General features: G+C 67.2%; 119 protein-coding genes and 2 tRNA genes. 94 read left to right on the plus strand and 27 right to left on the minus strand.

Annotated features, from left to right (window positions below; translation table 11 throughout):
* Positions 1 to 995 precede the first annotated feature (995 nt).
* A complete protein-coding gene (locus tag G328_RS16330) occupies positions 996 to 5,837 on the minus strand; it encodes a hypothetical protein (RefSeq protein ID WP_154651524.1) in 4,842 nt (1,613 codons plus the stop codon).
* A 186-nt stretch (positions 5,838 to 6,023) separates the two neighbouring features.
* On the opposite strand from G328_RS16330, the gene G328_RS0105775 reads away from it, so the two are divergent.
* Positions 6,024 to 6,097 (plus strand) — tRNA-Gly (locus G328_RS0105775).
* A gap of 315 nt (positions 6,098 to 6,412) precedes the next feature.
* Here the strand turns inward: G328_RS0105775 and G328_RS15770 are convergent.
* From G328_RS15770 to G328_RS0105790, 3 genes are all read right to left on the minus strand, one after another.
* Positions 6,413 to 6,739, minus strand: a complete 327-nt coding sequence (locus tag G328_RS15770) for a hypothetical protein (protein WP_154651525.1) — start codon at positions 6,737 to 6,739, stop codon at positions 6,413 to 6,415.
* A 74-nt stretch (positions 6,740 to 6,813) separates the two neighbouring features.
* Positions 6,814 to 7,662: an NADPH-dependent oxidoreductase gene (locus G328_RS14400; RefSeq protein WP_019618395.1), complete on the minus strand. Its 849-nt coding sequence runs from the start codon at positions 7,660 to 7,662 to the stop codon at positions 6,814 to 6,816.
* A 106-nt stretch (positions 7,663 to 7,768) separates the two neighbouring features.
* Entirely contained in the window at positions 7,769 to 8,356 is a 588-nt protein-coding gene (locus G328_RS0105790; protein ID WP_019618396.1) for a DNA-3-methyladenine glycosylase, read from the minus strand.
* A gap of 88 nt (positions 8,357 to 8,444) precedes the next feature.
* Here G328_RS0105790 and G328_RS0105795 point away from each other — a divergent pair.
* A tRNA-Pro gene (locus G328_RS0105795) sits at positions 8,445 to 8,518 on the plus strand.
* A gap of 83 nt (positions 8,519 to 8,601) precedes the next feature.
* Here the strand turns inward: G328_RS0105795 and G328_RS14405 are convergent.
* Genes G328_RS14405 through G328_RS0105810 form a run of 3 tightly spaced genes read right to left on the minus strand, consistent with a single transcriptional unit; the run spans position 8,602 to position 10,893 of the window.
* Positions 8,602 to 9,903, minus strand: coding sequence for a tyrosine-type recombinase/integrase (locus G328_RS14405; RefSeq protein ID WP_019618397.1), 1,302 nt, complete (start codon positions 9,901 to 9,903; stop codon positions 8,602 to 8,604).
* An 11-nt stretch (positions 9,904 to 9,914) separates the two neighbouring features.
* Positions 9,915 to 10,307, minus strand: a complete 393-nt coding sequence (locus G328_RS14410; RefSeq protein ID WP_187325734.1) for an ImmA/IrrE family metallo-endopeptidase — start codon at positions 10,305 to 10,307, stop codon at positions 9,915 to 9,917.
* A gap of 28 nt (positions 10,308 to 10,335) precedes the next feature.
* Positions 10,336 to 10,893, minus strand: coding sequence for a hypothetical protein (locus G328_RS0105810; protein ID WP_019618399.1), 558 nt, complete (start codon positions 10,891 to 10,893; stop codon positions 10,336 to 10,338).
* A 135-nt stretch (positions 10,894 to 11,028) separates the two neighbouring features.
* Between G328_RS0105810 and G328_RS0105815 the strand changes: the two genes are divergently transcribed.
* The 22 genes from G328_RS0105815 (at position 11,029) to G328_RS0105930 (ending at position 21,244) form a co-directional block, all read left to right on the plus strand.
* Positions 11,029 to 11,295 (plus strand): helix-turn-helix domain-containing protein, encoded by a 267-nt coding sequence (locus tag G328_RS0105815; protein ID WP_187325735.1) that lies wholly within the window; start codon positions 11,029 to 11,031, stop codon positions 11,293 to 11,295.
* A 58-nt stretch (positions 11,296 to 11,353) separates the two neighbouring features.
* Positions 11,354 to 11,479 (plus strand): hypothetical protein, encoded by a 126-nt coding sequence (locus tag G328_RS16820; protein WP_275401666.1) that lies wholly within the window; start codon positions 11,354 to 11,356, stop codon positions 11,477 to 11,479.
* A gap of 106 nt (positions 11,480 to 11,585) precedes the next feature.
* Positions 11,586 to 11,786 (plus strand): hypothetical protein, encoded by a 201-nt coding sequence (locus tag G328_RS0105830; RefSeq protein WP_019618403.1) that lies wholly within the window; start codon positions 11,586 to 11,588, stop codon positions 11,784 to 11,786.
* 82 nt (positions 11,787 to 11,868) lie between these two features.
* Positions 11,869 to 12,078, plus strand: coding sequence for a helix-turn-helix transcriptional regulator (locus G328_RS14415; RefSeq protein WP_019618404.1), 210 nt, complete (start codon positions 11,869 to 11,871; stop codon positions 12,076 to 12,078).
* Positions 12,075 to 12,230, plus strand: coding sequence for a hypothetical protein (locus tag G328_RS16465; RefSeq protein WP_019618405.1), 156 nt, complete (start codon positions 12,075 to 12,077; stop codon positions 12,228 to 12,230). The genes G328_RS14415 and G328_RS16465 overlap by 4 nt, the downstream gene beginning before the upstream one ends.
* On the plus strand, positions 12,227 to 12,652 hold the full coding sequence (locus tag G328_RS0105845) for a RusA family crossover junction endodeoxyribonuclease (RefSeq protein WP_019618406.1): 426 nt from the start codon (positions 12,227 to 12,229) through the stop codon (positions 12,650 to 12,652). Before G328_RS16465 ends, G328_RS0105845 begins: the two co-directional genes overlap by 4 nt.
* A 2-nt stretch (positions 12,653 to 12,654) precedes the next feature.
* The gene (locus tag G328_RS0105850) at positions 12,655 to 13,020 is read left to right on the plus strand and encodes a hypothetical protein (protein WP_019618407.1); all 366 of its coding nucleotides are present in this window, start codon (positions 12,655 to 12,657) and stop codon (positions 13,018 to 13,020) included.
* Positions 13,020 to 13,508: an HNH endonuclease gene (locus G328_RS0105855; protein WP_019618408.1), complete on the plus strand. Its 489-nt coding sequence runs from the start codon at positions 13,020 to 13,022 to the stop codon at positions 13,506 to 13,508. Before G328_RS0105850 ends, G328_RS0105855 begins: the two co-directional genes overlap by 1 nt.
* Entirely contained in the window at positions 13,505 to 14,320 is an 816-nt protein-coding gene (locus G328_RS14420) for a hypothetical protein (RefSeq protein WP_019618409.1), read from the plus strand. The genes G328_RS0105855 and G328_RS14420 overlap by 4 nt, the downstream gene beginning before the upstream one ends.
* Entirely contained in the window at positions 14,317 to 15,204 is an 888-nt protein-coding gene (locus tag G328_RS0105865) for a hypothetical protein (protein ID WP_019618410.1), read from the plus strand. The genes G328_RS14420 and G328_RS0105865 overlap by 4 nt, the downstream gene beginning before the upstream one ends.
* Before the next feature lie 29 nt (positions 15,205 to 15,233).
* Positions 15,234 to 15,548, plus strand: a complete 315-nt coding sequence (locus G328_RS14425) for a hypothetical protein (protein WP_154651527.1) — start codon at positions 15,234 to 15,236, stop codon at positions 15,546 to 15,548.
* The gene (locus G328_RS0105875; RefSeq protein WP_040904961.1) at positions 15,548 to 16,129 is read left to right on the plus strand and encodes a hypothetical protein; all 582 of its coding nucleotides are present in this window, start codon (positions 15,548 to 15,550) and stop codon (positions 16,127 to 16,129) included. The genes G328_RS14425 and G328_RS0105875 overlap by 1 nt, the downstream gene beginning before the upstream one ends.
* Positions 16,129 to 16,527 (plus strand): HNH endonuclease, encoded by a 399-nt coding sequence (locus tag G328_RS0105880; RefSeq protein ID WP_019618413.1) that lies wholly within the window; start codon positions 16,129 to 16,131, stop codon positions 16,525 to 16,527. The genes G328_RS0105875 and G328_RS0105880 overlap by 1 nt, the downstream gene beginning before the upstream one ends.
* The gene (locus G328_RS16165) at positions 16,524 to 17,165 is read left to right on the plus strand and encodes a helix-turn-helix domain-containing protein (RefSeq protein WP_187325736.1); all 642 of its coding nucleotides are present in this window, start codon (positions 16,524 to 16,526) and stop codon (positions 17,163 to 17,165) included. Before G328_RS0105880 ends, G328_RS16165 begins: the two co-directional genes overlap by 4 nt.
* Positions 17,165 to 18,340 (plus strand): AAA family ATPase, encoded by a 1,176-nt coding sequence (locus G328_RS0105890; RefSeq protein WP_019618415.1) that lies wholly within the window; start codon positions 17,165 to 17,167, stop codon positions 18,338 to 18,340. Before G328_RS16165 ends, G328_RS0105890 begins: the two co-directional genes overlap by 1 nt.
* Entirely contained in the window at positions 18,280 to 18,810 is a 531-nt protein-coding gene (locus G328_RS15775; protein ID WP_154651528.1) for an ASCH domain-containing protein, read from the plus strand. Before G328_RS0105890 ends, G328_RS15775 begins: the two co-directional genes overlap by 61 nt.
* A gap of 241 nt (positions 18,811 to 19,051) precedes the next feature.
* On the plus strand, positions 19,052 to 19,636 hold the full coding sequence (locus G328_RS0105905) for a hypothetical protein (protein ID WP_019618418.1): 585 nt from the start codon (positions 19,052 to 19,054) through the stop codon (positions 19,634 to 19,636).
* A complete protein-coding gene (locus G328_RS0105910) occupies positions 19,636 to 19,863 on the plus strand; it encodes a hypothetical protein (protein WP_154651529.1) in 228 nt (75 codons plus the stop codon). The genes G328_RS0105905 and G328_RS0105910 overlap by 1 nt, the downstream gene beginning before the upstream one ends.
* Positions 19,860 to 20,048 (plus strand): hypothetical protein, encoded by a 189-nt coding sequence (locus G328_RS0105915; protein ID WP_019618420.1) that lies wholly within the window; start codon positions 19,860 to 19,862, stop codon positions 20,046 to 20,048. The genes G328_RS0105910 and G328_RS0105915 overlap by 4 nt, the downstream gene beginning before the upstream one ends.
* Complete coding sequence (locus tag G328_RS0105920) at positions 20,041 to 20,532, plus strand: DNA cytosine methyltransferase (RefSeq protein WP_154651530.1); 492 nt, start codon at positions 20,041 to 20,043, stop codon at positions 20,530 to 20,532. Before G328_RS0105915 ends, G328_RS0105920 begins: the two co-directional genes overlap by 8 nt.
* Positions 20,533 to 20,582: 50 nt before the next feature.
* Positions 20,583 to 20,993 (plus strand): hypothetical protein, encoded by a 411-nt coding sequence (locus G328_RS16470; RefSeq protein WP_154651531.1) that lies wholly within the window; start codon positions 20,583 to 20,585, stop codon positions 20,991 to 20,993.
* A 20-nt stretch (positions 20,994 to 21,013) separates the two neighbouring features.
* Entirely contained in the window at positions 21,014 to 21,244 is a 231-nt protein-coding gene (locus tag G328_RS0105930) for a MerR family transcriptional regulator (RefSeq protein WP_019618423.1), read from the plus strand.
* 203 nt (positions 21,245 to 21,447) lie between these two features.
* Here G328_RS0105930 and G328_RS16475 read toward each other — a convergent pair whose 3' ends face one another.
* Complete coding sequence (locus G328_RS16475; protein ID WP_154651532.1) at positions 21,448 to 22,146, minus strand: hypothetical protein; 699 nt, start codon at positions 22,144 to 22,146, stop codon at positions 21,448 to 21,450.
* A 118-nt stretch (positions 22,147 to 22,264) separates the two neighbouring features.
* On the opposite strand from G328_RS16475, the gene G328_RS0105940 reads away from it, so the two are divergent.
* The gene (locus G328_RS0105940; RefSeq protein ID WP_019618425.1) at positions 22,265 to 22,540 is read left to right on the plus strand and encodes a hypothetical protein; all 276 of its coding nucleotides are present in this window, start codon (positions 22,265 to 22,267) and stop codon (positions 22,538 to 22,540) included.
* 91 nt (positions 22,541 to 22,631) lie between these two features.
* Here the strand turns inward: G328_RS0105940 and G328_RS16480 are convergent, their stop codons facing one another.
* A complete protein-coding gene (locus G328_RS16480) occupies positions 22,632 to 23,102 on the minus strand; it encodes a hypothetical protein (protein WP_154651533.1) in 471 nt (156 codons plus the stop codon).
* A gap of 14 nt (positions 23,103 to 23,116) precedes the next feature.
* Between G328_RS16480 and G328_RS0105950 the strand changes: the two genes are divergently transcribed.
* The 14 genes from G328_RS0105950 to G328_RS0106015 all read left to right on the plus strand — a co-directional run bounded on the left by G328_RS0105950 (position 23,117) and on the right by G328_RS0106015 (position 32,661).
* The gene (locus tag G328_RS0105950) at positions 23,117 to 23,482 is read left to right on the plus strand and encodes a hypothetical protein (protein ID WP_019618427.1); all 366 of its coding nucleotides are present in this window, start codon (positions 23,117 to 23,119) and stop codon (positions 23,480 to 23,482) included.
* Positions 23,483 to 23,597: 115 nt separating this feature from the next.
* Positions 23,598 to 25,217: a terminase gene (locus G328_RS0105955; protein WP_235619850.1), complete on the plus strand. Its 1,620-nt coding sequence runs from the start codon at positions 23,598 to 23,600 to the stop codon at positions 25,215 to 25,217.
* 14 nt (positions 25,218 to 25,231) lie between these two features.
* A complete protein-coding gene (locus tag G328_RS0105960) occupies positions 25,232 to 26,557 on the plus strand; it encodes a phage portal protein (RefSeq protein WP_222828665.1) in 1,326 nt (441 codons plus the stop codon).
* Positions 26,541 to 27,332 carry a VG15 protein gene (locus G328_RS0105965; protein ID WP_019618430.1) on the plus strand — a complete coding sequence of 264 codons (792 nt, stop codon included), beginning with the start codon at positions 26,541 to 26,543 and terminating at the stop codon, positions 27,330 to 27,332. Before G328_RS0105960 ends, G328_RS0105965 begins: the two co-directional genes overlap by 17 nt.
* A 78-nt stretch (positions 27,333 to 27,410) precedes the next feature.
* Complete coding sequence (locus G328_RS16485; RefSeq protein WP_019618431.1) at positions 27,411 to 27,902, plus strand: hypothetical protein; 492 nt, start codon at positions 27,411 to 27,413, stop codon at positions 27,900 to 27,902.
* A gap of 51 nt (positions 27,903 to 27,953) precedes the next feature.
* A complete protein-coding gene (locus G328_RS0105975) occupies positions 27,954 to 29,201 on the plus strand; it encodes a major capsid protein (RefSeq protein WP_019618432.1) in 1,248 nt (415 codons plus the stop codon).
* Between the two features lie 58 nt (positions 29,202 to 29,259).
* Entirely contained in the window at positions 29,260 to 29,691 is a 432-nt protein-coding gene (locus G328_RS0105980; protein WP_019618433.1) for a hypothetical protein, read from the plus strand.
* Positions 29,672 to 30,073 carry a DUF6093 family protein gene (locus tag G328_RS0105985; protein WP_154651534.1) on the plus strand — a complete coding sequence of 134 codons (402 nt, stop codon included), beginning with the start codon at positions 29,672 to 29,674 and terminating at the stop codon, positions 30,071 to 30,073. Before G328_RS0105980 ends, G328_RS0105985 begins: the two co-directional genes overlap by 20 nt.
* Complete coding sequence (locus G328_RS0105990) at positions 30,070 to 30,450, plus strand: hypothetical protein (protein ID WP_019618435.1); 381 nt, start codon at positions 30,070 to 30,072, stop codon at positions 30,448 to 30,450. Before G328_RS0105985 ends, G328_RS0105990 begins: the two co-directional genes overlap by 4 nt.
* Positions 30,447 to 30,869: a hypothetical protein gene (locus tag G328_RS0105995; protein WP_019618436.1), complete on the plus strand. Its 423-nt coding sequence runs from the start codon at positions 30,447 to 30,449 to the stop codon at positions 30,867 to 30,869. The genes G328_RS0105990 and G328_RS0105995 overlap by 4 nt, the downstream gene beginning before the upstream one ends.
* A gap of 61 nt (positions 30,870 to 30,930) precedes the next feature.
* Positions 30,931 to 31,107 carry a hypothetical protein gene (locus G328_RS16490; RefSeq protein WP_019618437.1) on the plus strand — a complete coding sequence of 59 codons (177 nt, stop codon included), beginning with the start codon at positions 30,931 to 30,933 and terminating at the stop codon, positions 31,105 to 31,107.
* Positions 31,108 to 31,109: 2 nt separating this feature from the next.
* Positions 31,110 to 31,643 carry a phage tail tube protein gene (locus G328_RS0106005; RefSeq protein ID WP_019618438.1) on the plus strand — a complete coding sequence of 178 codons (534 nt, stop codon included), beginning with the start codon at positions 31,110 to 31,112 and terminating at the stop codon, positions 31,641 to 31,643.
* A gap of 80 nt (positions 31,644 to 31,723) precedes the next feature.
* On the plus strand, positions 31,724 to 32,254 hold the full coding sequence (locus G328_RS0106010) for a hypothetical protein (protein WP_019618439.1): 531 nt from the start codon (positions 31,724 to 31,726) through the stop codon (positions 32,252 to 32,254).
* Positions 32,254 to 32,661, plus strand: coding sequence for a hypothetical protein (locus G328_RS0106015; RefSeq protein ID WP_019618440.1), 408 nt, complete (start codon positions 32,254 to 32,256; stop codon positions 32,659 to 32,661). Before G328_RS0106010 ends, G328_RS0106015 begins: the two co-directional genes overlap by 1 nt.
* Before the next feature lie 5 nt (positions 32,662 to 32,666).
* On the opposite strand, the gene G328_RS0106020 is transcribed toward G328_RS0106015, so the two are convergent.
* Entirely contained in the window at positions 32,667 to 33,011 is a 345-nt protein-coding gene (locus G328_RS0106020; protein WP_154651535.1) for a hypothetical protein, read from the minus strand.
* Between the two features lie 21 nt (positions 33,012 to 33,032).
* Here G328_RS0106020 and G328_RS15785 point away from each other — a divergent pair, with 21 nt between their 5' ends.
* The 15 genes from G328_RS15785 (at position 33,033) to G328_RS0106095 (ending at position 46,503) form a co-directional block, all read left to right on the plus strand.
* The gene (locus G328_RS15785) at positions 33,033 to 36,554 is read left to right on the plus strand and encodes a phage tail tape measure protein (RefSeq protein WP_019618442.1); all 3,522 of its coding nucleotides are present in this window, start codon (positions 33,033 to 33,035) and stop codon (positions 36,552 to 36,554) included.
* A complete protein-coding gene (locus tag G328_RS0106030) occupies positions 36,551 to 37,312 on the plus strand; it encodes a phage tail family protein (RefSeq protein WP_154651536.1) in 762 nt (253 codons plus the stop codon). Before G328_RS15785 ends, G328_RS0106030 begins: the two co-directional genes overlap by 4 nt.
* A gap of 327 nt (positions 37,313 to 37,639) precedes the next feature.
* Positions 37,640 to 39,949 carry a phage tail protein gene (locus G328_RS0106035; protein ID WP_187325738.1) on the plus strand — a complete coding sequence of 770 codons (2,310 nt, stop codon included), beginning with the start codon at positions 37,640 to 37,642 and terminating at the stop codon, positions 39,947 to 39,949.
* Between the two features lie 10 nt (positions 39,950 to 39,959).
* A complete protein-coding gene (locus G328_RS0106040; RefSeq protein ID WP_019618445.1) occupies positions 39,960 to 40,307 on the plus strand; it encodes a hypothetical protein in 348 nt (115 codons plus the stop codon).
* Positions 40,300 to 40,710: a hypothetical protein gene (locus tag G328_RS16615; protein ID WP_019618446.1), complete on the plus strand. Its 411-nt coding sequence runs from the start codon at positions 40,300 to 40,302 to the stop codon at positions 40,708 to 40,710. The genes G328_RS0106040 and G328_RS16615 overlap by 8 nt, the downstream gene beginning before the upstream one ends.
* A 3-nt stretch (positions 40,711 to 40,713) precedes the next feature.
* Positions 40,714 to 41,061 carry a hypothetical protein gene (locus G328_RS0106050; RefSeq protein ID WP_154651537.1) on the plus strand — a complete coding sequence of 116 codons (348 nt, stop codon included), beginning with the start codon at positions 40,714 to 40,716 and terminating at the stop codon, positions 41,059 to 41,061.
* On the plus strand, positions 41,061 to 41,444 hold the full coding sequence (locus G328_RS0106055; protein WP_019618448.1) for a hypothetical protein: 384 nt from the start codon (positions 41,061 to 41,063) through the stop codon (positions 41,442 to 41,444). The genes G328_RS0106050 and G328_RS0106055 overlap by 1 nt, the downstream gene beginning before the upstream one ends.
* On the plus strand, positions 41,444 to 41,866 hold the full coding sequence (locus tag G328_RS0106060; protein ID WP_019618449.1) for a hypothetical protein: 423 nt from the start codon (positions 41,444 to 41,446) through the stop codon (positions 41,864 to 41,866). Before G328_RS0106055 ends, G328_RS0106060 begins: the two co-directional genes overlap by 1 nt.
* Positions 41,866 to 42,237: a hypothetical protein gene (locus G328_RS0106065; RefSeq protein ID WP_019618450.1), complete on the plus strand. Its 372-nt coding sequence runs from the start codon at positions 41,866 to 41,868 to the stop codon at positions 42,235 to 42,237. The genes G328_RS0106060 and G328_RS0106065 overlap by 1 nt, the downstream gene beginning before the upstream one ends.
* On the plus strand, positions 42,237 to 42,626 hold the full coding sequence (locus G328_RS0106070) for a hypothetical protein (RefSeq protein ID WP_026339687.1): 390 nt from the start codon (positions 42,237 to 42,239) through the stop codon (positions 42,624 to 42,626). Before G328_RS0106065 ends, G328_RS0106070 begins: the two co-directional genes overlap by 1 nt.
* Positions 42,593 to 42,994: a hypothetical protein gene (locus G328_RS0106075; RefSeq protein WP_154651538.1), complete on the plus strand. Its 402-nt coding sequence runs from the start codon at positions 42,593 to 42,595 to the stop codon at positions 42,992 to 42,994. The genes G328_RS0106070 and G328_RS0106075 overlap by 34 nt, the downstream gene beginning before the upstream one ends.
* Complete coding sequence (locus tag G328_RS0106080) at positions 42,991 to 43,386, plus strand: hypothetical protein (protein WP_019618453.1); 396 nt, start codon at positions 42,991 to 42,993, stop codon at positions 43,384 to 43,386. Before G328_RS0106075 ends, G328_RS0106080 begins: the two co-directional genes overlap by 4 nt.
* 9 nt (positions 43,387 to 43,395) lie before the next feature.
* Positions 43,396 to 43,872, plus strand: coding sequence for a hypothetical protein (locus tag G328_RS0106085; RefSeq protein WP_019618454.1), 477 nt, complete (start codon positions 43,396 to 43,398; stop codon positions 43,870 to 43,872).
* Positions 43,873 to 43,880: 8 nt separating this feature from the next.
* Entirely contained in the window at positions 43,881 to 45,992 is a 2,112-nt protein-coding gene (locus G328_RS0106090) for a glycosyl hydrolase family 18 protein (protein WP_187325739.1), read from the plus strand.
* 79 nt (positions 45,993 to 46,071) lie between these two features.
* Entirely contained in the window at positions 46,072 to 46,503 is a 432-nt protein-coding gene (locus tag G328_RS0106095; protein ID WP_019618456.1) for a hypothetical protein, read from the plus strand.
* Here the strand turns inward: G328_RS0106095 and G328_RS0106100 are convergent.
* Entirely contained in the window at positions 46,500 to 46,853 is a 354-nt protein-coding gene (locus G328_RS0106100) for a hypothetical protein (protein WP_019618457.1), read from the minus strand. The genes G328_RS0106095 and G328_RS0106100 overlap by 4 nt on opposite strands.
* 101 nt (positions 46,854 to 46,954) lie before the next feature.
* On the opposite strand from G328_RS0106100, the gene G328_RS0106105 reads away from it, so the two are divergent.
* The 10 genes from G328_RS0106105 to G328_RS0106150 all read left to right on the plus strand — a co-directional run bounded on the left by G328_RS0106105 (position 46,955) and on the right by G328_RS0106150 (position 57,042).
* Positions 46,955 to 47,710 (plus strand): peptidoglycan-binding domain-containing protein, encoded by a 756-nt coding sequence (locus G328_RS0106105; RefSeq protein WP_019618458.1) that lies wholly within the window; start codon positions 46,955 to 46,957, stop codon positions 47,708 to 47,710.
* An 8-nt stretch (positions 47,711 to 47,718) separates the two neighbouring features.
* The gene (locus G328_RS0106110; RefSeq protein ID WP_019618459.1) at positions 47,719 to 48,141 is read left to right on the plus strand and encodes a hypothetical protein; all 423 of its coding nucleotides are present in this window, start codon (positions 47,719 to 47,721) and stop codon (positions 48,139 to 48,141) included.
* Between the two features lie 3 nt (positions 48,142 to 48,144).
* A complete protein-coding gene (locus tag G328_RS0106115) occupies positions 48,145 to 48,444 on the plus strand; it encodes a hypothetical protein (RefSeq protein ID WP_019618460.1) in 300 nt (99 codons plus the stop codon).
* Position 48,445: 1 nt separating this feature from the next.
* Positions 48,446 to 48,670 carry a hypothetical protein gene (locus G328_RS0106120; RefSeq protein ID WP_019618461.1) on the plus strand — a complete coding sequence of 75 codons (225 nt, stop codon included), beginning with the start codon at positions 48,446 to 48,448 and terminating at the stop codon, positions 48,668 to 48,670.
* Between the two features lie 267 nt (positions 48,671 to 48,937).
* Positions 48,938 to 49,831 (plus strand): DUF3800 domain-containing protein, encoded by an 894-nt coding sequence (locus G328_RS0106125; protein WP_026339688.1) that lies wholly within the window; start codon positions 48,938 to 48,940, stop codon positions 49,829 to 49,831.
* A 128-nt stretch (positions 49,832 to 49,959) separates the two neighbouring features.
* A complete protein-coding gene (locus G328_RS0106130; RefSeq protein ID WP_154651539.1) occupies positions 49,960 to 50,250 on the plus strand; it encodes a hypothetical protein in 291 nt (96 codons plus the stop codon).
* A gap of 415 nt (positions 50,251 to 50,665) precedes the next feature.
* Positions 50,666 to 51,922, plus strand: coding sequence for a hypothetical protein (locus G328_RS0106135; RefSeq protein ID WP_019618464.1), 1,257 nt, complete (start codon positions 50,666 to 50,668; stop codon positions 51,920 to 51,922).
* Between the two features lie 58 nt (positions 51,923 to 51,980).
* On the plus strand, positions 51,981 to 52,664 hold the full coding sequence (locus tag G328_RS0106140; RefSeq protein WP_019618465.1) for a hypothetical protein: 684 nt from the start codon (positions 51,981 to 51,983) through the stop codon (positions 52,662 to 52,664).
* Positions 52,664 to 55,303, plus strand: a complete 2,640-nt coding sequence (locus G328_RS0106145; RefSeq protein ID WP_040904963.1) for an ABC transporter ATP-binding protein/permease — start codon at positions 52,664 to 52,666, stop codon at positions 55,301 to 55,303. The genes G328_RS0106140 and G328_RS0106145 overlap by 1 nt, the downstream gene beginning before the upstream one ends.
* Complete coding sequence (locus G328_RS0106150) at positions 55,300 to 57,042, plus strand: ABC transporter ATP-binding protein (RefSeq protein WP_019618467.1); 1,743 nt, start codon at positions 55,300 to 55,302, stop codon at positions 57,040 to 57,042. Before G328_RS0106145 ends, G328_RS0106150 begins: the two co-directional genes overlap by 4 nt.
* On the opposite strand, the gene G328_RS0106155 is transcribed toward G328_RS0106150, so the two are convergent.
* Positions 57,032 to 58,168 carry an FUSC family protein gene (locus tag G328_RS0106155; RefSeq protein WP_019618468.1) on the minus strand — a complete coding sequence of 379 codons (1,137 nt, stop codon included), beginning with the start codon at positions 58,166 to 58,168 and terminating at the stop codon, positions 57,032 to 57,034. The genes G328_RS0106150 and G328_RS0106155 overlap by 11 nt on opposite strands.
* Positions 58,169 to 58,668: 500 nt before the next feature.
* Here G328_RS0106155 and G328_RS0106160 point away from each other — a divergent pair, with 500 nt between their 5' ends.
* From G328_RS0106160 to G328_RS0106180, 5 genes are all read left to right on the plus strand, one after another.
* On the plus strand, positions 58,669 to 59,991 hold the full coding sequence (locus G328_RS0106160; protein WP_019618469.1) for a quaternary amine ABC transporter ATP-binding protein: 1,323 nt from the start codon (positions 58,669 to 58,671) through the stop codon (positions 59,989 to 59,991).
* Positions 59,988 to 61,718: a glycine betaine ABC transporter substrate-binding protein gene (locus G328_RS16840; RefSeq protein ID WP_019618470.1), complete on the plus strand. Its 1,731-nt coding sequence runs from the start codon at positions 59,988 to 59,990 to the stop codon at positions 61,716 to 61,718. The genes G328_RS0106160 and G328_RS16840 overlap by 4 nt, the downstream gene beginning before the upstream one ends.
* 236 nt (positions 61,719 to 61,954) lie before the next feature.
* Positions 61,955 to 63,340, plus strand: a complete 1,386-nt coding sequence (gene tig, locus G328_RS14445) for a trigger factor (protein ID WP_019618471.1) — start codon at positions 61,955 to 61,957, stop codon at positions 63,338 to 63,340.
* A gap of 360 nt (positions 63,341 to 63,700) precedes the next feature.
* Positions 63,701 to 64,318 carry an ATP-dependent Clp protease proteolytic subunit gene (locus G328_RS14450; RefSeq protein WP_019618472.1) on the plus strand — a complete coding sequence of 206 codons (618 nt, stop codon included), beginning with the start codon at positions 63,701 to 63,703 and terminating at the stop codon, positions 64,316 to 64,318.
* Positions 64,319 to 64,342: 24 nt separating this feature from the next.
* Positions 64,343 to 65,005, plus strand: coding sequence for an ATP-dependent Clp protease proteolytic subunit (locus G328_RS0106180; protein WP_019618473.1), 663 nt, complete (start codon positions 64,343 to 64,345; stop codon positions 65,003 to 65,005).
* A 75-nt stretch (positions 65,006 to 65,080) separates the two neighbouring features.
* Here the strand turns inward: G328_RS0106180 and G328_RS14455 are convergent, their stop codons facing one another.
* Both G328_RS14455 and G328_RS14460 read right to left on the minus strand, forming a co-directional pair.
* The gene (locus tag G328_RS14455; RefSeq protein WP_019618474.1) at positions 65,081 to 66,004 is read right to left on the minus strand and encodes a DUF1684 domain-containing protein; all 924 of its coding nucleotides are present in this window, start codon (positions 66,002 to 66,004) and stop codon (positions 65,081 to 65,083) included.
* Positions 66,005 to 66,299: 295 nt separating this feature from the next.
* Complete coding sequence (locus tag G328_RS14460; RefSeq protein WP_019618475.1) at positions 66,300 to 67,016, minus strand: biliverdin-producing heme oxygenase; 717 nt, start codon at positions 67,014 to 67,016, stop codon at positions 66,300 to 66,302.
* Between the two features lie 353 nt (positions 67,017 to 67,369).
* On the opposite strand from G328_RS14460, the gene G328_RS15790 reads away from it, so the two are divergent.
* The 13 genes from G328_RS15790 (at position 67,370) to G328_RS0106255 (ending at position 82,172) form a co-directional block, all read left to right on the plus strand.
* Positions 67,370 to 68,872, plus strand: coding sequence for an HtaA domain-containing protein (locus G328_RS15790; RefSeq protein WP_083919572.1), 1,503 nt, complete (start codon positions 67,370 to 67,372; stop codon positions 68,870 to 68,872).
* Positions 68,873 to 68,983: 111 nt separating this feature from the next.
* Complete coding sequence (locus G328_RS15795; protein WP_019618477.1) at positions 68,984 to 70,051, plus strand: WxL protein peptidoglycan domain-containing protein; 1,068 nt, start codon at positions 68,984 to 68,986, stop codon at positions 70,049 to 70,051.
* Positions 70,048 to 70,479: a hypothetical protein gene (locus G328_RS0106205; RefSeq protein ID WP_019618478.1), complete on the plus strand. Its 432-nt coding sequence runs from the start codon at positions 70,048 to 70,050 to the stop codon at positions 70,477 to 70,479. Before G328_RS15795 ends, G328_RS0106205 begins: the two co-directional genes overlap by 4 nt.
* Before the next feature lie 20 nt (positions 70,480 to 70,499).
* A complete protein-coding gene (locus G328_RS0106210; protein ID WP_110463804.1) occupies positions 70,500 to 71,756 on the plus strand; it encodes a heme/hemin ABC transporter substrate-binding protein in 1,257 nt (418 codons plus the stop codon).
* Positions 71,753 to 72,907, plus strand: coding sequence for a FecCD family ABC transporter permease (locus tag G328_RS0106215; RefSeq protein WP_019618480.1), 1,155 nt, complete (start codon positions 71,753 to 71,755; stop codon positions 72,905 to 72,907). The genes G328_RS0106210 and G328_RS0106215 overlap by 4 nt, the downstream gene beginning before the upstream one ends.
* Entirely contained in the window at positions 72,904 to 73,761 is an 858-nt protein-coding gene (locus tag G328_RS0106220) for a heme ABC transporter ATP-binding protein (RefSeq protein ID WP_019618481.1), read from the plus strand. The genes G328_RS0106215 and G328_RS0106220 overlap by 4 nt, the downstream gene beginning before the upstream one ends.
* Positions 73,758 to 75,008, plus strand: a complete 1,251-nt coding sequence (locus G328_RS15800) for a hypothetical protein (protein ID WP_019618482.1) — start codon at positions 73,758 to 73,760, stop codon at positions 75,006 to 75,008. Before G328_RS0106220 ends, G328_RS15800 begins: the two co-directional genes overlap by 4 nt.
* A gap of 3 nt (positions 75,009 to 75,011) precedes the next feature.
* The gene (locus tag G328_RS15805) at positions 75,012 to 77,894 is read left to right on the plus strand and encodes a fibronectin type III domain-containing protein (RefSeq protein ID WP_020722871.1); all 2,883 of its coding nucleotides are present in this window, start codon (positions 75,012 to 75,014) and stop codon (positions 77,892 to 77,894) included.
* 100 nt (positions 77,895 to 77,994) lie between these two features.
* A complete protein-coding gene (gene clpX, locus G328_RS0106235; protein WP_019618483.1) occupies positions 77,995 to 79,287 on the plus strand; it encodes an ATP-dependent Clp protease ATP-binding subunit ClpX in 1,293 nt (430 codons plus the stop codon).
* A gap of 100 nt (positions 79,288 to 79,387) precedes the next feature.
* Positions 79,388 to 80,020, plus strand: a complete 633-nt coding sequence (locus G328_RS0106240) for a hypothetical protein (RefSeq protein ID WP_019618484.1) — start codon at positions 79,388 to 79,390, stop codon at positions 80,018 to 80,020.
* Positions 80,021 to 80,098: 78 nt separating this feature from the next.
* Positions 80,099 to 80,854, plus strand: a complete 756-nt coding sequence (locus tag G328_RS0106245) for a hypothetical protein (RefSeq protein WP_154651540.1) — start codon at positions 80,099 to 80,101, stop codon at positions 80,852 to 80,854.
* A gap of 44 nt (positions 80,855 to 80,898) precedes the next feature.
* Positions 80,899 to 81,501, plus strand: coding sequence for a hypothetical protein (locus tag G328_RS0106250; RefSeq protein WP_019618486.1), 603 nt, complete (start codon positions 80,899 to 80,901; stop codon positions 81,499 to 81,501).
* 44 nt (positions 81,502 to 81,545) lie between these two features.
* Complete coding sequence (locus G328_RS0106255; protein WP_019618487.1) at positions 81,546 to 82,172, plus strand: lipoprotein LpqH; 627 nt, start codon at positions 81,546 to 81,548, stop codon at positions 82,170 to 82,172.
* A gap of 35 nt (positions 82,173 to 82,207) precedes the next feature.
* On the opposite strand, the gene G328_RS0106260 is transcribed toward G328_RS0106255, so the two are convergent.
* The 3 genes from G328_RS0106260 to valS form a co-directional block, all read right to left on the minus strand.
* Positions 82,208 to 84,274, minus strand: a complete 2,067-nt coding sequence (locus tag G328_RS0106260; protein ID WP_019618488.1) for a M3 family metallopeptidase — start codon at positions 84,272 to 84,274, stop codon at positions 82,208 to 82,210.
* A 79-nt stretch (positions 84,275 to 84,353) separates the two neighbouring features.
* Positions 84,354 to 84,605 (minus strand): hypothetical protein, encoded by a 252-nt coding sequence (locus G328_RS0106265; RefSeq protein WP_019618489.1) that lies wholly within the window; start codon positions 84,603 to 84,605, stop codon positions 84,354 to 84,356.
* Positions 84,606 to 84,900: 295 nt separating this feature from the next.
* Entirely contained in the window at positions 84,901 to 87,546 is a 2,646-nt protein-coding gene (valS, locus tag G328_RS0106270; protein ID WP_019618490.1) for a valine--tRNA ligase, read from the minus strand.
* A 155-nt stretch (positions 87,547 to 87,701) separates the two neighbouring features.
* On the opposite strand from valS, the gene G328_RS15810 reads away from it, so the two are divergent.
* The 4 genes from G328_RS15810 to G328_RS0106290 all read left to right on the plus strand — a co-directional run bounded on the left by G328_RS15810 (position 87,702) and on the right by G328_RS0106290 (position 91,599).
* On the plus strand, positions 87,702 to 88,271 hold the full coding sequence (locus G328_RS15810) for a TetR/AcrR family transcriptional regulator (protein WP_019618491.1): 570 nt from the start codon (positions 87,702 to 87,704) through the stop codon (positions 88,269 to 88,271).
* Between the two features lie 185 nt (positions 88,272 to 88,456).
* A complete protein-coding gene (locus G328_RS0106280) occupies positions 88,457 to 89,554 on the plus strand; it encodes a Zn-dependent alcohol dehydrogenase (RefSeq protein ID WP_019618492.1) in 1,098 nt (365 codons plus the stop codon).
* Between the two features lie 46 nt (positions 89,555 to 89,600).
* A complete protein-coding gene (locus G328_RS0106285; RefSeq protein WP_026339692.1) occupies positions 89,601 to 91,082 on the plus strand; it encodes an NCS2 family permease in 1,482 nt (493 codons plus the stop codon).
* A gap of 52 nt (positions 91,083 to 91,134) precedes the next feature.
* Complete coding sequence (locus G328_RS0106290) at positions 91,135 to 91,599, plus strand: hypothetical protein (protein ID WP_154651541.1); 465 nt, start codon at positions 91,135 to 91,137, stop codon at positions 91,597 to 91,599.
* A 356-nt stretch (positions 91,600 to 91,955) separates the two neighbouring features.
* Here the strand turns inward: G328_RS0106290 and G328_RS0106300 are convergent, their stop codons facing one another.
* The 7 genes from G328_RS0106300 to G328_RS0106330 form a co-directional block, all read right to left on the minus strand.
* Positions 91,956 to 93,791: a phosphoenolpyruvate carboxykinase (GTP) gene (locus G328_RS0106300; protein ID WP_019618496.1), complete on the minus strand. Its 1,836-nt coding sequence runs from the start codon at positions 93,789 to 93,791 to the stop codon at positions 91,956 to 91,958.
* Between the two features lie 149 nt (positions 93,792 to 93,940).
* A complete protein-coding gene (locus G328_RS14490) occupies positions 93,941 to 95,539 on the minus strand; it encodes an ATP-binding cassette domain-containing protein (protein WP_019618497.1) in 1,599 nt (532 codons plus the stop codon).
* Positions 95,536 to 96,399: an ABC transporter permease gene (locus G328_RS0106310; protein WP_019618498.1), complete on the minus strand. Its 864-nt coding sequence runs from the start codon at positions 96,397 to 96,399 to the stop codon at positions 95,536 to 95,538. Before G328_RS0106310 ends, G328_RS14490 begins: the two co-directional genes overlap by 4 nt.
* Positions 96,396 to 97,364, minus strand: a complete 969-nt coding sequence (locus G328_RS0106315; RefSeq protein WP_019618499.1) for an ABC transporter permease — start codon at positions 97,362 to 97,364, stop codon at positions 96,396 to 96,398. The genes G328_RS0106310 and G328_RS0106315 overlap by 4 nt, the downstream gene beginning before the upstream one ends.
* A 3-nt stretch (positions 97,365 to 97,367) precedes the next feature.
* Entirely contained in the window at positions 97,368 to 99,005 is a 1,638-nt protein-coding gene (locus G328_RS0106320) for an ABC transporter substrate-binding protein (protein WP_019618500.1), read from the minus strand.
* 71 nt (positions 99,006 to 99,076) lie between these two features.
* Entirely contained in the window at positions 99,077 to 99,550 is a 474-nt protein-coding gene (locus G328_RS0106325; protein WP_019618501.1) for a hypothetical protein, read from the minus strand.
* A gap of 15 nt (positions 99,551 to 99,565) precedes the next feature.
* Positions 99,566 to 100,018 carry a hypothetical protein gene (locus G328_RS0106330; protein WP_019618502.1) on the minus strand — a complete coding sequence of 151 codons (453 nt, stop codon included), beginning with the start codon at positions 100,016 to 100,018 and terminating at the stop codon, positions 99,566 to 99,568.
* Positions 100,019 to 100,092: 74 nt separating this feature from the next.
* Between G328_RS0106330 and G328_RS16650 the strand changes: the two genes are divergently transcribed.
* The 8 genes from G328_RS16650 (at position 100,093) to ndk (ending at position 109,455) form a co-directional block, all read left to right on the plus strand.
* Positions 100,093 to 100,605 carry a TetR/AcrR family transcriptional regulator gene (locus G328_RS16650; RefSeq protein ID WP_019618503.1) on the plus strand — a complete coding sequence of 171 codons (513 nt, stop codon included), beginning with the start codon at positions 100,093 to 100,095 and terminating at the stop codon, positions 100,603 to 100,605.
* Positions 100,606 to 100,677: 72 nt separating this feature from the next.
* Positions 100,678 to 101,928 carry a sensor histidine kinase gene (locus tag G328_RS0106340; protein WP_019618504.1) on the plus strand — a complete coding sequence of 417 codons (1,251 nt, stop codon included), beginning with the start codon at positions 100,678 to 100,680 and terminating at the stop codon, positions 101,926 to 101,928.
* Positions 101,916 to 102,569: a response regulator transcription factor gene (locus G328_RS0106345; RefSeq protein ID WP_026339695.1), complete on the plus strand. Its 654-nt coding sequence runs from the start codon at positions 101,916 to 101,918 to the stop codon at positions 102,567 to 102,569. Before G328_RS0106340 ends, G328_RS0106345 begins: the two co-directional genes overlap by 13 nt.
* Positions 102,566 to 103,471, plus strand: coding sequence for a hypothetical protein (locus G328_RS0106350; protein WP_019618506.1), 906 nt, complete (start codon positions 102,566 to 102,568; stop codon positions 103,469 to 103,471). Before G328_RS0106345 ends, G328_RS0106350 begins: the two co-directional genes overlap by 4 nt.
* A gap of 233 nt (positions 103,472 to 103,704) precedes the next feature.
* Complete coding sequence (gene ileS, locus G328_RS0106355; RefSeq protein ID WP_019618507.1) at positions 103,705 to 106,968, plus strand: isoleucine--tRNA ligase; 3,264 nt, start codon at positions 103,705 to 103,707, stop codon at positions 106,966 to 106,968.
* Positions 106,965 to 108,575 carry a bifunctional folylpolyglutamate synthase/dihydrofolate synthase gene (locus tag G328_RS0106360; RefSeq protein ID WP_019618508.1) on the plus strand — a complete coding sequence of 537 codons (1,611 nt, stop codon included), beginning with the start codon at positions 106,965 to 106,967 and terminating at the stop codon, positions 108,573 to 108,575. The genes ileS and G328_RS0106360 overlap by 4 nt, the downstream gene beginning before the upstream one ends.
* Before the next feature lie 2 nt (positions 108,576 to 108,577).
* Complete coding sequence (locus G328_RS14500) at positions 108,578 to 108,979, plus strand: DUF4233 domain-containing protein (protein ID WP_019618509.1); 402 nt, start codon at positions 108,578 to 108,580, stop codon at positions 108,977 to 108,979.
* Positions 108,980 to 109,041: 62 nt separating this feature from the next.
* Entirely contained in the window at positions 109,042 to 109,455 is a 414-nt protein-coding gene (gene ndk, locus G328_RS0106370; protein ID WP_019618510.1) for a nucleoside-diphosphate kinase, read from the plus strand.
* A gap of 134 nt (positions 109,456 to 109,589) precedes the next feature.
* On the opposite strand, the gene G328_RS0106375 is transcribed toward ndk, so the two are convergent.
* From G328_RS0106375 to G328_RS0106385, 3 genes are all read right to left on the minus strand, one after another.
* A complete protein-coding gene (locus G328_RS0106375; RefSeq protein ID WP_019618511.1) occupies positions 109,590 to 110,438 on the minus strand; it encodes a type IV toxin-antitoxin system AbiEi family antitoxin domain-containing protein in 849 nt (282 codons plus the stop codon).
* Between the two features lie 193 nt (positions 110,439 to 110,631).
* A complete protein-coding gene (speB, locus tag G328_RS0106380) occupies positions 110,632 to 111,597 on the minus strand; it encodes an agmatinase (RefSeq protein WP_019618512.1) in 966 nt (321 codons plus the stop codon).
* Positions 111,598 to 111,727: 130 nt separating this feature from the next.
* Entirely contained in the window at positions 111,728 to 112,306 is a 579-nt protein-coding gene (locus tag G328_RS0106385) for a helix-turn-helix domain-containing protein (protein ID WP_019618513.1), read from the minus strand.
* Positions 112,307 to 112,316: the final 10 nt, after the last annotated feature.

Consider the following 112,316-nt stretch of genomic DNA (forward strand, 5'->3'; position numbering starts at 1 on the left):
GGCCCGCAATCGCGGTTCGTGTACGCCTGCGCGGTGCGGTAGATGGTGGCGTAGGTGCTGAAGTCTGAGGCATCAACAGCCGCGCGCGTGCGGAGGTCGGCGTGGAAGCGATCGAGCGCCGCGCGAAGGCTCTCGTCAGAGAGGTCGTCAAAATCGTGTGCCGTGCTGGTCATCTCGGGTCGTCTCCTTCCGTACCTGTTTGCCTTGGTTTCAGTCGACCACGACCCTGCGACATGTCCCGCTGTCGCCCGGCTCGCTGGCTTGGTTTCAGTGGATCACGACCCTGCGACATTTCTTCGCGTCGCCTGGTTCGCTGTCTTGGTTTCAGTGGACCATGACCCTGCGACATTTCCCGACGTCGCCCCCATCCACTGGCGCCTATCCGTCTGATCTCCGCTGACTGACGGTAATTTGCGGGTTTCGCGTTGAAAATGTCGCAAGTTGCCGTCAGTCGGCGGGGGTGGGGGAGAAGGTGTCGGAACTTCAGCTCACTACGCCTCTGCGACATTTCTTGGCGTCGCGCCATCCGCGGGCGACCATCCGTCTGGTCTCCGCTGGCTGACGGTAATTTGCGGCTTTCTCGCTGTAAATGCCGCGAGTTGCCGTCAGCCGGCGGGGCGGGAGGGAGACGGCGTTGGGGCCTCGGGCGCAGGAGGTCTGCGGGGTGCGTTGCTCGGCGCGTGCCCCGGAACCTCGAGCCTGCAGCACCGTGAGCCCGATCACGCGCCCTTCAGCCGAGCCGATCCTCGGCCAGCGAGCCCGGACCAAACAGGTCTCGGCCACGCGATTCCCGCTCACGCGACCAGACCCGGCCCACTGCATCCGCCGCCGGCCCACTGCATCCGCAGCCTGCTCGCCGCCACCGTTCGCCGGCCCGCCGTACTTGCCGTCAGTCCGCCGTATCTGCCATCGTCTTGCTGTTTTCGCAGCCTGCCCACCGCATCCGAAGCCACCCGACCGCATCCGCGACAAGCCGACCGCATCCACCAGCCAGGTCACCGCATCGCGCGCAGACCCACGGCGATGCGTCGTGCCTGCTGCATCCGCCGCTCGTACGTCGCGGCGACGAACACGAGCACGATGCCGGCGGCGGCGAGCCACGCCCACCAGGGGATGGCGATGTCGGGGAGCACGGTGCGTCCGGCGACGAAGACGTGTGCGATCGCCGCGATGATGCCGAGCACGAGCGGTGCCTGCAGCCGTCCGAGCGCGCCCACGAGAATGGTCGCGACGATGAGCACGGTCGCGAGGCCGATCCGCCACCAGCTCGGAGTGACGCCCTCGGAATTCACGAGCACGAAGAGCGCAAGGCCGAGGGGCGCCCCAACGGCGGCGAAACTGCGCAGGCCGGGCCGACCGCGCATCGCAATCGCGCCCGCCGCGACGCCGCAGAGCAGCACGGGGAGGAGCATCCAGACGTCCGCGGCCTCGACCCCCTCGGCGAACGCGATGCTCGCTCCCATCGCGGTGAACGACAGCGTTCCGAGGCTCGCGGCGACGACATCGCCGGCCCGCACCCGTTCCGCGACGGCGGACACCCCGAGCGCCACGAGCGCGCTCACGACCACGCCGATTGCGGTCGCGACAGGCGTCTCGGCGAGCACCCCGGTCACGATCGCCGTGAACAACACGGGCGCGCCCGCTGCGTAGACGCACCGCTCGGCCACAACCGACGCCTGAGGGAACACCCGCAGCACGAGCCACACTCCGGCCACCGACACGAGGCCGATGGCCCCGATGAAGTACGGCTCGGGGGAGGGGCCGCCGCCCCAGAGCCAAAGCAGCGCGATGATCGTGAGCCCCGTCGACCCCGCGCGGGCCAGCGCGCGCCCCACCGAAAACGCCCTCGGCAGCGTCGCGCCGAACGCGACGATCATCGCGGCAAGACCCGTCACGAGCAACGCCAGCTTCCCGTGATCAAGCTCGGAGGTCATGGTCGCGGTGAGCAGCGGCAGCGCGAGCACGAACAGCTCGGCGCGCGGCTTCGCGGTCTCATCGCGCCAGTGCCGCACGGCGGTCGTGACCGCAACGCCGAGGGCCGGTACCGATGCGGCGATGATCGCCCACCAGGTGCCGAGCGGATCGAAGTAGAGGGGCAGCGCGGTCAGCAGCAGCCACGCGGCCGGCCAGCGCAGCTGCGTCGACACCGCCCGAGGCAGCGTCAGCGCGGCACCGATCGCGGCGATCGCCGTCACGACCACCTGCGTCGCGACGTCGGCACGATACGCGTCGAGCTGCCCGAGCAGCGTGAGCCCGGCGACACCAATCGCGACAGCCGAGGCACAGGCGAGCGCGACCCCGCCAATGAGCGAGCCGACCGCATCCCGCTGCCACCACCACACCGCGGCGATGGCGGCCGGAACCGCCGCGACCACCGCGACGACGTCGAGCGGGCGCGCGGCCGTCACCGCGAGCGCCACCGGCATCACGGCGACGGTGACGAGCGTGGCCGCCAGGGCAGCAATCGCGATCGCGCGGCGAAGCGCCTCCGCGAGCTCCGCAGAGTGGGCGAGGATACGCAGGGTCGCGCCGAGCGCGAGGGTGACGCCCACGAGCGTGGCCGCGCCGAGGGTGAGCGAGACGGTCCAGCCCGAGAGGCCGCCCTGGGCGTTCCAGGTATCGAGCAGCCACGCGGCAACCGCCGCGAACCCGACGAGCACGCCGTGCGCCGCGACCGTGCCCGCCGCGGCACGAACCCACCGGCCGACGGGCGGGGCCGCGCGCCAGGCGACGGCAACGACCACGAAGTTGATCGCGAGCAGGGTGGGCGCGGCCGGGTATCTCTGCCAGTCGGTCACGAGGGCGCCGTTCGTCACAAACAGCGCGGCGACGGCTGAAATCGCGAGCTGCGCGGCGGCGCCCGAGTACCGGCCCGAGCGCGCGAGCGCGACGATGAACGCGGTCACCGCGACGGCAATGACGGGCGTCGCGACGAGGATCGCGAGCGGCTCGCCCGTGACGGTTGAGACGACGAATCCGGGCCCGAGCAGCGCGAGCGCCGCGGCGGGAATCCACGGCGCGGCCGCGCGCCAGCGAGGGTGCCGATTCGCCGCGACGACCGACAGCAGCGGCGCCGCGAGCACGACCGCAAATGCGAGCCAGTCGGCGACTTCGAACGGGCCGGTCCACGACCGGAGCAGGAGCCACAGCAGCGCCGCCCCAACGACGAGCAGATTCGTCGCCTCGGTCGCGAGGGTGTCGATCCTCGCGCGGGTGGCGACGCGCACGATGAGCGCGAGCACGGCCACGGTCATCGCCGCGATCGGCGCCTGCCCCACGGCCGCCACACCCTCGATCGTGTGCAGCAGCGCCCAGGTCGCCGTCACCGTTACCGGCACGATCCCGACGAGCGCGATCGCGGGCCCGCGGCCAGGTGACTCGTGCCGCGCGGCCGAGATCGCGGCCGCCACGATCAGCGCGAGCGTCAGCGCGGCGAGCGCAAAGTAGGTGACCGCGTATCCGTCGGTGTCGCGGACCAGCGCGAACATCGGGAACACACCGAGCGGCAGCGCGAGCGCGAGCCCGGCCCCGGCGAGCAGCGGCGGCTCGTGTTTCGAGAGCCTCGAGGCCGCGCCGAGCGCGCCGAGGCCGAGCAGCAGCGCGGGCACGAGCGTCAGCAGGAACAGCCGCGCGAGCGAGTCGAGCGGCGCGGCCGGGCCCCACTCGACAGGGGAGAGGAACGCATTGCCCCACGCGATCGCCGCAACCGAAATTCCGGCGGCCGAGAGCCACGCCCCGGGCGCAGCGACGCGGATGAACCGGGTCGCGATCAGCGCGAGTGCGAGGGCGGTCAGCGCGACGGTCGCGAGGGCCGAGCCGATGCCCGCGAAGCCCTCGAGCAGGGTCGCCGAGGCGATCGTGAGCGCCGTGCCCGCGACGCCGAAGGGCGCGCGGCCACGAGCGGGCAAGGTTTGGGCGGCCTGGGCCCGCGCATCCGCCGCAACCCGCGCATCCGCCGTTGCCTGCGCATCCGTGCCGCCCCGCGCATCCGCCCCCGCATCGAGCCGCGCCACAACAACCAGCGCCACCCCGAGCGCGAGCGCGACGCAGAGGGTCGGATACACGGCCGGGCCGGGGAGCCCCGCGGCACCAACCGTGAGCAGCACGCCCGCGACGCCCGCGCCGATGCGGGTGAGCGCGCGCCGTGGGAGCACGTCGGAGTCGAAACGCATACCGACGAGCGGGAGCGCGGCGAGTGCCGCCGTCAGGAACGCGGGAATCGCGAGCGCGGAGCGCCCCGCCACGTCGTCACCGTTGGCGGCGAGGTCGACGCCGACAACGGTGATGTGCCAGAGGAACATGACCACCGGAACCACCGCGGCAACGGCCGCCGCGATCGTACTGACCTGCACGATCGACCGCCGACTCGGAGCCCGGAGCGGCAGCCGCTGCCAGACGAGGGCGAGCGCCACGAGCACGGGCAAGGCATAGGGGAGCCCCTGCCCGGGGTCGACCGCGTCGGAGCCAGCGGCCGTCGCGAGCTGCCCCACCTTGTGCCCGAGCGCGAGCGCGTGCCACGCGACAAGCGCCGCGGCGATGTGCGCGAACGCGCCGAACGGACCGCCCGGCCGCGCGCGATCGTGCCAGAACACGATCGCCAGCGAGCCGCCGAGCGCGAGCAGCATCGAGACGACCGCGATTGTCGTGTCGACGGTGTCGGTGCGGCCGAGCCCCGCGGCGAGCGGCGCAATCGCACCCGCGAGCAGTCCGATGCCGAGGTTGAGTCCGACCGGCAGCGGGTCGGGCGCGCGCCCGCCCTCCGGCGTCGACGTGCGCCAGAGCAGGGGAGTTGCCGCGCTCGCCGCGGCGGCCGCGGCGAACGAGAGCCCCCACAGCGCGTCACCGCCCGGCCGCAACTGGGTGAGGGAAGCGACGAGCAGCAGCACCGCGGGGACCCCCGTGAGCGCCGCGACGAACTTCGGCGTCGCGAGGCCGCTGAGCCGGGCCCAACCGAGGAGTATCGCCGTGAGTCCGGCGAGCGCCGTGCCCCAGTACGACGCCGGGTCGGCCACGTCGAGCCCGAACATTCCGAGGGCGCGCACCGCCCAGAAGTCGAGCCCGAGCAGCACGACGCCGAGCACCGCCACGCCCTCGGCCGTCGCCGTCATCTTGCGGCGCCCGAGCCAGCTCGCGGTGGCGATGACCGTCGCGGTGACCGCGGCCGTGATCAGCGCCTTCACCATCAGGTCGAACAGCACGAACGCGACCGTCAAGAACACGATCGCCGCGACCGCGAGGAACGCGATGCCCGTCACGAGCAGCGCGAGCTGCACGCCCGAGCGCTTCGGCTTCGCGGGCTCTGCGGCCGCGGCCTGCGACGGAGTCGCGCGCGCGCCCCACCCGCCTGCCGCATCCGGCGCCGATGTCATCCAAGCGCCGGCGATCGACGGACGCGCGGGCTGCGCCGACGGCGCAGTGTCAGGCGTGGATACGCGGGGCTCAGGAGGCGCGGGCGGCGCCGGTGGCGTCGAGCTGATCGGCTCGACCGGATGCACGGGCTCAGCCGAAATCTCGGGCAGCGGCGGCATCTCGTCGGCAGCGGCAGTGGAGGCGGTAGCTGGCGCCTCCGCCTCGGACTCGATCCGCGTATCCTCGGCCTCGCGCTGCGTGCCGATGACCCCCTGCAGCAGCTGGCCGCGCAGACTCAGCGCCGTCGCCGCGCGCTCCGAGAGCGTGAAGACATCCGCGAGCCGCGCATCCGTCAGGTCGAGGCCGCACTCGCCGCAGGCATCAGCGCCCCGCGTCGCGGTGAAGCAGTACGGGCACATCTCGACCGACCGAAGCTGCCGCAACGAGGCCGGAAACTCCGGATGCTCGCGTCTGCCATCGGTATCCATGTGGGCCCCCTGAAACGACGTCCTGAACCGAACAGTAGCGAGCCGCGGAGGCGGCGTGGCGATTCATCCACAGGATCACTCTCACGCCGACGGACACCGCACAGAATTCAGCCCAGCGGTGGAGTCGGACGATCGAACCAGCGAAATTCCGCTACACTTGCGGAGTCTTGCAGCACTGCAATACGCGGGGATGTAGCTCAATGGTAGAGCCCCAGTCTTCCAAACTGGTCACGCGGGTTCGATTCCCGTCATCCCCTCCAAATTTCCGGAGTTTCACGTACGCACGCATCCTTCCGACCTCCGCGGACTGACGGTAATTCGCAACGATTCCACTGAAATTCCCGCAAGTTGCCGTCAGTTCGCGATAGTGATGACCGTGACATGGCTGCTGAGCCGACACCGTGCATCTGCCCGCGCTCATCCGCCGCCCGCCCTATCCGCACTACCTTCGCTAACTGACGGCAATGTGCGGCTTTTCGGCTGAAAAAGCCGCAAATTGCCGTCAGTTAGCGGAAGAGAAGGCATGGGCGTCGACCTCGCGGGCGGCACACTGCGCTCCAGGGCAGCACGCCTCGCTACCCCGCCGCGCGCCCCGAAATCTGGTCGCTCACGGCGTGCGTGAACGCGAGCGGATTCGGCGCGACGCCGTGCTCCGCACTCCGGGCGACGTGGTCGTGCCACGCCTCGAGCAGCGCGAGCCGCTGATCGGCGTTGAAATCGAGCGCCTGCTCGACAATCTCCTGCCAGGTGCCGCCGGTCATCCCAAACGCCTCGGCAAGCTTCGGCGCCGCCACCGGCAGCGACGCCGCGGTCGCCTCATCGAGCATGCCGATCGCGTCGAGCACATAGGAATCCAGCAGCCGCAGCATCGGGCTGCCGTCGTAACGGTCGGTCTCGCTCATGCCCACGACCCTGCCAAACCCGATCGCGAGCGCAGGTCAGCCGCCCGGCGCGCCCGAACACCGGGCGCATCCGGTCACTCCGACGGCAGCCCCTGCGCGGCCAACCACGCGCGCATGTGCTGACGGCCGTAGAGCCCGCGCTCGGTGCCGAGCCGGCGTCCGAGCGTGAACGCCCAGCTGTAGTTGTTGCGGTCGTAGCCCGCGTAGTAGTCGGCGAGCGTCTGCTCGTACTCGTCGGCGGCGTCGCGCCACGCCTCGGCGTCGTACTGCTCCTCGTGCAGCACGGCGCGCTGGGGGAGGCGCGGCTTCGTGCCGGCGGGCTCGTCGGGGTCGGGAACCCCGAGCGCAATACCGACGATCGGGAAGGTGTACGGCGGCAGCGCGAGCTCGTCGACGAGCGCGTCGGGGTCGTTTCGCACCGATCCGACGAACACTCCGCCGAACCCGAGCGACTCGGCGGCGAGCAGGGCGTTCTGCCCCGCGATACCGGCGTCGACGAACGACACGAGCGTGTTCTCGAGGTAGTGGAGCGTCTTCACCTCCTCGCCGCGGCGGCCAGCGATCTGCGCCGCGCGCTGAAAATCGGCGACCCAGATGAGGAACACCGACGCGCGCTCGATATACGGATGCCCGCCAAGCGCCTTCGAGATGCGCAGGAGACGCTCCCGGTCACGCACCGCGATGATGCTCCACGCCTGCAGATTCGACGACGTCGACCCCGACTGCGCCGCCGCGACGATGAGCCGCAGCTGCTCGTCGGTCACGTCGCCCGGCAGGAACCGGCGCACCGACCGGTGCCGCAGCTGCAGGTCGATGACGTCGGTGCTCTCGCCGACGTCGAACCCGGGCTCGGTGCCGTAACGGCGCTCGACGAGGTCGCGGGTGTCGGCTTGAGTTTCGGTGTCAGTCGCAGGGTTCGGCAACGCGGTGCTCCTTCGTCGGGTGGATTCGTGGTGGTCGTAGTGATCGGGTTGGGCCGAGCGGGGCGGATACGCGCCTCGGCGATCTCGCGCGTCACCCGCCGCTTCGCTACCGTCGCGACACATCGGGGTGACCCGCGAGGTAGAAGCGACGTGGCGTATCCGCGCCCTTCGTGAGGCCGATGCGGGTGGTCGTGACGATCTCGTCGTCGGCGGGTTCGGGGCCGCGGATGAGCCGCAGCGGCGGCTGCTCGAGCGGATGCCCCGTGAGCGCGAGGTCGATGCCGAGCGCCTGACACACCTTGCCGGGCCCGTTCGTGACCTGTTTGCGGGGCGTGCCGCGGCGCGCGAGCATCGTCTCGAGGCCGTCGACCGGTTCGACCGCGCGAATAAGCACGCCCGACCCGTGGCCTGCGACACCCGCGACGACGTTGAGGCAGTGGTGGATGCCGTAGCTCAGGTACACGTACGCGTGGCCGGCCGCGAGGAACATCGCCGCGTTGCGGGGCGTCGGGCCGCGGAACGTGTGGCTCGCGGGATCCTCCTGGTCGTACGCCTCGACCTCGACGATGCGCGCGCTCAGCCGCTCGCCGTCGAGTTCGCGCACGATTGTCGCGCCGAGCAGGCGTCGCGCGGCGGTTTCGGCATCGGTCACGAGCCACTCCCAGGCCGATGACGTCGATGCGATGCTGCTCACTTGGTCTAGCCTGGCACGCATCCTTGGTAGAGTCATTCGCCGGGGCATCGTGTGACGGTCAGAGTCGTGACCTGAGACGTGCCACCAACGGGACGTGGCGCAGTTTGGTAGCGCGCCTGCTTTGGGAGCAGGATGTCGCAGGTTCAAATCCTGTCGTCCCGACAAACAAGACCCCGACTCCCCAGTAATTTGCTGGCGAGTCGGGGTCTTTCTCGTTTCCCAGGTTCACTCGCAAATGCGCCCTGCTACAAATCCTCTACAAGTCGCACCGGAACCACCAGCGCACGACGTCGCGCCTCAGACACGGCATCGACGACCTCGTCGAGGCGATCAGGCCAGAGATGCCCGTACACGTCGAGCGTCATCGTCGCCGACTTGTGCCCGCACATCAGCTGGATCAGCTTCACGTCAGCGCCGGCCGCGATCGCGTTCGACACGGCCGTATGCCGCAGCCCATGAATCGTGAACCCGTCGAGCCCAACCTCACGGATTGCTGGCGCCCACACGCGGTTGCGCCAATTCTTGTCATCGAGCGCTTCGCCTCGAGGTGATTTGAACACCCAGCCGACACGGTCCTTGCGTTCGGTCGCCTCGAGCAGCGCGACCACGTGGGCGGGCAGTGGCACGGTGCGGCGCTCCCAGCCCTTCGGTGGGCCGATTACCCGCTTCCCTGTCTTGTCGACCGTCCACGTGCTGCGAACCCGCACACGGCGCTTGTGCAGGTCGACGTCACGCCAATCCAGCGCGCACGCCTCATTGATGCGCAGCCCCGTATAGGCGAGGAACTGCACGAGCGTGTAGCTGACCTGGCCATCCGACTCGTTCACGGCGCGCTTCGGCCGCGGGATCGTCCTCACTGCGTCGGCGAGCAGCTCCACCTCGAGGTAGCTGAGCGCGGGCGTCTCATCGTCGCCATCGTCAGGCTGGGGGAGCTCGATACGGCGCAGCGGGTTCTCGGTGATCCAGCGCTGTTCGAGCGCCCACCTCATCGGGGAGCCGAATGCGATCCCGACAATGCCCTGCACGGTCTTCGGCGCGAGCCCGCCAACATTCCGGCGCTTCGCATCCTGCGAGATCGGCGCCGTGCCGCTCGTGAGCTCATCCACCCACGTCTCGACCGCTGCACGGTCGATCTGCCCGATCGGCATCGACCCCCATTTGGGTCGCACCCACCGGTCGAGGTCGCGCGTGTACCGCCAGATCGTCGACCCCTTCGCTTTCCGCTTCGACGCGAGCCAGAGCGTGGCGACGTCGTCGAACGTTTTGCCGGCGTTCTCGGGGGAGGTGTACCGGCCGACGCGGAGGTCTTCGTCGAGACTGGCCGCGTACTCGTCGGCAGCTGCCCTCGTCGCGTACGTGCGGGTGCGCTGCTTACCCTGCGGGTCGACCCAGCCAACCCGCCAACGGTTCCCCTTCCCGAACCGCGCGGTACGGAATTCGTCGGGCAGTGACTTGATCTTGCGCAGCTGCGCGGCGGTCGGCGCGACGCGCTCGCCGCCAATGATCGCGGTCTTGGTCCAGAGGTCAGTGACCCAAGATTTCGCCATGAGAGCGCCTTTCAAGCGGTCGCGCGCCAGAGCTGTTCGGCGCGACGGGAGTTAGTGGGGTTTGAGAACCAGGTGCGGAGCATGTGCGGCGTGACCTCGAGTTCGGTGCACCACCGTTCGGGATGGTCGGGGTAGACGAGGGCGCAGTCGACGACGGTGTCGACGGTGATCAACTGGCCGGCTGCCCAACGGTCGGCCTGCAGCTCGGTGTGCTCGTCCGAGTGTGAATGCTGATGGAACGCATGGCCGAGTTCGTGCGCGAGCGTGCAACGCTCCTGGATGGGCGTGAGCCCGTGGCGGAGGGTGATGAGGCGGCGGTCGCGATACCAGCGGCCGGCCTCGTCTTGGTGGCGCCAGCGGACACGAATGCGGTGCAGGTCGGCGTGCTCGAGTGGATCCCACATGGGCCGAGTGTCGAGCATGCCTCCGACATCAACGGCTGTCGTCGTCGAGCTCACCAATGCCCTGGTCGGTTTTCTCGGCCGCGTATGGCTGGTCTGCGATCTCGGCCTCTATGTCCTCCTCGACTGCGCGTAGGTGAGTTGGGCGGGTGTCGGGGATGAAGTCGTTTTCGATGCCGGCGGGGAAGGTGACGACGTTGTCGTCGTCCTCGTCGTCCTCGTCGTGCGCGTCCGTCTCGTCTGCGGTCGCGATGAGCTGCTTGATGTCGAGGCTCTTCGGCTCGGGCGTCTCGATTGCGGGGAGCTGCTTGAGTTCTTCCGCGACGTGCTTCGCGAACTCTTCGTCGTGGACGATCTTGGCGATCCAGATCTCGGGCGACTGGCCGACGAACAGGCAGATGATCTCGATGTCGTTGAGTGAGAACGAGAACTTGCCATTGAGGCGCTCCCGTACGTACTTCTCCGAGCGGCCGAGGCGTCGCGCGAGGCCGCGCCCAGTGAGGCGCTCCTCCTTGAGCCAGGTGTAGCGGACAGCCGCGGTTACGAGGCGTGCAAAGTGGCCAGGGGCGTCCAGTGGCTGTTGATTCATGGCGTAAACGCTACCTTGTGAGACGCATTTTCCGCCATGTTGCGACGCAAATTTGCAGGTCAGCGACATAATGCGTCCTTCGGGTATACAAAATGCGTCCTTGCGGGCTTGACACTGCGTCTGTCAGGACGCAATATGGTGACCATGAGCACACCACACACCTCCCCGGCACGGCGGACTCAGCTGTCGCTGCTGGTGGCATCCAATGTTCGAGCTGAGATGGCGCGGCAGCAGAAGGGCCTGTCTGACCTCGCTGAGATCCTGCACATCGGGTCCCGAGCTGCATCGGCTCGGCACAAGGGCGACCAGCCGTTCTCTCTCAACGAGATCGCAACGCTCGCGCCCTGGCTGGGCGTCACTGTCGACTATCTGTTCTCCGAGCCGGCTGCACTCGCTAGCTGACAAGAAAGCCCCGCACCGCTGCAACGGCCGGGGCATGGAAGAGGAAGGAACCCTCAACATGTTCAGTATCCCATCCCGACTGCTCGAGCTATTCCGCCGAGCAACAGAAGAGGTCAAGTCTGTCGAGGCGATCGACGGACTCGACACCCCCATCTTCTACGAGCTCCTGCGAGGCCGGCGATGAACGCCCGCGACTGGTCTCGCCCGGAGACGCACCCGGAGCAGCTCGAGCGCCGCATCAACGAGGTCGGCATCGACGAAGCCCTCGGCCTCATCCCTTGGGTGTCGCGATGATCGTCGACATCAGCACGGGCGAGTATCTCGATGAGCACGAGGCTGAGCGAGACGCCTTCACGTACGCCGGTGACACGGCAGCCAAGTTCTGGGCCGGCGCACTCTCTACCACCGAGGCAGCGAAGGATGCCTGTCGGGCAGAACGCCAAGTCCACTTTCTCAACATTTGGGAATTGCCCGCGGTCTGCGGGTCCTAATCAAATTCATTCCGCCCATATCTGAATTGGGCATTAGCAGCTGAGGAGTTGCATCGTGGGAGTTATCCCAATGGAGCGACGTTTGTCGATTCCAGAAACAGAATCCGAGAACACTCACGTCATTCTCGTGTCGCCCAAGACGTTGGCCGAGCTGCTCGACGTCGCCGTGACGACGCTGCAGGAATGGCGCGATCAGGGGTATGGCCCGCGCTGGTTCAAGCTTGGCCGACTCGTGCGCTACCGCCTCGACGAGGTGTGGTCGTGGGTCGAGAGTCTCGAGGCTGCATCGTGAGGGCGCTCGTCGGCTGGGTGATCGTGATCGCCCTCGCGTTGGTCGGGGTCGTGGGCCTCGGGCACACGCCGTCGAACTTCGCGTGCTCGCTGCTGCTGGTGCCTTGCGCCCTCTACGCGGCCGTCGCGCCGAACGGGGATGAGCCGCGATGAGCATCGACTTCACGGTCGAGGGCGTGCCCGCGCCGCAGGGCTCGAAGAACGCATTCGTCACACAGAAGCAGGGGGAGCGACCCCGGGCGGTGGTCGTCGACAAGAACCCGGACGCATTGAAGGCGTGGCGCGAACAAGTTCGAGTTGCAGCCCGCGCGACCGGCGCCCGCATCGAACGCGGCGTGCCCGTCCGGGTCGATCTCATCTTCTGGATGCCGCGCGGCAAGACCGTCAAACGGGAGCTGCCAACGGTGAAGCCCGACCTCGACAAACTCACCCGCGCGATCGGCGATGCGCTCACGGATTCGTGGCTAATCGCCGATGACTCACAAATCGTCACCTCAACACAAACAAAGAAATACGCGACCGAAACAGAACCAGCAGGGGTTCGTATTCGCGTCACTCAATTGGAAGGAAATTAACCATGTCGAAAGAATTCCAGCTCTCGGGTCGACTTCCGAACAGCGAACGCAATGGGCTCGAGGCACACGCTCGCGCGTTCCTCGATGTTGATGCGCCGGCGCCGTCGATCGTGATTGCTCGCATCGAGCGCAAGTCGCGGAAGGTCGACGACGACACGGGCGATGTGTCGGCGCTCGCGAAGATCACGCACATCGAGGTCGTCGAGGAACCGGAGGAGCTGAACCACATCGAGGAGCTGCTGTCGGCACTCGCAAATGCCCGCTCGGGTGACGAACCACTCCCGATGGTGGTGGAGCGTGAGGCGGATCTTGAGTCGCCTACGGATGGGTTCGCGGAGCTCGACGAGACGTTCGGGGGTGACCTCTAATGGCTGTCGACGAGATCTGGCGGCCAACGCATATCCGTGGTGACCGCTATGAGGTGAGCAACCTCGGGCGCGTTCGGTCGAACTGGTGCGGCGGTCGAATCCTGGTTCAGGCGGTCATTCCAGACGATGGCCACAAGACCGTCAAGTTTTTCTTCGACGGTAAGCAACGCAACGTGTACGTCCACCAGCTTGTGGCTAAGGCGTTTCTCGAGGAAACCGGCCCGCTCGTCCGGCATCTCAATGGTGACCCTGGCGACAACCGCGTCGCAAACCTCGCCTACGGAACGAACTCAGACAACATGCTCGACGCCGTCAGGCACGGCACTCTCCCCAATACCGCGAAGACCCACTGCGTCCGTGGACATCAGCTGTCTGGCGACAACATCTACGTCTATCCGCGAGGACGCAGCTGGGAGCGAGTTTGCAAGGAATGCAACCGGATCCGCACTGAGAAGTACAAGAACAAGAAGATGGGAGTCGCAGCGTGAGCGCGAAAGAAAAGCCTCGGTTCAAGCGGCGGAATTTCGGCCGTGGGCACGGCTACCAGTACCTCGACGCCGAGGGGCAGTACCAGAAGATGGACGGCGTCACGACGCTGCTCAGCAATGGTCTGCCGAAGCCGGCGTTGATCAACTGGGCGGCGAACACCACCGCTGACTACGCGGTGAACAACTGGGATGAGCTGGCAGAGATGCCGATCGCGTCGCGACTCAAGACCCTCAAGGACGCCCGCTACGCGGATCGCGACGCTGCGGCAAAGCGAGGCACGGAAGTGCACGACCTTGCGGAGCAGCTGGCGCACGGCGAGGACGTCGAGGTGCCGGACGAGATCCGCGGGCATGTCGAGTCGGCGGCCGCGTTCCTCGATGACTTCGAGGTCGAGCTGATCCTCTCCGAGACCCCGTGCTTCCACGAGAAGGCGCTGTACGGCGGCACGTTCGACCTGCTGCTGCGGTCGAAGAAGTTCCCGGGGAAGGTCATCCTCGCGGACTGGAAGACGAACCGGTCGGGCATCTACCCGGAGACCGCGCTGCAGCTCACCGCGTACGCGAGGTCGACGCACTACGCGAAGGCCGATGGATCCCTCGGGCTGACGGCGGATCTCGGCATCACGGATCTGTGGGCGATCTGGATCCGCAGCGACGGCTATGCGGTCTACCCGATGGAGTTCTCGCAGGCCACCTGGCATGCGTTCGGGCATATCGCGCAGGTCGCGAAGACGGCGTCGAACCGTGACGTCGCAGACACATGGAAGAAGCCGGAGATCGTTGCTCCGTCGAGCAAGGAGGAAGCAGCATGAGCGAGGAAATCATCGAGGTTGAGGCGTTCGACGAGGAGCAGGGCGCCGAGGTTGCCCGGCGTGACGATAACGGTGTGGCGCCGTCGCGAGACCAGGCGATCACTCGAGGGTCTGCAGCGCTGGTGCAGTTCGCCTCGGATCTTCGTCTGGCCTATAACGCGAGCCTGTCGCTGGTGAAGACGAACTTCGTTCCGCAGTCGCTGCAGGGCCGGCCGGAGCAGGCGGCGGCGGCGATCGTCACGGGCCTCGAGCTGGGGCTGACGCCGATGGCGTCGCTGCGCTCGATTGACATCATTCAGGGCACTCCCGCTCTGCGCGCGAACACGCTCCGAGCGATCGCGCTCGCGAAGGGCCACGAGATCTGGGTCGAGGAGTCGACGTCGCAGCGCGCGGTCGTGAAGGGCAAGCGCCGCGGTACCGAGAACATCGAGACGGCCATGTGGGATATGGACCGTGCGAAGCAGATGAAGCTCACAGGCAAGGACAACTGGCAGAAGCAGCCGGCGGCGATGCTCGTGGCCCGTGCGACTTCGGAGCTGGTTCGCCGGATCGCTGCGGATGACGTTCTTGGTCTCTCGTATGTGGCTGAGGAGTTGGAGGATGACGGCCCTGTGGAGTCGACGCCGGCGAAGCCTTCGACGCGGACGGTGTCGCGGAAACGGAAACCGCAGGAGGCCGTAGAAGCGCCCGAAAAGTCGGAGCCTAAACCCTCACCCGAACCCGTGGCGAAAGTGTCACAGAAGGCTGATGCGCAAGCGCCAGAGGGTGCCGAGCCGGTGAAGGACGAGCTTAAGCCGGTCGACGAGGTGCCGATGGTGCTCGACGAGGACGTGCCGCCGCTTGATGATGACGCGTTCCCGAATCTGCCGGAGGGCTTCAACTAATGAACCCTGCGGATGTTGAGCAGCAGATCATGGCGCTCACGAGCGAGCTCGAGAAGGGTTCGCAGATCGTGTCGGAGCGTCAGGCGAAGGCGGAGCAGCTCGAGCGTGAGTACGACCGGGAGTTCGCGAAGGCGTATCTGGCTGCTGAGGGTCCGCAGGCCGAGAAGAAGTATCGCGCGGAGCTGGCGGTGGGCCAGCTCCGCGCGGACGCGGAGATCGCGCGCTTGGAGTTCACGCATGCGCAGCGGCATTACCGCGGTTTAGAGACTCGCCTGTCGGCGTGGCAGACGGTGGCGAAGAGCATCGCTGCTGCGTACGTGGGCACGACTGGAAGGGGCCGGTAATGGCCAAGCAAAGGAAGATCCACCTCGAGGTGATCACTCGATTCGAGCAGGAACGCGAACGGGCACGAAAGACTGCCGTGCACCTCGAGCAGGCGCTCGCGGCAGCCGAGTCGGATCTCGAGTTGGCGATGAAGAAGATCGAGGAACTCTCGAATGAGAACCGTCGAATCGACGACGCGCTGATCAAGACAGAGCTCAAGTCCGATGAGGAAGTTGGAACGCTCCGGCAGCAAGTCGAGTTCTGGCGGAACGAGGCGATGACGCGCAGCGAGCAGCTGCAGGCCGCGCAGAAGGAGCTTGAGAAGGCTCGAGCAGGCGACCTCGAAGGGAAGTTCGTTACGACGGTCGCCGACCTCACGGTGAACCACATTGGCGCCGTCGTGAAGGTGCACATCGACAGCAAGTTCTGGATTATCGACAAGCTCGTCGCGCTCACGTTCCGGGAGGGCTACGGCACGGTCGCCGACGTCGCGTTCGAGACCGCCGGCATCGGCGGTAATGGCGTTCGGAAGGGCTACGCGGTTGATCTGACGCAGGCGGCGGAGATCGTCGAGCCTGCGGTCGAGGAGTTGCCGTTCTGATGGCCGCGCCAACGAAATCGATGCGCGAGCTCGTGCTCGCACGTGATCACTACCGCTGCGCGGCATGTGGGCGGATGCGGCCCCTCGAGTTCCAACACCGCCAGGCGGTGGGCATGGGTGGCTCGCGGCTGCGGCCGGAGGCGTGGGAGGGGCTCACGCTGTGTCAGCCCTGCAACTCCCGAGCGGAGCGCGACATGCAGACGTCGGCGCTCAAGCACGGCTGGAAGGTCAGACGGTGGATCCCGCACGCGGGTGTTGTGCCGGTGTACTACGCCTGGCGCGGGCAGTGGTGCGTGCTGGACCAGGGCGAGGCACTGCCAATCACAAACGAAGAGGCTGACGCGCTGATGGTGCAGGCGTACGGCGATGAATACGAGGAATGGAGGGAAGCAGCATGAGTAAGGACGTGGACCAGGATGGCTGGTCGTCGGTGCCGAACTGGGTGATCCGCGACGCGCCCCTCGACAACGCAGAGAAGCTGCTGTTCATCGCGCTGATGAACCGCGCTAACAGCCGAGGCGAATCGTGGCCGTCGCTGACGACGCTCGCGACCGACGTCGGGCTGAGCGAATCGACCGTGAAGCGACGTCTGCGGAAGCTCGAGGACCTCGGTCTAGTGACACGCATCCAACGGTCGAACAGCGACGGAAAACAGATCAGCAACCTGTACCAGGTGAACCCGTTCCGGCCCGGTCACAGTGACCTGGCTAGGGAGGTCACAGTGACCGGGGGAGGGGGTCACAGTGACCTACGAAGTACTACCCAGAGAAGTACTACCCAATTGGGGCGACGCAAACCCGAAACGGCATTGCCGGATGACTGGGAGCCGACCGAAGCGAACGTGAAGTACGCGGCCGAGAACGGCATCGATCTCATGCACGAGCTCGGGCAGTTCAAGAGCTGGGCGCTCGCGAACGACCGCCGATACCGGGATTGGGGCGCCGGGTTCCGTACGTGGCTCGGGAACGCGAAGAAGTGGGCGAAGCCTGCGCAAGAGCAGTCCGAGAACGCCTACGAGTGGGATTGGGCGAACTGATGATCGACAACGAACGAACAGTTCTCGGCGCGCTCATGCTCGACTCGCGCTACCTCGGCGAAGCAATGAAGGCCGTCGCAGCAGAAGACTTCCAAGACGAACGTCTCGGCAGGATCTTCCGCGGCATGGTCGACATGCAGGGCCTCGGCGAGCCGGTTGACGTGATCACGGTGAGCGGCAAGCTCAAGACGTGGGGCGTCATCGGTATCGAACCGGCTGATCTTCACACGTGGGTGGGCGAGGTGTTCACCGCCGCGAACGTCTCCTACTACGCCGAGCTTGTTGCTCGTGCAGCGTTGGAACGTGGCGTGGTGAAGGTCGCGACGCAACTGCGCGACTCCGCCGGTGATCCCGTCTCGGCAGTGCGTGAGGGCATGAGCGCGTTGGAGGGGCTGCAGAAGCGTGCCGCCGGCGCCGACTTCCAGCTCCGCACGGTGCGCGATCTCCTCGACTTCGACACGTCGCATGACTGGCTGATCTCGGGCCTGCTTGAGCGGAAGGACCGGCTCATGCTGACCGGATTCGAGGGGCTGGGCAAGTCGACGTTCCTGCGGCAGCTGGTGTTCGCCGCTGCGGCGGGTGTGCATCCGTTCCGTGATTGGCAGTCGATCACCCCGCGTAGGTGTCTCGTGATTGATGCGGAGAACACCGAACGGCAGTGGGCGCGCGCCGCGCGGGGTCTGGTCTCGCAGGTGTCGAACCTGCAGGCGGACGGGAATCTGTCGGAGAACCTCGCGGTCGCGAACATTCGCCGAATTGATATCACTCGCCCGGACGAGCTGATGCAGATTCACCAGCTGGTGGATCGAGTGAACCCGGACATTGTGATGATCGGCCCGCTGTACCGCCTGACGAAGGGTGCGATCAACGACGACGACGAGGCGGCACCTGTGCTCGCCGCGTTGGACACGCTGCGCGATCGCGGCCTGGCGTTGCTGATCGAAGCACACGCGGGCAAATCGATGTCGAAGACGGGGGAGCGGCAGCTTGCCCCTCGAGGGAGTTCGGCGCTGCTCGGCTGGCCAGAGTTCGGGATGGGTTTGCGGGTGACTCCGAAGGGCAAGCCGGGCGAGGTGGATCTCGTCCGTTGGCGTGGCGACCGAGAGGAGCGGATGTGGCCGAAGCGGTTGATCAAGTCGTCGAACGGGTTGCCGTTCCAGGAGGTGCAGTCATGAGGATTCTCACAGTGCGTCAGCCGTGGGCGTGGGCCCTCGTGCATGGAGGGAAGGACGTCGAGAACCGTTCGAGGAATCTTGCGGGCTCGTACCGGGGTCCGGTGGCGATTCACGCCGGGAAGCAGGAAGACAAGAACGCGTTCTCCCTGTCAGACTCGCGTGCGGCGCTCGACGCTGCGGCAACTCGGTTCGGCGCCGGCGGTCTCTTCTCTCCCTGGTGGGGCAATCACGGCCGCATCATCGGAGTGGCTGACCTCGTCAGCGTCCACCGGTCGCCGGAGTGCCTCGAGTTCCGCGACGGCACTTACGGCTATTGCTCGCCGTGGGCAGAGCCTGACTCCATGCACCTGGTGTTCGAGAACCCGCAGTCGCTGTGGGAACCGATCGCATTCAAGGGCGCGCAGGGTCTTCGCCGCCTCGACGAGGAGACGACAGCTCTCGTGCTCGAGCAGATCGGCGGTGTCTCATGATGCGCCGCTGGAAGGTCTACCGCGGCCTCGTCTACTGGTGGGCGTCACCGGTCGGGATCCTCGGCCCGTGGGAGCCGTTCGACACGCATGCGGAAGCGATCGCGTACGCCGACAAGCAAGCGAGGGCTGGCAGATGATGTGCGTCAGGGGATGCCTGCAGGGTCCAGTCGATTCACCATCGCAGCGGCCCGCATGGAAGGGCCGCCTGTGCGAGTACTGCTACCGCCGGCTGCGTGACCATGTGAAGATCGCGGCACCGTTGGCGGGGCTGCTGCGCGAGCAAGTCGTTCCATCCCCGCAATCGGTGAAGTTCGGCGACGACCGGGTGCAGACGTCGCGTGAGGCGCGGATTCCGTTCCGGCCGATCCCGTCCATGCTGGTGGACGAGCTCACCGCGGTCGTGCTCGGCTGGGCCGCCGAAGCCTATCGGCTGCTCGGGCCGCGACTCACCCCGACAGGGTTCGTGTGGCTGAGCGAGACGATCGAACGACTCTCGCTGCAAGACGGTGCTGTGGCGCGGTTGCGGTCGACCGACGTTGGTGAAATCGCGCTCACGGTCGGGGAGGCACAAGCGTTCCTCCTCGACAGGTTCGACGACGTCGTCGGCCTCCCAATCGTCGCCGACCTGCATGACGAGGTCGTCGACGTAATCAGACGAGCACTCAACGCCACGGGGCAATCCCGGCTGCGTGTCGAGGACTCGATCGGATCACTCTGCCCTGTCTGTCTGACCCGTGAAGTTTGGGTGACGTGGGAGGCGGCAGAAGAGCCAACGGTGGTGTGTAAACGGTGCAGCCTCGTGCTGCATGCGGGAAAGGACGCATGATGCGAGATCTCGAAGGGGAGCGCGCGGACTGGTTGAACGACGAGGCGTGGCTTGAGGCTCGCCGGGAAGAGGCCGAGGCGCGGAGGTACCGGGTCGCGGAAGTGATCTATGAGGCGGCGATGGTTCAGGTCTCTCGCAGGCCGGCATTCGACGACCTGGAAGGGCATTGGCAGTCGCAGTACCTGCGGCAGGCAGCTGCGGTGCTCGACTTTTTGGAGGTGTCATGACGGAGCTGAATCGGCAGGTCGCGTACGTGCCTGTGTTTGTCGCCGAGTTGGCGATGGAGCTGCTGTACCGGTTCTCGGACAAGCAGCTGTCCGAGGCGGGGATTGATGTTGGTGTCGCGAATGAAGCGGCAGACGAGCTCGCAGAGTGCGGGTTCGCGATAGCAGAGGAAGAAGACGATGAGTAAGCCAATGCAGTACCGAAAGCGCCCCGTCGTGATCGAGGCGATGCAGTGGGACGGCAGCGCATCGAGCGCGAGCGACATCATCGACTGGGTCGTACAGCGCCCTGAATCGCTCTCGACGCCGACCTACTGGGGGACGAACGAGACCGAACATCGGCAGTACACGCAGCGCAGTAGCGCCGAGCACCTGAACACCTCGGTGTGGGAGCCGACGCACGCCATCACGGCGACGGGCGGAAACCACGCGCTGGTGACGCCGTCGCGTGAGCGGCCGAAGAACCACTACGCCGGCGACCTGCCGTTCGAGCTCGAGGACGTCTCTTTCCGCATACTTGGCCCTACTGAGCACCTGCGGGCGCAGCGGTTCTGGGAGGGCTACGACACCTCGGCGGCGAACAAGTCGGAGACGACGAGGGGCGCGGGCAACGCGGTGAGCGTGAACGTTGCGCACTGGATCGGCTCGAGCGTATTGGAGCATGCAGCGTGAGCGTGGTGGAATGCCTGACGTATGTCGTGGTCCGATCGTAGGATCCAGACATGGCACTCAAGTTCGCGACCTGCCCGATCTGCCAGGAAGAACACGCACTCAGGGCTAACGGCCAAATGTCCATCCACACCACCGCAGCCAACCTGCGATGCGACCCAACAGAGCAGCTGCGCCGCACAAGCACTCGACTACTCCCGCCCGAGGAGCAGAAGAAGCGTCGGGCAGCCCACAAACAGCGCCGCGACCAAGAGCGTGCCGAGCTCGAACGGATCCGTCGACTCGATCGCGAACGCGAAGAACGCCGCAACAAGCACGCGCCGACCGACGAATACGACGAAGCATTCCTCAAGATGGACATGGAGCCGAGCCACGTCCGCCAATTCGACACCTTCGATCGACGCATCTACGGAATGAGCCAGGTAGTCCGCGGCGGGCTTCCCGGCACATCACGAAGGCACTAACACCCGGAAGGAGCACCCCGATGGACGACCTACTCACCACCAGAGAAGCCGCCCGACGAGTCGGCCGCTCCATCCGCACCATCCGATACTGGCGAGCAGACGGCATGGACGTCTACTTCGACGAACACGGCCACATGAGGATCGAGCTCGACGAACTCCTCACCTGGTACCGAACGAAAACCATGTCGAATCCGGCCCACCGATATCGACTCAGAAAACTCGGCATCACATTGGACTTGACAGCCAAGTGATTGCACCCGATTAGATAAAGATCGACGAAATGTTGAACGCCCCGAGCAGCTGCTGCCGGGGCGTTCGGCTATTCACCCGACTTGACCGCAGGGAGCTCAGAATGCAGCGCAAAGAACTACCCGAGCACAACGAACACTGGGTGCGGGTCGGCCACCGAATGTCACGCTTCCTCTACTGGCTCGGCTACGACACCATGTCAATCTCAAGAACCAAAGAAGAACTCGGCGATCGCCGCACTTCCGAGCAGGCCAGCGACCCAAAAGATGCCGCGCAGCCAACGTCGTCGCTTGGATGATGCGCCGCCGCCGTCGAGCTGCAGCTCTGGGTAGAGCACGTTAATCGCGAGCCCGAGTCCGATTCCTGCGAGAACGAGCGCCACGTACCAGTACCAGGCTCCGCTCCACTCGATAGTGATACCCAGGCGCTCGCCAGCTCTAATGGTCAGCCACACGAGAAGCATGCCAACAACAGCGTTAACTGCGACCCGTGCCCAAGTGTGGAACAGCCAAGACATTTCAGGCTTCTGAGCTTTCAAGAGGTCGCCGAGCTGCCGATCAACTTCCTTCACCCAGGCCGCGTCGTCGCCTTCGATATCAATGGCAATTCCATACAAGGGTCGAAATGTGAACTCAATGCTTCGCCGTCCGGAGTCTGACCGAAGCTCGATCCAATGCGGAACTGTCGCGGAAGACTCAAGCCGCTGACGAACGTCCTTCGGGTTCGCGGTCACCACTTCGTTAGTTCCGCGCCCAGCCCTTAGCCCCGCCTGCACTGACACGTGATCGAGCTCGTCATCCTCAACGCGTAAGAGGTCAGCAGGTGTCGTGAGTAGATCTTCCAGGTCGTCGTAGGTGCCCTGCCAAGCAGACGGCGGTCGCTTACGCGTGATGTGAGTCTCCACTGCGCGCCTTTCACATTCGGTATCCACGCCTCGCATACGGAGCCTAGTGCGGACAGAGACAGTGCGACCCCGCAAGGCCCGCACCAGCACGAGTTATCCACAACACCAAGGACGAAGCATGCCGGAAATCAAGCCCGACAAGTACCACGTCGGCGAAATCGTCTTCACCGATAACGAGATCCTCATTGACGGGCACCGCATCGGCTACCTCGCCATCGGCCCCGACATCGAGGTCAAGCAGGTCGGCGCCGAGTACAAAGCCACCATCACCATCCACGCCATGCACGTCCGGTTCGACACCGCCGTCACCGAGGCCACGCACTACACCCCGCGGCCACCGCTCGTGAAAACAGCGGAAGAGGAAGCCGTCAACGGCCACGCCCAACAGGAGTAGGCGAGCAGTCATGGCCGGATGGAACGGCAGCCGCCGACGCGACGAACTCCCCACCAACTGGGGGCAACTCAAGAAGCAGGCCAAGGCCCGCTCAGGTGGCCAGTGCGAACGCCGAACCAACGGTGTGCGATGCGAGCGTGCAGGTCGAGAACTCCACCACATCAAGCGCGACGTCCACGACCTCCGCTGGCTCGAATGGCTCTGCCCCGAACACCACAGGATCGAAACCATCCGTCAAGCCAAGAACGCGCAACGCGCCAAATACCAAGCAGCGCGCTACCGCGAACCAGAGACACATCCCGGCGCGCCAGCCGACGCCTTGGCCTGGCTCAAGCGCCGAACCAGATAGAACTCCGAGCCTGCCGACGATCGAACACCCCGACCGATTTTCGAACGCGCGTTCGATACGGATAGGGGGAGTCCCCCCGAGGTGCTCCGGTAAGCCGTCGGGCTTAGCAAATTCGTAGTTGCATGCATCGGAATCTATTTTTTCGCGCTGCGCAATAAGAGGTACATACCTCGGTACAAACACGTTTTCGAGGCGTTTTTCGCCGGTTTTCATGCTCAGGAGGTGCCGTGGACGAGAAGAAACGACCTCCGACGGGCCTGTCGGCGAAGTCGCGGAAGCTGTGGAGTGACACGCTCGCGACCTACGACTTGGACGAGCACGAGTACCCGATCCTCGAGTCGGCCTGTCGCGAGCTTGACCTCGTAGCGCTGCTCGAGAAGGAGCTGAAGGGCGCACCGTTGATGGTTCGCGGCTCCATGGGTCAGGATGTGGCGAACCCGCTGCTGACTGAGGTTCGGATGCACCGCAAGGCGTACATCGATTTCATTGGGAAGCTCGATCTGCCTGAGGGTGACGGTGCCGGTGAGGCGGTGAGCCCGCGCACGGCGGCCGCGCAGAAGGCGGCGAACGCGCGCTGGAGTCGTGGCGCGTAGGCAGCGGGCTGTTCGGCATGACGATTCGAGCGAGATTCGCCGGTACTACCGTGAGCTGCTCGCGGAGCCCGCGCGGCCGCTTGACGCGGATTACCCGCCTGAGTTGATTGGCCCGGTGTGGCAGGTCGAGAATGGCCGCTACGTTCTCCCGGAGCATTCCATTGGTTGGGATGCGCTTGTGTGGGCTGGGCAGCGGCTGCAGTTGTCGCGCGGGGAGCCGTGGAAGTTCACGTCTGAGCAGGCCCGTTGGGTTCTGTGGTGGTATGCCCATGATGGGCATGACCGGCTGATCTACGACCGGCAGGGTTGGCTGCAGCGCCTTAAGGGTTGGGGTAAAGACCCGGTGGCTGCGGTTGTTTCCGCGCTTGAGCTGGTCGGGCCGTGCCGCCCTGACGGTGGTAAGGGTGTGGACGAGCCGGATGCGTGGGTGCAGATTCTCGCGGTGACGCAGCGGCAGACGAAGAACACGATGCGGTTGTTTCCTTCGTTGTTCACGGATGAAGCGAAGACCGAGTACGGGCTCGTGATCAACAAGAACATGCTGTATGCGCTCGGGGATACGCGGATGCTCGAGGCGTTGACGTCGAATCCTGACCCGATTGAGGGTGCGCGTACGACGTTCGTGCTCGGTAACGAGATGCAGTATTGGCGGTCGGAGAACCGCGGGCATGACATGTATGGCGTGGTCGAGGGTAACTTGACGAAGAACGCGAAGCAGGCCCGGTTCTTGGGTATCGCGAACGCTTACGTGCCTGGTGAGGATTCGGTGCTCGAGCGCACGCGCTTGAATCTGGAGGCGCATCTTGCTCGGCCGGACGAGGTTGAGTTTTCGGGCATCATGTACGACTCGCTGGAGGCGTCCCCGAAGGCAAAGTTGACCGATGGTGATGACGTGCTGACGCAGGTCACTGAGTCGGTTCGTGGCGACGCGGTGTGGCTGCAGATTCCGCGCATCGTGAAGTCGATTAAGGATCCGAAGAATGCACCGTCGGAGTCGCGCCGTAAGTGGTGGAATCAGCTGGCAGCGGCTGAGGACTCGTGGATGGATCCGTTCTGGTGGGATGCAAACGCGAACACTGATCTGCGGTTGAAGCCGAAGGACGAGATTGTGATGTTCTTCGACGGATCGAAGTCGGATGACGCGACCGTGCTCGTCGCTTGTCGAGTGTCGGATGGGGCGCTGTTCCCGCTCGGGCTGTGGCAGGCACCCCCGAAGGCGCGCCGTGGCACGTGGTTGGCACCGCGCGGGGTCGTCTCGCAGCGGGTTCGTCAGGCGTTCAAGGAATACCGGGTCGTCGGGTTCTTCGCGGACCCTTCGCATACTCGCGAGGACGGCACCCTTGACCCGTATTGGACGGCGACGGTCGACCAGTGGCATCGCGATTTTGGGCAGAAGCTGCTGGTGTGGGCGAAGCCGGGCCGTGATGGGCATTCGATCGCGTTCGATATGGCGAATGCGCACGGTGAGGGCGCGAAGTTCGTCGCTGCTGCGGAACTGTTCGTGGAAGAGGTCGAGCAGGGCGACGTACCGCACCCGGGACATGCGGAACTATCACGGCATGTGAAGAACGCAAAGCGGTTCCCGACACGTCACGGTGTCTCGCTGATGAAGGAAGGCCCGGAGAGCCCGAAGAAGATCGACCTCGCTGTGGCGGCGGTTGGTGCTCGGATGGTTCGCCGGCTGGTTTTGAATCTTGCTGCGAAGCGGAAGCAAGGAAGGGGCGGAGTATGGTGATGCGCCAGAAGGCTGTGACTGAGCTTGCTCGCGAGGTGCTCATTCCGTCACTGATTGAGGAGCGGGAGCGTCAGCAGACGTTCGAGAATTGGGCGCGCGGGAAGCATGAGAAGCCGTATCGGCCTCGTGAGGCGACTCGTGAGTACGATGCGCTGCTCGAGAAGTCACGCACTCCGTTCATCGGGCTCGTGCTGAAGATGCTGTGCCAGTCGATTGAGCTGCGGGATTACTCGCCGTCGAACGAGGCGCTGAAGGACGATCTGTGGGCGGTGTGGCGCGGTAACCGGATGCCTGTCCGGCAGTCGCGCTTGTATCGTGCCGCGTTCCAGGGTGGTCTCGCGTATTCGATGCTGCTCCCTGGCGAGCCGGTGCCTGAGGCGAAGATTTACTCGGCGAAGCGCATGCTTGCGGTGTATCAAGACCCTGAGGCGGACGAGTGGCCGGAGTTCGCGGTGTATATGGAGCCGTCGACGGCGAAGGCGTCGCACTATCTCGTGCTCGATCATGAGGCGGTGTACCGCTTCGGGTACGACCGGGTTGAGGGCAAGCTCGAGTACATCGAGCACCAGGAGCACAATCTTGGTGTCACGCCGGTCGTCCGTTATGCGGGCGAGATGGATGACGAGGGCACCGTTACGGGTGAGGTTGAGCCGCTGATTCCGGTGCAGGCGTCGGTTGATCAGTCGAAGTTTGATCTGCTGATGACGGAGACGTTTGCGTCATGGAAGATTCGCTACATCACGGGAATGGCCGCGCCGGACTCCGAGGAAGACCAGAAGCGTCAGAAGATGATTCTGGAGCGTGACCGGCTGCTGTTGATCGAGAATCCTGATGCGAAGGCGGGCGCGCTCGACTCGACGGACATGAAGCAGTACATCGAGGCGCGCCGGGATGCGAAGCAGGATTTGGCGTCGATCGCGCAGGTGCCACAGAAGGCACTTTTGGGTGCGCAGGCGAATCAGTCGGATGGTGCTGAGGCGCAGGCGGCGGAAGAGGCGTCGATGCAGCGGAAGCTGCACGATTACGAGACGTCGTTTGGTGAGTCGCATCAGCAGTGGTTCCGTCTCGCGGGCCTCTCGCAGGGCAATCTTGAGGCGTGGACGGACTATGAGGGTTCGTGCGACTTCCGCGATGCGTCGATCCGCTCCATGTCGCAGATGGCGGATGCGCTTGGCAAGATCGCGGTGCAGCTGCAGGTTCCCGTTCGCGCGCTCTGGCACATGATCCCGAACGTTGATTCGGGCACGGTGAAGTCGTGGGAGAAGCTCGCGGATGCTGACCCGTATGGGCGGATGCTCCGTAACGTCGATCTGGGCCAGTTCGATGACCAGGCTGTTTGACGAGTACCAGGCCGCGCAAACCCAGCTGGCGCGTGAGGTGACGGATGGGCTCGCGGTGACGATGGGCGCGCTCGACCTGACTCGCGTGGATGCGTCCGCGCCGGGATGGGTCGCGGCCGCATCGTCGGTTGTGCAGCGCGGGCACCGCAAGGGTGTGCAGCTCGGCACACAGTATGCGGAGCAGTTCTCCCACGAGGGCCTCATTTCGGGCCGCTTTCGGGTGAACCCGGCGACGGCGGACGTGAACGCGATCGTGTCGTCGTTGACGGTGCTCGGGCCGCACCGGGCGAAGCACCTCATGTCTCGCGGCACGGATTTCGAGACGGTCGCGCGCACGATCCTCGCTGGCGTGGCTGGTGCTGGCACTCGGCATGCGGTCGGCGGCATGCGTGAGACGGTGCGGAAGACGTACACGCGGGTTCGGCGTATCGCGAAGTCTGGTTGTTGCGGGTTTTGTGCGATGTTGGCGACTCGTGAGTACTGGATCGAGTCTGGTACAGACGCTGCTACATCAGCTGCGGGCGTCGTCGTCGGGCGAAACAAGGGCCGTACTCGCGGCAATCAGCGGGTTGGTGAGAAGTTTCACGATCACTGCAAGTGCGAGGTCGTGCCGATTTCCGACGGACTCCAGCCTGACGGGTATGAGGATCGCCTGGAGTTATTCGAGGACGCCTATTACGAGGCGCGTGAGCGCGCATCCGAGATGGACGGCGGCGCGAACGCACGCAACGTGATCTCGGAGATGAACCGCCTCCAGCGTGAGGGCTGGTTCTAACAATTCTTCCCTGCCGTGAGATGCGGGTGGGGGTTCATAAGGCCGTCAGTGGCGGCCGCACGAGAGTGGAGAGAAACGATGGCTGATATCGCCACCGATCAGATCGAGGACGGTCAGGAGCCGGAACTCGAGCAGGACGAGCACGACGAGCAGGATGACGGGCAGGAGCCCGACGATCCGCAGGAGAGCACTGACGAGGGGTTCGAGGGTGACTTCGACCCGAAGCGTGCTCGCCGCACCATTGACCGTCTCCGTCAGGAGAACAAGCAGCTGAAGGCGAAGCCGAAGGATGCCGACGTTCAGCGGGAGAACCTGCAGTTGCGGGCCGCGCTGAAGCTCGGTGTGCCTGAGTCGTTCGCTTCGCGGCTTCGTGGCGAGACGGTCGAGGAAATGATCGAAGACGCCGGGGAGCTGCTGGATGCGCTCGGCGTCAAGGGTGGCGAGAAGGATGACACTGCGCTGCGTGCGCCGCGTCGTGAGCCTCGCCGTCGTCTGTCTGGCGGGTCGCAGCCCGCGAAAGAACCTGAGATGTCGGCTGACGACATCGTGAATGCCGCAATCGGCAACTAACCAAGCCTCGCCAAACGTGGCGGGGCTTTTTCTATTGAAAGGAGCGCCGTCATGGCGACCAACATTTTCGACAAGGGCGAGAAGCTCGCCGCGACCGCGCTCGCGCTGCTCAAGCGTGAAGTGAAGGCACCGGGCCTCTTCCCGAACAAGCTGACCAAGGCCGACTTCGCTGGCGCAAAGGATGACACCGTGATGGTGCGTCGTCCGGTCGTGCTGCAGGCTCGCGAGAAGGAATGGCGCGGCACTGACGCGATCATTGTTGACCGGATCGTGAAGACCAAGATTCCTGTCGTGCTGAACAAGCACCCGTACAACGCGGTCGGCTTGACCTCGGAAGAGGCCACTCTGGACGAGGTTGACTATGTGCGCGACATTCAGCAGCCTCAGGTTGCTGCACTGGTCGAGTACTTCGAGGACACCATTGTGGGCGCGCTTCGTGGCGCAGACTTCACGATGGAGGTGCCCTTCACTCCGTCGGTCGAGGGCCGCTTCGCTGACCCTCGCAAGGTTGCGCTCCGCGCCCGGAAGCTGTTCCAGGATGCGCACGTGCCGACTGCGGGCCGCTACTGGCTCGTCGGCTCGAGCGTTGCTGAGGCAATTTCGGGCTACGACAAGCTGCTCGATGTTGACACTGCGGGCCTGCCTGAGGCGCTCCGCGAGGGCGTCGTGGGCAAGCTCGCAGGCTTCACCATCATCGAGCTTGACGCGCTCGGCGAAGACGAGTCGTACTTCGTGCACAACTCGGCGCTCGCGATCGCGGTCGTCGCTCCCGTGGTGCCGCAGGGCGCTGCGAAGGGTGGTTCGGCTCGCGCTGGTCACGGCCTCGCGGTGACGCAGGTGTGGGATTACGACGGCTCGACCATGCTCGACCGTTCGGTGGTCCACGCCTTCGTTGGCGCTTCGCTGATCACTGACCCCGAGGTGGACGAGGCAGGCGCGATCGTGCTCGACGGTGACGACAAGCCGCAGCTCGAGTTCCGTCGTGCGATCCGCGTGAACTTCGACTCGGGCGAAACCGCCGAGGAGGAGCCCACCGCCTACACCCTTCAGGTGACTGGCGCTCCGACCGGTGGCACCTACACCCTCGAGGTTGACGGTGACGAGACTGCAGCGATCGCGTTCGATGCGACTAACGCCGCGATCGCCGCAGCAATCAACGCGCTCGAGGGCATCTCGGGCGTGAAGGTGACCGGCACCGGCACGAAGACCGTCACCTTCACTGAGGGTGCTGTGCTCGAGTTGGGTGCGAACGACCTGACTGGCGGCACTACGCCTTCGGTCACGGTCACCGAGAAGTAGCCGATATGGGAGGGGCAGGGCAACGTCTCTGCTCCTCCCCGCTCGAAGGGGGGTAGTCATGGGTGCAGTGCTCGCAGATGTCGACACACTGTTGACGTGGCTCGCAATGCCTGACGTGGGCGAGGAAGAGCGCGCCCGCGCTGAGACTGTTGTGGGCGTGATCAGTGACCTTGCTCGTGGCGAAGCTCGCCGCGAAGAGTGGACGATGGAGGACGTTCCCGGCAACGTGAGCGCCATTGTCCTCATGGTCGCGGCTTCGGTGTTCGGCAACCCGGACAGTAAGACGTCGGTCACGGTCGAGGAAGTCACTCGGCGTTGGGAGAAGGGCGACCTGTTTTCGGGTTCGCAGCTCGCGACGCTGCGGGGGTTCCGCAAGAACAACACCGGGCTGGGCACGATCCAGTTCGGGCCGCCGACTGACAAGCCTGAGGTGACAGTTCCGGCGTCGATCGGAGGGCCGGTGAGGCTTTATGACGGCCGCGGATATTGATCTCCGTATGGCGCAGCGTGAGGCTGAAACCGAGCTCACTGACAAGTGCTTGATCACTCGTGAGGGCGAGGAAGAGTTCAACGAGGATACTGGCCTGTTTGAGCGCACCACGGTGACGGTGTACGACGGTAAGTGTGCGCTGCGGAACTCGGGCGGTGCGCGTGAGACGTTGCTGGCGGGTCGCGAGGTCGACATTTTCGAGTACACGCTCAAGTTGCCGTTCAGTCGGTCGGCGGGTGTGCGCTCGGACGACCTCGTGACCATCACCGCGTCGAAGAACGCGCCTGAGCATGTTGGCCGTCAGGTTCGTGTGAAGGCGCACCGCACGGTGACGCACGCGACGCTTCGTCGGCTACCTGTCGAGGAGGTGACGGGAGCATGATCGAGTTCGACCATTCGGAGGTGCAGAAGCTGCGCGCCAATCTGTCGGCGGTCGGGCCTCGTGTCGCGGTGAACGCGCGCAAGGCTGTCGAGGTTACCGCTCGCCGCGTGAAGGACAGCGCGCGTGATCGCACGCGCGGCATGAAGTACCTCGGCGGTGTTCCCGCGGCGATCGATTACGACATGCTCGGCAGCCTCGACGGCATCCGGGCAGAGGTCGGCTTCAACAAGCGCGGTCAGGGCAAGCTCGGCAACATCATCGAGTACGGCTCGCGCTACTTCCCGGCACGGGGCCAGCTCACCGCGGCGCTCTACGACAACGAAGCGGACTTCGTGAAGGGCATCATGCAGGCCGTCGATGAATCGATGGACCTGTGAGCCGCTCGGAAGGTAAAGCGCTCGAGGCGTTGCTTGAGGGCCGCGGCTATCCGGTATTCCTCGGCGAAGTGCCGTCCACGTTCGACGGCGACCTCGTTGCGAGCAGGGAGCGCCGCTACGTGCTCATCCTGCCGACGTTCACGCCGGACGTGCAGACACGGTTCACGGGCTCGTATGCGGCGCGTGATGCGTCGTTCGTGGTGCATTGCTATGCGCGCACGTTCGATGAGGCCGGGTGGCTCGCTGAAGCCGTCGATGCGGTGCTCCGACCTCGAGGGTTCGGCGTGCGGCCGGTCGTGGAAGGCCGCAACTGTCATCCGATCAAGCGGTCGGAATCGTACGGCCCCGACCGTGAAGAGGCCGGTGCCGGTCTCTGGGATGCGTTCTCCGAATACGGGTTCATGTCCTACCCGAAATAACCGAAACATCCAGTTCAAGCCCCGGCCGTTGGTCGGGGCTTTTCTCGTAAAGGAGGCCCTGATGGGTCAGTTCACGTACGGCTCGGACGAGCCGAAGACGATCACGGTGAAGTCGCACGACGGCCGCGACATTCAGGTTCCGGAGAACCTGAAGCGCCGTTACGACGCGGCGAAGCCCGAAACCACGCCTGCAGAGGCACGGGCTGCGGTGAAGCCCGTTGAAAAGAAGGGTGCATAGCGATGTCGATCAAGAAGGGCTACAACGCGAACCTCGCGCCGCTCGCTGACGGAAACTTCACGCTCATGCTCGTGCCGGCGGAAGAGGTTACCGACCTCACTGCGCCGACGGCGACGCTGCTCAACGGTGCGTCGTCCTATGACGCGACGTATGACCTCACCCCGGATGGATGGGCGCACACCCCGCAGAACGAGGAGATCACGACTGATCGCCTCACCCTGCCGCAGTCCATCATCCGCGAGGGCAAGCAGACCGACACGCTCGAGATCACCTATGCGTACAAGCTCGACAAGGGCGAGGGCGACACCGAGACGGATGAGTTCCTCACGGTCGGCGCCCGCTACGTCGCCTTCGCGCGATACGGCGTCGAGCACGACGAAGACTTCGCGGCCGACCAGGACGTGGACGTCTTCCCCGTGAAGTGCGGCCGTAAGCGCAAGAACGCGCCGACGGCTGGCGCGGAGCTCACGAAGACGGTCGCGCTGACGCCGACGTCGAAGGTGCTTGACGACGTCAAGGTCGTCGCTGGCGCGTAGTTAGGCCCCGTGCGGGGCCGGTTCCCTACTCCCGGCCCCGCACGGCACCTCTCTGAGTAGGAACGAGTAGGAGACTTACTATGGCGAACCGTGCATTTGCGGACATGCTCGATGACGCGAAACCCGGCTACGACGAGATCAATATCGTCATGGATGGCACGCTCTCGCGGGAGCGTGAGGAGCTCGAGAAGGCGCTGGTTGCCGCGAAGGTCGGCAACGGCCGGATGGCGGGCAATGCGCGCGCGATCGCGCAGAAAGCGCTTGACGAGTGGGATGCCGCGCACACCGACGATTTCGCGACGATCCGCATATACGCCTGTCGAGGCAAAGCGGAGTGGCTCGCGATCCGGCAGAAGCACACCGCAACGAAGAACGACACGGATGCGTTCAAAAACATCGGCTACAACCCATACGAGGTCGCCGTCGAGATCGTCACCCGCAAGGGCGTGCAGGTCATGGACGACGGCACCGAAGCCGACGTACCAGCAGAAGCTTGGAAGCGCTACTTCGGTGAGATCGTCACGCAGGGCGACCTCGAGCTGATGACGTCGAAGGTGATGGCGCTGCACTCGAAGCCCTCGGGCGTTGGGGTCGCTGACCGAAAAAAATAATGCTCGCGCAGCCGGACATTCGCGCAGAGGTTCGGCTTGCGGAGCGACTCGGCATCTCCCCCCGCCGGCTGTGGGGCGAAGAACCAATCACCCGCCTACTCCCTGATGGGGAGGGCGGGTTTCTCGTGCAGCGAGAGCCTGAGTTCACCGCTGAGGACATCGAGATGTTCGAGGCGGCACGGCTGGCGGAGGAATCGCTTTCACCGCGCGGAATCACGTACGAGGACGAGCTGAACCCGGCGAACGCGCGCCGTTTCAAGACCGGCAACGAAGAAGGTCTGCCGGAGAAGAACTACGCGGTGATCGCGCAACGGAACGCAGAGAAGGCATACGAGGCGAAGTACGGCACGAAGGATGACCCGGTCGACATGACGGGCATTTTCTTCCCGGTGCGGCTACTCGATTAGAGCCGCTACTGGGAGAGGGAAGCGTCTGCGCGGTCGATTTCGCCGCCGTTGATGGTGACTGCGCACGTCATGGTGATCGTGATTCGAGAGCCCGAAGCGGTCTCGGCGTCGATCTGGCCGCCTGCGATCCATTCGGTGTCGCTGGTCTGGGTCGCGGCCAAGTTGAGCATGTACGCGCTGCGCGGGTTCTCGAGCTGCGATCGCGCGTCGGCGGCGCATGCCTCGATCACTTCGTCTTCGCTCGGGCCCTTTGGCAGCAGCGAGGTGACAACGACAACGGCCAGAACGGCTAACACGACCGCGATTCCGGCTGGCAGGAGCCACCGGGCGGGCTCTCGGGTGGGCTTCATGCCACGACTATAGGAGGCGTTTTGGCTGAGAAAACGGTGAAGGTCACCCTCCGGGCCGACGTCGCGAACTACATCCGGGGGATGCAGTCGGCTGGCCAGGCCACTGACGAGCTCACCCGTGGTGGTGACAACGTCGAGAAGTGGGGCGATCGCTGGTCTGGTGCTGCGGAGAAGATCGGCAGCCAGATGCTGTTCGCGGGTGCCGCGATCACGGCAGGGCTGGGCTTCGGTGTGAAAGCCGCGATGGATTGGGAGTCGGCTTGGACCGGCGTTCTCAAGACGGTTGACGGTACGCCTGCGCAGCTGTCCGCGGTGGAGGAGGGTCTGCGTGAGCTGACGTCTGTCCTGCCCGCGTCGCATACCGAGATCGCGGCCGTCGCGGAAGCGGCCGGTCAGCTGGGTATCGCGACGCCGAACGTGGTCGAGTTCACGCGCACCATGATCGACCTCGGCGAGACGACGAACCTCTCGGCTGAGGAAGCGGCGACGGCGCTGGCGCGGTTCATGAACATCATGGGCACGTCGCAGGACGACGTCGACCGGCTCGGTTCCGCACTTGTCGGGCTCGGAAACAACTTCGCGACCACTGAGGCAGAGATCCTCGAGATGGCGATGCGTCTCGCTGGTGCGGGTACGCAGATCGGCATGACCGAGGGCGACGTGCTCGGGCTCGCGACGGCGCTGTCGTCGGTCGGTATCGAGGCTGAGGCCGGCGGTTCCGCCATGTCGAAGGTCATGATCGATATCGCCGCGTCCGTGGACAAGGGCGGCGAGCGGCTCGAGCAGTTCGCGAAGGTCGCGGGCATGTCGGCGGATGACTTCGCGCAGAAGTGGCGCACGGAGCCTGGCGCTGCTTTGCAGGCGTTCGTGCAGGGTCTCGCTGATGCGGAATCGCAGGGCACAACGACGCTCAGCATCCTCGAGGAACTCGGAATCACCGAGGTTCGGATGCGTGACGCGCTGCTTCGTGCCTCGTCGGCTGCGGGCACCTTCGGTGACGCGATGGCGATGGGTAACGAGGAGTTCGAGAAGAACCTCGCGCTGCAGCAGGAAGCAGAGCTGCGGTACGGCACGACTGAATCGAAGCTTGGCATTCTGCGTAACCGGCTCACGGAGGCGGCGATCACGCTCGGCGCGACGCTGCTTCCGGCGCTCGAGGCGGTCATGTCGGCTGTCGGTGACTTCGCTGACGGGCTGTCCGGCATGGATGGGCCGATGGCGGCGATTGTCGCGTGGGGTGGTGTCGTCGCGGCGGCGCTGCTGCTCGCGGGTGGCGCGTTCCTCACCCTGGTGCCGAAGATCGTCGCGACGAATGTCGCGCTGCAGACCCTCGGTATCAACACCGGCAAGGCGACCGGCGCGCTCAAGAACATGTTCTCGCTCAAGGGCAGCATCGCGATCACCGCGTTCTGGGCGGCGCTCGAGCTCATCAACCTGGGGCTCGAGACTGCTCGGGCGTCGGCTGATGAAGCGGCTACCTCGATCCGGAACGCGGCGAACGCGACTGACGTGCTCGAGGCTGCAATGTCTCGGACAGTGTCGGTGGGGGAGTTCTTCGGGTGGCGGAATGACGCAGAGGATGCGGCGAACCTCCTCGCTGACCTCACCGATCGAATCCAGGCCACGCAGGGTGCTTGGTACGAGGTCGGGCAGCAGGGCCGCGACGATATCGCGATGTTCCAGGAACTCGGGCAAGTGCTCGCGGACATGGATCCGAGCGAGGCTGTGGCGGCGTTCCAGGAGCTCGCTGCGAGCCTGCCTGATGAGCAGATCGTGCAGCTGCTCGATCTCATGCCTGACTATCGTGACTCGCTCAACGATCAGGCGGCGGGCCTCGGCATTGTCGATGGCGCGCTGGACACGTACGAGGAGAAGCTGGCGCTCGCGAAGTGGGCGCTCGAGGGTGGCGCCGATGCGTCGGGTGAGCTGACTGGCGAGCTCGATGAGCAGGCGGTGTCTGCGGAGCAGGCTGCGGCGGCGATCGACGCGCTCGCTGACGCGATCCGGTCGTACGATGACCTGCTCGCGGGCATGATGAATGCGGAGATCGGCTACTACCAGGCGGTTGATGAGGCTACGGCTGCGCTCGAGAAGAACGGGCAGACGCTCGACGTCACGACTGAGGCTGGTCGAGAGAATATGTCGGCGCTGCTCGATCTCGCATCTCAAACGAACGAGTGGGGTGCATCGATCATCGAGGCCGGTGGGTCGGTCGAGGAGGCCGGCGCCGCGGTGGAGGCTGGCCGTCAGAAGTTCATCGAAATGGCGGTCGCGATGGGCATGGCGGCTCCGGAAGCGGAGGCGCTCGCCGACGAACTGTTCGGCATCCCGGAGAACGTGCAGTCTGAGGTCGACGTCGTCACGGCGAACGCGGCCACGGAGCTGCAGGGCATCATCGATCAGATCGGTGAGCTCAATGGCCCCGGTATTCCGCCGATCGTGATTGACGCGATCACCGATACCGCGAAGGGCAAGCTCGAGGAACTCGGCATCAAGGTCGTTGAGCTCGATGACGGCACGTGGCAGGTCGAGTTCTCGGCAGACCCGACTGAAGCGCAATCCCAGCTCGAGGCGCTGCAGGCAGAGATCGATGGCTCGTCGGGAACGACGACCGTGAACGCGGATGACACTCCGGCGCGCACGACGGTCGACGGGTGGCTGGCGGCGACTGAGGCGACGGTGGCGGTGTCGACCGCTGACGCTGACGCCGCTGAGGCTCGTGGCGAGGTGCTGGCGTGGAAGCTCGAGGCTGACGGTACGTGGTCGGTGTCGCACATGGACGCTGAGAAGGCGGCCGCAGATGCGAAGGTCGTCACGTGGGAGCGTGACGCGAACGGCACGTACACGATCTCGCACATGGGCGCGGAAGCGCAGTCGGCGTACAACAACCTGCACGGGTTTGAGTCGTCGGCGAACTCGTCCTGGTCGACGGTGAATGTGAGCGCGAACACGTCGGCTGCGGAGGCGCGAATCGCTGCGCTGCGGCATATGGCGGTCACGGTCGCGGTGAACGCGGTCGTGTCGCGGCTTAACGCGGATGGCGGCATGTACGCCTACGCGAACGGTGGCTTGCGGTCCTATGCGAACGGCGGCTACGGGTCCTTCGCGAATCCGTATCGCACGCTCCCGTCTGGGATCTATCCGGGTGGGAAACCTATCTACAAATTCGCTGAGCCAGAGACGGGCTGGGAGGTTTTCGTCTCCGGCAAGCGGGGCCGGGAGTTGCAGAACCTCGGCTACCTGTACGAGGCGGAATCGCGGCTGCTGCGGCAGATCGGGCGCACGCGTGCGTTCGCCGGCGGCGGTGGTACCGACTACCAGCAGGCGCGCTGGGCAGACAATCGACCGATGGTCGTGCGGATGCCGGTCGCGACCTCGAGGAGTGCAGCGCCGATCACGGTTGCTGGGCCGCTTGTCGCGGTCGATCAGCTCGTGGTCGATTCGGATGAGCGGGTGCAGCAGGTGTCTCAGGATCTGTGGATGCGGGCCGATAGGGCTGCGCGTGCGCAGGGCAAGGTCAACCTTGGGGGTGCGGTCGAATGAGTTTCATTTACGGTGGCGTTTCGACCGCATCCCTGCCAGGGGTGGATGCCGGTTTGGTGGATTGGCGGTCGCTTACGGGGCTGTCGGTCGAATCCATCCAGACACCGGGCACGCATGGCCGGATTGTTGCGGAGTCGACGCGGTCGGCGGCGCAGTTCGTGTTCGATGTCGAGGTCGAAGGCGCGACGATCGAGGAGGCGCTGCAGCGCGCCAACCAGTTCGCGGCGTTCATCGACCCCGACCGTGGGCCGAAGTCGCTCGACCCGCACGGTGTGGGCGATTGGGCGTATCCGGAGGCGGTCACGGCCGGGGATATCGAGTGGCAGGGGCACGGCACGTTCGTGAAGGCGGAGGTCGTGTTCGAGGCTGACCCGTTCGCGCGGCCTGCTGCGGATGAGTCGTGGCAGCGCTCGAGTGCGGGCACGCTCGCGTTCACCCGCACGAAGGGCAACGCGCGGTCGTTTCCGACGATCGAGCTCAAGGGCACGCTCTCGGCGTCGCAGACGGTGACGCTGACGCTGGGCGGGTATTCGTGCACGATCACGGGCCCGCTGACTTCGGCTCAGACGATGCGGCTGGACTTCGAGTCGTTCGAGTTTGCCCGCTGGTCTGGCGCGTCGAAGGTCGCGTCGCTCGTCACGAAGATGAGCAGCCTCGACCGTCTCGAACTCTGGCCTGACACCGCGTATTCGCTCGTCGTCGCCACGACCGGCAGCCTCACCAATGTGACGGTGAAACCGAACTCTCGAACCTTGTAGGAGGCTCCTGTGTGGGATGACCGACTCTCCTGGTCTGGCGAGGTGCCGCTTGACCTGCCGGAGCTCAACCCGGTCGCTGCGCTCCGCTTCGATCAGGGCTATGAGGGTACGTGGCGTGACGCGGTGGACTCGACGCATATTTGGTCGGTTCCGGGCTGGGGCCAGAGCCAGCATGGGGTGTCGGCTGGGCCGTGGGGCACACGGCTTGGCCTGAACCTCGTCAACCCCGCCACGGAGCAGGGCACGCTCTCGCTCCCGCATTTCGCGGGCCTGTGGCCGTCGTCGGGGAAGCTCCTCACGGGCATGTGGGTGTCGCAGTCGTACACGATGACGTTCAACCCGCTCATGTCGAGCCGTGGCGGCGAGGGCGCGCCGCTCGCGTACCTCTCGTCGCACACGAACGGTTCGCTCCGGCACCAGGTCTACAACGCCGCCGGGGCGCTGATTCTCGACCAGTACGAGACCCCGACGTGGGGCGAGGGCTACACAGGATGGATGTGGGTCGGCCAACTCGTCGATTTGGATGCGGGTACGTCGCAGCTCGCGGCGGTGCAGTGGTCGGGCCATGTCGCTTGGCTCTCCCCGGTGCGCTCCCTGTCGGGCACGCCGAACAAGGCCTGTACGGCTCCTATCGATATCGCGGGCCTGCCATCGATTGGCATGTGGTCGGGCGGCTATTTCGATGACCTGATCATCGCCCACCCCTCGGCGGGGTTCGATTTTGGTGCGTTCGTCGAGCGGCTCCGGCTGGGTACGTGGGCGACGGGCTCGAACGAGGCCGCCGCGGGCCGTCTCAGGGTGTCGGATGCCGCTGTTACGGCGGTCGCGTCGCACACCCTCTCCACGGGCGCGCAGCAGGTGTCGTACTCGGGCGGGCGTGAACCGTCTCGTGCAGCCACGGTGTACCGGTCGAGCAACAACGGCACGAGCTGGGTGGAGGGGCCTCTCCCGGCGAGCTTCACGGGCCTCGTGCGGTTCGATATCTCCCTGAACGCTGGTGACGCGTTCACGGGCGTCGAACTCCTCCCTCCCTCTCCGACGTTGGCGGTGATTCCGACTCAGACGGTGCCGCAGCGCGGCAGCGAGACGGTCGACCTGAACGCCACATACACCGGCCCGGTGTCGTGGAATGTCGCAGTCGTCGGCCTCAACGCTGACGTGCAAGACGACACCCTCACACTCTCGGCAGAGTGGGCCGCGGGCGATATCCCCGTGACCGCTACGGTGCGTGACCAGTGGGGCCGCACCGCCTCCAGGACGTTTACGGCGCAGGTGGAAGCCCCGGATTGGGAGCCTCCGCAGCCCTCGCGCTATCCGCGGGTGCCGATCATCCTCGGCACTGGGAACGACCAGGTCGCGATCATCGACAGCCTGTCGGCGGTCGCGACGAGCGAGGTCAACGGGGAACAGTACTTCGAGTTCACTGTGCCGGTGAAGCACCGCCACGCTGGCGTGCTCGCACCCGAGCTGCCAGTGTCGGTCGCGGGCGACCTCTACAAGGTGCGCCGCATCGAGACGGCCCGTGAATCGCGTGTGCCGGTCTATTCGGTGTACTGCGAAGCGCTGTTTTATGACCTGGCATATGCGGGTCAGATCGACGGCCGTGAGTTCCTACAGACCACGGCCGGGGATGTGCTGGCGCTCGCCCTGGAGGGCACGGGCTGGACTATCGCCGCCGTGAACGTCACCACGCGCAGGACGTACACGGTGGAGGATTGTTCCCCGCTCGAACTGCTTCGTACGGTGCAGGCGCAGCATGGCGGCGACCTGCTGTTCGACAACGTCGGCAAGACTGTCTCGCTCGTCACGCGCTCCGGCCGTGACGTGGGCGTGGCGTTCTTCTATGGCCGCGGCCTCACCGAATCACAGCGGGTGGTAGATACGACAAGCCTGGTGACGCGCATTTATGCGCGGAACGAGGAGGGCGTGACCATCGCGTCGGTGAACTCGGGTGTGCCGTATGTGGAGGACTTCACGTGGACGAGCGAGGTGCGGGAAGCGACCTATGATTTCGCGTCCGGTACGTCGCCGTTCACGATGCTGTCGATGGCGCAAGCCACGCTCGCGAACCGCTGCAAACCCTCGTACAGCTACAAGTTCACCGTGGCCGACCTCTCCCACCAGAGCGGGCAGGAGATTGACCGGTTCGACGTTGGCGACACCGTCACCGTCGTTGACGACGAACTCGGCATCCGCGAATCGCAACGCATTGTGTCGGTCGAGCACGACATTGTGCAGCCGTGGAAAACGAAGGTAACCCTCTCCGGCAAGCTCCGCGAACTCGGGAAGGACTCGAGTGATCAGGCGGGCGCGCTCACGACCGGCGCGACCAACCGGGCGTTCGATCTTGTGCCGTTCAACCTCCTCAAAAACGGGCGGTTCGACAACGCGCTGGCGCACTGGGCTAGCTCTGGTGTGGAGATTGTCGACGGTGCAGGCACCGGGGATTATGCGGTCCGGTTCGAGGGTGAGGGCACGCGCTGGATTGAGCAGACGGTCAATCCTGACAACCGTTCGGAGTATGCGCTGTCGATGCACACCCGCACCACGGGCGGTGATGTGCCGCCGCTCAGAGCACTCGTGACGGTCGAGTACGAGGACGGCACGACGGAAACCATTCCGGTCGAACTCACTTAGGGGGGGCGTCATGCAGGGCACGTTCCGTACCGGGTCGAAACGCATCCGGCGCATGGTGCTCCGGCTGGAAGGCAGCAACGTCACCGTCACGGACGTGATGCTCCAGCCGGGGCGCAACCCCTCCGGCTGGCTCCCTCACGTGACGGAGTTGCCGTGGATCGCGGGCGTCATCTCAGGAGGTAGCGCGATGGATCAGGACGTGATCGAACGCTTCGAGCAGCTCGAATCGCTCACCCTCATGCAGGCCGCGCTTCTGCAATCCCTCGGGGTGAAGGTCGAAGACCTCGAAGCCGGCGGCGGCGGCATCGACCAGCAGGCGATCTACGACGCCTATGTCGAGACGAGGGGCAATGGCTGACCTCCGAGATTTGGCGATCCGTACCGCTGAGGATGTGAACCAGCACGCCGCGCTGATCGCGGGCAAGGCGAACATCGAGCACGTGCATACGGCGGAGGACATTACCGCGGGCACGCTCGCCGCCGCACGCCTCCCCGCCGCGTCCACCAGTGCACGTGGCGGGGTGCAGCTCGCCACCAACGCGGAAGCCACGGCAGGCACCAACACGGCGAAGGCCGTCACCCCGGCCGGGTTGAAGGCGAAAGTTGATCCGCTCGAAGCGCGCGTCTCCACCGTCGAAGCCGGGCAAGGCGGCTCAAGCCTCACGAACGTCATGGTCACAAACGGTGTACCCACCGGCTCCGCACCGGTCGGGTTCTGGGCCATCGACGCCACCACGGGCGACTACTACCAGATGGAGTAACCAATGGGCTGGCTACGAACCAGGCGGCAGACCACGGGCGTGCGTGACGTTACCTCGCTCTCGGAGTCACCGATCACGTGGGCGCGGCTACTGCGCTCGGTCGACAACATCGACCTGTATTTGCAGAACGTGAACGACACTCCCGCGAACCAGACGATCATGACGTTGCCGCCGGGGTTCCGGCCGGGATGGACGCGACGCCTCACCTCATCAGCGGCGACCGGGTACGGGTATGTAGACCAGTCGGGCCGGGTGCGGCACTCGACCGCGATCACGAGCCCGACCATCATCTACGGCCTGTTCACGACAGCGAATCCGTTCCCTGACACTGATCCGGGGGTGCCTGGCTAATGGCGTGGCTGAAAAAGCATGCGGCAGCGACCGACGAGTACGACATCACTGGCCTAATTCCGGTGCCGATCGACGCTGGCCGTCTGTCGGTGGAGAGGGTCGGCGGCATCACGGTTCTGAGCGCGGAGAATATGAAGCTCGGTGAAATCGCCGGCTCGAATATCGACCTGCTACCGAACGGCACGCTGCCGGTCGGGCTTCGCACTCGACGCTCAAAATGGCACAACATCAGCATGTCCAACGGGCGGATCGTGCGTATCGCGTTGACCGCTGGCGGTCGCCTCGTCGCCTACTACGCGCAGACGGGCGACGTGCTGCATTTCACGCTGTTGTTCCCGACGCCTGGCGCGATGCCGACGACGATGCCGGGGGTGAAACTCTAATGGCGTGGCTTCGACGCTTCGGCAGTTTCAACACCGGCTGGGTTGACGTGCCGATCGGCACGGGTGACGGCTGGTGGCTCGACGGCACCGGCACTGTGCAGGTCCGTCGCCGCGGCGGCTCCGATCCCGACCTCGACATGCTCGACATTCGGTTCACGAACGTCGGAGTACTCCCCGACGCGCCCGAGTTCGGTTATCTGACCCCGGCAGGGTTCCTCCCAGATGGGTTCCGCGTGTGGTCGCCCGAGCGTGCCGCGATCAACCTCGGCAACGTGAACGGTAACCGCGAGTACCGGATCCGCATCATGCAGAACTCGCGGCTCCTCTTGCAGCGCGGCGGCGATCAGCCGGGCACCGGCGTGCAGGCGATCCAGGGCACGCTCTCGCTGCTCGCGTACGCGGCACGACCAGGAGGCTACTAGTGGCTTGGCTGAAACGCACGCCGTCGTGGCGGCTCATTGACGAGCTGTTCCAGAACGTCGAGTCAGTGAACAGCATCCGCGTGCGCAGAACGAACAGCGGGCAGATCGACTACTCGTTCAACGGGCTGAAGCTCTCCGCAACGGGCGGCATCATCGTGGCCTGGGGCTCGCTGCCGGTCGGCTACCGACCGAACTTCGCGCAGTACGCGGGCCTGCAATCCACCACCGGCAAGCTGCTCGACCTCACGCTAAATGTGGGCGGCGGAATCGTGTTCTCGGGCGGCGTGATTGGCGAGACGTACCGCGGCAACTTCACGGTGTTCACGAACCAGGCGATGCCGACAACGCATCCCGGAATCGAGGTGACCTGATGGCTTGGATTCGTCGCCGTGCTCGGCGCACCGGCTGGCGCAACGTCTCAGACGAGCTAATCAACGGGTGGGCGGGGATGCTGTTCGTCGCGCGCGCCGATGACGCCGTGTTTTTTCGTGGGAAGCTCGACGGCACGACCGCTACCGCCGCCGCAGCATGGAATATCCCGCTCGGGTTCCGCTGCCCGCCAGTCACACACAACGGCAGTTACGACTACGGCGCTTCGCTCGCATGGACGGAGGACAACAACCCGTCGGTGCGTCGCCTCAACTACTACAACAACCGGCTTGCGGTCATCGGCTACCAGACGAGCGACCGCCTGTTGATCGCTGATTCGTTCCTGACCGTCAACGCTTGGCCGATCACACTCCCGGGGGTGGCGGCATGAGTTGGCTACGGCGACATGACACTGGCCTGCGTGACCTGACCGCGCTGATTGAAGCGCCGGTGACCTCGGGGCGGCTCCTCACCCGGCGACGCCAGGACAAGCTCATCGTCGTGCTCGATGAGTTGACGTTCACCGACCCGCCGTCGAACGTGACGATGCCGCGGCTCATCGCGGGCTGGCGGCCGGAATACCGCATCCGCGAACTCTGGTTTCCGTCCATCTCGACGCAGGGCGGCGGCTCCTATGGCATCTCGACGGCGGGCTATTTCAACCTGTATGGGGCGCAGGCTGGGCAGGCTATCTCGGCGCGTGCTGAGGTCGAAGCGCTCGGCGCGTTCCCGACGACGATGATGGGGGTCGCGGCATGAAGACTGATTGGCAGTCGATTCCGACCGCGGCGAGCGGCCTGAAACCGCAGATGCCTGGTGAGCCGATCCAGTTTTTCCGGGTGAAGCGCGTCGGTGATCGCGCTCTGGTCGACCTCACCGGGCTTCGCCTCGATACCGAGAAACCCGGCCTGGCGAACCTCGGGCATCTCCCGGATTGGATGCGGCCGGAACTCCCGCACCAATACCACTGGGTGAACGATAGCCCAACGTCGCTGCATCCGTCGCTGTGCTCGGTGTACTACGGCCGCACGCTGTACTGGCACGAGACCCTGAAGGACGGGATGCTGCAAGTGCAGCGACCGACGACGCTCCGCGGCGGGTTCGAGTACACCTGCACGGCACCTATCCCGCCAGAGCTGATCATCCACTAGGGGGCGGCCATGCGTCTCGTCTCGCGTATCCCGGCCGGTAAGGGCCGCGTGGCGGCGGTCACGCTCCGCCTGATCTACGACGGTACCGAGACCTCTACGCCTATCGAGGTCACGGACCTACAGCTACAGCCGGGCGACCCGTCGGGTGTCGTACCGCACCCGCAGGACGTGAAGATCGAGACCGGCGGGCGGCAGTACCGCAACGGCGTGCTACCGCGCTCTGATGACACGGTGCTGGTGCTCGCGAACAACGACAGTGCAGCGCCGACGACCGTCACGGTGCGGCCGTCTGGCGTCGGCAACGTCAGGGTCGGTTCGTACCGGTTCGGCACGATCAACAAGACCGCGACCGTCGACGGTGGCAGCCACACCGCGACCCACGGGCACGGGCTCCCACCGATGCTAACGGAGCGCTCAGACGGGCACGTACCGGTCGATACGGAAGTGCCGGTGCATCTGACTATCGAGTGGCGCGAGCGCGCCTAGGAGGCCACGTGAGCGACCGTATTTGGTGTTGGACGGGGCATTTGTTCAATGACAGGACGCGCCTCGTCTTGGAGCATTACGGCGACCAGATCACCGACCTGTCGATTTTCGGCTGGCGCGTCGACGCGGCCGGGAATCTGACCGAGACGTTCGATGCTGATTTGCTCGACCCGTACCGGGCGAAGTGGCCGCACATCAAGTTCTGGCTCGCGTTCCGCAACGACGGCGACGCGAGCATTTTCACGGCGCTCCGCAACAACGCTTCGGCCCGGGCGAACCTGATTGCGGGGCTCACGGCCGCGCTGGATGCTCGCCCGTGGCTCGGCGGGATCGATATCGACCTTGAGCAGGGCGGCGGCATCGCGAACGCTCCCGCGGCAGAGGCGTTGTTTCAGCAGATTGCCGACCTCGCACACTCGCGTGGCCTCGAATGCTCGGCGGCTCTGCCTCCGCTCACCATCGACGGCAGCGTGGGTGGGCAGGATTGGGCACGCTACGCGCAGCTGGGGCAGATTCTCGACCAGGTCGCGATCATGAGCTACGACTTCGCGTGGATGGGCAGCGCGCCTGGCCCGATCAGCCCTGGTTATTGGATGCGCGGCGTCTACGAGTGGGCCGTGAGACAGATCGAGCCGTCCAAGATTCTCATGGGCTTGCCGCTGTACGCCTATTTCTGGCGCATCGAGACCTATCCGGCGAACCTCGGATGGCGATACCGCGGCGACTCCGGTACGTACTATGCGGCCTGGCAGCACTTCTCCGGGGTGCGCGCGCAGGACGGTAGCGACACCAACCCGGCAGGCTCCGGCAGCCATCACCGCATCGGGTGGCTCGCATTCCGCGAACTCGACTCGATGAGCGCGTGGGGCTTCACGGATGTGTACGACTGGCGCGACGCCTACTACTGGGATTCCGGTACACCTGCGATGACGCGCGACCTGTTCGAGGCGAAACCGTACATGGTGCGCTACGGGCTCCCGTCTGCGCTCGATCAGGGCGGAATGTGGGGCGTCACCGACAACTCGAGCGACTCGGAGGGCGGCCTGTACCGGCTGAACGCGCGCAGTGTGCGCGACGTAAACGGCCAGTACGTCTCACCCAAGTCGGGGTTCACGATGACCCTCGAACTCCTGAAACGCTATCCGGTGGCGGCGACGATCATGGACGACAACGCGGGGAACGCGCAGCAGCTGTCCAATTACTACAACGGCGACTGGGAGCAGTGGTCAAACGAGACTCGCAGCTATCACCAGTACCGGGGTACGGGCCAGCTCGACCTCGCGCACAGCTTCGGCGGCTCCGTCTACCTGCAGATTCGCGGGCAATTCGCCACGGCGGGCTGGATCGGCGTCACCGCCAGGGGTTACACGGTGGAGGTCAACAACACCGGCAGCCTGCGTATCCGGCAGGGGTCGACGGTGCTCGGCACCGCGTCCGTGCCGTCACGCGCGGTTGGGGATGACGCCGGCGAATCACGGTTCGTGCTCGCGATCCGGCTCCGCGAGAACAGCGTGCGGGCGTACTGGGCGGCCGGGGAGAACACCGCACCCACCCGCTACCTCAAGGTGAACGCGACGCCCTCGGGCGGCACGGTCGGCATCACCGCCACGGCCACCGCATGGATTGATCACGTCTATGTCGGTGACGGCTGGTGGTATCAGCCACGCGAAGCCGTGACGGTGAAGATCGGCGGCCGGTCGAAGACCCTCGGCAGGTTCGAGCGCGACGGCATCACCTGGGATGACAAGGGCAGGTTCCGGCCGGTCGATGACGTAGACGAAGACGCCACCCGCGCCGACGAAACCCGCTCCATCTCGCTCGACTGGGTTTACGACCACTGGGAAGACGTGCCGATCTATCCCGACACCCCGACCGATGTGGAGGTCATTGCGACCGATCATGACGTGTGGGTGGGCCGCGTGATCTGCCTCGACAAGGCCGGTTCGTTTATCGCGTATTGGTCGGACGCCGAAACCATCGTGCACTGGCGCGACCGTGCACGTCTCGATTACGGGCTTGCGGGCATCGCCCTCTGGTCACTCGGCCAGGAGGATACGCGCACCTGGTCGCGTCTGCGCGGCGGCGAACTCACTCCCGAAACTAAGCGGCTTGACCGTTGACGACCTCCTGTCGTCAACCGACGCCAGGAACACCAACGCCACCCCACGGGGTGGCGTTTCTCATTGAAAGAGGAAACACATGGCATACGGCTATGTAGTCGAAGATTCCGCGCTCTACGGCGAACTCGCCACGGGCGGCTACCGCTGGGCAGAGCCCGACTTCGCGACCCGCCGCAGCATCCAAGCCGCGCTCAAGAAGGTTGGCCGCTACCCCAAGTCGTCGCCGGTCGACGGCATCTGGGGGCCGAACACGATCAAGGGCATCCAGACGACGATCAAGCCACCACGCGCGGGCTACACCGGGCCTGTCGACGGCGCAGTCGGCCGCAACACCGTGAAGTACGTCCACGAATACGCCTACAACTGGAAGTACAACGTCACCATCGGCCGCTTCATCCGCCCGCTACCGAACAACATCCTCTCGAACAACCGTGCACCGTACGCGGGCATGAAGGGCTCGCACGCGACTCCGCTCGTGTGGGCGCACTTCCTCGGACGCCTCAGCGCCTAACGAGGGTCTTGCGTGTACGTCACGGCGTTCGCCGGCGACCACTCGCAGTAGAGGTTCCCGACGCGCTCAGTCTCGTTGCCGTCGATGAAGGTGACGAGCAGGCCGCCGTCTGTTGTCTCGAACTCGGTGAGAGCCGGGTCGAACGTGCCGTCGAAGGTGGCCTCAGTGTAGGTCGGCACGTCCTGTAGGAGCGCGTCGCGGCACTCGGTGGCGGCGGCCGCTTGGTCGTCTGCGCTGATCGGTGCGGGTGCCGGGGTCTTCGTATCGACGGCTCCGGCGCTCGCTCCCGCGCATCCCGTGAGCACGGCGAGAGCGAACAGGGCAGCAGCAGGAGCGAGATAGCGACGCATACCGGTCATCGTATCCGCGGCCACCGACACGCCCGGTCACAACAACACAACATTCCAGCGCCCACGAAGGGCGCTTTTTTCATGCCTGAAGGAGGCACCCCATGGCCACTGTCGACGCTGTCGCAGCCTGGATGAACAAGACTTACCCGACCCGAAACCACGACCAGCAGTGTCAGCGCCTCGTGTGGAACGTCATTTACTACCTCATGGGGTACACCCGTGACTCGCAGATGGTGACGTATCCGACGGCGCGGGCGGCGCGTCTCGCGTCGAAGATCGAATCGACGAATGCGAGTAAGGCTCCGGCGGGCGCGATCCACTACTGGCAGAACCCGGCCGCGGAAGGCCACGTCGGCGTGAGTCTCGGCGGCGAGTCTGTGTTGATGACGGGCACGTCGGCTGCGCTCGGCGCGGGCGGGCAGCTCCTCGGCAACAACTACGGCATCACCACCGTCTCCGCGTACACGCGCGCGAAGGGCAACCCATACCTCGGGTGGTCGCGGCGTAACGGCTCGAATGCGTCCATCGTCGGCAAGATCGCAGGCCGCGCCACCGGCAGCGCGTCGACGTCGAAGAGCGCAACCAAAGCCCAGTGGAAGACGATTCAGCGGTGGCTGAAGAAGCTGGGCCGCTACTCCGGCCCTGCTGACGGTGTTCCGGGAGTGAACACGTGGAAGGGCGTGCAGCGCACTGTACGCGACCGCGCAGGCTACACCGGACCGATTGACGGCAAGCCCGGAGTGAACACGTACAAGGGGATGCAGCGGTACGCGCAGGGCGGCGGCTACAAGGGGCCGATCGACGGCATCCTCGGCGCGAACAGCTGGCGTGGCTTCGTCGCCCGCCTGTCGAGCTAGGAGGAGCCATGTGGCGCACACTCCGCATGATCCTGCACGACCCGCCCCAATGGCGGCCCGTCGTCGCGACCGGCTACACCTTCGCCCTCCTCATGGGCGTCGTCACCATCATCGCCCCACCCCGCACCATCGAAACCCAGCTCGGTGACACCCTCGCCACCGTGTGGGGCGTGCTCCTCACCATCGGCGGCATCGGCGGGCTCGCGTTCGTCTACACCCGCTGGTGGTGGGCAGAACGCCTCTCCATCGCCGTCATCTGGATGGGTCTCGGCATGTACGGGTTCATCGTCGGACTCCTCGCGTTCACCGAGACCGGCAACCGATGGACACAGCTCGGCGCGCTCGCACTCGCGTTCTGTTTCTTCCTCCTCCGCTTCCTTCAGATCATCGGATGGGATTACCGACCACCTATCTACGACGACCGGGAGTAGCGCATGACGGTAGAGCAGATCATCGCGCTGTGCGGCGTGGTCCTGGGGTCGGGCAGCGCGGGCACTATCGCGATACAGCGGCTCATTGAACGCACCGGCTCGGCTGGGCAGCGGCGTCGTGACGATCTGAACAAAGCCTGGGATGCCTACGACCGGGAGCGGAAGTGGCGTCGCCGCATCGAGGACTACACCCACCAGCTCCGCCGAATGCTGATCGAGGCACCGTGCATCGACCCTGTCGACCTCCCGCCGTGGCCGTCGAGCAGCACCACCACCGAAACCCCAACCCAGGAAGGCAAGTAATTTGCTCGAACCGAACCTTGACCATGTGATCACGTCGCGTCTCGCGCGCCGCATCATCTACACCGTGTATGTGCTCGCGGTGTTCGTGATCGGCGCGCTGCAAGTCGCGTTCGCCGCGCTCGATGCGGGTACGCCGGAATGGCTGACCGTCGCCATCGCGGTCGCGGCGTATGCGGGTGTGCCTGTTGGCGCGCTCGCCGCCGTCAACACCCCATCGCAGGAATAGCCTTCATCCCGGCACGATTAAGCCCCCACCTGCACGCTCCGGCGTGCGGGTGGGGGCCATTTCTGCGTTTGCGATGCTGTCGAGTGGACGGAGCTAGCATGCGCGAAGCGGATGATGGATCAGTTCGTGCATTCGGCTTGCCGTGCAGCCCGTGGGTAGGGTACGTTTGAGATCGCGTAGCTAGAGATGAAACAGTTCTCCGAGCGCCAATTCGAGAAACCCACGCCACGGCGTGGGTTTCTGCGTTAGTGCAGCATAATTGGATCTGTGTTGCTTGCGTACATCGATGAGATTGGCGAACCAGGGGCGTTCGTCTCGAGGAATCATCCCCGATTCAGGACCAGCCCTGCATTCGGCTACGCCGGGTTCATCATCCCGTCCCGTCATGCCCGAGCGTTTGGCGCGATCTTCCAACATCAGAAGAACACACTCTTCAAAGCCGAGGTCGAGGCGGCAGAGCGACCCTCCCAATGGGAACGGAAGGGCGCTGACTTGTTCAGCAAGCACGTACACAAGCGGCACCCGCAGCATCTTCGCGTGTTCGACCATCTGGTTCGTAAGGTCAGGGAATTCGACGGGTCGTTGTTCTACTATGCCGATGAGAAACCCATCGGAACTGCTAAGCAAGTTGCGGTTGATCCCGAAGATCGCGAAAGAGACGCTATGAGCGAGACTCTAAACCGAATCGCAAGGCACTCCGACTACTGTGGACAAAATGTCATGGTGATGATCGATCAGATCAACGAAACGACGCGCGCCAAGCGCCTACCGAACATGTACGGCCACATCCTCGGGCGAGCGGCTCAACATCAGGAGATGAGGAGCATCGTTGAACCGCCGATGCACGTTGACAGCCAACTGAGTGCCAACATTCAGTTTGCAGACTGGGTTGCCGCTGCGGTAACGCGCGCAATCGACTACCAGCTGATCGAAAACTCCTACTACAGTTGGGTGACGGACAAGAAGAAGCTGAAGACACCGTTTGGTGCTTTCACCCACGAGTCGAAACTTCACCTACATCACCGAAGCGTAAGCGACTTAAATCACTCAGAGGTATTTTCTCGGGAGCGAAAGCTCTACCCGACTGTCGAGGGATTCCGAGTTGGGAGCAGCATAAGCCCGGAGATCGTGGCCAAGCTGCGCGGTAGGGCGGAGAAGTGATTCTGCGGACACCTACCAGAGAGTCGATCACGACCTAGGGAATGTGTCTGCGCCCCGTCTCTCTTTTGGGAGGGGCGGGGCGCTTTCTGCGTTTCCACATGTCGGCGGCCGGCTCTACTCTCATGCGCATGAGTAAGCAGCGCGCGGAGGGCGGCGACGCGATTGTCGCTGCGATCGAGCGTCAGCTACGTGAGGGGCATCCGCTCGCCGAGACGATCCATCCAGGGCAAGTGTGGCGGGTGCACGGTCACGCGACGCGCACACTCGCTTGGGTGCGATACCTACGGCCAGCAGAAGGCACCGGCCCGGCCTATCACGTGTATCGAGACACGGAAGGCGTGCGGCCGTGGGTGCGAAGCTTCGCGTCGCTCAACAGCGCGGTGGCGTGGGTGGTGCAGCACGCCGACGAGCTCAGGTGAGGCCGCGCTCGCTACAAATTCTCTACAAGTGGCACCGCAACCTAGGCCGATTTCAACCGACCTCATCGGATGACAGAACGCTAGAAAACCGCAGGTCGCACCGATATAACCCGCCTCAACCGTTCCGCCCCGATTTCCTCGGATAACCGCCCTGCAAAGCAGGATGTCGCAGGTTCAAATCCTGTCGTCCCGACAGTTGCATCGCGAACGCAGGGGTCGCAGTCGAGTGAGGTGGGCAAGTGCGCCCGGGTCGCACGAGCGCGCCCACCGCATCCGGCCGAGAGCGCCCATCGCGTCCGGCCGGGCGCGCCCACCGCACCCCTCGCCCACGGCGCCCACCGGGCCCAGCCCGGTAGTCTCGCCGTATCCTCCGAAATGCCGCCGCGGGCGGCGCGAGCGAGAGTCGAGCGCGACGATGACGTTCCAGAGTTCGAACCGCATCCTTCCCGGCACGAAGGCATTCCGTTCGACCTCGGCGGGCGCCGCCGCGAGTCGCGTCGCGCACCTGCAGACCATGACGCTCGGGATGCTCGACCGCGCGCCCGAGCCCGTGCCCGAGGTCGCGGCGACGCTCGACGAGCTCGGGGTCACGCCGGTCGAAGGCGGTTATCGCGACGCCGAGTGGGGCTGCGACGACGATCGCGAGACCTTCGCGCGACGCGTCGGGCTTCCGGGCACTGCGACCGCGGCAACGACCGCGACGCCGCACGAGACACCGCCCACCCCACCGGATACGCGCAGCCTGCGCCCCGTGCGCGAAGCGTTCGACGGCATCGGCGACACCCCGAAGCCCGACGACCTCAAGGCGCTGCTCGAGGCCTCGCTCACGGGCCCGACCGCGATCGAGCGCGTCGCGGGCGCGCAGGCGCTCGACCGGCTCTCGCACGGAACGCACGAGCCGGCCCGCGACGTGCTGCGCGCATCCCTCGCTTCGCCGGCGCACGACGTGCGGAGCATTGCCGAGCTCTCGTCGGTCGGCCCGCTCGAGCCCCAACCCGCGGTCGCCGCGACGACCACCACCCTCGAGCGGTCGACCGGTGCCGTGAGCTTCGCGCTTCACGGCACGTGGGCACGCCTGTCTCCGTCGGGCTGGTTTCGCCCCGGCCAGCCGATGCACGAGTACATTCGCGAGCACGTGTCGGCCGACCTCTACTCGCGGCCCGACTTCCCGCGCTGGTCGGGCGGGCTGAGCGAGGCCGACCGCGTCGCGGGCGGGGAGGGGCTCCTCACCTGGGTCGCCGAGCACACCGGCGGCGAACAGGTCGACGCGATCTACGCCCACAGCCACGGCGGCAACGTCGCGCTCGAGGCGATCGCGCGCGGGCTCAAGGTGCACCTGCTCGTGCTCCTGCACGTGCCGCCGCGGCCGAGGGAGGATGCGCAGTGGGCCGACATTCGCGACAACGTCGAGCGAACGCTCGTGTATCGAACGCTGCTCGACCGGGTTGTGCTCGCCGACATGATCTCGACCGGCAGCGTCGGCGGGGCCTTTTCGCAGCGCTTCGACGAACAGCAGCTCCCGCACGTCGACAACCACCCCGACCCGATCTCGGGGCCGTGGTTCAGCCACGACTACTTCACGAAGGTCGCGAACTGGGAGCGGCATCACGTCGCGAACGACGTGACCTACTACCGCGGCGAACCGCCGATGTCGACGCCCGTTGCCACGTGACCGCAATCGGGTTAGGCTCCCCTTAGTTATTCGGGGTTACTAATTCGAGGGGAGCGGCATGACGTCGGTCGGACGCCCACGTCAAATTGATGCGAACGACATCGCGCGCGCCGGCTGCGAGCTCGGGATGCGCAACCTGAGCCTCAAGGCGGTCGCGGCCGCGCTCGGCATCACGCCGGCAGCGCTCTACCGTCACGTCGACGGCCGCTGGGGCCTCGAGCGACTCGTCGGCGAGCGCATGCTCGAAGACCTCGTCATCGACGACGACCCGGCCCACACGACCGCGCAGCACCTGCTCGCGCTGGGGCTCGGGCTGCGGGAGTTCGTGCTCGCGCATTCGGGCATCGCCGCGTACCTGCAGACCCTTTTCCCGCGCGGCGATGCCGGCCGCCGGCTGCTCGCGGGGGAGGTGCGGGCGCTCACACGGCGCGGCTACGCGCCCGGCGCCGCGGTCGTCGTCGCGAGCGCCGTCGCGTCGATGTCGATCGCCTACGCGGCGGCCGAGGAGCGGCAGCGCGAGCACGCCGACGGCGTCGAGGCGCAGCGGCTGGACGCGATCGCGCAGCTCGCGGGCTACGCCGACCTCGGGGCGGCGCACGCGTCGGTGCCCGAGCTCGACTGGGCCGACTACGTGCGACTCGTGCTCGTCGCGGCGATCGACGGGCTGCTCGGCGCCGCGCCGCCGGGTCGGCCAGTCGCCGAAATTGTGGAGTTTCTCGAAGCGAAGGGGGCGGGCGTCTAATGGCGAAACGCGGATTCCAGGGAGCGGTGATGCGCAGCTTCGGCGCGCGCGATCACGTCGCGACCGTCATGGGCACAGAACTGCTCGCGCCGAAGTTTCTTCGAGTGCGGTTCACGTCGCCGACGCTGTTCGGCGAGGTGGAGGCGCCGCCCACCGCCTGGCTGCGGTTTTGGTTCCCCGACCCCGAGGGCGCCGACGTCGAACACCAGCGCGCGTACACGTTCACCGAGGCGAACCCCGACACCGGCGAGTTCGCCGTCGACTTCGTGCTGCACCAGCCCGCCGGTCCGGCCTCGGCGTGGGCGGAGCGCGCCGAGCCGGGCGCGACGGTGTCGCTCATGTCGATGGGATCGACGAAGTTCGAGCTACCCGACGAGTTGCCCGCCGGCTACCTCCTCATCGGCGACTCGGCGTCGATCCCCGCGATCTCCGCAATTCTCCGCACGGTGCCCGACGAGGTGCCGATCGAGTGCTACCTCGAGCAGCACGACCCCGATGACCGCCGCATTCCGCTTCCGACGCATCCTCGCCTGCGCCTCCACTGGGTGCCGCGGCAGGGGCCGAACTCGCTCGCCGCGGCACTCGAGCCGCGCGACTGGTCGGACTGGTACGCCTGGGTCGCGCCCGAATCCGGCAGCATGCGGCACATTCGCGCTCGCCTGAAAGACGAGTTTGGCTTCCCGAAGTCGGAGCAGCACCTGCAGGCCTACTGGATGTTCGGCCGCGAGATGGGCAAGCTTCGCGCCACCGAGAAGGAGGAGCTCGCGACACCCGAGCAACTCGCCGAGAACCGCGTTGAAACCGTCGAGGCGGCGCCCGAGCCGGCCGCCGAAACGACAGAACCGGCCCCCGACCCCACCGCTCCGACCCCGGATACGCGTGGCCGGTGGCGCGCCGAAGCTGGCGGCAGGCTGCTGCGGCCGCTGCGGGGAACCCTGATCGCCGCGGGCATCCTGCAGGGCATCGTCACGCTCATCGAACTCGCGCCGTATTTCCTGCTCGCCGAGCTCGCGCGACTCCTGCTCGTGGGCGCGCCGGCCGAGCGGCTCTGGACGGTCGGCATCTGGGCGGTCGCGCTGCTCGGCGCGGGTGCCCTGCTGTCGATGCTCATGCTCCTCTGGCTCCACGTCGTCGACGCCCGCTTCGAGCGCGACCTGCGCCAGCGACTCCTCGCGAAGCTCGCGCGCCTGCCGCTCGGCTGGTTCGACGCACGCACGTCCGGGCAGGTCAAGCAGCTCCTCCACGACGACACACTGTCGCTGCACTATCTCGTGACGCACGCGGTGCCCGACGCCGTCGCCGCGGTCGTCGCCCCGGTCGCCGTGCTCATCTACCTGTTCTCGATCGACTGGCGCCTTGGCCTGCTCCTGCTGCTGCCCGTGCTCGTCTATATCTTCGCGATGAGCTGGATGCTCATCCAGTCGGGGCACAAGACCGCCCGGGCCCTGCGCTGGGCCGAGCGGATGAACAGCGAGGCCACCGGGTACCTCGAGGGGCAGGCCGTCGTGCGGGTGTTCGGCGGCGCGGCCGCTTCGACGTTCCGCGCGCGGCTCGGCGAGTACGTCGCGTTCCTCAGCGACTGGCAGCGGCCCTTCACCGGCGCGAAGACGGTCATGGACCTCGCGACGCGACCCGCGACCTCGGTCATGCTCCTCGTGCTGCTCGGCACGCTGCTCATCACGACCGGCAGCATGGACGCCGCGGCGCTCCTGCCGTTCATGCTGCTCGGCACGACGTTCGGCGCGCGGCTGCTCGGCATCGGCTACGGGCTGAGCGGCCTGCGGTCGGGGCTGCTCGCGGCCCGGCGCATCCAGAACACCCTCGACGAGCGCGAGCTCGGCACCGCCGACGCGATGTCGGCCACGGCCGACCGCCCGGCGGGTCACGTCGAATTCGCCGGCGTCGACTTCGAGTACCGTCCGAACGTTCCCGTGCTGCGCGACGTCTCCCTCGAGCTCGCGCCCGGCACGCTCACGGCGCTCGTCGGGCCCTCGGGCTCGGGCAAGTCGACCCTCGCGGCGCTGCTCGCGCGGTTCCACGACGTCACGGGCGGCGCGATTCGCATCGACGGCCGCGACGTGCGAACCCTCACACCCGACGAGCTCTACACCAGGGTCAGCTTCGTGTTCCAGCAGACGCAGCTCGTACGCGGAACCGTGCGCGAGAACCTCGCGCTCGCGGTGCCCGACGCGACGGATGCGCAGATCGAGTCGGCCGCCCGCGCGGCGCAGATCCACGAACGCATGCTTCGCCTGCCAGACGGCTACGACACCATGCTCGGCCCCGACGCCGAGCTGTCGGGCGGGGAGCGGCAGCGGCTCACAATCGCGAGGGCGCTCCTCGCCGACACCCCGGTGCTCGTGCTCGACGAGGCGACGGCGTTCGCCGACCCCGAATCGGAATACCTCGTGCAGCGCGCCATCAACCGGCTCACCGAGGGGCGAACCGTGCTCGTCATCGCCCACCGGCTGCACACGATCGTCGGCGCCGACAACATCGTCGTGCTCGATCACGGCCGCATCGTCGAGACCGGCACGCACGACGCGCTGCTCGCCGCCGACGGCCGCTACCGCAAGCTCTGGGACGCCGCCGCGAGCGGCGCCGCCACCCCGACGACCGAAACGGAGCCCGCATCGTGATCCGCACCCTGCTCTCCCTGCTCCCGCCCGACTCCCGCTCGCGAGTCGGCCTGCACCTCGCGCTCACGGTCGTGAGCATCGCCCTGCGCGCCGTCGCAACCGTGCTGCTCGTGCCGCTCGTCGCGGCCCTGTTCTCGCCGGCGCCGACCGACGCGTGGCCGTGGGCCGGGTGGATCGCCCTCGTCACGATCTCGGGCCTCATCGTCGACTGGTTCGTCGCGAGGATCGCCTTCGAGCTCGGGTTCGCGGTGCTCGACCGCGGGCAGCACGAGGTCTCGCACCGACTGACGCGCACGCCGCTCACCTGGTTTACCGCCGAGAACACGGCCACGGCCCGGCAGGCGATCGCAGCGACCGGCCCCGACCTCGTCGGCATCTTCGTCTATCTCGTGACGCCGCTCCTCGGCGCGATTGTGCTGCCCATCGCGATCGCGCTCGCGCTGCTGCCGGTCGCGCCGCTCCTCGGCGTCGCCGCGCTCGTCGGCGTGCCGGTGCTCCTCGGCGCGTACCTGCTCGCCGTGCGCTGCAACCGGGCCGCCGATCGCGCGGCCGCCGAATCGAACAGTGCGCTCACCGAGCGCATCATCGAGTTCGCCCGAACCCAGCACGCGCTCCGTTCGGCCCGCCGAGTCGACCCGGCCCGCAGCCAGGTTGGCGCGGCGCTCGCGAGCCAGCACAGCGCGGTCATGCGCATGCTGTTCATGCAGGTGCCGGGCCAGCTGCTGTTTTCGGTCGCGAGCCAGATCGCGCTGATTCTGCTCGCCGGTGCGACGGTGTGGCTCACCGCGACGGGCCGCATCGCGGCGCCCGAGGCGATCGCGCTCATCGTCGTCATCGCCCGCTACCTCGAGCCGTTCACGACGCTCGCCGAGCTCAGCGGCGGGCTCGAAACCTCGACCGTGACGCTCCGGCGCATCCGCAGCGTGCTCGACGCGCCGATGCTCGCCGAGGGTGAGGCGAGGCTCCACACGGATGCGCCGGGTCGCGTCGAACTGCGCGGGGTCGACTTCCGTTATGCCGACGACGCCCCGCCGGTCATCGATGGCCTCGACCTGACCCTGGAACCGGGCACGACGACGGCCATCGTCGGGCCGTCGGGCTCCGGCAAGAGCACGATCCTCGCGCTGCTTGCCGGGCTCTACGAGCCGACCTCCGGTGAGATCCGCTTCGCCGGCACCGACGTCACCACGGTTCGCGCCGACGACCGCCGGGCCCACGTCAGCGCGGTGTTCCAGCACTCGTACCTGTTCGACGGCACGATTCGCGAGAACGTGCTCGTCGGCGATCTGGGCGCGAGCGAGGGCGACCTCGCCGAGGCGGCGCGCCTCGCGCAGCTCGACTCGCTGCTCGGGCGATTGCCCGAGGGCTGGGACGCTGGCGTGGGGGAGGGTGGCGCGAACCTCTCGGGCGGCGAGCGTCAGCGCGTCGCGATCGCGCGGGCCCTGCTCAAGCGAGCGCCGCTGCTGCTCATCGACGAGGCGACGAGCGCACTCGACAACGAGAACGAAGCGGCGGTCACGACCGCGCTCGGCGCCGACTCGACCGTCGGCACGCGCGTGATTGTCGCGCACCGACTCGCGAGCATCCGGGCCGCCGACCGGGTCATATTTGTCGAGCGCGGGCGCATCGTCGAAGACGGCGCGCCCGGCGACCTCATCGCCGCCGGTGGCCGCTTCGCGGAGTTCTGGGGCGAGCAGGACGCGGCCGCCGGGTGGCGTCTCGGCGCGGCTACCGACTGACCTTCCGCACGGCCCACGGGAGCAGCACCGTCACGATACCGACCGCCGAGCCAATCACCGTCTCGAGGCCGCGGTCGTAGAGCAGGGCTCCCGCATGTACGTCGGCGCCAGCCCCCTGCATCGCGAGCTCAATCGAGAGCAGCGCGAGCGGCGTCACGAACAGCTGCCCGAGCACGTACGAGCGCACGATCACGAGCTCGGTGAGGCCCTGGAACAGCGCGATGAGCAGAATGAGGGCCCACAGGGGCGGATGCGCGAGGCTCGCGAGCGCGGCGATCACGAGGCCGCCGCAGGTGCCGATCACGCGGTGCAGACCGCGGTTCACCGCGAGCCGGGTCGGGTGGCCGGCGAGCGGCACGACGGAGGCGAGCTGTGCCCAGTACGTGTGGTTGATGCCCCACGGCTCACTGAGCAGCAGCGCGGCGGTGCCGGCGACCGCGGCCGAGGCGACATTCAGGGCGACGAGCGGATACGCGACCGCGGCGGCATCGCCCCGGAACACGCCACCGGCCGGCCAGCCGAAGGGTTTCCAGAAGCGCCGGCCGAGCAGGCGCGACGACATGCCCATCGCGAGCGACCAGCAGATCACCACGATCGAGGTCACGACGGCCTCGCCGATCGGCGGCTGCGTCGGCATCGAGGCGACGGCGCCGAACGCAAAGACGAAGAAGAGTGAGCCGCCCGGGCGCAGCTCCCAGTACTGGGTGACGAGCGCGGTGATGCCGGCGACGAGCGCGATGACTCCGGCCATCGACCACTCCGCCATCGGCCACTCGGCCATCGTCCCCTCGGCCATCGACCCCTCGGCAGCGGGGGAGCTGGCGAGCAGTGTCGCGGCCGCGATCGCGCCGAGCAGCGTCGCGAACATGAGCATCCCGGCCCGCAGCTGCATGTGCAGCCGCGCGCCGTGCGACACGTTGCGGCCGTAGATCGACGGGAACGCGCCGAACGACGCGAACACGGCGAGGTCGAGCCGCCCGATCGCGAGCAGCACGAAGAGTGGCACGAGCACCGTGATGCTGCAGCGAATCGCCACCTCATGGTCGCGGTTCGCGGGCCCGAGCTCGAACAGCGACAGGCGAGGGGCGCGGGCCGCGGAACCTTGCGAAGCGTTGTCAGCGGGCACGCAGCACCTTCCTTACATCGAGGGACCCCGGCATCGAGGGGGCCCTACATCGAGAGTCGAGCCGCGGGGCAGGGCCGCCGCGAACGAAACGACATCGGGCTCGAGGCGCGTCACGGCGCGGAATACCGCGCGACGGCAGCCGTCGATTAACGTCTTCATAACGATACGCGGATGCCGCGGGATGCGCGAAATGACGCGGATCCCGCGGCCGCGGATCTCCGTATCGGCGGGCGAGTGGGCACCGATTTTCTCAGCCTGATCGGGCCTCGCGTTCAGCGTTCGCTAGGATTGGTTCGCTGTTAAGCCGCCGGTCGGCGCCCGCAACTGGCCCGACTGACGCCGTGGAGACGGGGTCTCCGCGCCATGCGCGACGGTTCCCAGCCTGGCTGATTCGTGATTATTCCGGCCCGGTGACGAGCTTGTTGTGCCGATGAAGTGGGTATTCCACCCCTCGTGTGCCGTTTGCGTGCGCGGTTACGACAATCACTAGAGGAGAGTTCGTGCCAGACACTGCCATTTCTGTCGAGCACCTGTACAAGGTGTTCGGCAAGCAGCCCAAAGAGGCTGTTGAACGTTTGAAGAAGGGGGCGACGCGAGACGAACTCGCGCCGGCGTCAACCGCCGCCGTGATCGACGCCTCGTTCGACGTTCACCCCGGCGAGATCTTCGTGGTCATGGGCCTTTCGGGCTCGGGTAAGTCCACGCTGATCCGCATGCTCAATGGCCTCAACCCGACGACCTCGGGTTCGGTCAAGGTGCGCGGTCAGGAGCTCGTTGGTGCGAGCCCCGCGACCGTGCGCAAGATTCGCCGCGAGCACATCTCGATGGTGTTCCAGCACTTCGCGCTTTTCCCGCACCGCACGGTGCTCGAGAACGTCGCGTTCGGCCTCGAGGTGCAGGAAGTGCCGAAGGCGAAGCGCGAAGAGCAGGCCCGTAAGGTGCTCGAGACCGTCGGCCTCGACAAGTGGGCGAACTCGTTCCCCGGCGAGCTGTCGGGCGGTATGCAGCAGCGCGTCGGCATCGCCCGCGCGCTCTGCGCCGAGACCGAGATCCTGCTCATGGACGAGGCGTTCAGCGCCCTCGACCCGCTGATCCGCCGCGAGATGCAGGAGGAGCTCGTCGAGCTCCAGCAGCAGCTCGGCAAGACGATCGTGTTCATCACGCACGACCTCAACGAGGCGATGTTCCTCGGCGACCGCATCGCCGTGATGCGCGCTGGCGAGATCGTGCAGATCGGCACGCCCGAGGAGATCCTCACGAGCCCCGCCAACGACTACGTCGAGCAGTTCGTGCAAGACGTCGACCGCTCGCGCGTGCTCACCGCCTCGGCGGTCATGCAGCCCGCGCTCGCGGTTGTGCCGCTCAGCGTTGGTGTGAACGGTGTCGCGAAGATCATGCGCGACCTCCAGGTGTCGAGCGTGTTCGTCGTCGAGCGCAACAAGCTCGTCGGCGGCGTGACCGAGGCCCAGATCGGCCGCGCACGCCGTCGCGGTGACGTGCAGCTCTCGGAGATCGTTGACCGCGAGATTCCGCGCGTGAAGCCCGACGACCTGCTCACCGACCTCTTCGAGGCGTCGGTCGACACCTCGATGCCGCTGCCGGTCGTCGACGAGCGCGAGCGCATCCTCGGCGTCGTGCCGCGCGTCGCGCTGCTCAGCTCGATGACGACGAACACGGGCGCGTTCGACCTGCCCGCGGGCGCCGCGCTCACCGACCCGCAGATTCCGGTCGTGCCCGAGGGCACCACCGTCGAGGAAGCCGTGGAGGCGATTACCGCCGACGAAGCCCCGGCCGCTGACCTTGGAGAGGAGGGCACCCGATGAACACCGAACCGTTCTGGCGTGCACCGTTCGGCACGTGGATCGAACTCGCCGTTGACTGGGTCGTGCAGGTGCTCGGCGGCTTCTTCGATGTCGTTCGCATCGTGCTCGAGTTCTTCTACGACGCGCTCAACACGTTCTTCAACTGGCCCCCGTTCTGGGTGATGATCATCCTCATCGCGGCGTTCGCCTTCATGATGAAGGGCTGGAAACTCGCGGTCGGGTCGATCATCGGCCTCTTCTTCATCTACTTCGTCGACCAGTGGGCGAACGCGATGTCGACGCTCTCGCTCGTGCTCGTCGCGAGTGCGCTCGCGCTCATCATCGCGATCCCGGTCGGCATCTGGGCCGCAAAGTCGAGTCGAGCCTCGCAGGTGATTCGACCCGTGCTCGACTTCCTGCAGACGATGCCCGCGATGGTGTACCTCATCCCCGCGCTCATTCTGTTCGGCGTCGGCCCGGTTCCCGGCATCTTCGCGACCGTGCTGTTCGCGGTCGCCCCCGGCGTGCGCATGACCGAGCTCGGTATTCGCGGTGTCGACTCCGAGGTGGTTGAGGCCGGATACGCGTTCGGCGCGACCCCCGGCCGCATCCTTCGCCAGGTGCAGCTGCCACTCGCGATGCCGTCGATCATGGCCGGTGTGAACCAGGTCATCATGCTCTCGCTGTCGATGGTCGTCATCGCCGGCATGGTCGGGGCCGGCGGCCTCGGCCAGCAGGTGACCTCGTCGCTCGGTACCGCCGACGTCGCCCTCGGCTTCGAGGCCGGTATGTCGGTTGTGATCCTCGCGATGATGCTCGACCGCATCACCGGTTCGATCGGCAAGTCGCGCTTCTCGGGCCTCTGGGGCAAGATCGTCGCGATCGCCGTCATCGTCGCGATCGTCATCGCGAACCTCATCCCGAGCCCGAGTGCGGGCGCGGGCCCCGAGAACGGCGACGAGGCCGAGGTCACGATCGGCGTGTTCACGGGCTGGCCCGAGGGTGAGGCCGTGAGCGAGCTGTGGAAGGCCATTCTCGAAGAGAAGGGCTACACCGTGAACCTCGAGTACGTCGACGCCGTCGCCGGCTACATCGGCCTCTCGCAGGGCCGGTACGACCTGCTGCTCGACACCTGGCTGCCGATCACGCACAAGGAGTACGTCGAGGAGTACGGCGACCAGATCAACCAGCTCGGTGCCTGGAACGACGAGGCCGTGCTCACCTTCGCGGTGAACTCGGATGCGCCGATCGACTCGATCGACGAGCTCGCCGACCACGCCGACGAGTTCGGGAACACGATCTACGGCATCGAGCCGGGCGCTGGCCTCACGGCCGCGACGAAGGACAACGTGATCCCGACCTACGGTCTCGAGGGCATGAACTACGTCACCTCGTCGACCCCGGCGATGCTCTCGGAGCTCAAGTCGGCGATGAACTCGGGCGAGAACGTGGTCGTCACCCTCTGGCGTCCGCACTGGGCGTACGACGAGTACGACATCAAGGACCTCGAGGATCCCGAGGGCACGCTCGGCGAGACGGAGTCGATCTACAGCTTCAGCTCGCAGGAGTTCCCCGACACGCACCCGAACGTGACGCAGTGGATCACCGACTTCAAGATGGACTCGGAGACCCTCTACTCACTCGAGAACGCGATGTTCAACGAGTACGACGGCAACGACTACGGTCCGATCGTCGACGAGTGGATCGACGAGAACCAGGAGTACGTCGACTCCCTCACCGCCGAATAAGCAGACCGCTTCATCGCCACGAGGTGTCACCACCTCGGGTACGGATGCCCCACTCGCGCACGTGAGTGGGGCATCCGTCGCTTTCCTTCCGAACAAAAATTGCGGCAGATTCAGGCGAGACGCGTAGTATTAGACGCTGTTTGTGTGCCAACTCCCGGTTCGACTCCGGGGCAGGCGCCATCACACGCTCTGGCCGCACGCTTCGGCCCCCACCTAATCCGCAGGAGATTTTCCACGTGAAGACCACGGTCGACAAGATCAACCCGACCCACGCCAAGCTCACGATCACCGTGACGCCCGAGGACTTCAAGCCCTACCTCGACGGTGCCTACCGCGCCATCTCGAACCAGGTGCAGGTTCCCGGCTTCCGCAAGGGCAAGGTGCCGAACCAGATCATCGACCAGCGCGTCGGCCGCGAGGTCGTCGTCGACCAGGCGATCAACGACGGTCTCGACACCTTCTACCAGCAGGCGCTCAACGAGACCGGCCTGCTGCCCCTCGGCCGCCCCGAGGCCGACGTCGCCGAGACCCCCGACCTCAAGGACCTCTCGGGCGACCTCGTCGTCACGGTCGAGGTTGACGTGCGCCCCGAGGTGACCCTCGGCGAGTACAAGGGCCTCAAGCTCGAGGTCGAGGCCGCCGACGTCAGCGATGACGACGTCGAGGCCGAGCTCACCACGCTGCGCCAGCGCTTCGGCACGCTGAAGACCGTCGAGCGTCCGCTCGCCAACGGTGACTTCGCGATCATCGACCTCGTTGCGAAGATCGACGGCGACGTCGTCGACGAGGCCGCGGGCCTCTCGTACGAGGTCGGCTCGGGCGAACTGCTCGACGGCACCGACGAGGCGATCCTCACCCTCACCGAGGGCGAAGAGACCACCTTCAACTCGACCCTACTCGGCGGCGACCACGCCGGCGAAGAGGCCGAGATCACCGTGAAGATCAACTCGGTCAAGGAGCGCGAGCTCCCCGAGGTTGACGACGACTTCGCCCAGCTCGCGAGCGAGTTCGACACGGTCGACGAGCTCCGCGACGACCTGCGCGAGCAGGCCGCGAAGAAGAAGACGTTCGGCCAGGTTGAAGAGGCGCGCGCGAAGGCGATCGACGCGCTCATCGCCGCGACCGAGGTGCCCGTTCCCGAGCAGATGATCGAGGACGAAGTGGCCCGCCACCTCGAGAACGAGGGCCTGCAGCCCGACGACGAGCACGGCAACGAGGTGCGCGAGCAGGCGCAGAAGTCGTTCCAGCAGCAGGTGATTCTCGACGAGATCATCAAGGCCGAGTCGGTCGAGGTCGAGCAGAACGAGTTCACCGAGTTCCTGTTCCAGCAGGCCTCGCAGTACGGCATGGCACCCCAGCAGTACATCGAGGTGCTCCAGCAGAACAACCAGCTCCCGCAGGTCATCGGTGAGGTCGCCCGCTCGAAGGCGATCCTCTACGTGCTCGAAGACGCCGAGATCGTCGACACGAACGGCAACGCCGTCGACATCGACGAGTACACCGCCGTCGTGAAGCAGGCCCGCGAGAAGCAGGCCGAGGCCGCCGAGTCGGCCGAGACGGTCGACGCCGCAGAGGCCGACGCCGACGCCGCGACCGACGAGGCCGCGACCGGCGAGAAGTAGTCGCTGAGTCAGTTCGGGCGGGGCACGTGGTGGCCCGCCCGTTCTGCGTTTCCGCCCCAGCCCATCCGCGCGCATCCCTCCGCCCGCATCCCTCTGCCCGCACCCATCCTGGTGATCTCCGCTGACTGACGGCAATTTGCGGCATTTTCCTTGAAAATGTCGCAAATTGCCGTCAGTCAGCGGAGGAGGAGGCGTTGGATGCGCGCGCGAATGTCGCGCTGCAGGGGTCGCGTCGAGGGGTCGCTTGGGTCATACACCTCGACAACCACGCCGACGGCGAACAGCAGTGCTCCCTCAGGGTCGCCTCGACTAAATTTGCAGAAGACCTACGAAGGAGAAGCATCCGTGGCTGAACTGCAAATGCCGAATAGCGTCTTCGATCGACTCCTGAAAGACCGCATCATCTGGTTGGGCGAGGACGTTCGAGACGACAACTCGAACGAAATCTGCGCAAAGATGCTGCTGCTGTCAGCGGAAGACCCGGAGCGCGACATCTACCTCTACATCAACTCGCCGGGTGGCTCAGTCACCGCGGGTATGGCGATCTACGACACGATGCAGCTCGTGCCGAACGATGTCGTCACGGTCGGCCTCGGCATGGCCGCCTCGATGGGGCAGCTCCTGCTCACGTCTGGTGCACCGGGCAAGCGGTACATCACGCCGAACACGCGCGTGCTGCTGCACCAGCCGCTCGGCGGCTTCGGCGGTACGTCGTCGGACATCCAGCGCCAGGCGCAGCTCATCCTCGACATGAAGCAGCGCCTCGCCGAGATCACGGCGAAGCGCACGGGCAAGACCGTCGAGCAGATCAACGAAGACGGCGACCGCGACCGCTGGTTCACCGCCGAGGAGGCCCTCGAGTACGGCTTCGTCGACCACATCTCGGAGTCGGCGACGTCGGTCGTCGGCGGTGGTGGCACCGACCGTCGCATCTCGAACGACCCGGGTGAGGCCGGGGCCTCGGGCGACGAGAACTAGGCGCGAAGGAAGAAGGACTACCAAGTGTTGAACAACCCCGCATCCGGCATCGCCGGCAACCTGCCCGAATCGCGCTACATCCTCCCGAGCTTCGAGGAGCGCACCGCCTACGGCTTCAAGCGGCAAGACCCGTACGCGAAGCTGTTTGAAGACCGCATCGTGTTCCTCGGCGTACAGATCGACGACGCGTCGGCCGACGACGTCATGGCACAGCTGCTCGTGCTCGAGTCGCAAGACCCCGACCGCGACATCACGATGTACATCAACTCGCCTGGTGGCTCGTTCACCGCGATGACGGCGATCTACGACACGATGCAGTACATCCGCCCCGAGGTGCAGACGGTCTGCCTCGGCCAGGCCGCCTCGGCCGCGGCCGTGCTGCTCGCCGCCGGCCAGCCCGGCAAGCGCCTCGCGCTGCCGAACGCGCGCGTGCTGATTCACCAGCCCGCCGTCAGCGGTGGCGGCCAGGGCCAGGCGTCGGACATCGAGATTCAGGCGAACGAGGTGCTGCGCATGCGTCAGTGGCTCGAGGAGGCCCTCGCGAAGCACTCGGGTAAAGACCAGTCGTCGATCTCGAACGACATCGAGCGCGACAAGATCCTCTCGGCGAATGAGGCCCTCGAGTACGGGCTCATCGACCAGGTGCTGTCGAGCCGCAAGGGCGCGCAGCCGGTCATCGTCGACTAATCACGTCGTCTCCACGAAGCGGCGGCCCCGAGCCTTTGAGCTCGGGGCCGCCGCTTCGTTGTTGCGCGGTGTGGGTCAGCTGCCGTTCGCGGCCGGCCGCTCGGGCAGCACGATGCCGTCGTCGATCGTGACGCCCTCGACGCGCTCGGCGGGGATGCGCTCGCCCGCCTCGATCGCGACGCTGAGCCGGTTCTCGTGCGGGGGCAGCGGGCAGGTCGCGAAGTCGGTGTAGGCGCACGGGAGGTTCACGGCGCGGTTGAAATCGATGGTCGTGCGGCCGTCGGCGTCGGGCGCGGCGACCGCGACCGAGCGCAGTGCCGAGTACGTCGTGACGCCGCTCGTCGCGTCGGCGAAGAGCACGAGCAGGCCGCCGTCGGCACCGGGGAACGCCGTGAGTCGAACGGTCTCGCCGCCGATCGTGAGTTCGAGCTCGCCGGGGGAGTCGTAGACGTGCTGCAGGCCGTCGATTGCCGCGCCGACCGTGACCGGCTTCGGCTCGGCGAACGGATGGAAGGTCGCGTCGATGCGCCACGCGGGGTCGGGCTCGTACGCGGGCGTGCCGCGGTAGTCGCTGAGGAACACGGCGTCGTCGAGCCGCGGCCGCGCGATGTCGTGGCCGCCGCGCTTCGCGATCTCGAGGTGGCCGCCAGGGAACGCGAGCAGCAGCCCGCCGCGCTCGGGTATCGGCGCGAACTCGTGGTGGCCAGTGATGCGCTCGCCGTCGAGGCGGAGCCACTCGCCGTCGGCGAGGTCGACCCGCACCTGCCCGTCGACCGACGACCAGGCGCCTGGCGCGCCGTCGAGCGCGATGGGGGAGTCGCCGAGCCAGAACAGCCCGACGATCGCGAAGAAGCCCTTCGGGTCGCGGCGCGAGCGCTCGCGGGCGTCGTGCCACCGCTGCCAGTCGGCAGTGAAGGTCGCGGTGTCAGTGGTGGATGCGGTGGTCATGGTGTCGGTCGCCTCGCCTCGTCGGTGCCAGAAGTCGAATGCCTCCAGCATCCTCCTGTGCCGCCGGGCGCGCGACTGCAGCCGCGCATCCCGTCACACCGGGTCATCTTCGCGTGACGCAACGAAATGCACGGACTGCGTGGGGCCGGTTGGGACCTCGGCGGACTTCACGCGAACCCCATCGTGAACCCCATCCAACGTGAACCCCATTCAATGTGAACCCCATCCAATGTGAACCCCATCGCGAACTGACGGCAATTTGCAGCTTTTTCAACGTAAAAGCTGCAAATTGCCGTCAGTTCAGGGAGGTCGGGAGGGTGGATGGGTAGGGCAGCGAGGAGCGCTGCTAGCGGCGGCGCGTGGGCTTCGGCGCCGACTCGGCCGGGACGATGTCGATGCGCGACTGCGTGACCTCGTTGAGCTCCTCGAAGATCTCCTGGTTCGCGGTGAACGCGGAGTTTGCCTCGTCGATGAGCAGCTTCGCCTGCGCGTCGTCGAGCTCGAGGACGTCGATGCGCGCGCGGTACGCATTCTTGAACGGCACGGGCTTCGGAATCTCGTCGAAGTGGAAGAACGAGGTCTCGTTGTCGGTGAGGTCATAGTGGCGCGTGAGCCACACCCGCATGACCTGCCCGCCCGAGAGGTCGCCGAGGTAGCGCACGTAGTGGTGCGCGAGGTAGCGCACGGCGTCGTGCTCGGTCGCGAGAATCTGCTCGACGTAGTCGCGGGTCGAGGCGAGCATGCCCACGGGTTCGGCCGTGATGCGCTTACCGAGCGCCTCGAGGTCGGCCGCGATCGACTCGCTGCGGTTGAGCTCCACCGAGAGCAGGTCGCAGGCCGCCTCGTTCTCGCGCATCTTGCCGGCCGTGACCTCGAGCGCGTTGTAGATGTAGCTGTACTGCTCGAGCAGGTGGTAGTAGGCGTCGATGTCGAGGGCGCCGCGCATGAGGTCGACGACGAAGTCGGCGGTTTCGGCGGCCTCGTGTGCCTCGGCGGTGAGGGTGCGAAGCCTGGCGCTCAGGGTGTCGGCAGCGGGAATGCGTGGGGCAACCGTCTGGGTCAATTGGTCTCCTTGGTCGCGGTGGGGTGGTTGCGGGTAGGGCGGGGCGGTGGATGCGCGGGGCACGGCCGCTCGTGATCAGCGCCGCTCGTGTTTAGCCAAGTTAGGTTCGCCTAACTTCGGCGTAGCCTAGCGAACTTCCGTGATCGGGCACCGAACTCGATGCGACTCCCAGTTTCGCGCAGATCGCCGTGAACTCGCCCTGGCACGGATTCACATCACACTCTAAGCTTAGCTAAGGCAGGCCTAAGTTAGTGAGACCTAACTAAGTTCCTGCTTTTCGTCGCTGCGCCGTGTCGGCGACTTCCCGCTGGTCTCGAGCGGAGACCGGCTTGTTCTTCTCAACAGGAGTAGTTATGACAGAACGTCGTAATTTGGCGCGCAAGTCGCCATGGCTCACGCGCGTAGGCTCGGGCCTCGCGGTGGGCGCACTTGCCGTAGGTGCGGGCTTCGCGTCGGCCCCCGCGTTTGCTGCTGACGCCACGAGTGGCACCGTCAGCGACGCGAGCCTTAGCTGGGGAATCAATAAGGAATCGGGTGCAGGCGCGTACTTTGGCGGCTGCAACTTCCTCGTGGCAGGTGTTGCAGGTGACCTGGGCGGATCGACGCTTTGGACCGAGTCGTTCGCCGACGCGAACTACAAGACAGAGGCTGGCAACGTCACGGTTACTAAGCCCGACGCGAACGGTGTGCAGCAGCAGCCGACCTGGAGCACCAAGTGCATCAACGACGCGACCGGCAAGCCCGCAACTACGGGCACGGGTAACAACCTCAGCGTCACCAATAATCAGGTGAACTTCACGAACGGTTCGGGCACGGTGGACGCCGAAAGCGACACCGCCGAGCTCACGTTCGATGGTTCGTTCACGATCGTCTTCTACGGTGGCATGACGTACTGGTCGGTTTCGGACCCGCACCTCTCCGTCAAGAACGGCGTCGGCACGCTCACGGGCACCGCGTCGGGCTACGGCGCCGACATGTTTGACCCCTCGGTGTGGATGGAACTGCCCGAGGAAGAAATCGAACTCGCGACGTTCTCGAGCGTCGACGTCACCGAATCCGGTATCGAGGTCACGCCCGACTATGCGGGCGTCGAAATCACGGTCGAGGCCGGCGGGCCTTCCGGCCCGCAGGTGCAGACCGGTGACAACTGGGGCTCGTTCCCACAGAGCTGGGTCGACTACAACGTTCAGACCGGTCAGGCTGCGTACTGGTATAGCTCCGGTGGAGCCGCTGACCCGCGCAAGCCCGCAACGCCCATCTCGTTCGCGTACAAGATCGATGACGGCACTACCGAGCCTCCGGTCGAGGAGCCAGGCGAGACCGAGACCGACGGTGGCAACATCGACGTGACGATCCCCGACGCGACCGACCCGACGGATCCCACTGACCCGACCGATCCGACCGAACCCACCGACCCGACGAACGAGTTCAAGTGGGCATGGGCTGACGAGGACGACGCGCAGGTTGCAGACCTCGGCACCGCCGAACAAGACGGAGACAACTTCGTCGCCAACGGCAGCATCGCGCCCGTCACCGTCACCGACACCCGCGATGGCGACCACACCTGGAGCCTCAGCGGCCAGGTGAGCGACTTCACCGCAGGTGACGAGTCATTCTCGGGCTCTTACCTCGGCTGGACGCCGAAGGTCACGGCGTCGGGAGACGCGGTGACCCCGGGTAACGAGGTGCTGCCCGGCGACGGTGCGAGCGACGGTCTCGCGACCTCGCAGAACCTCGCGTCGTCGAACGCTGCGGTGAGTGCGGTCGTCAACGCGACGCTCAGCCTCATCGTGCCGGTTGACGTTGCCAGTGCTGGCACCTACTCGGCGAGCCTGACGATTACGGCCCTGTCGTAATCGGTTGAGACCCCCGGTTGGTGCGGCGTTACACGGCCGTCGCGCCAACCGGGGCACCACCCACCTGTCGTGTCCAATAACTTCTGCATTACCTCTCGGAGAGTTTCCCGAATGTCGCTCGTCCCGCGCCCCTCGCGCATCGTCGCCGCGGCGCTTGCCGCCGCCATTGCGATCGCCGCACCACTCGCCCTCGCTCCTGGCGCGGTCGCCGCGCCGCAGGGCGAACCGCTCAGCGCCGTCACCGACGACGGCGCCGCCTGGTCGGTCGCCACGGTCGACGGCGAACAGGGCAATGGCCGCCCGAACTACAGCTACGGCCTCAGCGCCGGCGGCACTGTCGAAGACTTGATCCGCGTGACGAACACGGGCACGACCGACCTCCACCTGCGTATGTACGCCGCCGACGCCTTCACGACGGCCGAGGGTGGCATCGACATTCTCGAGTCGAGTGAGAAATCCACCGACGCGGGCCTCTGGGTCGAACCCGAGACCGAATACATCGACCTCGCGCCCGGCGAATCGACCGAGGTCGGGTTCACCGTGAAGGTGCCGGCCGACGCGGTTCCGGGCGACCACTCGGCGGCCCTCGTCGCCTCACTGCTGCCCGAGGGCGACGGCCAGGTGCAGGTCGAGCGTCGCCTCGGGCTGCGCGTGAGCATCCGCGTCGCGGGCCAGCTCACCGCTGAGGTCGCGTTCAGCGACGTGCACAGCGAATACGTCACGAGCCTCAACCCGTTCGCGCCCGCGAAGATCCGCACGACCTACACCGTCGAGAACATCGGCAACACGCGCATCCGCGTTGACGAGGCGGTGCGCGTGCACGGCCTGCTCGCCCTCGGCACACGGGTCACGAGCACGGCCGTCGACGACCTCCTGCCTGGCTCGAGCGTGCAGGTCACCCGCGAGGTGCCCACACTCGCGATCGGCGGCGCGAACGTCGAGGTGAGCGCCACCGCGCTCCCGTTCGACGGCTCGGTCGTCGTGCCCGAGCCGTTCACCGCGCAGTCGCAGGTCGCCGGCGCGCCGTGGTCGTTCCTCGTACTCGTCATCGTCGTGCTCGCCGCGGCCGCGATCGCGACCGTACTGATCATCCGTCGTCGCCGCGAAAACCTCTACTTCGCCTACCTCGCGCGGGAGCGTGAGACACAACAGGCCGAGAAGGAAGGAGCGCTCACATGATCCAGCGCACCACCAGCCGACCGCCTCGAACCGCCCCGTCGCGCCGAAAACTCCGCGCGCTCGCCGCGAGCGCGGGCCTCTTCGTCGCCGCCGCGACCACGTTCGGCGCGACCCCCGCGATCGCGAGCGACGTCACCGTGACGATCCCGCCCGTGAGCACCTCGGCCGAGAGCACTCCGGCCAACCCGGAATCGAGCGCGAGCACCGACTCGCCGAATGACAACGCGAACGGCAACACCGGCAACAACGGCACCTCGGGCAACACCGGCAACTCCGGCAACACCGCGCCGAGCGCGAGCCCCGCGAACGGCTCGCTCGCGTCGACAGGTGTCGGCGACTTCGCCCGCATCGCCCTCGCGGGTTCGGGCATTGCGCTCGCCGCGGGCGGCGTGCTGCTGCTCGTGCGCCGCGAACGAGAAGACGGCTAGGCGAGTACACCCATATGGCAATGCCACGATTCCTCCGTCGCTTTAAGCGATCGACCGTGCACCGGTCGGCGTGGGCGATCGTCATCGTCGCGCTCGTCGTCGGTCTCGGCGTCAACGGATTCCACAACGTCGGCACCATCTCGCAGGCGGCGAACGACGACTGCGTGCAGACCGACGCACAGACCGAGCCCGCGCCGCCGACCGTGCCCCAGGTGACGTCGGCCGACCTCACGTCGCCGCGCGACATCAAGGGCCCGACGACGGCGTACACCGAGTCGGCCGCGATTCCGCCAGTCACCGACGCCGCGTCGTCGCTCCAGCAGCTGCCGGCGACGGTCATGAGCGCCGACGGCGTCGAGACGACCGTCACCGACACCACGCGCATCCTTGCCCTCAACCAGAACGGCGGCCTCGCCGCCGCCGTCATCGGCCTGGGGCTCGGCTGCAACCTCGTCGGCCGCGACACCGCGACCGACATCTCGGGGCTCATGCCCGGCAACGACGACCTCCCGCTCGTCACCCAGAACGGGCACGAGCTCTCGGCCGAGGCGATCCTCAACCTCGCGCCGACCGTCATCATCAGCGACGGCTCGGTCGGCCCGTACGACGTGCAGCTCCAACTGCGCGAGTCGGGGATTCCGGTCGTCATGGTGCCGACGCCGTACGAGGCGGGCGTCTCGAGCGTGGGCGAGCAGATTCAATTCGTCGCCGACGCGCTCGGCGTGCCGACCCTCGGCGAGGCCCTCGTCGAGCGCACCAACGCCGAGATCAACTCGGTGATTCAGCAGTTCGGCAAGATCGCCCCGACCGACCCCGAGAAGAAGCCGCGCACCGTGTTCCTCTACCTGCGCGGCAACATCTACTACTGGTTCGGCATTGGCTCGGGCGCCGACTCGATCATTCAGTCGATCAGCGCGCGCGACGTCGCAACCGAGGCCGGGTTCGAGGGCATGTCGCCAACCAACTCCGAGGCGCTCATCAAGGCGCAACCCGACGTGATCATCGTCATGACGCTCGGCCTCGCCTCGGTGGGCGGGCTCGACTCGGCGCTCGAGCTCCCCGGCATTAAACAGACACCGGCGGGCAAGAACCAGCGCATCGTCGACATGAGCGACTACGAGGTCATGAGCTTCGGCCCCCGCACCGCCTCGGTGCTCGCGGCGCTCGGCACCGCCATCTACGCACCCGAGCTGAGCTACCAGCCCGACCACGGCCCGGAGGCCGTCGAAGAACGCCTCGGCGAGATCGAGGAAGAACTGGACGAACAAAACTCATGAGTGGACTCCCCACGACGGCGGTCGAGGAGCGGGCGGCGAAGCGTCCGCCCCGCACCCGGCGGCCCCTACACTCGCCCGCACCGCTCAAGGCGCCCGAACTCGCGCCACGCAAACCGCGGCGTGGCCGCGCGACGATCCTCATGCTCGTACTCGGCATCGGGCTCGTGGCCGCCTGCCTGCTCTCGGCAATGGTGGGCCAGCTGTTCATTCCGCCGGCCGAAGTCGCCGGGTTCGTGCTGCAGTCGATCGGCATCGACTGGCTGCCGGGCCCGTCGCACGAGTTCGGGGCGGCCGCGCTCGCCGAGGTGCGGTTCCCGCGCCTCGTGCTCTGCGTGTTCGTAGGCGCCGCGCTCGCGGTTGGCGGCGTGCTCATGCAGGGTATCTTCGGCAACCCGCTCGCCGAGCCCGGCTCGGTCGGCGTCTCGTCGGGTGCCGCGGTCGGGGCGAGCTTCTCGATCCTGTTCGGCTTCACGTTCCTCGGCCCGTTCACGACGCCCGCGTTCGCCTTCGCAGCCGGCCTCGTAACGACTTTCCTCGTCTACATGCTCTCGCGCACCGGCGGCCGCACCGAGGTGATCACGCTCATCCTCACGGGTGTCGCAGTCAACGCCGTCTGCGGCGCGTTGATTGCGTTCATCACGTTCCGCGCCCCGACACAGGCGCGCGAGCAGATCGTGTTCTGGCAGATGGGTTCGCTCAACGGCAGCCGCTGGGAGCAGGTGCTGCTCGTCGGCCCACTCATCGTGATCGGCATCGCGCTCTCGCTCTTCATCGCCCGACAGCTCGACCTGCTCTCGCTCGGCGAGAAGGCGGCGCGGCACGTCGGCGTCAACGTCGAGCGGCTCCGGATGCTCGCGATGGTCTACGTCGCGCTGCTGGTTTCGTCGGCGGTCGCGTTCGCGGGCATCATCGCCTTCGTCGGCCTCGTCGTGCCGCACATCGTGCGCATGATCATCGGTCCCGCGCACCGGCCGCTGCTGATCGCCTCGGTGCTCGGCGGCGCGCTGCTGCTCACGATCGCCGACCTCGGCGCGCGAACGCTCGTCGAGTTCGCCGACCTGCCGATCGGCATGCTCACGTCGCTCGTCGGCGGGCCGTTCTTCTTCTACCTCATTCGGGCGAGCCGCACGCGAGGGGGTGGCTGGCAGTGAGCACCGTCATGTTTACCTCGGCGCCGCGCCGGCCCGAGCCGGTCGCGATGGGGCAGGTCGTGCTCTCGATTCGCGACGTCGCCGTTGCCTTCGGCGAGCGGCGCGTGCTCGACGGCATCAACCTCGACATCAAGGCGGGGGAGGTGCTCGCGCTCGTCGGACCGAACGGCGCCGGCAAATCGACCCTCATCAACACCATCACGGCCGACGTCGACGCGCTCCAGGGCGAGGTGCTGCTCGACGGGTACCCGACCCACGCGTGGACGAACAAGGAACTCGCGATGCGCCGCGCCGTGCTGCTGCAGCAGATCGACATCGCGTTCCCCTTCACCGTCTCGGAGGTCGTCGATATGGGCCGGGCGCCGTGGCAGGGCACCCCGAACGCGAAGGCCGACGAGCTCATCACCGAGGGCGCCATGGCGCGCACCGACACCGAGCGCTTCGCCGACCGGCACTATCCCTCGCTCTCGGGCGGTGAGCGCGCCCGGGCCGCGCTCGCGCGCGTGCTTGCCCAGACCGCATCCGTCATGCTGCTCGACGAGCCGACCGCGGCGATGGACATCAAGCACCAGGAGCAGGTGCTGCAACTCGTGCGCAGCTACGCCGCGACCGGATGCGCGGTCGTCGTCATCGTGCACAACCTCGACCTCGCGGCGGCGTACGCCGACCGCATCGCGCTGCTGAGCCAGGGCACTATCGTCGCCGACGGCGCACCCGAGACGGTGCTCACGGCCGAGCGGGTTTCTGAGGTCTATGACTATCCGGTGCACATCGTGCCCGACCCGCGCACCGGCAAGCCCATCGTGGTGCCCGAGCGCGACTTCACCGCAGACATTCCAGGGAGTTCCTCATGATTCGCACGATCCGCACTCGAGCCGCACGCCTCGCGCGCGTGCTTGCGGCTGCCGCGCTCGCGCTCGGCATCGGGGTCGTCGCCGTGCCGTCGTTCGCGCAGCCCGCGCAGGCGGCCGGCCAGGTCAGCATCTCGGGAGAGCCCGACCCGAACGGGCAGTCGACGCTGCAGCTGCAGGGCTCAGGATTCCAGTCGGTGCAGGGCGGCTTCGGCGGCATCTACGTGCTGTTCGGCTGGGTCGACCACCCGTCGGGCATGTCGTGGAGCCCGAGCAACGGCGGCACCACCGGCGAGAACTACCGCTACGTCTACGACGACGAGTCGAACCCCGCCGGGTTCCAGCTCTTCGTGACGTTCCCCGGCAGCTCCACCGCGGCCGCGGCGAACGGCGGCGAGGTCGCGGCCGACGGCACCTGGTCGGCCGAGATCAAGGTGCCCGGCGCCGTGTTCAACACGTTCGACCGGCAGCTCAACCAGACCCAGGTCGACTGCACCGAGGTGACCTGCGGCATCATCACGATCGGCGCGCACGGCGTGAAGAACGCGAACAACGAGTCGTTCACCCCCGTGAACTGGGCCGGTACTGCCGGCGGCGGTACGGGTGCGACGGGCACCGACGACTCCGCGTCGGCCGACACCGAGGCGCCCGCGGCCGAATCGGCCGACACCGGCGCCGAGGCACCGGCCTCCGACACCTCGCAGCAGCAGGTGGCGGCGCCGGCGGAGGGGGCGGCCTCGACCGCCGACACCGTCGTGCCCGGGTGGTGGCCCGTGCTGCTGCCCGCGCTCATCCTCGTCGGCATCTCGCTGCTCGTGCTCGCGGGCGGCGTCGGCGGGTACCTCGCGATGAAGTCGCTGCTGCTCGGCGTGAATCCCGACGCCCTCGAGAAGGTGCGCGGCCAGCGCGAGCGCGCGGCGATCAAGGAGCGTGACCGGCAGCAGCGCAAGACGCGGCGCCTCGAGCGCAAGATGGAGCTTCGCGGCGCGCGCGACGCCGAGCGCGGCGCTGCACTCGTCGCCCGCATGGAGATGAAGCACGGCGTGCGACACGCGGATGCGCCGCAGCCGGCCGCGCCAAGCTCGGCCGAGGGGGCGGGGCAGACGGTCGACCAGTGGTTGAGCTTCTTCCAGAAGCCTGCCGGGGACGCGTCGCAGGCGGATGCCGATGCGTCGCGCGGCCGGCACGGCGCCGAGGACACGTCGACGCTCGTCATGTCGACGCAGGGTCGCGACGGGGAGGCGAAGTAGTCGATGGCGCGGTTCTGGACAGGCTGGCTGCCCCGGATCACCGCGGGCCTCGGCATCGCCGCGCTCGCGGCCGGCGGCGGGCTCGCCGCGGTCGACGCGGCGCAGGCCGCGGGCAGCGGCGGCTCGGTGCCCGTGACCGACGTCGGGCTCTCGTGGCAGGTGAACCTCGAGTCGGGCGGTGGCGCCTACTACGGCGGCTGCAACTTCCTCGTCGCGGGCGAGGTGATCGACGACGACAGCCCCGGCGCCCACGTGTGGACGGCCGAGGAGGGCGACGAGCTCTACCGCACCGAGGCGGGAGACGTCACCGTCACGAAGCCCGACGCGGCCGGTAACCAGGTCGCGCCGACCTGGTCGACGAAGTGCGTCGACGCCGACGGCAACACCGTGAACACGAGCGCGCAGTCGGGCACGAAGAATCAGGTGAACTTCAGCGGCGGCACGGGCAGCGTGAACCCCGAGACGAACGACGCCGAGCTCGCGTTCGACGGCTCGTTCACGATGGTTTATTACGGCGGCATGACGTTCTGGTCGATCACCGACCCCGTGCTTTCGGTGAAGAACGGCGTCGGGACGATCACCGGAACCGCGACCGGCTACGGCGCCGACATGTACGACCTCACGCAGTGGGTCAAGCTCGACGCGACGCAGATCACGGTCGCCGACCTGAAGGGTGTCGACGTTACCGAGACCGGCATCAGCGTCACGCCCGAGTACGCGGGTGTCGCGATCGAAGTCGAGGCCGGCGGACCTTCGGCGGAGCAGAAGCAGAGCGGCGACGGCTGGGGGTCGTTCCCGCAGTCGTGGATCGACTTCAATGTCGAGACGGGCCAGGCGGCCTACTGGTACAGCTCGGGCGGCATGGCCGACCCGAAGAAGACGGCCGCGCCGGTCGAGATCTCGTACGCCGAGAGCACCGAGTCGTACGCGACCGCGAGCCCCGACCGCGTGCCCGCCGGCTACAAAGACGGCGTCGACCTCACGGCCGGAAACCTCCCGGACGGCCTCTCGGGCGAGATTGGCGCCGTTGTCGACGGCGAGTTGCTCGAGACCACCACCGGCGCGACGTCGGTGCCGGTTAGCGGCGATACCGCGAGCGGCACGTGGGATGTTTCGGGGCTGCCGGGCGACACCCACGACATCGAGCTCGTCGAGGTGACGGCCGGTGCGGAGCCGGGCCCGACGCCCGAGCCGACCGAATCGGGGCCAACGGGCACCGACCCGTCCGAAACGGAGCCCGCCGAGACTGAACCGACCGCATCCGAGCCGGCTGCGACCGAACCGGCCGACCCAGTGCTCTCGGAGGCGATCGCGACGACGCAACTGCAGGTCGTCGGTGCCGGCGTCGAGACGTCGCCGAGCAACCTCCAGGTCAACGAGAGCGCGACTTCGGCAACCGTCACGTGGGAGTGGCCGAACGAGGAAGCCCCCGACTTCGACGTCACCGTCTACCAGGGGGCAAACACATCGGGCACGGCGGTCAGCAGTACGAGCACCTCGGGCGACCTCACCACGAGCGTCACGGGCCTCACGGCGGGTACCGAGTACACGGTGGTCGTCACCCCGAACCTGCTTGGCACGACCTGGCAGAGCGCATCCGCGCCGTTCACGACGACGAAGAGCGACACCGGCGGCGGGAACACCGGCGGGGGAGATAGCGACGGTGACGGTGGCACGACCCCGGCGCCGACCGACGACGCGACCGGCGGCAACACCGGCGAGGGCGACAGCGGCGACGGCGCGACGATGTACTGGGGCCTGAACATGGAGGCCAACGGCGGCGCCTACTTCGGCGGCTGCAACTTCCTCGTCGCGGGCCGCACGGGCGACGCCGGCAGCTCCCACGTCTGGCTCGCGAGCGAGGCATCGAAGCTCTACAAGGCGCAAGACGGCAACGTGAGCATCGTGAAGCCGTCGGGCTCGCAGCTCGGGCTCGCGTCGTGGGAGAGCAAGTGCCTCGACCGCAACGGCAACGCCGTGAGCGTCACCGGTAAGGACTCGTACAGTGAGGCGCAGGTGAAGCTTTCGAACGGTGACGTCGTGAAGAACGACGACTCGGGCCTTCGCATCGAGTGGACCGGCAGCTTCACCGTCGTCTTCTACGGCGGCATGACCTACTGGTCGGCGACCGACCCGGTGCTCGAGCTCGACGGCAACGGCAACGGCAAGCTCACGGCCACGGCCTCGGGCTACGGCGCTTCGATGCAGGATGCGGCGAAGTGGGTTGAGCTCGACTCGCGCACGATCACGCTCGCGAACATGTCGGGCGTCGACATGTCGAGCATCGAATCGAATGGCGGCTTCGTACACACGCCCGACTACCTTGGCGTCGCCTATGGCGGCTCGGGCGAGGGGCAGGAAGTGCAGGGCGGCGGTGGCAGTTCGACCGCCACGTCACAGGCCGAGCGCAGCGGCGAAAACCAGGCGTACTGGGGCTCGTTCCCGAGCGACTTTGTCGACTTCCAGAACGACACGGGGCAGTTCTCGTACTGGTTCACGTCAAACGGGCAGCGCGACCCGTACAAGCCGACGCTGCCCATGGCCGTGAGTTTCTCGGACGACTTCGCGCCGACGCTCGCGCAGTACAACGGGCAGTCAACGCCGACGATCGACCAGCCGGTTGGCGGCGGCACGACGACCCAGTCGGGCTCGAGCGCCGAGACGGGCGCGCAGGCACCCCAGACCACGAAGACGGGTGCGCCCGCGCAGCAGGCCGAGCAGGCGACGGCGGCCGCCGGCGTCACCGCGGGCCGGCAGCGGCTCGAGGTGACCCCGGTCATGCTCGTGAGCGGCGGCAGCGCCCTCCTCGGCGTGGCCGGACTCCAGTGGGCCGGCGCCGCGTTCTTCCGCCGACGGCTCGGCCTTGACCCATCCGCGTATCTCTAGAGCTGCTGCTCGCGGAGGGCGAACGTAACCTGGCGTGCGTCGCTCGACGCAATGTCGGTGGCTCGCGTTAGTCTGGTTTTCACCGCGTTGGGAGGATCTCATGGCACGAATCGGGGAGAGCAGCGATCTGCTCAAGTGCTCGTTCTGCGGCAAAAGTCAGAAGCAGGTCAAGCAGCTGATCGCTGGGCCGGGCGTCTACATCTGCGACGAGTGCGTCGAGCTGTGTAACGAGATCATTCGTGAGCGCATGAGCGAAGAGGTCGGCGAGGAGGTCTCGGAGTTCGAGCTCCCGAAGCCGCGCGACATCTTCGAGTTCCTGCAGCAGTACGTCGTCGGCCAAGACGTCGCGAAACGCGCGCTCTCGGTCGCCGTCTACAACCACTACAAGCGCATCCGTGCCCGCGGCGAACTCGCGGCGGTCGAGACGAAGGCCGACGACGAGCCCGAGGTCGAGATCGCGAAGTCGAACATCCTGCTCATCGGGCCCACGGGTACCGGCAAGACCTACCTCGCGCAGTCGCTCGCGCGCCGGCTCAACGTCCCGTTCGCGGTCGCCGATGCGACGTCGCTCACCGAGGCCGGCTACGTCGGCGAAGACGTCGAGAACATCCTGCTCAAGCTCCTGCAGGCCGCCGACTACGACGTGAAGCGTGCCGAAACGGGCATCGTCTACATCGACGAGATCGACAAGATCGCGCGCAAGGCCGAGAACCCCTCGATCACGCGCGACGTCTCGGGCGAGGGCGTGCAGCAGGCGCTGCTGAAGATCCTCGAGGGCACCACCGCGTCCGTGCCGCCGCAGGGCGGCCGCAAGCACCCGCAGCAGGAGTTCATCGAGCTCGACACCACGAACGTCCTGTTCATCTGCGCGGGCGCGTTCGCGGGCCTCGAAGACATCATTTCGTCGCGCGCCGGCAAGAAGGGCATCGGCTTCGGCTCGCCCCTGCACACGCCGCACATCACCGAAGACGTCTTCGCCGACGTGCAGCCAGAAGACCTCCACAAGTTCGGCCTGATTCCCGAGTTCATCGGCCGACTGCCCGTCATCACGACGGTCGAGCCGCTCGACGAGTCGGCGCTCGTGCGCATCCTCACCGAGCCCCGCAATGCGCTCGTGCGCCAGTACAAGCGGATGTTCGAGATCGACGATGTCGAGCTCGAGTTCACCGACGACGCGCTCACCGAGATCGCGGCGCTCGCGGTCGAGCGCAAGACCGGCGCGCGCGGCCTGCGGGCGATCCTCGAAGAGGTGCTCGGCCCCATCATGTTCGACATTCCCTCGCGCGACGACGTCGCGAAGGTCGAGATTTCGGCCGAGGTCGTGCGCAAGAACGCGGCGCCGAGCATTGTTCCCCGCGAGGAGGGCGACGTGCCGAAAGAGAAGTCGGCCTAGCCCGCAAGAATCCCCGCCACGGCGCTCCGTTTCCCGGGGCCGGTAGACTGTGCGCATCGTTTGCGCTAGCCGCACCGTCGACCCCACGGGAGCCCCGCCCATGCCGTACCGCCTACGCCCACGCATCGCCGGTGTTTGCGGTGTCGCCGGGGCGGCAGCGGTCGCGCTCCTGCTCACGGCCTGCGCGGGCGTGACGACCTCGACGCCGGGCGAGAGCGTCGACCCGACGACCGCGCCGATCGCCGAGCCCACGCCGACGCAGCCGACGAACACGAGCCCCTTCGGCGGCGAGGGGGCCCCGGCTCCGACCGATGGTTCATCGGTCGACGTGCCGACGCAGAGCGCGCCGGCGAACACGACCTCGCGCCTCGAGACGTTCGAGGTCGGCGACGACGACTACGCCGACCTCGACTGGCACGTCTCGTGCTCGGGGCTCGACTCGAGCCCGACGATCATCGCCTCGGCCGACGACGGCGACACGCACCTCACCCTCGTCGTGATCGGGTCGGGTGTATCGACGCTCGGGTCGATCACGCTCACGATGGGGGAGTCGGGCGCGAGCTCCCACAACAGCTCGGGCATCACGGTCAACCCGGGAGCCAACCAGGGCAACGGCTCGCTCGAGGTGAGCGGCAGCTCGGTCTCGTCGTCGGGCCGCGGCGCCGAGTTCGGCCCCGACGCCGGCGACGCCGAAGTGATCTACGACTTCGAGGCCGTCTGCGCTTCCGCGTAGTCCTGCTGGCCGATGGTTGGCCGTCGGGTCAAACCACAGGCCGACGTATCGGCACGGCCGGTTCGTTACCTTGGTGACGTGGCCGCAGCCGCAACAGACCCCGCAGGAAAGGACGGCATCGTGCCGAGCAACGACCGACTTCTTAAGTGCCTCCTCGCAGGCGCGCTGGTGCCCGCCGTCGCCGTCGGGCTCACCGCCTGCGCGAGTGGCAACAGCGACAACGACGACGATGACCGCGGTGGTTCGGCCGCTGAGGCCGACGGCGGCGGCGAAGCGTTCCAGCTGCCCTTCAGCTGGGGCAGCGAGGGCGGCCAGGGCGGTACCGAAGAGGACGACGGTGGCAACGCCGTCGAGCCGCAGCCGGCCCCGACCGTCAACCCCGACGACGCCGACGACGATGACGACGACTCCGGTTCCGGCGGCACCGACGGCGGCAACTCTGGTGGCTCCGGCGGTTCGGGTGGCTCGGGCGGTTCCGGCGGCTCTTCGACCGGCGAGATCGTGAAGTTCGACGCGGTCGAGGTGACCGACGTCGACTGGGATACGTACTGCACCGATGACTACATCAACGGCTACAAGAAGGCCCAGGACAGCAACGCGTACAACAACGTCTCGATCTCGATCAACTCCGACCGCTCGGTCGACTACATCATGGTCGACATCGAAACGGGCGACTCGCTCTACTACTCCGACGGCATCATGGACGACATTGATCCGCCGAAGATGACCTACGACGGCAAGAGCGTGCAGGTGACCGGCCAGGCCGCGCTTGACTACAGCTACGACGACTACGTCGACTTCGAGATCAAGCTCGACTGCGACGACACGTACTAGGCCGGTAGGCTAGATCGACGAGACGTCGCACGAAGGGAATCCAGGTGGCATTCACGACCCGATCGGTCACGACCGCGCTCGCCGGGGCAGCAGTACTCGCGCTCCTCGCCGGATGCGCCTCGTCGGCCGAGCCGGAGGCCGAGGAAGAGCGGCCCCGCGCGGAGTCCAACGGGAGCAACCTCCCCTTCGACATCGGCCAGCTGACGACCGACCCGGAGCCCGACGACGACCCGACTCCCACTGAGACGACCGCCCAGACGACCGAGCCGAAGCCCGACGACAATCCGTCCGGCGGCGGCTCGGGCGGCACTGTCGTGAAGTTCGACGACGTCGACATCTCCGACGTCGACTGGGACACCTCGTGCAGCGACGACTACGTGCTCAGCTCCGCAAGCGTCGAGGGCAGCAACGCGTACAACAACGTCTCGGTGTCGATTGAGTCCGACGGCTCGGTCGGCTACGTCATGATCGACGCGCAGACGGGCGAATCGCTCTACTACTCGGCCGACCTGTCGACCGGTGCGACCGAGCCGAGCATGACCTACGACAACGAGTCGATTCAGGTTTCCGGCGAGGGAATCATCGACTACGACCTCGACAACATCGTGAAATTCGAGATCAGCCTGACCTGCGACTCTTCGTACTAGCGCTCTCGAACACCCACGAGCACAACGTGCGAAAGGAGTAATCCGTGGCACGGATCACTCGACTGACCACCCGCTCGTCGGCCCTCGCCCGCCTTCGCGTGAGCGCCGTTGCCGGTCTCGCGGCCGTCGGCCTCCTCGCCGGCTGCGCTGGCGATGAACCGACCGACGACAACCGCGCCGACTCCGACGGCAGCAACCTGCCCTTCGGCGACGGCGAGGGCGAGGACGGGCCCACAACGCCGCCCGAGGAAACCGGTGGCACGACCGAGACCGAACCCCCGGCTGAAACTAATGAGCCCACCTCTACCGGAGACACGGGCGGCGGCTCGGGCGGCGGCGACACGGTCGTGAAGTTTGACGACGTCGACCTCTCCGACGTCGACTGGGAGGTGTCGTGCAGCGACACGTACATCCTCGCCGACGACATCAACACGACCTCGGGTAGTGACTACAACTCGGTTTCGGTCTCGATCTCGTCTGACGGCGAGCTCGACTACGTCATGATCGACGAGGCCGACGGCAAGTCGCTCTGGTACTCGGCCTCGGTGCCCGAGCTCGGCGAGACGACGATGGACTACGACGGCTCGACCGTCTCGCTCTCGGGTGAGGGCTACGTCGACAGCGACTACACGACGCCGATCGACTACGAGATCGAGCTCTCCTGCGCCTAAGCTCTGCGCCTAATCCCTGCGCCTAACCTCTGCGGCTAAGCCGCGGGCTCGGCGTCGTCGAGCAGGCCGCGCCGCCGCAGCAGCGGCGTGATCTCGGGGTCGGCGCCGAGGAAGTCGCGCACCATGGTGAGCTCGTCGCGTGAGCCGCCGTTGCCGAGCACCGCGTCGCGGAACCGGCGACCCGTCGCCTCGAGGTCGGTCGAGCGGTCGAAGACGTCGACCGAGGCGGCGTCGAACACCTCCGACCAGAGGTACCCGTAGTACGACGCGGCATAGCCGCCGCCGAAGATGTGCTGGAAGTACGGAATCGAGTACCGCGGCGGGGTCGCGGGGAAATCGAGGCCGGTGCGCGCGAGCACGCTCTGCTCGAACTCGGCGAGGTCGCCGACCTCTGCCGCCTCCTCGAGCGTGAGCTGGTGCAGCGCCTGATCGAGTGTGCTCGCGGCGACGTTCTCGGCGGTGAGGAACCCCTGGTTGAACCGGCTCGCGCCCCGCAGCCGATCGGCGAGCTCCTGCGGCAGGGGCGCATCCGTCTCGACGTGCCGCGCGTAGCCCGGCAGAATCTGCGGGTGGAGCATCCACGACTCGTTGACCTGGCTCGGGTACTCGACGAAGTCTTGCTTCACCTCGGTACCGGCCTGGGCGGGGTACACGGTGTGCGCGAGCAGCCCGTGCAGCGCGTGGCCGAACTCGTGGAACAGCGTCTCGACCTCGTCGAGGGTGAGCAGCGTGGGCGAGCCAACCGGCGGCTTCGCGACATTCAGGATGTTGTAGACGACGGTCTTGTGCCCGAACAGCTCGTTCTGCTGCAGGTAGGTCGACATCCAGGCGCCGCCGCGCTTCACGTCGCGGGCGTAGAGGTCGAGCAGGTAGAGGCCGAGGCCGCTGCCGTCGTCGTCAAACACCTCGAACACCCGCGCCTCGGGGTGGTGCCCGACGAGGTCGCGCCGCTCGACGAACGTGAGCCCGTAGAGCAGGGTTGCCGCGGCAAACACGCCGTGCGTGAGCACGCGGTCGGCCTCGAAGTAGGGGCGCAGCGCCGCCTCGTCGACCTCGTAGTCGCGCTGGCGCACCTGCTCGGCATAGAACGCCCAGTCCCAGGGCTCGATCGGCGTCTCGCCCGCGAGCTCCTGCAGGGTCGCGTGTTCGCGGGCGAGGCCGGGCGCAACCGCCTTCGCGAGCAGCTCGAGCCGCTCGTTCACGGCGGCTCGCGACCCGGCGGTCGACCGCACGAGGCGCAGGTCGGCGTACGTCTCGAAGCCGAGCAGGCGCGCCTTCTCGGCGCGCAGCGTGAGCAGTTCGTGCACGACGGGGCCGTTGTTGTTTGCGTTGTCGAGCGCGCCGCGGCTGCGCGAGGCCCGGTAGATGCGCTCCCGCAGCGACCGGTTCGTAAGCCGGGCGAGCCAGGCGTGGCCGACCGGGAGCGTGAGGTTGATGCGATAGCCGCCGGGCTGGCCGGCCGCGATGGCGGCCTCCCGCGCCGCGGCAATGTCGGCGTCGTCGAGGCCGTCGAGCTCGGCCTCGGTCTCGACCGTGACGGCGAGGTCGTTCGTGTCGGCGAGCAGCTGGCGCACGAATTGGGACTGCAGGCTCGCCTCGCGCTGGTTGAGCTCGGCCAGGCGCGCCTTGTCGTCGTCGCCGAGGCCGGCTCCGGCGAGGCGGAACGCGAGCTCGTAGTCGGCCAGGAGCTTGCGCTGGTCGTCGCGCAGGTCGAGCGAGTCTCGCTGGTCGCAGACGGCACGAACGCGGGCGTAGAGCTCCGAGTTGAGGTGAATGCGGTCTTCGTGGGCCGCGAACTTCGGGGCGTACTCCTCCTCGAGTGCCTCGATCTCGGGCGTCGCGTCGGACGACGCGAGCGCGAACAGCACTGACGCGACGCGCCAGAGCAGCTCGCCCGAGCGCTCGAACGCCTCGAGGGTGTTCTCGAACGTCGGCGGTTCGGGATTCTTCGCGATCGCATCGATCGCGGCCTCGCGCTCACGGAAGCCCGCCTCGATCGCGGGCGCGTAGTGTTCCGGCCGGATACGCGCAAAGTCGGGAAGCTCGTAGGGGAGGGACGAAGGCGACGCGAACGGATTCGGCGATGAGGGGGCATCGGTCATGGCCACCAGGGTAGCCCGGCCTCGTTGTGGCGGAGGTCTGAACGGTGTACTCCCGCGTCACCCCCGCGCCTGACTCGGGTTAGGCGAGCCAGTCGTCGTCGAGGTCGAGCTCCGACTCGCCCGGGTTCAGCGTCGCGGTGCGGCCGGTCTCGAGCTCGATCACTCGCAGGCCGCACTCGTGGGTTGCGACGGCGCGACCCTCGAGCCAGGTGAGGGTCCAGTCGCCCGTGAGCTGCGCATCCGCCTCGACCTGCAGCACGGTCTCGGCGACCGGCGCCGGCACGCTGCTCGGGGCTTGGGCGCCGGCTGGCCAGCGCGTACCGATCTGCATAGACCCTCCGGAAATATGACGAGTGAAACGACCGGTTTGGCACACGACCCAACCGAAGTCATCTGTGAGTTGTACGCCAGGATAGGCGAGGTGGGTGATGGCGTCTGGACGCTGTAACTTCTAAGTTAGAAGGGTGCCGCGGTTTCCGTGGCACTCCCGGTACTTCTTACCGGGACCCTGGGGAGGGAATCGCCGGGTGGTGGAGTTCAGGGGGAACTGCACCACCCGGTCCTCGTTTTCCAGTGGCCGAGACGCCGCGTCACCCGGCGGCTCGCCGGGTGACGCGTGACGGTGGCTACGCCTTCGGCGCCTTGACCGGCGGTTCGCCGAGCTCGATGTCGCGCACGTCGAGGAGCGCGCCCTCGCCGAAGGCGGCGTCGTCGGCCGGGGCCTCGACGAGCTCGAGTGACTCGATGCGGCCGACCGCCTTGAGGTCGCCCGCGGCGCCCTCAAGCAGGCCGAGCACGCCCGCGTCGGTCGCCTTGACGGCGATCGTCGCGCCAAGCATCGGGGTCTTCTGCGACACCTTGGCCGAGGTCTTCGCGCCGCGGATCGACGTCAGCGCCGCCGAGGCGAGGTCGAGCATCCGCGCTTCGCCGTCGGCCGCGGCGTCGAGCTCCTCGACGTTCGGCCACGCGGCCTCGTGCACCGAGCCCTCGCGCCACCACGACCACACCTCTTCGGTTGCGAACGGGATGAACGGGGCGAGCAGGCGCAGCATGACGTCGACCGCGAGGCGCATCGCGGCGACCGCGGAGCGCTGGCCCTCGGGCGTCGCGCCGCCGTAGGCGCGCTCCTTCGCGAGCTCGAGGTAGTCGTCGCAGAATGTCCAGAAGAACGACTCGGTCACCTCGAGGGCGCGGGCGTGGTTGAACGCCTCGAACGCTTCGGTCGCCTGCGCGACAACGCCGCGCAGCTGCGCGAGCATCGCCCGGTCGAGGGGGTTCGTGACCGCGTCAGGGGTCGCGTCGGTCGCGTCGTAGCCGAACACAAGCTTCGCGGCGTTGAGCACCTTGATCGCGAGGCGGCGGCCGATCTTGATCTGCGTCGGGCGCTGCGGGTCGAACGACGCGTCGGTGCCGAGGCGGCTCGACGCCGCCCAGTACCGCACCGCATCCGAGCCATGCTCGTCGAGGAGCCCCTTCGGGGTCACGACGTTGCCCTTCGACTTCGACATCTTCTTGCGGTCGGGGTCGACAATGAAGCCGCTGATCGTCGCGTTGCTCCACGGCAGGCGGTCGTCTTCGAGCAGCGAGCGCAGCAGCGTCGAGAACAGCCACGTGCGAATGATGTCCTGGCCCTGCGGGCGCACGTCGAACGGCGCGACGAGGTTCCAGAGCTCGTCGTCGCGCATCCAACCGCCCGCGAGCTGCGGCGTGAGCGACGAGGTCATCCAGGTGTCCATGATGTCGAGCTCGCCCTCGAAGCCGCCCGCCTGGCCGCGCTGGGCGGCGTCGTAGCCGGCCGGCACGTCGGTTGACGGGTCGACGGGCAGCTGCTCGGGGGCGGGCACGATCGGCTGGTCGTACTGCGTCACGCCGTCGGCGTCGATCGGGTACCAGACGGGAATCGGCACGCCGAAGTAGCGCTGGCGCGAGATGAGCCAGTCGCCCGAGAGGCCCTCGACCCAGTTGAGGTAGCGCACGCGCATGAACTCGGGCCAGAACTTCAGCTCCTCGCCGAACTGCAGCAGCTTCGCGCGCAGCGCCTCGTCGTTCGCGCCGTTTCGCACGTACCACTGGCGCGTCGAGACGATCTCGAGCGGCTTGTCTCCCTTCTCAAAGAACTTCACGGGGTGCGTGATCTTCTTCGGCTCGCCAATGAGCTCGCCCGAGGCGGTGAGCGCCTCGACGACGACCTGCTTCGCGCTGAACACGGTCTTGCCAGCCATCTCGCCGTAGAGCTCGCGGCCGCGGTCGCTCGTGATCGCTTCGGGGGCGTCGGCGATGATGCGGCCGTCTTCGCCGAGAATCGAGCGGTTCGGGAGCTTCAGCTCGCGCCACCAGATGACGTCGGTGACGTCACCGAACGTACAGATCATCGCGATACCCGAGCCCTTGTCGGGCTGTGCAAGCGGGTGTGCGACGACCGGCACCTCGACGTCGAACAGGGGGGTGCGCACGGTCGTGCCGAACAGCGGCTGGTAGCGCTCGTCGTCGGGATGCGCGACGAGGGCGACGCACGCCGGGAGCAGCTCGGGGCGGGTGGTCTCGATGAACACGTCGCCCTCGGTACCGTGGAACGCGAGGCGGTGGTAGGCGCCCGGCTGGTCGCGGTCCTCAAGCTCGGCCTGCGCGACGGCGGTGCGGAACGTCACGTCCCACAGCGTCGGCGCCATGTCCTGGTACGCCTCGCCGCGCTTGATGTTGCGCACGAACGCGAGCTGCGAGACGCGACGCGAGTCGTCGTCGATCGTGCGGTAGGTCTGGTTCCAGTCGACCGAGAGGCCGAGCTGGCGCCAGAGCTCCTCGAAGGCGCGCTCGTCTTCTTCCGACAGCCGCAGGCAGAGCTCGATGAAGTTCTGGCGCGAGATCGGCTGCTGGTCGGCGGCCTTGATGCTCTTGCCGTCGCCGCCCTCGTGCGGCGGCACGAAGTTCTCGACGTAGGGGAGCTTCGGGTCGCAGCGCACGCCGTAGTAGTTCTGCACGCGGCGCTCGGTCGGCAGGCCGTTGTCGTCCCAACCCATCGGGTAGAACACGCGCTTGCCGCGCATGCGCTGGTAGCGGGCCACAACATCCGTGTGCGTGTACGAGAAGACGTGGCCGATGTGGAGCGAGCCCGAGGCGGTGGGCGGGGGAGTGTCGACCGAGTAGACGTCGGCGCGGGTGGCGCCGTCGCGGCGGAATGCGTAGGTGCCCTGCTGGTTCCAGGCCTCACCCCACTTTTGCTCGAGGCCCTCGAGGGCGGGGCGGTCGGGGATGCTCGCGGGCGTCGACGTCATTCGTGCTCCGATCACTATTGGCGGCACCGAGTCTGGGGTGCCTGCTGGTCAATGCCGCCAAGTCTACCGGCGCGCTCGCGGCGGCGCGGGGTGCGCCAGCGTACGATCAAGGCATGCGCACCGAGGCGCCCCCGAACTTCCGCCGAGGAGGAGTCATGGCTGACCCCAGAACCATTCGCACCCGTCGCGCTCTCTACCGCGCCGTCGTGGAACTGTCTGCCGAGACGCCCCCGAACGACATCACGGTTGCGGCCCTCACCCAGGCGGCGGGCATCAACCGTGCGACGTTCTACGACCACTATTCCTCGCCGATCGAGGTGCTTGTCGAGGTGCTGCGCGACGACCTCGACCAGGCGCGCGAGGCCGACGCCAATTCTCGAGGTGCCGCCGATGCCGACCTGCACGACGTGTATCGCACGACGATGTCGCGCATCATCGACCACATGCGTCGGCACATGCCGGTGTACCAGCGCTCGATTACGAACGATTTCGACTCGACGATGATGAACGTCGTGGGTGCGCACTTCGTCGAGTCGATTCGGCTCGTGCTCACGACGCAGGATGGCCTACTGCCGAAGGGCGTGCAGCTCGAGATCGCGGCGGGATGCATCGGCTACGCCGTGCTCGGCGGCCTGCGGGCGTGGCTCGAGCAGCAGCAGATCGGCGACGACGAGCTCCTGGTGTCGATCGAGCGATCGCTGCCCGAGTGGTGGTTCGGCGACTGATCGGCCGTACCGCGCGCATCCTGTCGGGGCGTGCAGCCCGCGGAACCTGAGGGTTCGCAGAGTCTTTGCCTCACCCGTTGGCTAGTCAACGCCTGTCGGATAGCCTCATGTGACATTGCCGATGTTGCTCGGCGTCAACGATGACGCGGGAGGCATCGGCGCAGTCGAGTGCAAAGGAGCTCTCAATGAAGGCAGCGGTGCTCAACGGGGTTGGCGAGGACTTCGTCATCGAAGACATCGATATCGCGGATCCCATCGGCCGCGAGGTGCTGATCGACGTGAAGGCCTGTGGCCTGTGTCACAGCGACGCGCACATCCGTACCCACGATTTCGGGTTCCCGATGCCGACGGTGCTCGGGCACGAGCTCGCCGGCGTCGTGACGAAGGTCGGGCCCGACGTCAAGGAAATCGAGGTGGGCGACCACGTCGTCGGCTGCCTCGTCTCGTTCTGCGGGCACTGCCGCAAGTGCGCGGCCGGCAAGCCCTACCAGTGCGAGCATCCCGAGGAGACCCGGCGCGGCGAGGGCGACGCCCCGCGCCTGAGCCGCGGCGGCGAGCCCGTCACGCAGTTCTCGGAGCTCTCGGGCTTCGCCGAGCAGGCGCTCGTGCACGAGAACTGCGTCGTGCGAGTGACGAAGGACATCCCCTTCGAGAAGGCCTGCCTGCTCGGCTGCGGCGTCGTCACCGGCGCGGGCGCGGCGATCAACACGGCGGGCGTGCGGGTCGGCGACACGGTCGCCGTGATCGGCTGCGGCGGCGTCGGGCTCAACGCGGTGCAGGGCGCCCGGCTCGCGGGCGCGCACAAGATCATCGCGATCGACCTGCAGCCCGACAAGCTCGAGCTCGCGAAGACGTTCGGCGCGACGCACACGATCAACCCGACCGAGGTCGACGACGTCGTCGCGCGCGTGCGGGAAATCACCGAGTCGAGCGGCGTCGACCACGCCTTCGAGGTGATCGGGCTGAAGCCCACGGCCGAGCAGGCGATCCAGATTCTTGGAGTCGGCGGCGGGGCGTACCAGATCGGCATGATCCCGATCGGCAAGCAGCTCGAGTTCGACCCGTTCCAAGACATCCTCATGCAGCAGCGCAAGTACCAGGGCGTCGTCATGGGGTCGACGAACTCGAAGCGCGACATTCCGCTCTACGCCGACCTCTACCAGCAGGGTCGCTTCAACCTCGACGACCTCGTCTCGAAGACGATTCGGCTCGAGGACATCAACGAGGGATACGCGGAGCTCGAGGGCGGCAAGATCGCGCGCAGCGTGATCGTCTTCGACTGATCGCCCACGGGTGGGGGATGCGCGCCGTCGTGACTACACTCGTTGCGTGGCAAAGCATCCGGCAACAGACGTGAACGCATCCCCCAAGCCCGCGAACGAACCCGGCAGCCCGACCGGCGGCTGGTTCGACCGCATCTTCAACTTCTCGGGCCGCGGCACCACCGTTGGCCGCGAGCTGCGCGGCGGTGTGGTGACCTTCGTCACCATCTCGTACATCCTCGTGCTCAACCCGCTCGTGCTCGGCGGCGCCCCGTCGGCCGATGTCAAGGGCGGCATTCTCGAGTCGATGCAGGTCGCGTCGACGACCGCGCTCGCGGCGGGTGTGCTGACGATTCTGTTCGGGTTTATCGCGAACCTGCCGTTCGCGCTCGCCGCGGGGCTCGGCATCAACTCGTTCCTCGCGGTCTCGATGGTGCACCAGGTCACCTGGCCCGAGGCGATGGGCCTCGTGCTGCTCAACGGTGTCGTCATCGTGATTCTCGGGGCGACCGGTGCCCGCACGGCGATCTTCAACGCCGTGCCCGCGGGCCTCAAGTCGGCGATCACGGTCGGCATCGGCATGTTCATCGCGTTCGTCGGCCTCGTGAACTCGGGCTTCGTCACCCGCACCGAGGGCGGCCCGCCCGTGCAGCTCGGCCTCGCCGGCTCGATCTCGTCGATTCCCACCGTGCTGTTCATCGTGACGCTGCTCATCGTCGCGGTGCTGCTCATTCGCAACGTGCCCGGGGCGATCCTCATCGGCATCGTCATCGGCACCGTGCTCTCGCTCATCGCCGAGGCGATCTGGCACCTCGGCGCCTCGAGCGACGACAACCCGGGCGGGTGGCACCTCACGGTGCCGTCGCTGCCCGAGCAGATCGTCTCGCTGCCCGACCTCAGCCTCGTGGGCGCGGTCGACCCGTTCGGCTCGTTCGAGCGCGTCGGGCCGGTCGCGGCGCTCATGCTGCTGCTCACGCTCGTGTTCATGAACTTCTTCGACGCGATGGGGGCCATGACCGGCCTCGCGCGCAACGCGGGGCTCGCGCACGCCGACGGCACGTTCCCGCGCATCCGTCACGCCTTCGTGCTCGAGGGCTTCGGCGCCGTCGTCGGCGGCGCGACGTCGAGCTCGTCGAACACGATCTATGTCGACTCCGCCTCGGGCATCGGCGAGGGCGCCCGCACGGGCTTCGCCTCGGTCGTCACGGGCGCGCTGTTCCTCGTCGCGATGTTCTTCACGCCGCTCGCCGTCATCGTGCCGATGGAGGTCGGCTCGGCCGCCCTCGTCATCGTCGGCGCCATGATGATGATGCAGGTCACCGACATCGACTGGAAAGACTTCTCCATCGCGCTGCCCGCGTTCCTCACGATCATCGCGATGCCGCTCACGTACTCGATCGCGAACGGCATCGGGGTTGGCTTCATCGCCTTCGTCGTCGTGAACGCGCTCGCCGGCAACCTGCGCAAGATCCACTGGCTGCTCTGGATCGTCGGCCTCGGCTTCGTGATCTACTTCGCGCGCTCGCCGATCGAGGCGCTGCTCGGGTAACGCCGTCACCCCGTAACCCGCCGTTTGCCGGGCGTCCATACCCTTGGGCGCCATGCGACCTGTACTCGGATACGCGGCGGCGCTCGGCGTCGTCATGACCATCGTGAGCCTGCCGCTGTCGGCGCTCATCGTCCTTCGCGCAGACCGTGCGTGGGCGGTCACGACCGCCGAACTCTTCACACCGGAGGCGAGGTCGGGCGACGGGCTCGTCGGGCTGCTGTGGGGCATTGTCGCGGCGCTCGTCGTGGCGCTGCTCGTCACGGCCCGCAACGCCACGGCGGGCGACCGGCCGGCATCGGGTGTCGTTATCGCGACCTACCTGCTCGCAGCCCTCACCGCGGGGCTCCAGCTCGTGCTGCTGGTGGCCACGGCGCGGGTGGCCGACGACCTCAACGGAATCGTTGGGGCCGGGCCGGGGCTCTTCATCGTCGGCGGCGCCTCGATCGCCTTCGCGTGCGCGGCGTCGACCGCCGGGACGAGGCGCGACCACGTCACCGCCGAGACCGAGGTCGCGTAGTCGCGTCGTGGCCCGCACCGTCGTCACCGCGAACCATTTTTGTGCGCCGGGAACTTTCCGCCCGCCCGCCGCATCCAATCACCAGTTCGCGCGACGACCGCGCGGCCACCCCGACACCTACCACCGAGGACACATCATGGGCGACGTTGACTACGAGTACTGCGAAGGACTCGTTGCCGCAATCCCGTTTGCGGCACTCACCTGGTATGCGCCGATCGACTGCGCCGACGAAGAGGGCGGCCGCCGCTACTGAGCTGGCGCCGCTCCCGCCGCGCACCGGCCACGCCCGACACCGGGCCACGAAAAACCCCACCGCAGCAGCAGCTGCCACGGTGGGGTTCTCTCGTTAGTGGGGCCTACTTGGCGAAGCCGGCGCGTACCTGGCGGAGCTGCTCGTGCAGCGCCGCGGGCACCTTCTCGCCGATCGACTCGAAGTACTCTTCGGTCTTGTCGAGCTCGGCCTCCCAGCCGTCGGCCGGCACGTCGAAGAGCTGCGCGAGCTGCTCATCGGTGATGTCGAGGCCCTCGACGTTGATGTCGGCGACGTTCGGCAGCAGGCCGATCGGCGTCTCGACGGGGTCGACCGTGCCCTCAACCGCGGCGGTCGCCCAGGCGAGCGCACGGATGTTCTCGCCGAAGCCGGGCCAGAGGAACCGGCCGTCGGCGTCGCGACGGAACCAGTTCACCTGGAAGATTGCGGGTGCCTTGTCGCCGAGCTTCTCGCCCATCTCGAGCCAGTGCGCCCAGTAGTCGGCCATGTGGTAGCCGGTGAAGGGCTGCATCGCGAAGGGGTCGCGGCGCAGCACGCCGACGGGGCCCTCGGCCGCGGCGGTCTGCTCGCTGCCGAGCGTCGCGCCGAGGAAGCAGCCGTGCTCCCAGCTCTTCGAGCGGTACACGAGCGGCACGTTCGTGCGGCGGCGGCCGCCGAACAGAATGATGTCGACCGGCACGCCGTCGGCGGCCTCCCAGTCGGGGGAGATCGTCGGGCACTGGCCGGCGCGCACCGTGAAGCGCGCGTTCGGGTGGGCGGCGGGGAGGTCGGACTCCGGGGTCCAGCCGTTGCCCTGCCAGTCAGTGAGGTGTGCGGGCGCCTCGTCGGTCATGCCCTCCCACCACACGTCGCCGTCGTCGGTGAGTGCGACGTTCGTGAAGATCGTGTTCTCGCGAATCGTCTCCATCGCGACCGGGTTCGTCGACCAGCCGGTTCCGGGCGCGACGCCAAAGAAGCCGTACTCGGGGTTGATCGCGTAGAGGCGGCCGTCGTCGCCGGGGCGCATCCACACAATGTCGTCGCCGAGCGTCTCGACCTTCCAGCCGTCGACCTTCGGGCGCATCATCGCGAGGTTCGTCTTACCGGTCGCCGAGGGGAACGCACCCGAGATCGTGTACTTCTTGCCCTCGGGCGAGGTCGCCTGAATGAGCAGCATGTGCTCGGCCATCCAGCCCTCGTCGCGAGCCATCGCCGAGGCGATGCGCAGCGCGAAGCACTTCTTGCCGAGCAGCGCGTTGCCGCCGTAGCCCGAGCCGTATGAGATGATCTCGCGGTCTTCGGGGAAGTGGGTGATGTACTTCGTGTCGTTGCAGGGCCACGCGACGTCTTCGCGCGTCTCGCCCTCGGCGTTCACGAGCGGGTAGCCGACGGTGTGCAGGGCCTTGACCCACTCGTCACCGGGCTGCATGTACTCGAGCGCGGCGCTGCCCGAGCGGGTCATGAGCGCCATCGACAGCACGACGTACGCCGAGTCGGTGATCTCGACGCCGTACTGTGTGATCTTGCCGCCGAGGGGGCCCATCGCGAACGGCACGACGTACATCGTGCGGCCGCGCATCGAGCCCTCGAGCAGCGGCTGCAGCTCCTCGCGCATTGTGGCGGGGGCGCGCCAGTTGTTCGTGGGGCCCGCGTCTTCTTCGAGCTCCGAGCAGATGAATGTGCGGCTCTCGACGCGCGCGACATCGGCGGCGTCGGAGCGGGCGAGGTACGAGTTCGGGCGAAGCTCGGGGTTCAGCTTGATCAGCACGCCCTGTTCGACGAGTTCCGCAGCGATGCGGTCATACTCCTCCTGCGAACCGTCCGCCCACACGACACGGTCGGGCTGGGTGACTTCTGCCACCTTCACGACCCACTCGTTAACCTCGGGGTTCGCCGACAGCTGTTCGATGTCGGCGGCGGAAACCGGCGCGCTTGGCGTCATGGTGAAGCTTCTTTCAGTCGTTCGATTGGAGCTTTTCACCTGGCCGCCTCGTGATTCCCAACCATGGGATGAGGCGCTTGGCGAAGTTCATTCAAAACAGTATTGCACGGGGAAGAACCCGGACACTTCGGAGAGTTGCGCAACGATCTCTACCTTTCGTAGTGGTTTTTCGACGACTCGCCAAGTCCTAACAACAAGCGGGTCGTCTTGTGTTCGGGATGCTGAAACAGCGAGGCGGTCGGGCCTTGCTCGACGATCGCGCCGGCCTCGAGCACGGCGACCCGGTCGGCGATTTCGCCGACCACGTCGAGGTCGTGCGAGATGAACACGCACGCAAGATTCCGGGCCCGCTGCACCCGCGCCAGCAGGTCGAGCACCTGCCGCCGCACGGTCGAGTCGAGGGCCGAAACCGCCTCGTCGCACAGCAGCACCTCGGGGCCCGCCGCGAGCGCCCGCGCGATCGCGAGTCGCTGCCGCTCGCCGCCCGAGAGGCGGGCCGGCCGAACCTCGAGGTGCCGCTCGTCGAGCCCAACCTCGCGCAGCAGCTCGACGATGCGCCCGCGGCGTCGACCGGGCCTGCGCTCGCGGCCGTGCGTCAGCGCATCCGCGAGAATCTGGCCGACCCGCAGGCGCGGGTTGAACGTCGCGAGCGGGTCTTGTGCGACGAAGCCGATGCGGTGGCGCAGTGGCCGGCGGGCGCGCTCGGTCGCGGGCTGCCACGTCGAGCCGTCGAGCTCGATTCGGGCATCGGGATGCTCGGGACGCTCGAGCGCGAGCAGCTCGCGTGCGAGGGTCGACTTGCCGGAGCCCGACGGGCCGACGACGCCGAGCGTCTCGCCGCGCCGCAGCTCGAGGCGGTCGACGCGCAGCGCCGTGAAGCTCGTGCCGTCGGGCCGCGGATACGTTCGGTGCAGGTGCTCGGCGCGCAACACGACCTCGCCCGTCGGGCGGGCTTCGGCGCGGGGCGGGCGGGGGAGCGCCGCGACGAGGGCGCGGGCCTGCGGCGATGATGGCTCGGCGAGGATGCGCGCGGTCGCGCCCGATTCGACGATCGCGCCGTCGTCGATGACGTCGACGCGGTCGCAGAGCGTGCGCACCGACGTGAGGTCGTGCGAGACGAACAGCACGCTCATGCCGTCATCGACGAGGGAGCGCAGCAGCACGAGCAACTCGCGGCGGGCCGTCGCGTCGAGCGCGGTCGTCGGCTCGTCGGCGATGAGGAGCTCGGGGTCATGGGCGATCGCGGTCGCGATGAGGGCCCGCTGCCGCTGGCCGCCCGAGAGGTGATCGGCGCGCTGGCGCAGCCGCACCTCGGGGTCGGGGAGGCCGACGCGGGTGAGCAGCTCGAGCGACCGCGCCGTGACGGCCGCGCGATCGAGGCGCGGCGCGTGGGCGGTGATCGCCGTCGCGAGCTCGGCGCCGATCGTGCGGGCCGGGTCGAGCGACCCGAGCGCATCCTGCAGCACAAGGCCGATGCGCTTGCCGCGCACCCCGTGCCACTGCCGCTCGCTGAGGGCCCGCAGGTCGGTTTCGCCGAGCGACATGCGCTCGGCGGTGACGCGAGCATCCGTCGCCTGGGCGTCGCCGACGAGGCCGAGCAGCGCCTTCGCGGTGAGCGATTTGCCCGAGCCCGACGCGCCGATGAGGCCGAGCGCCTCACCGCGGCCAATGCGCAGGTCGATGCCGCGCACGACCTCGCGCGCGCCGCGGTCGAACGCGACGCGCAGGCCCGAAACCTCGAGACTCATCGCGACCTCCTCGCCTCGGCCTCAACGAACCGGCCGAGCAGCGTGCCCGTGACTGCGACGACCGCGATCGCGGCGCCGGGGAACACCGACATCCACCAGCCACCCGCCGGCAGGTACGTCGCGCCGGCATTCAGCATCGCGCCCCACTCCGCACTCGGCGGCGGGTCGCCGAGGCCGAGGTAGCTCAGGGCGGCGGCCCACACGACCGCCTGGCCAACGCCGAGCGTCGCGAGCGCGAACAGCGGCGCGAACGCGTTCGGCAGAATCGTGTGCCACAGCCGCCGAAGCGGGCCGCGGCCGAGAATTCGGTCGGCTTCGACGTAGCCCGAGGCACGCACCCGCAGGAGCTGCGAGCGGAGCATGCGCGCGTATCCGGGCGCCGTCGACAGGCCCACCGCGATCGTGGCCGGCACGACACCGGGCCCCGTGAGCGAGAGCAGCAGCAGGGCGAGCAGGATGCCCGGGAGCGCGTAGAGCGTCTCGGTGAGCCGGGTCGAGAGCCAGTCGCCGACGCGGCCGCCGAACGCGGCGACGAGGGCGAGGAGCGTGCCGAGCACGAGCCCGATGACGGTCGCGAGCACGCCGATCGTGAGGGAGCGGCCCGCGCCGTGCACGACGCGCGTGTAGATGTCGCGGCCCGATTCGTCGGTGCCGAACACGTGCGTGAGGCTCGGCGCGCGGTACGCCTCGGCGGGGTTGATCGCGAGCGGATTCCCGGGCGCGAGGAGCCCGGGGAACACCGCAGCGACGGCGTACCAGGCGACCACGACGAGGCAGACGGCGATGCCGACCCGTGTCGCGCGGCCGGATGCGCGCCGCCGCTGGGTGGGGATCGACGCGGTGATCGGGGGCACGGTCATGCGGTGGCCTCCCGCCTCGGCGGCATGACGAGCCGCTCGACGATGTCGGTTGCGAGCGTCACGATGACGTAGGCGACCGCGACGACGATGAGCACGCCCATGACCATGGGCACGTCGCGCGACAGCACGGCGTCGACGAGCGAGCGGCCGAGGCCCGGGCGCGCGAAGAGCTGCTCGACGACGACCGCGCCCGACACGAGTGAGCCGAACGCCCAGCCCGTGAGGCCGATCGCGGGCACGGCCGCGCGACGCAGCAGGTGGCGGTGAAACACGCCCCAGCGGGTCTCGCCGCGGGCGCGGGCGGCGAGCACGTACGGTTCCTCGAGCGCGGCGACGAGCGCGTCGCGCATCACCTGGGCGAGGTAACCACCGAGGGGAATCGCGAGCGTGACGGCGGGCAGAATCAGCCCGCCGACGCCCGGGCCCGAGATCGCGACGGGCAGGCCGAGGCCCGTCGCGAGCAGTGCGATGAGCAGCGCGCCGAGCCAGAAGTGGGGGAGCGCCGAGCCGACGATGCCGATGAAGTCGGCGGCGAGGGCGGCGCCGCGGCCACCCCGCACCGACCACCACGCGAGCCCGAGCGCGACGAGCCAGCCGAGCACGAGCGCGGCCACCGCGAGCGCGAGTGTGCCCGGCACGAGGTCGGCGATGATGTCGGCCACCTCGCGGTGCAGCCGATAGCTCTCGCCGAGATCGCCGCGCAGCAGCTGCCCGAGATAGCGCACGTACTGCTCACCGAGTGGCAGGTCGAGGCCGAAGTCGGCGCGGGCCTGCGCGACCGCCTCGGCGGAGGCGTTCGAGCCGGGCCCGCCGAGAATCGCGGTGACCGGGTCGCCCGGTACGGCGCGCACGGCGAAGAACGTGAACGTGACGACCGCCCAGACCACTACCGCGGCCGCGACGAGGCGGCCGGCGGCTCGCAGCGCGATGCGACGCCAGCCGCGGCTCGGGGTCTGGGCGGGCATCCGCTACTTCGTGACCGTCGTGTTCGTGAACGTCACGAGGTTGAGCGAGGGGTCGAGCTTGAAGCCCTCGACGCCGTCGCGGTAGGCGAACTGCACCGTCTGGTCGTAGAGCGGCACGACGTAGAAGTTCTCGACGAGGTAGGCCTGCACCTCGGCGTAGAGCTCGGCACGGCGATCGGCATCGGTGGTCGTGCCGGCCTCATCGAGCTTCTCGTCGAGCTCGGGATCGGCGACGCCCGTGTTGTTCGCGTGGTAGCCGCTCGGGGCGGGCGTGTTGCCGTCGGAGTGGTACACGATGCGCAGCACGTCGGCCGACGATTTCGAGTACGGCGCGATGATCGCGTCGAAGTCCCACTCGCCGCTCGCGGCGTACCACGACGAGATATCGAGCTGTTCGATCTGCACGTCGAAGCCAACCTCGGCGGCCGACGCGGCGAGCTGCTCGACGAGCGACACCTCGGCGGGAATCGACTGGTTCGTCGAGAGCGGGAACGACACCGTGAGCGGCTCGCCGTCCTTCATACGAATGCCGTCGTCGTTGCGCTCGGTGTAGCCCGCGGCGTCGAGCAGCTCGTTCGCGCGCTCGGGGTCGGTCGCGAGCACGTCAGAGAACGACTGGCCCTCCCACTCGTCGACGGCCTCGGGCAGCGACGACGAGAGCGGCGAGTAGGCCCGATCGAGCGTGCCGAAGTAGAGCGACTCAACGGCCGCATCGATGTCGGTCGAGATCGCGAACGCCTCGCGCACCTGCGGGTCGTCGAAGGGCGCGCGCGTCGAATTCAGCTCGATGCGCGCGGTGGTGCCCGGGCGTGCCGCGACGAGCGTCGCGTATCCGTCTTGCTCGCTGAGCTGGCTCAGCGTGTCGGGCTGTACCTGGTCGATGACGTCGACCTGGCCGGCCTGCAGCGCCGCCGCGCGCGTCGCCGCGTCGGGAATGAACCGCCACTCGAGGCGCTCGAGGCGCTCGCCCTCGGCGGGGGTTTCTTCGCCCGGCATGTTCGCGACGTGCGACTCGTTGCGCACGAGCGTCACCTGGTTCTGGCGCTCCCACGACTCGACCTTGAAGTAGCCGGTGCCGATCGGGTCTTCGCAGTTTTCGTCTTGGCCGCGCTCGAGGCCGGCCGGCGACATGATCGCGAGCCAGGTCTGCGCGAGCGACGCGGTGAGCGCCGAGTCGGGGGTGTTCAGGCGGAACTCGACAGTGTGGTCGTCGGTCGCGACGATCTCGTCGACCTTCGCGAGGGCGAGGATGCCCGTCGACGAGGCGGTGTCGGGGTCGCGCACGTGGTTCATGTTCGCGACCACCGCGTCGGCGTCGAACGGCGAGCCGTCGGAGAACTCGACGCCCTCCTTCAGCGCGACCGTGAGCGTGAGGCCGTCGTCGCTGAGCTCCGACGACTCCGCGAGCCACGGCACGATCTCGCCCGAGTCGTCGCGGGCGAAGAGCGACTCGAGCACCTGGTGGCCGAGCTCGGCCTGCGGCCAGTTGCCGCCGACGTGGGGGTCGAGGCAGTCGGGTTCCGACTGGCCGGTGGCGTAGACGAGCGTCGTGGTCGGTTGGTCAGCCGAGCACGCGGCGAGCGGCGCAAGAACTGCGAGACCAGCTGCCGCGGCGATCAGGCGCCGCGAAGAAACATGCATAGGCATAGCCTAGCGGTTGTTACACGGCGTGTAGAAAAATTCGCCGTCGGGGAAATTCGGCCGGGGCCCGCCTAGAAGCGGCAGTAGTCGATGAGGTTCGTGATCTGGTCTTCGACCGCGTCGGCGCCCTCGGCGATCTTGTCGAACTCGACGAGAATCGTGCCGTTCTGCATCACCCGGTCGATCGTGTCGACGAGGTCGCCGCCCGTCACCGCGACCTCGTTGAGGTACTGCTCGAGCTCGACATCCTCGGCAACGTCGCGGAGCTCCTCGATGTAACCGATCGCCTCGCGGATGCGCTCGAGCGTCGCGTACGGGTCGTCGCCAAAGTTCTGCGCCGCCTTCGAGACGATCTGGTTCGCGTACGCGAGCTCGCTCTCAACCGTCGCGCACGAGATCGCCGTCGGGGCCGGATGCGTGTCGCTCGGTTCGGGCGTGCCGTCGCCGTTCACGCCGGTGGGCGGGGCGACGTTGCAGCCGACGAGCACCGCCGCGGCAACGGCGAGGGTGGCGACGACGGAGAGGGCGCGATGCGGAGGCTTCATGACCTACTCATTGTCCTACGAATTTCCGGTGCAGTAGGTGTCGACCTCGTCCATCGCCGAAATGATGTCGGTGATCTTCGTCTGCAGGCTGCCCAGGTCGCCGAGAATCTCACCGCTCGTGACGCTGTCGAGCAGGTCGCCCGCCGCATCCTGCACCCCCTGCAGGTGCGACTTCAGCTCGGGGTCGCTTGTCGCCTCGGTGAGGGCGCCGAGCCGCTCGAATGCGTTCTGCAGCTCGCTGATAAAGCCGGCCGGGTCGCTGGCCGCCGAGTCGGACGCCGTCGAGACGTCGGAACCGATCGACTCGAGCTCGGCGTCGATGTTTTCGCAGGTGACCTCGCCCGAGAATGTCGCGGTGGTCTCGTTGCCGGAATCGCCCGACTCCGGCCCGACCGCGCCGCACGCGGTGAGGGTCAGCAGCGCCAGGGTCGCGGCCACGCCGGTGAGTGCGCGGGGAACGCGTCGCATTAATCAGCCTCCAAGGAGTTACAGCAGGCGGCGGCTAGCATCCCACATAAAGACGTGAGAAGACGGAGTCGGGCATGGAGCAGCGCAAGGGCCGAATCGGCCGACCAGCGGCATCGAGCCGAGTCACCCTCGAAGAAGCCGCCGGTGAGCTCGCGCTCGAGCGGGGTTGGGACGACATCTCGGTCGCCGACATCGCGGTGCGCGCGGGTGTCAGCCGCTCGTCGTTCTTCAACTACTTCACCGCGAAGTCCGACGTTATTTGGGCGAGCTTTGACGAGGCGGTCGGCGCGGCCGAAACCCTCGGCGAGGTGGCCGAGCGGCTCGAAGAATCGGGCCCGCCGGCCGCGCTCACGCACGCCGAGGCGATGGGCGCTCAGCACGCGATCACCGAGACCGCGCTCGGCCGTGCGCGAAAGCTCGTGCCGCTGTTCGCGAACCGGCCCTGTAGCGCGACCGAGCGTATCCACGCCGAGATGCGGGCGCTCGGCATCGTGCTGACGGTCGCCGAGTGGGCCGCCGAGGGCGTTGCCCGGCCGCCGCTCGGCGAACGCCTCGTCGAGGTGCTCGGCGACGACTGGAGCGCCTAGGGCCCGCCAGCCGGCTCGAGCGTCGGGTTTTCCGCATGCTGCGGCGTCGTGCGCCCGCCTAGCGTTGGGGGCATGAAGGTCTCGTTCGCTCCCGCACTCGTGTCGGTCGGCATGCTCGCGCTCTACGGCGTCGCGGTGCCGCTCGCCGGGCTCGCGGTGCTCATCGGCGGGCAGGCCGTCTCGTGGTCGATCGGGTCGAACGCGGTCGTGTTCGCGGTGGTGCTGCTGTTCCTCGTCCTGCTCGTGGGGTGCTCGCCGTGGCTGCTCGCGGGCGTCGCGCGGCTGCAGGAGGCGATTTCGCGCGCGATCTTCGGGCTGCCGATTCCGCCGCACGCGCTGCAGCTGCGGCACGTGCACGGCGACCTCGCGTGGGGGCGGTCGTCACTCGCGCAGTTCACCGACCGGCGCAACCTCTGGGGGCTCGCGCACGCGGCGGTCGCCGCGGTGCTCGGCGTGCTCGTCGTGCTGCTCGGCATCGTGCTCGCGGCGGGCATCGGGCTCATCGCCGCGGCGACCGCGGCGCCCCAGGTGACGGTGTTCGGCTTCGGCGAGCGCATCGACCGCAGCGCGGCGATCACGCTCGGCGCGCTCATGGCGGTCGTCGCGATCGCGCTCGCGGTCGGCACGATCCTCGTGTTCGCGCTCGTCACCCGCGTCATGCTCGTGCCCTCGCGGGAGGCCGAGCTGCGCGGGCTCGCGCGGGCCGAACAGCAGCGGCGTTCGCACGCCGTGCAGGCCGCCGACATCGAGCGCGGGCGCCTCGAGCGCGACCTGCACGACGGCGTGCAGCCGCAGCTCGTCTCGATCGCGATGACGCTCGGCCTCGCGCGGCGAAAGTTTGACGACGATCCGCAGGCGGCCCGGGAGCTGCTCGACGAGGCGCTGCGCACGACGCGCACGACGGTGGGCGACCTGCGGGCGCTCGTGCGCGGCATGCGGCCCGCGATTCTCAGCGATAAGGGTCTGGATGCGGCGCTGTCGGCCCTCGCGTCGGCGAGTGCGATCCCGGTGCGGGTCGACAACCGCGTCGCCGGTCGTTTCGACGTGCAGGCCGAGCTCGTCATCTATTTCGCGATCGCCGAGTCGATCACGAACGCCGCGAAGCACTCGGGTGCGACCCAGATCGACGTCGTGGTGCGCCGAGCCGACGAGCGCATTCGCGCCGAGGTGCGCGACAACGGATGCGGTGGGGCCGTGCGGGCGCCGGGCGGCGGCATCGAGGGAATCGGGGAGCGCGTCGCCGCGGCCGGCGGCGCCATGTCGGTGTCGAGCCCCGAGGGCGGCCCGACCGTGATCGAGGTGATGGTGCCGTGCGAGTCGTAATCTGCGAAGACCATGTGCTGCTGCGCGAGGGGCTCGTGCGACTGCTGCGCGAGGTGGGCCACGAGGTCGTCGCTCAGCTGCCCGACGTGCGGGGGCTCGCGGCAGCGGCCGCCGAGTGCGACCTCGTCGTGCTCGACGTGCGCCTGCCACCGACGTTCACGAACGAGGGCATCATGGCCGCCCTCGAGCTGCGGGCCGCGCAGCCGCGGCTGCCGATTCTCGTGCTCTCGCAGTACGTCGAAGAGCGCTACGCGACCGAGCTCATCCGCCAGCCCGGTGCCGGCCTCGGCTACCTGCTGAAGGATCGTGTCGCCGACCTCGACCTCTTCGTCGACGCGATTGACCGGGTCGCCGCCGGCGAGCACGTGCTCGACCCCGACGTCATCGAGCAGCTGCTCGCGCGCCGCGACCACGACGATCGCCTCGACGCGCTTACGCCGCGCGAGCGCGACGTGCTCAGCCTCATGGCGCAGGGGCGCTCGAACGCCGCGATCGCCGAGCGGCTGTTTGTGACTCCGGGTGCCATCGAGAAGTACATCTCGCAGATTTTTCAGAAGCTCGGCCTCGCGACGAACCGGTCGGAGAACCGGCGCGTGCAGGCCGTGCTCACGTATCTCGAACTCGAGGAGGGGCGCGCATGACCTCGCTCTTGACCGAACCGCAGGCCGAAGCACAACCGGGCGACGCGGTCGTGCCGGTGGGCGCACCGGGGCGCCGACGGAGCCACGTCTGGCTCGTGCGCGTGCTCGCCGTCATCGGGGTGATCGCGCTCGCGTTCGTCGCGGTGCAGGCGGGCCTCTACGCCTCGGCGCAGTCTCGCCTGAGCCAGATTGATTCGTCGGTGACGCTCGCGGAGCCGAACCAGATCGACGTGTCGCTCGCCACCAACGCGCAGTTCACGATTCAGAGCGACGATTATGTGACCGTGCCGACGTTGCAGGTGTTCGGCTCCGCGGTCGACGGGGTCTCGCCGTACGACGTCGAAGAACGGGCCGACGGCACCCTGCGCATCACGGCGAATCAGCGGGCGTCGCTGCCGGGCGAAGACGTCGGGGCGGAGCCCCTCACGAGCGCCGTGCTCAGCCTCCCGACCGGCGTCGCGGAGCGCGTGACGGTGCGCGCATCCGTTGCCGAAGGCGCGTTCTTTGACGTCTACTCGCCGCTGCACCGGCTCGAATACACGGGCAGCGGCGCCTGGTACCTCGACCTGCAGGGCGAACTCGACGAGGTGCAGATCTCGGCACCGTTCACGAACGTCACGCTCATCGGACCGATTCACGACGCCGAAATCGAGTGCGCGAGCCTCACTGTCGACTTCCAGGGCGAGCTGCCCGAGCACGCGACCCTCGACGCGAACGACTGGCTCACGGTGCGGGACTTGCCGCGCAACGAACCGGTGTCGATCGCCGGCACCACGAGCGCCGTCGACTGGTTCGTCGAGCAGGGGATCGAGGTGGTCGACCCCGCCGAGCGCATCCCAAGCATCGAGCTCGGCGACGCGATCACCGCCGACCTCATGGACTGGGACACGTCGAGCTGGTGAGTTGCGGGCGGCGGCGTGCCGAGCGGCGCGGATGCGACTACGATTACCGCAACGACGTTGATCCGCTATCACCGGGGAGTCTTCGGAAGAACGGCCGGACACGGCTCACTAGAACCGAACGGGTTGGCCCGTCACAGCCGCAATGAAGTGGCAGCGTGAGCTGCAAACAGGGTGGTACCGCGCGCAAGCGTCCCTGCAACCTGGCAAACCAGTTATCTGCAGGAGACCACCACATGAGCGCGACGTATCCCAAGTCGAACGGCTCGGCATTCGGCCCGGGCGCCGAGGTGCCGGCATCGCCCTCGTTCGCGAGCATCGAGCAGCAGGTGCTCGAGTTCTGGCGCACCGACGACACGTTCCAGGCGTCGATCGACCGCCGCGACGGCGCCGAAGAGTGGGTGTTCTACGACGGCCCGCCGTTCGCGAACGGGCTGCCGCACTACGGCCACCTGCTGACCGGCTACGCGAAGGACGTGTTCCCGCGCTACAACACGATGCGCGGCAAGCAGGTCAACCGCGTGTTCGGATGGGATACGCACGGCCTGCCCGCGGAGCTCGAGGCGATGAAGCAGCTCGGCATCACGACGAAGGACGAGATCGAGGAGATGGGCGTCGGCGAGTTCAACGCCGCCGCGAAGGCCTCGGTGCTCAAGTACACGCAGGAGTGGCAGGACTACGTCGAGCGCCAGGGCCGCTGGGTCGACTTCGAGAACGGCTACAAGACGCTCAACCTCCCCTTCATGGAGTCGGTGATCTGGGCGTTCAAGCAGCTTTACGACAAGGGCCTCGCGTACGAGGGCTTCCGCGTGCTGCCGTACTGCTGGAACGACGAGACGCCGCTGTCGAACCACGAGCTGCGCATGGACGACGACGTCTACCAGGACCGCCAGGACAACACCGTCACCGTGACGTTCCCCCTCACGGGTGCCCGCGCCGCTGAGCTCGGGATCGACGGTGTCTCGGCGCTCGCCTGGACGACGACGCCCTGGACCCTCCCGACGAACCTCTCGCTCGCGGTCGGCCCCGCGATCGACTACGCCGTGCTGCCCACGGCCGACGGGCAGGCGACGTACCTGCTCGCCGAGGCGCGCATCCCCGCCTACCTCAAGGAGCTCGGCTACGAGTCGGCCGACGACGCGACCGCCGCCGTCACGACGCGGGTCGCCGGCGCCGACCTCGCCGGCGTCACCTACGAGCCCCTGTTCGACTTCTACACCGACACCGAGAAGTGGGGCACGGAGCGCGCCTGGCAGGTGCTCGTCGACGACTACGTCACCACGAGCGACGGCACCGGCATCGTGCACCAGGCGCCCGCCTACGGTGAGGACGACAAGCGGCTGAACGACGCGGCGGGCATCCCGACGATCCTCTCGCTCGACTCGGGCGGCAAGTTCCTCGCCGACGTCGCGCCCGTCGCGGGGCAGCTCTGGTTCGACGCGAACAAGCCGCTCGTGCAGGAGCTCAAGGCGGCCGGTCGACTGTTCCAGCAGAAGTCGTACGTGCACTCGTACCCGCACTGCTGGCGCTGCAAGCAGCCGCTCATCTACAAGGCGGTCTCGAGCTGGTTCGTGCGCGTGACCGAGTTCCGCGACCGCATGGTCGAGCTCAACGAAGAGATCACCTGGGTGCCCGAGAACGTGAAGCACGGCCAGTTCGGCAAGTGGCTCGAGGGCGCCCGCGACTGGTCGATCTCGCGCAACCGCTACTGGGGGTCGCCAATCCCCGTGTGGAAGAGCGACGACGACAACTACCCCCGCGTCGACGTGTACGGCTCGCTCGACGAGCTCGAGCGCGACTTCGGCGTGCGGCCGACCGACCTCCACCGGCCCGCGATCGACGAGCTCGTGCGCCCGAACCCCGACGACCCGACCGGGAAGTCGATGATGCGGCGCATCCCCGATGTGCTCGACGTCTGGTTCGATTCGGGCTCGATGCCGTTCGCGCAGGTGCACTACCCGTTCGAGAACGAGTCGTGGTTTGACTCGCACTCGCCGGCCGACTTCATCGTCGAGTACATCGGCCAGACGCGCGGCTGGTTCTACATGATGCACGTACTCTCGACGGCGCTATTCGACCGCCCCGCGTTCAAGAACGTCGTGTCGCATGGCATCGTGCTCGGCTCCGACGGGCGCAAGATGTCGAAGTCGTTGCGCAACTACCCCGACGTGCGCGAGGTGTTCGACCGCGACGGCTCCGACGCGATGCGCTGGTTCCTCATCTCGAGCTCGGTGCTGCGCGGCGGCAACCTCATCGTCACCGAAGAGGGCATCCGCGAATCGACGCGTCAGTTCCTGCTGCCGCTGTGGTCGACCTACTACTTCTTCACGACCTACGCGAACACGGCCGGCGGGCCGGATGCGCCCGGGTACGACGCCCAGTGGCGCACCGACTCGACGCACGTGCTCGACCGGTACATCCTCGCGAAGCTCCGCGAGACGATCGAGGCGGTGCGCGCCGACCTCGACGAGCTTGACGCGTCGAACGCGACAAACCGCCTGCGCGACTTCGCCGAGGTGCTTACGAACTGGTACGTGCGCCGTTCGCGCGACCGCTTCTGGGAGGGCCGCGAGGGTGAGCGCGCCGACGACAACACCGCCGCGTTCGACACGCTCTACACCGTGCTCGAGACGCTGTGTCGCGTCGCCGCACCGCTGGCGCCGTTCGTCACCGAGACCGTCTGGCGCGGCCTCACCGGCGAGCGCTCGGTGCACCTCACCGACTGGCCCGACGCCGAGGCGTTCCCCGCCGACCCGTCGCTCGTCGCGTCGATGGATGCGGTGCGCGAGGTCGTGTCGTCGGGTCAGGCGCTGCGCAAGGCGCACCAGCTGCGCGTGCGCCTGCCGCTGCGCCGGCTCACGGTGCTCACCGATCGCGCCGACGAACTCGCCGAGTTCGCCTCGATCGTCGCCGACGAACTCAACGTGCGCGAGGTGCTCGTGCAGCCGCGCAGCGACGAGGCCGCCGCAGAGTACGGCGTCTCGCGCGTGCTCCGGGTGAACGCCCGCGCGGCAGGCCCCCGCATCGGCAAGCAGGTGCAGCAGGCGATCAAGGGCTCGAAGAGCGGCGACTGGCAGGTCGACGACGCCGGACAGGTCGTCGCCGGCGGCATCGCCCTCGAGCCAGGGGAGTACGAGCTCGACCTGCAGGTCGCCGAGCGCCACGGCACCGAGGTGCTCGCGCTGCTGCCGAGCGGCGGCATCCTCGTGCTCGACGCCGAGGTGACCGACGAGCTCGCCGCCGAGGGCACCGCCCGCGACGCCGTGCGCGCCGTGCAGGACGCACGCAAGGCCGCCGGGCTCGCCGTGAGCGACCGCATCCGCCTCACCCTGCGCACCGACGACGCATCGGTCGCTTCGCTCGAGGCGAACCGCGATCTCATCGCAGGAGAGACGCTCGCCACTAGCCTTGAGGTGAGCGGCGGGGTCGCACCCGACCCGGCCCGCGCATCCGTGGCACACAGCTACGGCGCACTCGAGATCGAACTGGAGAAGGCATGAGCGATGAGCGTCGCGGAGACGAGTTCGGCGACGAGCTTCCCGAGGGCGAGCTGACCGCCGAAGACATTGCGAAGCTGCTCGGCGGCTCGCCATTCGACGACGGGCTCGACTTTGACACCGACTTCGCCGACGACCTCGTCGCCGAAGAGGAACGCCTCAGCGAGCGCGAGGCCGAGCAGCGGCGGCAGCTCGACGAGACCGACTGGGAAGACGAGGCCGACCAGGTCTTTCAGGAGCTCATGGAGCGCGTCGGTGAGGGGCAGCCGCAGCCGCGGCTCGAGCCCACTCGGCGAGTGTGCGAGCTGCTCGGCGACATTCACCGCGCGTGGCCGATGATTCACATCACGGGCACGAACGGGAAGTCGTCGACCGCGCGAATCGCCGAGTCGCTGCTGCGCGCCCACGGCCTGCGCACGGGCCTGCTCACGAGCCCGCACCTCGTGCGGCTCAACGAGCGCATCGGCATTGACGGGCTCCCGATCAGCGACGAGCGCCTCGTCGCGAACTGGCGCGACATCGAGCCGTTCCTCGCGATCGTGGATGCGGAGCTCGAGGAGGCGAACGAGGTTCGGCTCACGTTCTTCGAGGCGCTCACGGTGCTCGCGTTCGCGTGCTTCACCGACGCCCCGGTCGACGTCGCGATCGTCGAGGTCGGGATGGGCGGTGAGTGGGACTCGACGAACGTCGCCGACGGCGGCGTCGCGGTGTTCACTCCGATCTCGCTCGACCACCAGGGCCGCCTCGGCGACACGATCACCGAGATCGCGCGCACGAAGGCCGGCATCATCAAGCCCGGCGCGGCGGTCGTTTCGGCGGCACAGCCCGCCGACGCGGCGGCCGAGATCGCGGCGGCCGCGGCCGAGCGCGACGCGACCGTGTATGCCGAGCCCGACGCGTTCGCCGTCACGGCCGACCACATGGCGGTCGGCGGCCGACTCATCTCGGTGCGCGGCATCAACGGCCAGTACGACGACCTGCCCCTCGCGATCGCGGGGGAGTACCAGGCGCACAACGCCGCGCTTGCGCTCGCGGCGGTCGAGGCATTCTTCGGTGGCGAGCGCGAGCTGCTCACCGAGAACGTCGAGGCCGGCATCGCCGAGGCGCTCTCGCCCGGCCGCCTCGAGCTCGTCGGCGCGAACCCCGCGGTGGTCGTCGATGCGGCCCACAACCCCCACGGCGCGGCACACCTCGCGCAGGCCGTGAACGAGACGTATGCGTTCGACCAGCTCACGCTCGTGCTCGCCGTGCTCGAAGACAAGAACGTCGAGGGCATCGTGCGCCCGCTCGCGAACATCGCCGACCGCATCATCGTGACGCAGTCGGACTCGCCACGCGCGATTGCCGCGTACGACCTCGCCGAGATGGTGCGCGACGTGCTCGGGGAGGAACTCTCCGAGCAGAAGCAGGTGCGGGTCATCGATCGCTCCGACGAGGCGCTCGCGACCGCGCGCGCCGAGGCCGCCGCCTTCGAGCTCGGCGAAGACGAGTACGGGCTGCCGCAGTCGGCGGGCGTGCTCGTCACCGGCTCGATCACGCTCATCGGCGAGGCGTACGCTCTCGCACACGAGCAGGGCTGGAAGCAGGCACCGAGCGAGGGCGAGGAGTAGGAGTGGCTCGGAGGTACCGCGGCGTCACCGAGCAGCTCGGCTCGATTCTCATCGCCTTCGAGGTGATCGTGGTGTTCCTGGTCGCGCTCGCCCTGTTCGGCCTCGAGGCGCTCCCGCCCGTCGTCGCGCTCGGCGGCGGCGCGGTGTTCGTGCTCGCGTTCGTCGCAGGCGTGTACTTCCTGCGCAAACCCTGGGGTCGCTGGTACGTGCTCGGTCTGCAGATCGCGCTGACGCTGCTCGGCTTCTTCGAAGTGACCGTGTTTATTGTCGGCGCGCTGTTCCTCGCCGTGTGGGTGTTCTGCATGCTGCGCGGCGGCAAGATCGACGCCGAACGCGCCCCGATCATCGCCGAGTATGAGCGGGCCCGCGCGGCCGGCGAACTCGACGAGCCGAGCACCACCTAGCCGCAACCCGCTAACGTCATTGCGGGTGACGTGCCCGCAATCGTGAATTCAAGGAGTGAAGCATGACCGAACAGACACTCGTACTCGTGAAGCCCGACGGCGTTCGCCGTAACCTCATTGGCGAGGTCATCGCCCGAATCGAGCGCAAGGGCTACGTCGTCACCGACCTGCGCTACGTGCAGGCGACGCGCGAGCTGCTCACCGAGCACTACGCCGAGCACGTCGGCAAGCCGTTCTTCGAGCCGCTCGTCGAGTTCATGATGTCGGGCCCGACCGTCGCGATTCGCGTCGAGGGTGACTCGGTCGTCGAGGGCTTCCGCTCGCTCGCGGGTGCGACGAACCCGACGACCGCGGCGCCCGGCACGATCCGCGGCGACCTCGGCCGCGACTGGGGCAAGAAGGTCATCGAGAACCTCGTGCACGGCTCCGACTCGACGCTCTCGGCCGAGCGCGAGCTCGCCATCTGGTTCAGCTAGGGCTTCTCGCACCCACGCGAATGGTCGCGCCGGGTTTGCGGTGCAGATTTTTGGACGATCTCCGAGATTTTGGGGTTTGAACGGGCTCAGCCCGTTCAAACCCCAAAATCTCAGAGATCGTCCGTGTTTCCGGGCTAGACCGCGAAGGGTGTGACGCGGCGCGACGACGGGTATCGGTGCCGTTCGGTGCGGACCATCGAGAGGATCTGCGCCTCGCACTCGTCCCAGCGCTCGATGATGTCCCAGTACGTGAACCGCAGCATCGAGTATCCGAGCGACTCGAAGTAGCGGTCCTTCTTGCGATCGCGGATAAAATCAGCTTGATTCGAGTGGTAGGCAAAGCCGTCGCACTCGACGGCGAGGTAGTCGCCGATGAGAAAGTCGAGCTCGAACACACCGACCTTCACGTGTGTGCGGTGCTTGATGCCGAGCTGGCCCAGCCGCACTCGCACGAGCGACTCAAGCGCCGAGTCGGCACGGTGCCCCGAGAGCGCAATCGCGCGCTGGAGCTTTTCTTTCGCGAGCGGGTGCCCGTCAAGCGCCGTGATGTCGAGCGCGCGCCGGGCCATCTCGTCGAGGATCGCCACGAGCTCGTCGAGTTCGCAGCAGTCCTGGGCGCACAGCAAGATTCCCTCGTGGCTGTCGAGGGGGTCTTCGGGGAGGCCGAGGGTGGGCAAGTGATGCCACGTTTTACCAAGCCCGTAGGCGCCCACCCGCAGGTGCAGCTCCCTGAACTCCGGTGTCCAGAATCCGAGGTGCTGCAGCGCACTGAGGCAGGTGACGGTGCCGCGGGCGATCCGGGCGCGCCCGAACATCGTGAGCGGCGTCGTGGGTAGGCGATACCAGCCGCGCTGCTGTCTCGTTAACCGCCCAGCCGCGACGAGCTTGCCGATGGTGTGCCGGTCGTAACCGAGGCCATGGAGTTCCTCGGTCGAGATGACCTGGTGCTTGCGGTTGAGGTAGGCGTCGAGATCGTCGTGCATGGCCGGAAGCCTGCCCCTCGACCCAACGAAGACGGCGTGGACTGGAGACGACCTGTGGACAGCTGCGTATCCACAACGCGTTCGGAAGTCAGCCGAGCACGTGCGTCAAGCGCGGAAAACAGTTGCGGCCCTCGTCTCTGGTGGAGACGAGGGCCGCAACCGCTCGGGGGTTGCCGAGTTATGGGCTGGCTCGCTAGGGGTGGGCGGCCATCGCGCTGATGATTTCGTAGGCGACGTGGGATGCGCTCATGGCCGTGATCTGCGCGTGGTCGTACGCGGGAGACACCTCGACGACGTCGGCGCCAACGACGTTGAAGCCCGAGAACTCGCGGAGCATGCGCAGCAGCTCGCGGCTCGTCATGCCACCGGCCTCGGGCGTTCCCGTGCCGGGGGCGTGCGCCGGGTCGAGCACGTCGATGTCGACCGAGAGGTAGACGGGGCGGTCGCCGAGGCGCGCGCGCATGCGCTCGATCGCGACCGGTACGCCCTCGTTCTCGATTTCGTCGGTCGAGATGATCGCGAACCCGAGGCGCTCGTCGTCGCGCAGGTCTTGCTTGCTGTAGAGCGGGCCGCGGGTGCCGACGTGCAGGCTCGCCTCGAGGTCGATGAGCCCCTCTTCAGAGGCGCGGCGGAACGGCGTGCCGTGGGTGACCGGGGCGCCGAAGTAGGTGTCCCACGTGTCGAGGTGCGCGTCGAAGTGCACGACCGCGACGGGCCCGTGCTGCTTCGCGACCGAGCGGAGCATCGGCAGGGCAAGCGTGTGGTCGCCGCCAATCGCGACGAGCCGGGCGCCCGACGCGCGAAGCTCGTCGGCGCCGCGTTCCATGTCGGCGACGGCCTCGGAGATATCGAACGGGTTCACGGGAATGTCGCCGGCGTCGACGACCTGCACCTCGGCGAACGGGGCGATGTCGACCGCGGGGTTGTACGGGCGCAGCAGGCGGGATGCTTCGCGCACGTGCGAGGGCCCGAACCGGGTGCCGGGGCGGTAGCTCACGCCGCTGTCGAACGGCACGCCCACGACGATGACGTCAGCCGAGTCGACGTCGTCGAGCCGGGGGAGTCGCGCGAACGTGGCAATGTCGGCGAACCGAGGCGACTTGCTCGCGTCGGCCGGACCAAGCTTGCCGCTGTCAAACTTCACGTAGTCGGGGCCCATCTTATCCTCGCAATAGAAAACAAATGTTGTGTATTGCGAAACTACGACGCGATCGAACCTCGCGCAAGTCGCGAGCCGGCGGGCTGGGTGGTCGGGTGCGCGGCGAAGCGGGTGACGGGACGCGTGCGGCTCAGCGCCTGCTGCTCCAGGGTGCCGGCACGAGGATCCAGATGACCCGCGTCGCCTCGTTGCAGTGCCAGCTGTGCGGCTCGTCGCCGTGGAACGTCACGGTGTCGCCCGGCTTCAAACGGGTCGACGACGTGCTGAATCGCAGCTCGAGTTCGCCCGAGATGATGTGCAATACCTCGACGTCGCAGTTGATTGTGTAAAGCTCGTCGCCGCCGTCGGCGCCGGCCTCGATCGTGGAGTGGATGACCTGCACGGCCGACTGCCCGCGCGGCGTCACCAGCTGTTCGCGCGCCCCGAAGCCGCCGAGATTGATGTGCGGCGCCGAGTCGAGGTGCACGACCGCGGTATCGGGCTGATCAAACAGACTGCCGATCGTCACTGACAGCACCTGGCACAGTGCGTGCAGGGTCGCGACACTCGGCGAGGTTTCGTCGCGCTCGACGCGCGAGAGGTACCCCTTCGAGAGCCCCGTGCCCGAGGCAACCTCGGCGAGCGTGAGCCCTTGCGCTCGGCGGGCGGCGCGCAGCTTCGCGCCGATTCGGGCGGCCTGGGACTCTGCCTGTGGCGAGATTCCGCGCATCGGGTTCCTT

Source organism: [Zimmermannella] faecalis ATCC 13722 (genome assembly GCF_000381765.1).
GTDB classification, from domain to species: domain Bacteria; phylum Actinomycetota; class Actinomycetes; order Actinomycetales; family Microbacteriaceae; genus Gulosibacter; species Gulosibacter faecalis.

Bases quoted from the DNA above. Each gene is read 5' to 3' on its own strand.
- G328_RS16330 (WP_154651524.1), bottom strand. From the start codon at position 5,837: ATGGATACCGATGGCAGACGCGAGCATCCGGAGTTTCCGGCCTCGTTG.
- G328_RS15770 (WP_154651525.1), bottom strand. From the start codon at position 6,739: ATGAGCGAGACCGACCGTTACGACGGCAGCCCGATGCTGCGGCTGCTG.
- G328_RS14405 (WP_019618397.1), bottom strand. From the start codon at position 9,903: ATGGCGAAATCTTGGGTCACTGACCTCTGGACCAAGACCGCGATCATT.
- G328_RS14410 (WP_187325734.1), bottom strand. From the start codon at position 10,307: ATGTGGGATCCACTCGAGCACGCCGACCTGCACCGCATTCGTGTCCGC.
- G328_RS0105810 (WP_019618399.1), bottom strand. From the start codon at position 10,893: ATGAATCAACAGCCACTGGACGCCCCTGGCCACTTTGCACGCCTCGTA.
- G328_RS0105815 (WP_187325735.1), top strand. From the start codon at position 11,029: ATGGTGACCATGAGCACACCACACACCTCCCCGGCACGGCGGACTCAG.
- G328_RS16820 (WP_275401666.1), top strand. From the start codon at position 11,354: ATGTTCAGTATCCCATCCCGACTGCTCGAGCTATTCCGCCGAGCAACA.
- G328_RS0105830 (WP_019618403.1), top strand. From the start codon at position 11,586: ATGATCGTCGACATCAGCACGGGCGAGTATCTCGATGAGCACGAGGCT.
- G328_RS0105845 (WP_019618406.1), top strand. From the start codon at position 12,227: ATGAGCATCGACTTCACGGTCGAGGGCGTGCCCGCGCCGCAGGGCTCG.
- G328_RS0105850 (WP_019618407.1), top strand. From the start codon at position 12,655: ATGTCGAAAGAATTCCAGCTCTCGGGTCGACTTCCGAACAGCGAACGC.
- G328_RS0105855 (WP_019618408.1), top strand. From the start codon at position 13,020: ATGGCTGTCGACGAGATCTGGCGGCCAACGCATATCCGTGGTGACCGC.
- G328_RS0105865 (WP_019618410.1), top strand. From the start codon at position 14,317: ATGAGCGAGGAAATCATCGAGGTTGAGGCGTTCGACGAGGAGCAGGGC.
- G328_RS14425 (WP_154651527.1), top strand. From the start codon at position 15,234: ATGGCGCTCACGAGCGAGCTCGAGAAGGGTTCGCAGATCGTGTCGGAG.
- G328_RS0105875 (WP_040904961.1), top strand. From the start codon at position 15,548: ATGGCCAAGCAAAGGAAGATCCACCTCGAGGTGATCACTCGATTCGAG.
- G328_RS0105880 (WP_019618413.1), top strand. From the start codon at position 16,129: ATGGCCGCGCCAACGAAATCGATGCGCGAGCTCGTGCTCGCACGTGAT.
- G328_RS16165 (WP_187325736.1), top strand. From the start codon at position 16,524: ATGAGTAAGGACGTGGACCAGGATGGCTGGTCGTCGGTGCCGAACTGG.
- G328_RS0105890 (WP_019618415.1), top strand. From the start codon at position 17,165: ATGATCGACAACGAACGAACAGTTCTCGGCGCGCTCATGCTCGACTCG.
- G328_RS0105910 (WP_154651529.1), top strand. From the start codon at position 19,636: ATGCGAGATCTCGAAGGGGAGCGCGCGGACTGGTTGAACGACGAGGCG.
- G328_RS0105915 (WP_019618420.1), top strand. From the start codon at position 19,860: ATGACGGAGCTGAATCGGCAGGTCGCGTACGTGCCTGTGTTTGTCGCC.
- G328_RS0105920 (WP_154651530.1), top strand. From the start codon at position 20,041: ATGAGTAAGCCAATGCAGTACCGAAAGCGCCCCGTCGTGATCGAGGCG.
- G328_RS16470 (WP_154651531.1), top strand. From the start codon at position 20,583: ATGGCACTCAAGTTCGCGACCTGCCCGATCTGCCAGGAAGAACACGCA.
- G328_RS0105930 (WP_019618423.1), top strand. From the start codon at position 21,014: ATGGACGACCTACTCACCACCAGAGAAGCCGCCCGACGAGTCGGCCGC.
- G328_RS0105940 (WP_019618425.1), top strand. From the start codon at position 22,265: ATGCCGGAAATCAAGCCCGACAAGTACCACGTCGGCGAAATCGTCTTC.
- G328_RS16480 (WP_154651533.1), bottom strand. From the start codon at position 23,102: ATGAAAACCGGCGAAAAACGCCTCGAAAACGTGTTTGTACCGAGGTAT.
- G328_RS0105965 (WP_019618430.1), top strand. From the start codon at position 26,541: ATGACCAGGCTGTTTGACGAGTACCAGGCCGCGCAAACCCAGCTGGCG.
- G328_RS16485 (WP_019618431.1), top strand. From the start codon at position 27,411: ATGGCTGATATCGCCACCGATCAGATCGAGGACGGTCAGGAGCCGGAA.
- G328_RS0105975 (WP_019618432.1), top strand. From the start codon at position 27,954: ATGGCGACCAACATTTTCGACAAGGGCGAGAAGCTCGCCGCGACCGCG.
- G328_RS0105980 (WP_019618433.1), top strand. From the start codon at position 29,260: ATGGGTGCAGTGCTCGCAGATGTCGACACACTGTTGACGTGGCTCGCA.
- G328_RS0105985 (WP_154651534.1), top strand. From the start codon at position 29,672: ATGACGGCCGCGGATATTGATCTCCGTATGGCGCAGCGTGAGGCTGAA.
- G328_RS0105990 (WP_019618435.1), top strand. From the start codon at position 30,070: ATGATCGAGTTCGACCATTCGGAGGTGCAGAAGCTGCGCGCCAATCTG.
- G328_RS16490 (WP_019618437.1), top strand. From the start codon at position 30,931: ATGGGTCAGTTCACGTACGGCTCGGACGAGCCGAAGACGATCACGGTG.
- G328_RS0106005 (WP_019618438.1), top strand. From the start codon at position 31,110: ATGTCGATCAAGAAGGGCTACAACGCGAACCTCGCGCCGCTCGCTGAC.
- G328_RS0106010 (WP_019618439.1), top strand. From the start codon at position 31,724: ATGGCGAACCGTGCATTTGCGGACATGCTCGATGACGCGAAACCCGGC.
- G328_RS0106015 (WP_019618440.1), top strand. From the start codon at position 32,254: ATGCTCGCGCAGCCGGACATTCGCGCAGAGGTTCGGCTTGCGGAGCGA.
- G328_RS0106020 (WP_154651535.1), bottom strand. From the start codon at position 33,011: ATGAAGCCCACCCGAGAGCCCGCCCGGTGGCTCCTGCCAGCCGGAATC.
- G328_RS0106030 (WP_154651536.1), top strand. From the start codon at position 36,551: ATGAGTTTCATTTACGGTGGCGTTTCGACCGCATCCCTGCCAGGGGTG.
- G328_RS0106035 (WP_187325738.1), top strand. From the start codon at position 37,640: ATGACGTTCAACCCGCTCATGTCGAGCCGTGGCGGCGAGGGCGCGCCG.
- G328_RS0106040 (WP_019618445.1), top strand. From the start codon at position 39,960: ATGCAGGGCACGTTCCGTACCGGGTCGAAACGCATCCGGCGCATGGTG.
- G328_RS16615 (WP_019618446.1), top strand. From the start codon at position 40,300: ATGGCTGACCTCCGAGATTTGGCGATCCGTACCGCTGAGGATGTGAAC.
- G328_RS0106050 (WP_154651537.1), top strand. From the start codon at position 40,714: ATGGGCTGGCTACGAACCAGGCGGCAGACCACGGGCGTGCGTGACGTT.
- G328_RS0106055 (WP_019618448.1), top strand. From the start codon at position 41,061: ATGGCGTGGCTGAAAAAGCATGCGGCAGCGACCGACGAGTACGACATC.
- G328_RS0106060 (WP_019618449.1), top strand. From the start codon at position 41,444: ATGGCGTGGCTTCGACGCTTCGGCAGTTTCAACACCGGCTGGGTTGAC.
- G328_RS0106070 (WP_026339687.1), top strand. From the start codon at position 42,237: ATGGCTTGGATTCGTCGCCGTGCTCGGCGCACCGGCTGGCGCAACGTC.
- G328_RS0106080 (WP_019618453.1), top strand. From the start codon at position 42,991: ATGAAGACTGATTGGCAGTCGATTCCGACCGCGGCGAGCGGCCTGAAA.
- G328_RS0106085 (WP_019618454.1), top strand. From the start codon at position 43,396: ATGCGTCTCGTCTCGCGTATCCCGGCCGGTAAGGGCCGCGTGGCGGCG.
- G328_RS0106095 (WP_019618456.1), top strand. From the start codon at position 46,072: ATGGCATACGGCTATGTAGTCGAAGATTCCGCGCTCTACGGCGAACTC.
- G328_RS0106100 (WP_019618457.1), bottom strand. From the start codon at position 46,853: ATGCGTCGCTATCTCGCTCCTGCTGCTGCCCTGTTCGCTCTCGCCGTG.
- G328_RS0106105 (WP_019618458.1), top strand. From the start codon at position 46,955: ATGGCCACTGTCGACGCTGTCGCAGCCTGGATGAACAAGACTTACCCG.
- G328_RS0106110 (WP_019618459.1), top strand. From the start codon at position 47,719: ATGTGGCGCACACTCCGCATGATCCTGCACGACCCGCCCCAATGGCGG.
- G328_RS0106115 (WP_019618460.1), top strand. From the start codon at position 48,145: ATGACGGTAGAGCAGATCATCGCGCTGTGCGGCGTGGTCCTGGGGTCG.
- G328_RS0106130 (WP_154651539.1), top strand. From the start codon at position 49,960: ATGAGTAAGCAGCGCGCGGAGGGCGGCGACGCGATTGTCGCTGCGATC.
- G328_RS0106135 (WP_019618464.1), top strand. From the start codon at position 50,666: ATGACGTTCCAGAGTTCGAACCGCATCCTTCCCGGCACGAAGGCATTC.
- G328_RS0106140 (WP_019618465.1), top strand. From the start codon at position 51,981: ATGACGTCGGTCGGACGCCCACGTCAAATTGATGCGAACGACATCGCG.
- G328_RS0106145 (WP_040904963.1), top strand. From the start codon at position 52,664: ATGGCGAAACGCGGATTCCAGGGAGCGGTGATGCGCAGCTTCGGCGCG.
- G328_RS16840 (WP_019618470.1), top strand. From the start codon at position 59,988: ATGAACACCGAACCGTTCTGGCGTGCACCGTTCGGCACGTGGATCGAA.
- G328_RS14450 (WP_019618472.1), top strand. From the start codon at position 63,701: ATGCCGAATAGCGTCTTCGATCGACTCCTGAAAGACCGCATCATCTGG.
- G328_RS14455 (WP_019618474.1), bottom strand. From the start codon at position 66,004: ATGCTGGAGGCATTCGACTTCTGGCACCGACGAGGCGAGGCGACCGAC.
- G328_RS15790 (WP_083919572.1), top strand. From the start codon at position 67,370: ATGACAGAACGTCGTAATTTGGCGCGCAAGTCGCCATGGCTCACGCGC.
- G328_RS15795 (WP_019618477.1), top strand. From the start codon at position 68,984: ATGTCGCTCGTCCCGCGCCCCTCGCGCATCGTCGCCGCGGCGCTTGCC.
- G328_RS0106205 (WP_019618478.1), top strand. From the start codon at position 70,048: ATGATCCAGCGCACCACCAGCCGACCGCCTCGAACCGCCCCGTCGCGC.
- G328_RS0106210 (WP_110463804.1), top strand. From the start codon at position 70,500: ATGCCACGATTCCTCCGTCGCTTTAAGCGATCGACCGTGCACCGGTCG.
- G328_RS0106215 (WP_019618480.1), top strand. From the start codon at position 71,753: ATGAGTGGACTCCCCACGACGGCGGTCGAGGAGCGGGCGGCGAAGCGT.
- G328_RS15800 (WP_019618482.1), top strand. From the start codon at position 73,758: ATGATTCGCACGATCCGCACTCGAGCCGCACGCCTCGCGCGCGTGCTT.
- G328_RS15805 (WP_020722871.1), top strand. From the start codon at position 75,012: ATGGCGCGGTTCTGGACAGGCTGGCTGCCCCGGATCACCGCGGGCCTC.
- clpX (WP_019618483.1), top strand. From the start codon at position 77,995: ATGGCACGAATCGGGGAGAGCAGCGATCTGCTCAAGTGCTCGTTCTGC.
- G328_RS0106240 (WP_019618484.1), top strand. From the start codon at position 79,388: ATGCCGTACCGCCTACGCCCACGCATCGCCGGTGTTTGCGGTGTCGCC.
- G328_RS0106260 (WP_019618488.1), bottom strand. From the start codon at position 84,274: ATGACCGATGCCCCCTCATCGCCGAATCCGTTCGCGTCGCCTTCGTCC.
- G328_RS0106265 (WP_019618489.1), bottom strand. From the start codon at position 84,605: ATGCAGATCGGTACGCGCTGGCCAGCCGGCGCCCAAGCCCCGAGCAGC.
- valS (WP_019618490.1), bottom strand. From the start codon at position 87,546: ATGACGTCGACGCCCGCGAGCATCCCCGACCGCCCCGCCCTCGAGGGC.
- G328_RS15810 (WP_019618491.1), top strand. From the start codon at position 87,702: ATGGCTGACCCCAGAACCATTCGCACCCGTCGCGCTCTCTACCGCGCC.
- G328_RS0106280 (WP_019618492.1), top strand. From the start codon at position 88,457: ATGAAGGCAGCGGTGCTCAACGGGGTTGGCGAGGACTTCGTCATCGAA.
- G328_RS0106290 (WP_154651541.1), top strand. From the start codon at position 91,135: ATGCGACCTGTACTCGGATACGCGGCGGCGCTCGGCGTCGTCATGACC.
- G328_RS0106300 (WP_019618496.1), bottom strand. From the start codon at position 93,791: ATGACGCCAAGCGCGCCGGTTTCCGCCGCCGACATCGAACAGCTGTCG.
- G328_RS14490 (WP_019618497.1), bottom strand. From the start codon at position 95,539: ATGAGTCTCGAGGTTTCGGGCCTGCGCGTCGCGTTCGACCGCGGCGCG.
- G328_RS0106310 (WP_019618498.1), bottom strand. From the start codon at position 96,399: ATGACCGTGCCCCCGATCACCGCGTCGATCCCCACCCAGCGGCGGCGC.
- G328_RS0106315 (WP_019618499.1), bottom strand. From the start codon at position 97,364: ATGCCCGCCCAGACCCCGAGCCGCGGCTGGCGTCGCATCGCGCTGCGA.
- G328_RS0106320 (WP_019618500.1), bottom strand. From the start codon at position 99,005: ATGCATGTTTCTTCGCGGCGCCTGATCGCCGCGGCAGCTGGTCTCGCA.
- G328_RS0106325 (WP_019618501.1), bottom strand. From the start codon at position 99,550: ATGAAGCCTCCGCATCGCGCCCTCTCCGTCGTCGCCACCCTCGCCGTT.
- G328_RS0106330 (WP_019618502.1), bottom strand. From the start codon at position 100,018: ATGCGACGCGTTCCCCGCGCACTCACCGGCGTGGCCGCGACCCTGGCG.
- G328_RS16650 (WP_019618503.1), top strand. From the start codon at position 100,093: ATGGAGCAGCGCAAGGGCCGAATCGGCCGACCAGCGGCATCGAGCCGA.
- G328_RS0106340 (WP_019618504.1), top strand. From the start codon at position 100,678: ATGAAGGTCTCGTTCGCTCCCGCACTCGTGTCGGTCGGCATGCTCGCG.
- G328_RS0106350 (WP_019618506.1), top strand. From the start codon at position 102,566: ATGACCTCGCTCTTGACCGAACCGCAGGCCGAAGCACAACCGGGCGAC.
- ileS (WP_019618507.1), top strand. From the start codon at position 103,705: ATGAGCGCGACGTATCCCAAGTCGAACGGCTCGGCATTCGGCCCGGGC.
- G328_RS0106360 (WP_019618508.1), top strand. From the start codon at position 106,965: ATGAGCGATGAGCGTCGCGGAGACGAGTTCGGCGACGAGCTTCCCGAG.
- ndk (WP_019618510.1), top strand. From the start codon at position 109,042: ATGACCGAACAGACACTCGTACTCGTGAAGCCCGACGGCGTTCGCCGT.
- G328_RS0106375 (WP_019618511.1), bottom strand. From the start codon at position 110,438: ATGCACGACGATCTCGACGCCTACCTCAACCGCAAGCACCAGGTCATC.
- speB (WP_019618512.1), bottom strand. From the start codon at position 111,597: ATGGGCCCCGACTACGTGAAGTTTGACAGCGGCAAGCTTGGTCCGGCC.
- G328_RS0106385 (WP_019618513.1), bottom strand. From the start codon at position 112,306: ATGCGCGGAATCTCGCCACAGGCAGAGTCCCAGGCCGCCCGAATCGGC.